Genomic DNA, 112,877 nt, shown 5'->3' on the forward strand with positions numbered 1-112,877 from the left:
GCCCAGGCATTGGGCAGCAGCGCGTGCTCGGAGAACAGCCGCGCGTCGTCGTCGCTGAGGAAGACGGCCTGGTCGAGGTTCGGGTAGTGCCTTCTGATCGAGCCGAGGTGCCAGCAGCCGCGGGCATGTTCGTACGAGCCGTGGTACTGGCCGATCGGCCGCAGTGAGCCGGGCAGCAGGCCCGACAGGCGGGTCACCACCGAGGGCGAGGTCAGCACCGCGTACCCCGGCCGCATCAGGCCGAGCAGCTCCGTCAGCCGGCGGTCGGCCAGCCTGCGGGCCAGCCGTCCCTGCGGGCGCACCGGGCTCCGGCTGATCAGGTGCCGCCGGTAGCGGGGCTCGTCGACGTAGCGGAACGGCGCGGCGGACCGGTGCAGGCCGATGACGTGCACCTCGTGCCCACGCCCGGCCAGCCCCTGGGCCAGCGTGTGCGTCACCTGCTGGACGCCGCCGAGCGTGTCGGCGTCCAGGCACGTGAAAACGATGTTGACCGCCCTGTTCACCGCTCGCTCCCGGTGAAGAAGTCCGTCACGATCCGGTGCGCCGCGTCGCCGCGCTCCTCGGCGCACCACAGCTCGCGGAAGGCCGCGTACCGGTCGGCGTAGGAGTCGTGCACGGCGGGCAGGTCGCGCAGCTTGCCGATCAGCTCCTCGGTCGTGGTCACGCACGGGCCGGGGGCGATGGACGGCAGGTCGTGGTAGACGCCCCGCTCCGACAGCCGGTACTCGTCCCAGTCGTCGATGAGGAACAGCATGGGCTTGCCGGTCAGCGCGTAGTCGCACATCACCGACGAGTAGTCCGTCAGCAGCGCGTCGGAGGTCAGCATCAGGTCGTTGATCTCGGGATAGGACCCGGCCGGGCGGACGAAGTGCCGCAGGTGCTCCGGCGGCCGGAACCGTTCGACCGGATGGGTGCGCAGGACCAGCACCCACTCGTCCGCCAGCTCCCTGGCCATCAGCGCCAGGTCCGCCCGGACCGACCGGCCGCTGCCCTTGGCCCGGTCTCGGTAGGTGGGCGCGTACAGCAGGACCTTGCGATCCGGCGGGATCTCCAGGCGGCGCCTGACGTCGTCGGTGACCTCGCCGCGCATCAGCGCGTCGCAGCGCGGCGTGCCGCACCGGTAGACCTTGCCGGTGTAGCCGTTGGACGGCACGAAGCGGCGCGCGAACTCGGCGCTCGGCGCCACCAGCGCGTCCCACCGGGCCACCGCCGCCCGCCACCGCTCGCGCGGCCGGTCGAAGTCGGCGCGCAGGTCGGGGGCGTCGAACCCGATGGACTTGATCCCCTGCCCGTGCCAGGTCTGCAGGTAGCGGGTACGGCGCGGCTTGGGGTAGTCGAGCGGGAAGCCGTGACTGTCCACCCAGTAGCCCGCGCGGGCCATGGCCCAGATGTAGGCCCAGCTCCCGCGGCGTACCAGGCGGGCGTCGGAGGGGAAGTTGCGGCGTCCCTTGGCCACCGACCAGACCACCTCGATGGGCAGGTCGCGGCGGCGCAACTCCTCGTAGACGGCGCGCGGGCTGCCGGTGTAGCCCTTGCCGACGTCGGCCTCGAACAGCGCCAGGTCCCTGCGCGGCGGCAGCACCTTGATCAGCGCCTTGTAGACGCGCAGCTTCATCGCCGGCGTGCTGAGCCTCTTCAGCGCCTTGCGCCCGAGCCTGCGCGCGAAGGACCGCCTGGTCCGCTTCGCCCGCACGCACAGGTAGGCCGCGTACCCCTCGGCCCGCACCGTGCCGCCCGGCAGCTCGATGGGCTTCATGGCCGAGTCGACCAGCAGCCGGTCGGTGGTGGTGCGGCCGTCGGAGAGCCGGGTGAAGCCGATGCGCGGGTCGCACTTCCCCTTCGGCTCGAACGTGATCTCGCTGACGTAGCCGCCCTCGCCCGACGCCTGCGGCTCGATCGGGATCCGCTTCCCGCCGGCCCGCAGGAACGCCTTCCAGTCCACGGGCAGCGCGCCGAAGGGGTCGTAGGTGTGCACGGTCATCCTGACCCGGTCGCCGGCCTGGGCGATCTCCGCCACTTCGTGCCGCAGCCGGGCGGCCGAGAACGGCAGCTCGGCCAGGCGCAGGTCGGTGATGTCCATGCCGGGGGAGACCGTGGTGCCCCAGTAGGTGCGGCCGTCGATCCGGACGGCGGCGCGCGGGGCCGCCCTCGGCCCGGTGAGCGAGCCGGCGGCGATGCGGAGGTCGTCGATCCGGTCGTCCAGGATGAGGTGGCAGCAAACCCGGGCCATCGGCTCGATCCGGTCGAACACCTCGGGGGAGAACTCCTCCAGGTACGGCCTGACGATCGCGGCGAACTCCTTCACCCAGACCCGGTCCCTGGTCGGCAGCGGGTTGAGGTAGACGCGCAGGTCCTGGTGCAGGAAGCGGAACCGCCGCGCGGGCAGCAGGTGGGCCAGGCCGTGGGCGCGCAGGACGTCGTCGCTGCGCCGGGCCGCGACGACCCGGTGGCGCACGTTGTCCATCTCCTTGATGCTGAGCGAGATGGAGGTGCCGCCGCACGCCCGGTGCCAGTGGTAGACGACCCACGGCACGACCGCGAACCGGCGGGCGAGCGCGTACAGCTCGGTGGCGAAGGGGTGGTCCTCGTAGTGGATGTCCTCGGGGAAGCGCAGCCCGCTGTCCCTGAGGAAGCGCACGTCGTAGAGCTTGTTGGTGCTGAAGGAGTCCAGGAACAGCTCCGGCTCCTCGCCGATGCCCGCCACCACCCGCCGCCTGGCGAACAGCGTCGGATAGTACGGGCGCAGCCGCCCGCTCGACTCGTACAGCCGGGAGATCTGCCCGGACACGAAGTCGGCGCCGGTCCGCTCGATCTCGGTGAGCAGGCTCTTGCAGGCGTGCCTGGGCAGCTCGTCGTCGCTGTCGAGATACATCAGATACGGCGCGGTGGCGGCGGCCAGGCCGTCGTTCCTGGGCGCGCCGCAGCCGCCGCTGTTGGCAGGTCTGCGCACGTAGCGCACGCGGGAGTCGCTCTCCATGAGCTCGGCGACGACGCGGGGCGTCTCGTCGGTGCTCGCGTCGTCGACGACGATCACCTCAAGGTCGCGCAGCGACTGGCACAGCACCGAACGCACGGCCCTGGGCAGACGGGGCGCGTCGTTGTAGGTGATCACGACGACGGTGCAGTCCGGCATGCCATCCCCCCGAGAGTCATGGGGGTGGCATTCCCTCAGTTCAGGACGTGTGTCCGTACTTGATGGGCTTTTTGCCGAAAATCAGCGTGTGAGTCGACGGATCAGCCAGCCGACGAACACCAGCGCCGCCAACGCGCCGAGCACCGGAGCCACCCGCTTGAGCAGCGGCCGGCCGGCGATCTCCAGCAGGTCGAGCGCCTCCTCGTCGGGCGTCAGCGAGGTGCGGGTCGTACCCGACGGACGTACGTCAGGCTCGGGTACGGCGACCAGGTGACGGTCCCCCTCGACCGACGCCCCTTCGACCGCCGCTCCCTCAGCCGGCGCCTCCTTCGGCGCCTCCTTCGGCGTCTCCGGGGTGGGTTCGGCGAGTAACTCGGCGAGGTTGACGGCGAACCGGTCGATCAGCTTCGACCCGACCTCGGCCATCACCCCGCGCCCGAACTGCGCGGGCCGGCCCGTCACGTTGAACGTGGTCTCCACGGCCACCGCCGTCGAGCCCTCACCCGGGGTGAGCCGTGCCTTGACGGTGGCGGCCGCCGTGCCGGAACCCCGTGACTCCTTGCCGGACGCCCGCAGGGTGAGCGTGTGAGAGTCCTTGTCCACGTCCTCGAATCTGGCCGAGCCCCGATAGGTGACGGTGATCGGCCCGACCTTGACCTTCATCCTGCCGGTGAACTCTTCGCCCTCGAAGACATCCAGCGTCGCCCCCGGCAGGCACGGCGCGACCCGCTCGACGTCGAGCAGCACCGCCCAAGCCTGCTCGACCGGAACCGGGACAGTGAACTCGTGCTCGAACCGCATCGCCATCGATCCGCTCCTTCCCGCTGGTTGCGAGCGTACGTGTCGTGGGGGCGCCTCGAAAGAGGTGCGCCCCCACGCGAACCGGATCAGACGGACCCGGCGGCCTTCCGCACGGCCCGATGCGTCAGCACCCGGGCCAGGTGCCGGCGATAGTCGGGCTGGGCGTGCAGGTCGCCCGGCGGCGAGGTGTCCGCCGCCGCCTCCGCGCACGCCTGCCGAACCTGGCCCGACTCCCCGCCGGGCGGCTCCCCGTCAGCCAGCTCCAGGCCCTGCAGCGCGGTCTCGGCCGCGTGCGCCCGCAGCGGTGTCGGAGCCATGTTCGTCAGCGCGATCCTGGCCTCCTGGATCGCGCCGTTGGAGCGCCTGACCGCCGCGGCCACGCCCACGATCGCCCAGGCCTGCGCCGTACGCTGGAACTTCTCGTAGTGGAAGCCCCACCCGGCCCCGAGCTTCGGGATCTTCACCCCGACCAGGATCTCGCCCTGCCGCAGCGACGACTCCAGGTAGTCGACGAAGAACTCCGCCGCCGGGATCTCCCGCTCGCCCTCGGCCGACCTCGCGACGAGGACGCCGTCCAGCGCCACCACCACCGCGGGCACGTCACCCGCCGGATCGGCGTGTGCCAGCGAGCCGCCGAACGTGCCGCGATGCCGTACCGCGGGATCGGCCACCGTGGCGGTGGCGAGCGCCAGCAGCGGGCAGTCGGCGTTGACCACGCCGGACCGCAGCACCTCGTCGTGCGTGGCCATCGCGCCGATGAAGACGTGGTCGCCGCGATCGTGCACGCCCGCCAGCTCCGGCAGGCGCCCCACGTCGACCAGCTTGGACGGATAGGCGAGCCGCATCCGCAGCAGCGGCAGCAGCGACTGCCCGCCCGCCAGCGCCTTGGCCTCCTCGTCGGCGGCGAGCTCCTGGCACGCCTCGGCGAGCGAGCCGGGACGGGTGTAGTCGAACTGGGCCGGGATCATGGCCGCGCTCCTTCCACTGCCCGCCAGATCCGCTCGGGCGTGCACGGCATCGTGACGTCCCGCACGCCGTACGGGCGCAGGGCGTCCACGATGGCGTTGACGACGGCCGGCGTGGATGCGATGGTGCCCGCCTCGCCGACGCCCTTGGCGCCCAGCGGGTTGCTCGTGGCAGGCGTCTCGGTCCTGTCGGTGGTGAAATCGGGCAGATCCGCCGCCGACGGCACCAGGTAGTCGGCGAGCGTGCTGGTCAGCAGGTTGCCCTCGGTGTCGTACACGGCCTCCTCGAACAGCGCCTGCGCGATGCCCTGGGCGATGCCGCCGTGCACCTGGCCCTCGACGATCATCGGGTTGACCACCTTGCCGATGTCGTCGACCGCCACGTACGAGCGGATCGACACCCTGCCCGTCTCGGTGTCGACCTCGACGGCGCACAGGTGGGTGCCGTGCGGGAAGGAGTAGTTGTCCGGGTCGAAGGTGGCGTCGGAGTCCAGCGTGGGCTCCACCCCGTCGGGCAGGTCGTGCGCGGCGAACGCGGCGAACGCCAGCTCCTGGATCGTCTGCCGCGAGTCGGTGCCCCGCACCGTGAACGCGCCGTCGGCGAACTCCAGGTCGTCGGGTGAGCACTCCAGCGCGTGCGCGGCCAGCCTGCGGGCCTTCTCCCTGACCTTCTCGCACGCCTGCAGCACCGCGACGCCGCCGACGACCAGCGAGCGCGAGCCGTAGGTGTCCATGCCCTTGTGCGAGATCGCGGTGTCGCCGTGGACCACCGTGATGTCCTCGAACGGCACGCCGAGCGCGTCGGCCGCGATCTGGCTCCACGCGGTCACATGCCCCTGGCCGTGCGGCGAGGTGCCGGTGATGACCTCGACCTTGCCGGTGGGCAGCATGCGCACCGAGCCGTGCTCCCAGCCGCCCGCCGCGTATCGTGCCGTGCCCAGCAGCTTGGACGGGGCCAGCCCGCACATCTCGGTGAACGTGCTGACGCCGATCCCGAGCTGGACCGGATCGCCCCGGTCCCGCCGGTCCGACTGTTCGGCCCGCAGCTTGTCGTACCCGAACAGCGACAGCGCCCGGTCGGTCGCCGCCTCGTAGTTGCCCGAGTCGTAGGTCAGGCCGGAGATGGTGGTGTAGGGGAACTCCTCATGCCTGATCCAGTTACGCCGCCGCACCTCCAGCGGGTCCATCTTCAGCTCGGCCGCCAGCTCGTCCATGATCCGCTCGATGCCGAAGGTGGCCTCCGGCCGGCCCGCGCCGCGGTAGGCGTCGGTCGGCATCTTCGTGGTGAACACCCCGGTGCAGCCGAACTCGTACGCGTCCATCTTGTAGATCGCGTTGAACATCGTCGCGCCGAGCAGCGGAATCCCCGGTGTGAGCAGCACCAGGTAAGCGCCCATGTCGGCCAGCAGGTCCACCTGCAGGCCGCGGATGCGCCCGTCGGCCTCGGCCGCGAGCCGGATGTGCTGGATCTGGCCGCGGCCCTGGTGCACGGTGAGGTTGCCCTCGGAGCGGGATTCGTTCCATTTGACCGGCTTGCCGAGCTTGCGGGTGAGCAGCAGGCACAGTACCTCCTCGGCGGTGACCTGCAGCTTGGTGCCGAACCCGCCGCCGACGTCCGGCGCGATGACCCGGATCTTGTGCTCCGGGATGCCGGTGGTCAGCGCCAGCATCACCCGCAGGACGTGCGGGATCTGGGTGGACGACCACAGCGTGAAGGAGTCGCCGTCGGTGGTGGCCACCACCGCCCTGGGCTCCATCGCCGCCCCGATCAGGCGCTGCTGCACGAACGTCCGGTCGATGACGACGGGCGCGTCCCTGAAGGCGGCGTCGACGTCGCCCATGGCGATCTTCATCGAGTACGCCTTGTTGCCCTGCTCGTGTACCTTCGGGCCGTCCTCGGCCAGCGCCTCGGCCAGGTCGACCACCGCGGGCAGCGGCTCGTAGTCGACCTCGATCGCCTCCAGCGCGTCAGCCGCCAGATAGCGGTCCGTGGCGACCACGCAGGCCACCGCCTCGCCCACGTAACGGACCTCCGACACCGCCATCGGCGGGTGGTCCGGGATGAACACGTCCTCCGTCACCGGCCAGGCGCACGGCAGGCTGCCCTGCTCCTCGGCGAGATCCTGGCCGCCGAACACGGCGACCACCCCCGGCAGACCGCGCGCCCCCGACACGTCCACCCTGGTGATCCTCGCGTGCGCCATCGGGCTGCGCAGGAACGCCACATGCAGCATCCCCGGCTGCCTCAGGTTGTCGGTCCACTGGGTGCGCCCGGTCAGTAACCGGGCGTCCTCCTTGCGCTTCCTGGGCCGGCCGACCTCGCTCATGAGCTCTTCACCGCCTGCCCCATCTCCTGGGCGCCCCGACGCACCGCGCGGACGATGTTGCAGTAGCCGGTGCACCTGCAGAGATTGCCCTCCAGGCCCTGCCTGATGGCCTCCTCGGACGGGTCAGGGGTGTCCCTCAGCAGGTCGATCGCGGCCATGACCATGCCGGGCGTGCAGTAGCCGCACTGCAGCGCGTGTTCCTCGTGGAAGGCCCGCTGCATCGGATGCATGGCGCCGTTCGCGCCCAGACCCTCGATGGTGACGACGTCGCAGCCGTCGGCCTGTACGGCCAGCACCGAGCAGCTCTTGACGCTCACGCCGTCGAGCATCACGGTGCAGGCGCCGCAGTTGCTGGTGTCGCAGCCGACAGGAGTGCCGGTCTTGCCCAGCCGTTCTCGCAGTAGGTGAACGAGGAGGAGCCGCGGCTCGACATCCTCCCCGTAGGTGATCCCGTCGACGGTGACGGTGACTCGGGGCATACGTCCTCCCTCAGGAGCAGGGGAAAGGCGGACAACGCCAACGTACGCCGGGGTCGGTTCCGGTCAAGGGCTACTTGCTGCGGATCACCTTCGCGAGGATCGCCACCAGGCCCGCGAAACCCAGTCCGACCACCGTCACCGGCCACAGGATCAGCGCATCCGTGATCGAACCGGTCAAAATCAGGATGCCGAGCACGATGAAGAGAATGCCGCTCAGCAACGCCATCCAGTCGGTCCGGTGCAACCGGCGCGGCCTGTCGAGATCACGCGCCACGGCGCACCTCCAGGTCGCCGACGCCGCCCCTGAGGTTCAGCACGATCGTGGAGACGTCCTCCTCCGGCTTCACCTCGGGGGTGAGCACCTTGTCGAACCGGACGTCCACGCCACCCCGCAGCGACTGGTCCACCTGGATGTCCCCGAGCTTGTTGGTGGCGTGCACCTCCACCCTGGCCGTCGGCGGCACGATCACCGTCAACTGGCCCACCGAGACCGAGGCGTTGAACGTCACCCGCGAACCCGGTTCGAGCCGGAGCTCCGACAGGTCGAGCCGGCCGTCGCCCACGCCCGCGTCGTACAGCCTGCCCGACTCCGCCGCCCTGGTCGGATGCCAGACCGACGCGCCGACCTTCGACGGCAGCCCGCCGAACATCAGGCCCACCCCGATCAGCATCGCGACCACGGTGCCCGCGGCCACCAGCCCGGCGCCCCGGCCCCACCAGGCCGCGATGAGCAGCCCGCCGCCGATGGTGACGAGCATCGCGCCGGCGACGAGCGTGGGATGCACTCCCGAAGGTGATGCGGCCTGGACCGCCACGACGATTCCTCCAACGATGAGGGCCAGCAGGATGGTGATGACGCCGATGAAGGACTTGGGACGCTTCTCACGCGGCGGCCTGACCGGCCGGCCGTACAGTGCGGGGTCGTACGGTGAGTAGCCGCCCCGCCGCATCGGGTCGAGCGGCTGGTACGGGCCGCGCGGCGCGAACGGCTCGCCGTAGGCGGCGTGCGCCGCGGTCCCGGGCATCGGACGCTGCTGCTCGTACGGTCCCGGCCGGCGTCGCGGCTCGCCGCTCGGCGCGTGGTACGGGTACGGGTCCGGGTGGCGCGGTTCGTCGGCGCGTGTCCTGTACGGAGGGTTCTCCGTTTCGCCGGATGGCCGGTCTTCTGCCCCGGCAGAGAGCGTCCCATAGGTATGGATCTCGTCGTTGTCGACCGGCAGGGGCCGAGCGGCGGCCGTGGGGAACTCCGCCGTCGTGGCGGTGGACTCGTCCTGCTCCGGAACCGCCCGCCGGACGGTCTCCTCGGGCTTCGCGGTCGGCTCGGGCGCCGCTGGGGCCCCTGGCACTTGTCGTGCTTCTGGCGCTTCTGGCGCTTCTGGCGCTTGTGCGCCGGCGTGCGCGTGCGCCGTTGTGGTGGGCTCGGGGAACGGTCGCGCGGTGGGGGGCGGCGCCTGCGGGACCGAGGGCGCGCCCGGCCCGGCGGGCTCGTTCAGGCCACCCTGCCGGCGCCTGCGGTTGAGGCGCTCGGGCATGGACCGGGCCAGCCCGAGCAGGTCCACGCCATGGGCGTGCGCGGCCAGCAGCGAGACGGCCAGCACCAGGCCGACCACCAGCGTGCCGGTGCCCAGCCAGACCGTGGAGACGTTGAGGCCCAGGCCGACAGCCAGCACCGCCGTCAGCAACGCGAACACCGTGTCGGCGTCGAAGTCCCGCCGGGTCCACTGCTCGATGAGGCCGGGCCCGCCGTTCGGCTCCTTCATCAGCAGCAGCGCGGCGATGTACAGGAACAGCCCGATACCCGAGCCGAACAGCAGCACGGCGAAGCCGACGCGGAACACCACGGGATCGATGCCGGTGTGCCGGCCCAACCCGGCGCAGACTCCCATGAGGAATCGCCCCTCGCTGCTGCGGCGCAGCGCGCTGGGGGGAGCGACCGGTTCCCGGGGTGGTGCATGCGTCATGTCACCATCGTGGACCCGGTGGCGGGTGCTCTGCATCCGGGAGACCCCTGACCCGACCCGGGGGTTGTTCCCTGATGCCCACGACCGCGCGACATGTGACGATGGCAAATGTTATGGCTGACCAGAAGACTCTCGCCGAGCCCGGCGCCGCAGCGCCCTTCCGCCGCATGATGCGACCCATGGAGGGCCGCCTCGTCGGCGGCGTCGCCCAGGGGCTCGCCACGCAGCTCAAGCTCGACCCTGTGGTGATCAGGCTGGTGTTCGTGCTGCTCAGCGTGGTCGACGGGGTGGGCATGGTGGCCTACGCCGTGCTCTGGATGATCACGCCACGGGAGCCGTACGCAGGGCGGCCGCCTGCCCGTGACTGGAGCCAGCTGTCGGCGTTCACCGCGATCGGTGTGGCGCTGTTCGCGTTCGGCTTCCTGACCGGCGCCTCCAGTGGCGGCCTCGGCATGCTCCCGTTCGCGGTGGGCGGCATCGGCGGGCTGATCCTGTGGCAGCAGGCCGATCCCGAACGCCGCAAGAACTGGGTGAGCGGCGCGACCAAGAGCATCCGGGCCAACCGCGTCCGCACCCTGCTCGGCGTGCTGCTCGTCATCGCGGGCGGGGTGGGCTTCCTGGTCATGGAGGGCCGGATCCAGGAGGCCGGCCAGGGCCTGCTGCTCACGGCGGTGGTGGTCGGCGGGCTCGCGGTCGTCGCCGCGCCGTGGCTCGCCGGCCTGTGGAAGGAGCTGCAGCTCGAACGGCGCGAGCGCATCAGGCAGGAGGAGCGGGCCGAGGTCGCCGCGATGGTGCACGACTCGGTGCTGCACACGCTCACCCTGATCCAGCGCGTCGCGCACGACCAGCGGGAGGTCACCCGCCTGGCCCGCGCCCAGGAGCGCGACCTGCGCAACTGGCTCTACCAGCCCGCCCAGGACGCCGACGCCACCCTCGCGGCAGCCGTACGCAGGATCGCCGCGGAGGAGGAGGACGCGCACGGCGTGCCGATCGAGGTGGTCTGCGTGGGCGACATCGACCTCGACGCCCAGGGCCGGCTCGCGGCCGCGCTCAAGGCGTCCAGGCAGGCGATGGTCAACGCCGCCAAATACTCTGGGAGTCCGTCCATCTCCGTGTACGCGGAGGTAGAGGGTGAAACCATCACGATTTTCGTGAAGGATCGGGGCAAGGGGTTCGACCCCGATGCGGTGCCGCTCGACAGGATGGGCATCCGGGAGTCCATCATCGGAAGGATGGAACGCCACGGAGGCACCGCCAGACTTCGCACCGAACCGGGTGAGGGCACAGAAGTGATGTTGACCATGAAGGTGGACAAGCAATGACGCGGGTGCTGATCGTCGACGACCATCGGCTGTTCCGGTCCGGCGTGCGGGCCGAGCTCGGCGACTCGATCCAGGTGGTGGGCGAGGCCGAGGACGTCGACACGGCCGTCAAGGCGATCGCCGAGCTGCAGCCCGACGTGGTGCTGCTCGACGTGCACATGCCGGGCGGCGGCGGCCAGGAGGTGCTGCGCAGGGTGCTCGGCGCGGGCTCCCAGGTGCGTTTCCTCGCCCTGTCGGTCTCCGACGCGGCCGAGGACGTCATCGGCGTCATCCGGGGCGGAGCCCGCGGCTACGTCACCAAGAACATCAGCGGCAAGGAGCTCACCGACGCCATCCGCCGGGTGGCCGACGGCGACGCGGTGTTCTCACCGCGGCTGGCGGGGTTCGTGCTCGACGCGTTCGCCTCGTCCGAGGCGCCCTCCATCGACCCCGAGCTCGATTCGCTGACGCAGCGCGAGCGCGAGGTGCTCAGGCTGATCGCGCGCGGCTACGCGTACAAGGAGATCGCGAAGGAGCTGTTCATCTCGGTCAAGACGGTCGAGACGCACGTGTCCTCGGTGCTGCGCAAGCTGCAGCTGTCCAACCGGCACGAGCTGTCCCGCTGGGCCACGGCCCGCAGGCTGGTGTGAAGCGCTGGGAACGGCTCCTGAGGACCGAGGCGCGAAGGGGCCCGATCCCGGCCGTCGCCGATGATCATCGTGGTGCTGCCGGCCGCTAGGCTACTTCTTCCCTCTCCCAAGAGTCCGGGAAGTCCCCCCGATGCGCGTCATGAAGGTCTTCTGGTCGGCAGCGGTGGCGCTGTCGCTGTGGGAACTGCTGGTCGAGCCGCTGTTCGCCGAGACGGTGATGATCACCTGCAGCAGTGCCGGGCCGCTGGACTGGCCGCAGCCCGTTCCGGCGGCCCAGGTGGCGGGCTTCCTCGGCGACTGGCTCGCCCGGCTCCAGCCCGTCCTGCTGGCGCTGGCCGCCTTCTGGGCGATCCGGTCGCGGCCCGGGGGCGGTTCCTCGCTCCCCGCCACGCTGGGACTGACGGTGGCCCTGCTCCCGGCCGCGGTGGCCGAGGCCGAGGAGCGGCTGTCTCCCGATATGCCCTTCATGTGGCAGGAGTGCATGCACGCGCAGGTGGCGCCGCCGTCCTTCGTGGTGCCGCGCGTCATCCTGGCCTGGCTGCTCTCCCCGGCCACCATGGTCCTGCTGGCCGGGATCGCGGGCGCGGGGATCCGGCCGCGCCCGGCCGAGCTGCGTGCGGCCGGGCTGGCCGTGGCGGGCGTCCTCCTGGCCGTGTTCCTGCCCGCTGCGCTGATCGGGCTGCCGGTCAACGCCGATGGCACCCCGCGTTACGCGGTGGCCGGCATGGGCCGGCCGTACGTGCTCGACCTGGATTCCGGAGAGCCGATGAGCCTGCTGCCGCAGGCGACGCGCACCTACGCGCAGTACGATCTCATCGTCCGCGACACCGAACCCGGCCACTACGTGGCGGCGCTCAGCGACCCGTCAGGCCGTCACTTCCGCCTCTACCGGCTGTCCATGGGCGAAGACGGGCGGATCACCGTCGGCGAGCGACTCACCCCCACCCTCAAGGGCATGGTCAACGGCCTGGCCGTCTCCGCCGAGGGCCGGATCGCCTACGGGCGGACGACCGACGATGGCCACTTCGCGGGAACCCTGGAACGCGAATGGCCGGTCAGCGGATTTCGTCTCCAGTGGCTGGACGACCGGAGTCTCGCGCTCCCCGAGCACAGCGTCGCGGCCGGCGCCCTGGCCACCCTCGACGTGACCACGGGCGCGATCGGTGAGCTCGCCACCCCCGCCGAGCACGAGTTCGCCGGCCCGGTCCTGACCCTGCCCGGTGGGCGGCAACTGCGCGCGCTCGGCCGGCCGGCCCGAACGCTCGTCCTGCACGAGGGGACACGGCTGGTCAGGAAGGTCCTGGCGTTGGACTGCGGGCACATCGAATCGCTGGTGCTCGACCCCACCGGCCGCTACGTGCTGGCCGGAGTCGACCGGGAGGCCGCCGAGATGGACCGCTCGCCCCTGGCCGGGCTGCCTCCGTGCGGCGGCGCCCGCGCGGAGCTGCTGCGCGTCGACCTTGGGACCGGGCACCGCCAGGTGGTGCCCGGCGAGCAGGACCCCCTGGTCCAGGCATGGTGACAGCGTGCGCGGCCGGGTCCGGGTGGGGAGGCGGACCGCCGGCGCCGCACACACGGAGACGCTGCGTCGGCTGTGCCGGATACCTGGTCGTACCGGCGTGGACCGGCGAGGACCGGCGAGGACGGCGGGTGTGGACCGGCGTGGACTGAAGGCCCGGTGTGGACCGGCCAGGGCCCGTGGACTGGCGAGGGCCGGCGTGGGCCGGTTATGTGGGCGGTCAGGAGCGGGCAAGGATCGGGCTCGGGGCGGGTTTTGGGCTGGTCTTGGGGAGCTTGGCGTGCGACATTTCCTGGTATGGGCAGGGATGTGCCAGTCGTCGCGTTCAGTCGGGATGATCGCCGGAAATATCGGGAAAAAGTACGACGGTGCCTGGATGTCTTCGCCCAGATGCTGCGGGAGTCCCGATTCGAGGATGACCGGTCGCTGGCGGGGCTGGAGATCGAGCTCAACATCGTGGACTCGGACGGCGAGGCGTGCATGCGCAACGCCGAGGTGCTCGCCGCCATCGCGCGCCCCGACTGGGCCACCGAGCTCGGCCAGTTCAACGTCGAGATCAACGTCGAGCCCAAGGATCTCAGCGACCACGGCGCCCTCCACCTGGAGAACGACGTCCGCGCCCGGCTCAACTACGCCGAGGAGCGGGCCAGGTCCCAAGGTGGCCACCTGGTCATGATCGGCATCCTGCCCACGCTGCGCGAGCAGGACATCGGCGAGGGAACGCTCTCGGCCAACCCCCGCTACCGCCTGCTCAACGAGCAGATCTTCGCCGCCAGGGGTGAGGATCTGCACCTGTCGATCGAGGGCGTCGAACGCCTCGACACGCACGCCGACAGCCTCGCCCCGGAGGCCGCCTGCACCAGCCTCCAGCTCCACCTCCAGGTCAGCCCGCCGGCGTTCGCCGCGCACTGGAACGCGGCCCAGGCCATCGCCGGCCCTCAGGTCGCCGTCTCGGCGAACGCGCCGTACCTCTTCGGCAAGGAGCTGCACCGGGAGACCAGGATCACCCTGTTCGAGCAGGCCACCGACACCCGCCCGCACGAGCTGAAGGCGCAGGGCGTGCGCCCGCGCGTGTGGTTCGGGGAGCGCTGGATCACCAGTGTCTTCGACCTGTTCGAGGAGAACGTCCGATACTTCCCGGCGCTGCTGCCCCTGTGCGAGGAGGAGGACCCCCGGGCCGAGCTGGAGCGCGGGCGCACCCCGGAGCTTCCCGAGCTGACCCTGCACAACGGCACCATCTACCGCTGGAACCGCCCGGTCTACGCGGTGGTGGACGGCAGCCCGCACCTGCGCGTGGAGAACCGGGTGCTCCCCGCCGGCCCGTCGGTGCTGGACGTCGCCGCCAACGCCGCCTTCTACTACGGCCTGATGAGCGTCCTGCCGCACGCCGAGCGGCCGATCTGGAGCCAGATGTCGTTCGCCGCAGCCGAGGAGAACCTCGCCACCGCGGCCCGCCACGGCCTGGACGCCCGCCTGTACTGGCCGGGCCTGGGGGAGGTTCCCGCCGCCGAGCTGATCCTGCGCCGCCTGCTGCCCATGGCCCACGAGGGGCTCGCCCGCTGGGGCGTGGACGGGGCCGTCGCCGACAGGCTGCTCGGCGTCATCGAGGGCCGCTGCCTGAGCGGCCGCACCGGGGCGACCTGGCAGGTGGACAAGGTCCGCGCGCTCGGCGGCGACCGGCACGAGGCACTGCGCGCGATGACGCTGGAGTACATCGAACGCATGCACACGAATGAGCCGGTGCACACGTGGGCAGTCTGAACTCGTGACCCGACCCCCGGCGCCCCCGTCAGACGTGCCTTCCTCTCCTCGCTCCGCCACGCCGTTTCCGCGCGTGACGCTGCTCGCCGCGGTGCTCCCGGTCCTCGCCGCGCTGCTCGTGGTGCTGCTCGGCGGGTGCGGGATCGTCGAGGCGCCGTCCAGAGACGTGCGCGGCGCCGACTCGTTCGAGGACGACGTCCAGGGGGCCAGGGCCCTGACGGAGGAGTTCTGGAAGCAGCAGTTCGCTGCACTGGGCCGGACTTATCAGCCTATTTCCCGCTTCGTCCCCTACTCGGGAGACTCCGGCCCCAGCTGTGGCGGCGAGCCCGCCGTCCCCAACAACGCCTTCTACTGCCCCGTCGGCCACTTCATCGCCTACGACCGGACCTGGATGGAAGGGCTGTGGAGCGAGATGGGTGACGGCTCCGTCTACCTGATCATCCCCCACGAGTTCGGCCACGCCGTGCAGTCCCAACTCCAGACCAGCTTCCGGTTCAACGTCCAGATCGAACTCCAGGCCGATTGCTACGCGGGCGGCACCCTCAAAGCCCTGATCGACTCCGGCGCCCTGACCGCCGAGCCGGGGGACGAGGACGAACTCCTGCTCAACCTGGCAGCCGCCGGCGACCCCACGGACGACTGGCTGAACCCCGCCGCCCACGGCACCGCCGACCAACGCCAGCGTTCGTTCGCCATGGGCTACACCCGTGGCGTGACCGCCTGCTGACCTGGCCCTGCTGATCCGGCTCTCCTGATCCGACCTGCTGATCCGACAGCCGGCCTGCGCGCGTGCGTCCGGCCGCCGACGGTGTCGAACCTCCTCCTGCCGTCCATGCGCCGCCATGACGGTGTACGAGCGCCTGCCGAGGATGACGTACGGACGCCGCTCGTCTCCCCGCAGGGGATGTATATGCGTGTCAACCCACAGGATGATGCGACTGATCATGTGCGCGTCGTAGCGTTGGCGCATGCCTTTGGAGGAGATCGGTTGGCTGCGGAGGGGCGCCTGCAAGTCCAGCGACCCCGAGCTTTTCTTCCCGCTCGCGCCCTCGCCCGTCCAGGAAGCCCAGGCCAAGGCCGTCTGCGCCACCTGCCAGGTCCTGACCGAATGCCGCTCCTATGCGTTAAAGGCCGGCGAGACAGACGGCATCTGGGGCGGCCTGACAGCGGAGGAGCGCCGCCGCTCCCGCTTTCCCGCAGGCTGGCGTAACTCCGCTGCCTCATAACCGGCTCGGGGCGCCGGTTGGCGGCAGGGCGACGTAGCGTGCAGGCATGCTGCTCCGCTCGATCGCCGTGCTCGTCGCGGCCAACGTGCTCAACAACAAGGTCGCGCCGAGGCTCGGGCCGCTCACGTCCGCCGCCGCGACCGCGGCCCTGGTCGCGATGGCCCGGCGGTCGGGGCTGTCGTGGGAGGAGCTGGGGTTCGAGCATGGGCGTAAGGGTGCGGTGGTCGGTGGGGCGCTGGCCGCAGGGGTGGCGACGGTCTACACCGTGGGCATCAACATGTCACGCACCCGGCCCCTGTTCCAGGATGAGCGGGCGCTGTCGCTGACGCGGGCACGGGTGCTGGAGGAGGCGCTGGTCCAGGTGCCGTTCGGGACGGTCCTGCTGGAGGAGGTCGGTTTCCGGGGGGCGCTGTACGGCATGGTGCGTCAGACCCACGGCACCGCCGCCGCCACGGCCGTGTCGTCGGCGCTGTTCGGACTGTGGCACATCCTGCCCGCCATCGACATGGCCCGCGCCAACCCGGCGCTCGGGGCACTCACGGCGGGGGAGTCACCGGCGCACCTGGACACCGCACGGGTGGTGGCGGGCAGCGTGGTGTCCACGGCGGTGGCCGGCGTGCTGTTCTGCGAACTCCGCCGTCACCGCGGCCTCCTGGCGCCCTCCATGCTCCACCTGGCGACCAACTCCCTGGGCTACCTGTTCGCCCGCCTCGCGGCAACGAAGACCGATAAAACCCCGTCCGGGGGTGGCGAACTGACGTAGCTCCGTCCGGGGGTGGCGACGAACTGATCCAGGCCCGTCGGGGGCGATGATCGGTGAGTGGCGATGAGAAATGCGCCCGGTAGGCTGCCGTCGGCTTTGCGGTGGTCAGGGCCGATCGGGGGCGGATCGAGCGAGTTGCCGTCCACGGTGGCGAGGACTGGTGACTCCTCCGCTCCCTGAAGGGAGCGGCTTCTCGCTAAGCCGCTTGCGCAGCCTGGCGAAGGGCAAGCCCTGCCCTCAAGATGTTGATCGCGGCGTTCACGTCGGCGTGCGCGGTGTGCCCGCACGCCGTACAGGCGAACTCGGCCTGGGTGAGGCGGTTGTCCTTCGCACAGTGCCCGCAGCGGGCGCACGTGCGGGAGGTGTTGGCGGGGTTCACCGCGATCAGCTCTCGACCGGCGCTTTCAGCCTTGTGCGACAGGATCGTCAGGAACACCCCCCAGCCCGCGTCGAGGATGCTCCGGTTCAACCCGGACTTCTGCGCGACCTTGCGGCCGGGCTGCTCGACCGTGCCGGAGGCACTGCGGGTCATGTTGGTGATCCGCAGGTCCTCGTACGCGATCACGTCGTAGGTGCGGACCAGGGCGAGCGCGGCTTTGTGCGCGCCGTCGAGGCGCTGGCGGCAGACCTTGGCGTGCAGCGCGGTGACGCGGGCCACCGCCTTGCGCCGTCGCTTGGAGCCCCGCTGCTTGCGGGCCAGGTCGCGCTGGACGTCCCCGAGGCGGTCAGCGGTGGCTGCGAGGTGCTGCGGATTGGCCACCTGGCCGCCGTCGGAGGTGGTGACGAGCGAGGCGACGCCCAGGTCGATCCCGGCGACCGCGCCCGTTGCGGGCAGCGGTCCGGCGGGCACGTCGGCACACGACAGGACCACGAACCAGCGGGAGCCTTCGCGCTTCACACTGATCGTCTTGACGGTGCCGGACACGCGGCGGTGCCGATGGACCCGCACGTGCCCGACGCCCTGAAGCCTCACCCAGGTGGCGGTCGGGTGCTGCGGCTGGGAGTCCCACCGGCAGCCGTCGCCGTCCTTCGGCCACTCCACCGTGTCGAACCGGCCGCGCCCCTTGAACCGGGGGAAGCCCGGGGTGCGCCCGGACTTGACGCGCTCGAAGAATGCAGCGAACGCCTTGTCCAGACGGCGCAGCGTGGCCTGCTGGGAGGAGAACGACCACCGGCCCTGCCCGTCGGGGTCATCGCCCCGGATGTGCTTCAGCTCGGCGGACTGGTCGCCGTACCGGATGCTCACGCCCGCCTTGGCGTAGGCGGCACGGCGGTGCTCCAGGGCAGCGTTGTACAGCTGCTGGTGATCCTCCAGACACGCCGCCAGCGCCGCAACCTGCCGGGCGGTGGGACGCAGCAGGAACTTGAACGACCTGCGCACACCCACCTCCCATCACGCTCGGTAACAACAACACCACGATATCGGCCGGCGCCGACAAAACCAGGAAGGACATCCGTGATGCGCGAACCTGACAGGTCAGGGCACGCCTGGGCCTTGGAGACCCTCCCGCTCCTGATTCCCCCGTCGCCTCGAGGCGACGGTCCCCTCTGAGGCTTTGATGGGGGCCGTGCCCAGTGAGTTGCCGAACGTCTGAGCCCGAGGTCACCGCGCCCGTTGATCTGTGCCTGCCCGACGGGCGGCTCAATCCGGAGGCGGTCGGGTGGACGCGGCGGCCGCTGCATCGGGCCAACCTGCGTGGCTGGGGGCGGACCAAGCGGTGGGAGTACTGGGGTGTCGTCACCCCCGCGCACGTGATCGGCATCGTGGCGTCCTCCATCGACTACGCGGGCGTGCACGGCGTCTACGTGCTCGACCGCGCGACCGGGGCGGAGGTGTCGCAGGACGCCGTGGTGCCGCTGGCGCGGGGCACGGTGATGCCGGACCGCAGCGGCGAGGGCACGGTCCGCGCGCGCGGCGGCCGGCTGGCCGTCGACATCCGGCAGAGCCCCGGCGGCACTTCCCTGCGGGCGGTGGCGCCGGGCGTCGAGGTGGACCTGGAGATCCCGCTGCCTGAGGGGCACGAGTCGCTGGGGGTGGTGGTGCCGTGAGGGCCGCGCCTGTTCCAGTACACGGTCAAGGATGTGGGGCGGCCGGTGCGCGGGCGGCTGGTGCTGGCGTCGGGGGAGCACCTGGTGCGCGAGGAGGACTCGTTCGCGGTGCTCGACCACGGCCGGGGGCGCTGGCCGTACAGGATGGTGTGGAACTGGGCGGCGGGCAGCGCGCCCGGGAGAGCGATCCAGCTCGGCGGGAAGTGGACCGACGGGACCGGCATGACGGAGAACGCGCTCTTCGTCGACGGGCGGCTGCACAAGATCGGCGAAGAGCTGGCGTGGCACTACGACCGCGCGGACTGGCTGCGGCCGTGGCGGATCACCGGGGAGCGGGTGGAGGCGGAGTTCACCCCGTTCCACGAGAAGATCTCACGCACCGAGCTGGGCGTCGTGGGGTCCGAGACGCACCAGTGCTTCGGCCATTTCAGCGGCCGGGCGCGGGCCGACGACGGCGCCTGGATCGAGCTCGACGGCCTGACCGGGTGGGCCGAGGAGGCCCGGCAGCGCTGGTGACGAGGGGGCCCGGCAGCGCCGGTGACGGCGAGGCGCGGCGGCGCTGGTGACGGCGAGGCGCGGCGGCGCCGGACGCGAACACCCGCCGCCGGCCCACCCGATCGGACAGCGCCCCGACCAGCACCATCGCCGGCGTCGCGCTCGCCGCGCTGAGGGCGACCATGATGGCGATGGCGATAGCGACGTCGGTGATCGGGTCGTAGACGAACACGTTGAGGTACATGTTCTCGACGGTCCAGGCGACCTGGCCGACGAAGCCGAGCACGACCAGCGCGGTTCAAACGTGCGAGCCCAGCCCGAGGAGTGCTGCCGTTGTCACCCGCCGGAGCCAATAAGGCGAGCATGCCTCACAGTAAGTCCCGATTGTCGGGCTTGGCCTGCGCAAAATCCTCCGCGACATGGAAGATGTCAACCTGAGGTAGAGATCGTCCCCACCCTCCTGGAGGCACCCGTCTTTACGGGCTTCCGGCTGCCTCTAGCGTCTTCCCTGCGCCTCTTCGTGGTGAGAAGATTACGAAGAGTGCGTATATCAAGATCACGACTGGTGATATACGCTGGAGGTACGGAGGTGGTGTCCCATGCGGACCGTTATCGACATCGACAAGGAGCTCCTACAGGTGGCCCAGGAGGAGTTGGGGACGAGCAACATGAAGGAGACGGTCCACGTCGCTCTGACGGAGGTCGCCGAGCGGGCAAGGCGTCGAGAAGCGTTCGAGTACTGGACCTTGCGGGACAATACGGATCTACTGGATCCGGACCTGATGAAGGACGCGTACTAGCAGCGGGCGTGGTCTACCTCATCGACAAGAGTGCTCTGGCGCGGATGCCCCATCCCAGCGTCGCTCGGGCGCTCGAGCCACTCATGCTCGACAAGATGCTGGCCATCTGCACGATGACGCGCCTCGAAGTCCTCTACAGCGCGCGTGACCCGGAAGGGTACGAGCTCGATGCTCACCACCTGCGACAGGACTTCCGCCAACTGCCGGTGAACGCCGAGGCCCAAGAGCGGGCGCTCGATGTTCAGGCGCTGCTGGCAGGCAAGTCGCAGCATCGTGGCATCGGCGGTTTTGATCTGCTGATCGCCGCCTGCGCCGAAGTGCACGGCGCCACGGTCCTCCACTACGACCGGGACTTCGACCGCATCTCCGAGGTCACCGGGCAGCCGTCGCTGTGGGTGGTGCCGCCCGGGTCCGTGCCCTGATCGGCGGCGTCAGGCCGTGGGGACGACCTGGAAGCCCTCGGCGTAGCGGCCCTCGTCGAAGCCCGCCTGCTCGGCCCAGGCGGCCGAGCGGCCCCTGACGAACTCGGCGAACCCCTCAACATGCGCCACCTGACTGACGTGCGACCGCAGCGCCGCCAGCTTACGGTCGATTGCGTCGGTGATGTCCACATAGTGGTTCGGCGTCGAGCCGCCCGTCAGCCAGACCTCGCGTGCGGTCCACGCCGCCAGCCCCTCCTCCCGCAGCAGCTCGGGGAAGGCGTAGGGGTTGCGGGCGTCGGGGTAGACGGCGTCCAGGGCGGAGCCGCCGACCGCGCGGTGGTCGGGATGGCTGGGGGCGACGAACTGGTAGTTGCGGTCGGGGTGGTGGGTGATGACCACGTCCGGCCGTACCTGCCTGATGACCCTCGCGATCGCCTTACGAAGATCGAGCGAGGGGACCACGGTGCCATCGGGGTAGCCGAGGAAGCGCAGGTCGGTGACGCCGACGCACTTGGCCGCCGCGGTCTGCTCCGCCCTGCGGAGCTCGGCCATGCCGGAGTGGTCGAGCGTGCGTTCGTTGCCGCCCGCGTCGCCGTCCGTGACCACCAGGTACGTCACCTCGACGCCTCGGTCGCCGAACAGCGCGACGCTGCCCGCGGCTCCGAAGTCGGCGTCGTCCGGGTGGGCGGTCACGACGAGCACCCTGTTGATCTCACTCTCGGGCAGCATGGGCAGCAGGCCTTCCCTTCTTGATGTTCGATGGGCACAACCAGCGTGCCGCTGTCGGCATTCCGGGCGCCGTTTGTCGGTGAGGGGTCATAACCTAGGGACGTGCCGACCCGAGTCTCTGTTGACCACCCCTTGCTCGATGGCCTCAACCCGCAGCAGCGCGAGGCCGTGATCCACCATGGCAGCCCGTTGCTGATCGTGGCGGGGGCGGGCTCGGGAAAGACGCGGGTGCTCACCCACCGCATCGCCTACCTCCTGGCCGAGCGGGAGGTGCATCCGGGCGAGATCCTGGCGATCACGTTCACCAACAAGGCCGCCCGCGAGATGAAGGACCGCATCGACAGGCTCGTCGGGCCGCGCTCCAAGGCGATGTGGGTGATGACGTTCCACAGCGCCTGCATGCGGATCCTGCGGCGCGAGGCCAAGCGGCTCGGCTTCCCCTCCAGCTTCTCCATCTACGACCAGGCCGACTCGCAGCGGCTGATGGCGATGGTCTGCCGCGAGATGGAGCTCGACCCGAAGCGCTATCCGCCCAGGTCGTTCTCCGCCCAGGTGAGCAACTTCAAGAACGAGCTGATCGACTACGAAACCGCCATGGACCGGGCGGGCTCCCACCTGGAGAAGACGCTCGCCCAGGCCTACAAGAGCTACCAGCTCAAGCTCACCGAGGCCGGCGCGATGGACTTCGACGACATCATCATGAACACGGTGACGTTGTTCCAGCTCTTCCCCGAGGTGGCCGAGCACTACCGGCTGCGCTTCAGGCACGTCCTCGTCGACGAGTACCAAGACACCAACCACGCCCAGTACATCCTGATCAGGGAGCTGGTGGGCCGTCCCGAGCTGCGCACCTCCGACGGCGAGCTGGTCCGCTCCGGCGCCGACCAGTCGCAGCTGTGCGTGGTCGGCGACGCCGACCAGTCGATCTACGCCTTCCGCGGCGCAACGATCCGCAACATCCTGGAGTTCGAGCGCGACTACCCCGACGCGCGCACCATCCTGCTGGAGCAGAACTACCGCTCCACCCAGAACATCCTGGCCGCCGCCAACGCGGTCATCTCGCGCAACGAGTCGCGCAAGCCGAAGAACCTCTGGTCCGACCAGGGCGACGGGCCCAAGATCATCGGGTACGTGGCCGACAACGAGCACGACGAGGCCATGTTCGTCGCGCAGGAGGTCGACCGGCTCAGCGACGAGGAGGACGTCAAGGCGGGCGACGTCGCGGTCTTCTACCGCACCAACGCCGCCTCCCGGGTGTTCGAGGAGATCTTCATCCGCACCGGCCTGCCCTACAAGGTGGTCGGGGGCGTGCGCTTCTACGAGCGCAAGGAGGTCAAGGACCTGCTGGCTTACCTGCGGCTGCTCGCCAACCCGCTCGACGTGGTGTCGCTGCGGCGCATCCTCAACGTGCCCAAGCGCGGCATCGGTGACCGGGCCGAGGCGATGGTCGAGGCGTTCGCGACCCGCGAGCGGATCCCGTTCTGGGAGGGGCTGCGGCGCGCCGACGAGGCGCACGGCATGGCGACCCGCTCGCTCAACGCGATCAAGGAGTTCGTCGCGCTGGTCGAGGAGCTGATCGCCAAGGGCGAGGGCATGCCGCCGTCCGCGCTGGCCGAGGAGGTGCTGATCGCCACCGGCTACCGCGCCGAGCTGGAGGCGTCGGAGGACCCGCAGGACGAGTCGCGGCTGGAAAACCTCAACGAGCTGATCTCGGTGGCCTCGGAGTTCGAGGACGCCAACCCCGAGGGCACGCTGGTGGAGTTCCTGGAGCAGGTGTCGCTGGTGGCCGACGCCGACCAGATCCCCGACGCCGACGGCGGCCAGGGCGTGGTGACGCTGATGACCCTGCACACCGCCAAGGGCCTGGAGTTCCCGGTCGTCTTCCTGACGGCCATGGAGGACGGCGTCTTCCCGCACGTCCGCTCGCTGGGCGAGCCGAAGGAGCTGGAGGAGGAGCGCCGCCTGGCCTACGTCGGCATCACCAGGGCCCAGAAGCGCCTCTACCTCACCCGCGCGGCGGTGCGCAGCTCCTGGGGCTCCCCGTCGTTCAACCCCGCCTCCAGGTTCGTCAGCGAGGTGCCGGGGTCACTCATCGACTGGCGTACGGACCCGAGCAAGTCCGCCTGGAGCGCCGCCACGCGCCGTGAGCCCGCGCCCGCGGTGGCGGCCAAGAAGAGCGGCGGCCGGACGATCCCCGCGCTCAATCCCGGGGATCGGGTCTCGCACGACGCGTTCGGCCTGGGCACGGTGGTGTCGGTGGACGGGGTGGCGGAGAAGACCAAGGTCAAGATCGACTTCGGGTCCGGGGGAGAGAAGGTTCTGCTGCTGGCCTACGCGCCGGTGGAGAAGCTCTGACCCTGAGGGGGCGCGCACTCCGGTGCGCGGGAGTGCGCCCCGGGATCAGGTCTGGGGAGTGCGCAGGGCGCTGCCCTTCTTCCACTGGGTCCAGTTGAGCTGCCAGTAGCTCCAGCCGTTGCGCCAGTCGAGCTTGCGCTTGGTCCCTACGATCTTGACCACGTCACCGCGCTGGGCGATGTTGTAGAACCACTTGGCGCCGGCCGGGGTGGCGCGGACGCAGCCGTGGCTCTGGTTGGAGCGGCCGAGATACTGGTAGTCGCCGTAGCTCTGGTGGACGTACTCACCGCTGTCGGAGATGCGGACCGCCCACGGGATCTGCTCCTTGTAGTAGCGCGGGTCCTTGGGGTCGGTGACGCCCATCCACGACGAGGTCATGGTCTCCACGGCCTTCTTGCCCATCGTCAGGTGGACGCCGCTGGTGGTCAGATAGACGTCGACGCCGTTCCTGACGAAACCGCCGCGTCCGGCGCTGATCGCGATCTTCTTGGCCAGCTTGCCGTTCCGGTAGACCTTCATCACGTGCTTACGGGTGTCGACGAGCGAGATGTTGGCCGGGCCCACGGCGAAGCGGCGACTGACGTTCTTGGCGGCCTCGTTGCCGGGGATCTCGTTGAGCAGGGCCTTGAACAGCACCTTCTGGTTCGGCTTCCAGTAGGTCTTGGTGCGGTAGACGACCTTGCGCGCCGACACCCACCGCCAGGCTCCCTCGACGGGCCTGTCGGCCTCGACGCGCAGCACCGCCTCGGCGGCCGCCCGGTGGCGCACGTCGCGGTCGAAGGTCACGATGATCGGGAAGCCGACGCCCACCTTCTCGGTCTTCTCCCCCATGGGGGTGATGTCGGCGATGCCCAGCTTGGGCTTTTTAGGGGCGGTACGGAATGTCGCCGACGCGGCTCCGGCGGCCCGGCCGTCCGGCGCCTCAACGGTCTGGGGCTGAGCGGGGTTCAGCGTTACGGAGGTGCCTTCCGCCGTACAGGCCGTCATGGTGATCAGGGCGGCCATGGTCAGTAGCCGGGGGAAGCGGTTCACGGGTCGTACTCCTGGACTGGGTGTTCATGTGACGCGTTCTGCACAGATGGGACAGGTGAGTCAGGAGTTTCGTGTACGTAGGCCGCGTCACGATGGCGTAACGGTCCAATTCATGAAATGTCCTGCATGGCGGGGGTGCCGGGCCGGTTTCGCGCCGTACGAGATCTCCTTGGTGTGAGGTGGATAAGGTGCTCGGGTGCGTGTACTGATCTCGGGTGGGGCGGGTTATATCGGCAGCACGATCGCGTCGGCGTGCCTGGACGCGGGGATCACTCCGGTGATCCTCGACAGCCTGGTGACCGGGCGGCGGGAGTTCGTCGAAGGGCGGGTGTTCTACGAGGGGGACATCGGGGACGGGGCACTGATTGACCAGATATATACCGAAAATCCGGATATCGCGGCTGTTGTGCACTGTGCGGCGTTGATCGTGGTGCCCGACTCCGTGGCCGACCCGGTCCGCTACTACCGGGCGAACGTGGCCAAGAGCCTGGAGTTCGTCGGCCATCTGCTGCGCAACGGGTGCACGCGGATGATCTTCAGCTCCTCCGCGTCCATCTACCGGGCCGGCGACGACCACACCGTGGACGAGGAGTCACCGGTCGACCCGCAGAGCCCGTACGCCCGGACCAAGGCGGTGTGCGAGGCGATGTTCGCCGACATCGCCGCGACCCAGCCGATCGACGTGCTGTCGCTGCGCTACTTCAACCCGATCGGCGCGGACCCCCGGATGCGCACCGGGTTGCAGCTCAGGCGGCCCAGCCACGCGCTCGGCAAGATGATCGAGGCGGCCGAGGAGGGCGTGTCGTTCCAGGTCACCGGCACTGACTACCCGACCCGCGACGGGTCGGGCATCCGCGACTACGTGCACGTCTGGGACCTGGCCACGGCGCATGTGGCGGCGCTGGAGCGGTTCGACTCGCTGGTCCCGGAGACGTCCGTGATCAACCTCGGCACCGGCTCGGGCACCACCGTCCGCGAGCTGGCCGACGCGTTCAACCGGGTCGTGGACCGGCCGATCTCGGTCGTGGAGACCGGGCCACGGCCTGGCGACGTGGTCGGGGCCTACACCCGCAGCGACCGCGCCGAACGGCTGCTGGGCTGGCGGGCGCGGTACTCGGTCGAAGAAGGGATCGGGCACTCCCTGGAATGGGCCCGCCTTCGGGACTCCCGCCTGAAGGGGTGACATCCCTCAGGCGAGAACGGTCCCCCCGCCGCTTCACGAAGGCAGGGGGACCGGTCCGGTTCTACTTCAGCAGGTTGAACAGATCGAGGTTCTCCACGCTCTCCTGCTCGGTGCCGCCGTCACCCTCCAGCTTGGTCGTGACCTCGTCGGCGGGCGGAGCCTTGATGGAGACCTTGTTGCCCCAGCCGCTGTAGCGGGTGTCGACGATCATCTTCTCGCGGCTGCTCTCGCTTATGGCCATGACGCTTCCGGGGACGGTGGTCACCAGCCGCGTCGGCAGCCCCTTGGCGTCCACGCTGAGCTTCCAGGTGAGCTGGGCCTTCAGCGCCTTGGCGGAGGTGGTGGCGGGCGACGAGGCGCGGTAGTACGCGGAGACCTTCCGCAGGTCACGGACGGAGATCTTGCCCGTGTAGCCACCGGTGGCCGGCTTGGCGTTCTTGAACAGGGTCTTGAGGGTGGCCGGCTCGATGATGTTCAGCGGCTGACCCAACATGCCGGTGAAGCCGGCGGGAGGGCCGTGGGGCGCCTTGTACCAGTACTTGCCGCTGGGCAGCAGCTCGGACCAGATGCTGCCCGAAAGGTAGGAGGTGGTGCCGATCCTGATCGTGCGCTCGGGCTTGGTGAGCGACTTGAACAGCGACCCTTCGCTGAGCTCGCCCAGGTCGCTGGCCTTGATGTTGAGCTTGCCCGTGATGGCCGACGCGGCGATTCCGGACTTGCTGAACTGGAAGGTGCCGCTGCTCCGGACGAAGATCGCGCGCATCCGGCCGTTGTCGATGGTGGTGCGCTCCGTGAACGTCACTCCCTTACCGGGGACGAGCTGCTTCTTCACGGCGGTCACCGGCTTGGCCGGCGCCTGTGTGCTGGCGGCCTGCGCGGGAGTGGCCGCCATGAGCGCGGCGGCCGAAGCCAGGGCCAGGCCGGCGAGCATGCGATTCATTGGGTGGTTTCTCATTTCAGGAGGGGGTGGTGAGGTCGCGGCCCGAACGGGCTTGGGGTGAATATGGTCATATTTCCCCCAGAAGTTGACCTCGGGGTGAAACCGGCATCGGGTGAACGCCGGCGGTACCGCCTGAGCCTTCACAGATGACGGGAGAAAGATCTACCGGTTCTGGCCGAGCAAGTCGATCGGGTTATTCGCCGGGTCCTGCGGGGCGTCCGCGAGATCCTTGGCGTCGATCCACTGGGATTCGGGCGGTGCCTTGATCTTGACCTTGGCGCCCCAGCCGGTGAAACGCGTTTCCATGTGATTCCTCGACGAGCCGAGCACGCCGTAGTTCAGGGTGTACTCGCTGACCGTCCGGCTCACCAGGCCTTTGGAGTCGGTGTCCAGGAGGTAGCCGACCTTGACCTTGGCCACACGATCGTCGACCTTCTGTCCCCGCGACTTGGCCAGGTCCCTGATGGTGATCGTGCCCCGGTAGTCGCCGTTGACCTGTTTCGCGCCCGCCACCAGTTTCTTCAGCAGTTCGGCGTCGAAGATGTCGATCAACGGGTAGTGATCGGCGGCGTGACGAGCGGGGGACCGAAGCCACTTCTTGCCCTCGGGCAGGTACTCGGAGTGGAGGCCCCCTCGGACGTAGGCCTGCTCCCCGATGACGATGGTGCGGGAGGAGTGCAGTGAGGCGATGAGGTCCTTGTCTGACTTCTTCGTGCCTTTTCCGGATGTGTAGCGCACCGACAAGTCGGAGGCGACGACCCCGGATCGCCCGAACGCCATTGACCCGGTGACCCGGGTGACGACGTTGGGTTTGCCGTCGGTGAACGAGCGGCTGGTCATGGAGATTCGCACTCCGTGTCCGGGCGATAACTGCTTTTTCACGGATTCGACCGGGCTGATGGGCGCGGCCTGCGCTGGTGCCACCGTGACCAGCGTCGACGCGCCCAACGCCAGCCCGGCGATGATTCCCTTCATGCGGATCCTTTTACGATGAATGACGACGAACCTGGATCATGCCAATCGAAGATCACGACCATATATCGGGAGTCGCCGTATTTTTCGGCAAATAGGTGCATTTTCCGTGCAGACGGCGCCTCCCCGAAGTGAGATCACCGTCACATCGCGGCATATCGGCTACCCGATGACCTGGGAGGGTCAAGCTTGGGGCTAGGCTTCACTGGCGGAAACGCCCGGCACGCGCGGGGTTGCCCGGGCCGTCGAACATCAGTCGGATTAAGCAAGGACGGACCCTCGTGGACCTGTTCGAACATCAGGCGAAGGAGCTCTTCGCGGACTACGGCATTCCGGTGCCACGCGGCATCGTCGCCCACACCGTGGAGGAGGTGCGAGCGGCGGCGCAGGAGCTGACAGGGCGCGTTGTCGTCAAGGCTCAGGTGAAGACCGGCGGCCGCGGCAAGGCCGGCGGCGTCAAGGTGGCCGATGACGCGGCCGACGCCGTCGAGAAGGCGACCGCCATCCTCGGTATGGACATCAAGGGCCACACGGTGCACAAGGTGCTCGTGGAGGAGGCCAGCGCGATCGAGGAGGAGTACTACTTCTCCTTCCTGCTCGACCGCGCGAACCGCACGTTCCTCGCGATCTGCTCGGCGGCCGGCGGCATGGACATCGAAGAGGTGGCCCACAGCGCTCCCGAGAAGGTCGCCAAGGTGCCCGTCTCGGCGCTGACCGGCGTGGACCGGGCCAAGGGGCGCGAGATCGCCCAGGCCGGCGGGCTGCCGGAGAAGTCGCTCGACGGCGCGGCCGAGCTCATCGAGAAGCTCTGGTGCGCCTTCGTGGACGAGGACGCCACGCTGGTCGAGGTCAATCCCATGATCCTGGCGGCCGACGGCGAGGTGAAGGCGCTCGACGGCAAGGTCACCCTTGACGACAACGCCGTCTTCCGTCAGCCCGACCACGAGGGTTTCGCCGACAAGTCGGCCGAGGACCCCCTGGAGGCCGCGGCCAAGGCGAAGGACCTCAACTACGTCAAGCTCGACGGCGACGTCGGCATCATCGGCAACGGCGCGGGCCTGGTCATGTCCACGCTCGACGTCGTCGCCTACGCCGGCGAGGCCTTCCCGGGCAAGCCGTCCCCGGCCAACTTCCTCGACATCGGCGGCGGCGCCTCGGCCGAGGTGATGGCCGCGGGCCTGGAGATCATCATCTCCGACCCGTCGGTCAAGTCGATCTTCGTGAACGTCTTCGGCGGGATCACCGCCTGCGACGCCGTGGCCAACGGCATCGTCTCGGCGTTCAAGCTGCTGGAGAGCCGCGGCGAGGCGGTGACCCACCCGCTGGTGGTCCGCCTCGACGGCAACAACGCCCAGCTCGGGCGGCAGATTCTGGCCGACGCCGCACTCCCGCGGGTCGAGCTGGTGGACACGATGGACGACGCGGCCAAGCGGGTCGCCGAGCTCGCTTCGGTAGGTGTGTGAGTCATGGCCATCTGGCTGACGGAAAACAGCAAGATCATCGTCCAGGGCATGACCGGCGGCGAGGGCACCAAGCACACCCGCCGCATGCTCGCCTCCGGAGCCCGCGTGGTCGGCGGCGTCAACGCGCGCAAGGCCGGCACCACGCACGAGGGCCTGCCCGTGTTCGGCACGGTCAAGGAAGCCATCGAGAAGACGCGCGCCGACGTGTCGGTGGTGTTCGTGCCGCCGGCGTTCACCAAGGACGCCGTCAAGGAGGCCATCGACGCGGAGATCCCGCTCTGCGTGGTGATCACCGAGGGTGTGCCGGTCCACGACTCGACCGAGTTCTGGGCGTACGCGGTGGCCAAGGGCAACAAGACCCGCATCATCGGCCCCAACTGCCCCGGCATCGCTTCGCCCGGCGCGTCCAACGCCGGCATCATCCCCGCCGACATCACCACGGCCGGCCGCATCGGCCTGGTGTCCAAGTCCGGCACGCTGACCTACCAGCTCATGTACGAGCTGCGTGACTTCGGCTTCTCCACGGCCGTCGGCATCGGCGGCGACCCGGTCATCGGCACCACGCACATCGACGCCCTGCAGGCCTTCCAGGAGGACCCGGGCACCGACGCGATCGTGATGATCGGCGAGATCGGCGGCGACGCCGAGGAGCGGGCCGCGGCCTACATCGAGCAGCACGTCACCAAGCCGGTCGTCGCCTACGTCGCGGGCTTCACCGCCCCCGAGGGCAAGACCATGGGCCACGCGGGCGCGATCGTGTCGGGCTCCGCCGGCACCGCCCAGGCCAAGAAGGAGGCCCTGGAGAAGGTCGGCGTCCGCGTCGGCAAGACTCCCTCCGAGACGGCCAGGCTGATGCGCGAGGTCATGCAGTCGCGCTGACCCACATGCGTCGGGTGAAGGCCCCGCCGGTGATCTCCTCTCACCGCGCGGGGCCTTCCCTTTGCCGCCGAAGAGGTCCCGTACGGAGTCCGTACGGTGATTTGAGCTTCCTTAACCGTCGCCAGAGCGAGCTTTGATCTTGAAACGGCCCACAAAGTGGTCCGGGGCGGCGCGTCAACCAAGCGGTGGTCGGGAAAGATTGAGAAAATCACTTGTTGTGACGGCGATACTCGACCAGCTGCGGGCCGCCCCCCGTTCGGTTCTCAGCAAGCTCCCCGGGGTCTCGAGTGACGATGACGAGACGCGCCGGCCGCTGCCCGTGTCCGGGATGCTCGCCGCCGCCTGCACGCTGGGCGTCGGGCTCGCCGTGCTCACCACGCTCACCTTGGTCGGCTGGATCGCCGCGCCGCGTGGCGCGCTGGGGTCCGGGCTGCCCGAGGTGTTCAGGACGGCCGCGCAGATCTGGCTGGCGGCGCACCACGCCGGGTTCGAGATGCCCGGCGGCCGGGTCGGGTTGCTGCCGATCGGGTTGATGATCCTGCCGGCGCTGCTGCTGTACAAGGCGGGCCGGTGGATGGCCCGCGACGCCGACCTGCGGCTGCGGCTGCCCGCCAGGCTGCCCAAGAACAGCCCGCGGGAGAAGGCGAACGCCCGGCGGCGGGCGCAGCTCGTCCTGGTGGGCCAGGCCGGCGTCTCGCTGGCCGCGCCGTACGCGCTGCTGGCCGGTCTGATCGCGCTGGTGGCCAGCAACGAGATCACCCAGCCCTACATCGGTGAGGCGCTGCTCAGCCACTTCCTGCTGGCCTTCGTGGCGGGTGTGCTGGCCACCGCGCGGACGATCGGGCCCTGGCGGGCGATGCTGCGGCTGCTGCCGGAGCGGGTGCGTGCGCTGACCGTCGGCACGGCCATGGCCACCATGATCCTGATCGCGGCCGGGCTGGTGCTCGTGCTGGTGGCCGTGGTGATCCACTTCGACCAGGTGCGCGAGCTGACCGACGTGCTGGCGCCCGGGTTCGTCGGTGGGGTGCTGCTCGTGCTGGTGCAGGCCCTCTATCTGTTCAACGGGGTCATCTGGGCCTCGTCCTACATCGCCGGTCCGGGGTTCGCCGTCGGGGCCGACACCCTGGTCGCGCCCACGGGCGTGCAGCTCGGGACGGTGCCCAGCCTGCCGCTGCTGGGGGCGCTGCCCGAGAGCGGTCCGGTGTCCGGCTGGATGATGGCGGTGATCGCGCTGCCGTTCGCGGCGGGGATCGTGGCGGGCATCGTCGTCGCCAGGATGTCACCATCGCCCTCGTACGAAGCCGCGCCGCTGTGGGGTTTCCTGACCGGCGTCACGACGGGCCTGGTGACGGGGCTGCTCGCGGCGCTGTCCGGCGGCCCGATCGGCGGCGGGCGGCTGACGGCCGTCGGGCCGTCGCCGTGGGAGGTGGCCCTGTCGGTCGCTCTGGAGGTGGGCGTGGCCGCGGGCATCTCCGCCGGGGTGACGAACCTGTTGCTGCTCAACAAGCGGGCCAGGGTGCCGCTGGACAAGGCCGCGGTCCCGGTCCGCAAGGCGGGGGCGGCGATCGCCAGGGCGGCGAGCAAGGTGGGGCTGGCCGAGGCCGACGCCCGGCCGCTGCCGGGCCACTGGATGGACGCCACCGAGGCCGACACTCAGGCGATCCCGGTCATCCGCGACGACTGGCAGGACGAGCACGCCTCGGCCGCGGCCGAGACGCTCTCCCAGGCCCGTCCGCGCCTGCCGCTGGACGAGTCCGTCCCCGTGCGCAAGGACATCGTGGACGAGTCCGACGATCGGGGCGGTCACGTCATCTACGTCGACCCCTACGCCTGGGACCGCGACTAGGCCGGGTCTGAACCGGGTCTGAGCCGGGTCTAGGGCCGGGTCGCCCCGATGAGCTCCAGCACGTCCGGGGGCAGCTTCTTCTGAGCCGCCTCCCTGAACTGCACGAAGCACTCGCCCTGGGAGGACACCGTGCCCGCGCTCTTCATGCACTCCTGGTAGGCGGAATTCTCGTCCATGAGATAGAGCTGCATGCCCGTGGTCGCGGCGGACAGCACCAGCGCGACGGTCGCGACGGCGATGCCGCCGGCGGTCACGCCGGTGGGCTTGCCCGCGGATCTCAGCAGCGGGACCGCGCGAATCCCCGCCACGAGCGCGAACAACGCCATCACCAGCCCGGCAGCGGGCAGCATGAACGTCATGGCCAGCGCTGCGATGGACAACCAGATCGCTCGGCGGCCCGCGGACTCCGCGGGCTGCTGACCGGCCGGTGCTTGCACCGGTGTCGACACCTGACCTCCTCTGCGTCACCAGGCGAGGAACAGATACGCTGGCAGCCCCACCACGGATCCCCATTGGAGTGCGCGTGTCTAAGGCTGGGCGGCTCGTCGTTCTCGTCTCCGGCTCTGGAACAAACCTACAGGCCCTGCTGGACGCTTCCGCCGACTCCTCCTACGGCGCCCGGGTGGTGGCCGTGGGGGCGGACCGGGAGGGCATCGAAGGATTGGCCAGAGCTGAGCGCGCAGGCGTGCCCACTTTCGTCCACAAACTGGGCGATTATCCGTCTCGGCAGGCATGGGACGCCGCGATCGCGGAAGAGATCGCCTCCTACAAGCCGGACCTCGTGGTCTCGGCCGGATTCATGAAAATTCTCGGCGCCCCGACGCTCGACGCCTTCCCCGTGCTCAACACCCACCCCGCGCTGCTGCCGTCCTTCCCCGGCGCGCACGGAGTGCGCGACGCGCTGGCCCACGGGGTCAAGGTGACCGGCTGCACCGTGATGCTGGCCGACGCGGGGGTCGACAGCGGCCCGATCGTCGCCCAGGAGGCCGTGCCCGTGCTGCCCGGCGACGACGAGGCGGGGCTGCACGAGCGCATCAAGACCGTCGAGCGCCGCCTGCTCGTCGACATCGTCGGCCGGATGGCCCGGGAGGGCTGGACGGTCAGCGGACGCCACGTCCGCATCGGCAACCCATCAGGAGGGGAAAGCAAGTGACTCGCATCGCCATCCGGCGCGCGTTGATCGCCGTGTACGACAAGTCGGGGCTGGAGGAGCTGGCCAGGGCCCTCGACGGCGCGGGCGTGGAGATCGTGTCGACGGGCGGCACGGCGGCCGCCATCGCGTCCTACGGCATCCCGGTGACCAAGGTCGAGCAGCTCACCGGCTTCCCGGAGTGCCTCGACGGGCGGGTCAAGACTCTGCACCCGCGCGTGCACGCCGGGCTGCTGGCCGATCTCACCAAGCCGCACCACGTGGCGCAGCTCGACGAGCTGGAGATCGACCCGTTCCAGCTCGTCGTGGTCAACCTTTATCCCTTCGAGGAGACGGTGGCCTCGGGCGCGTCCGACGCGGAGTGCGTCGAGCAGATCGACATCGGCGGGCCCGCGATGATCCGCGGCGCCGCCAAGAACCACAGCACCTGCGCCGTCGTGGTCGACCCCGCCGGCTACGACGGCGTGCTGGCCGCCCTCGACCAGGGCGGCTTCACGCTGGATGAGCGCAGGCGGCTGGCCGGCGTCGCCTTCGCCCACAGCGCCTCCTACGACGTGGCCGTGGCGTCCTGGTTCGCCGGTGCGTACGCCACCGAAGAGGCGCTCACCAATTGGCCGGGCTTCATGGGCGCCTCCTGGCAGCGCAAGGCAGAGCTGCGCTACGGCGAGAACCCGCACCAGAGCGCCGCCCTCTACAGCTCCGGCGACGACGGCCTGGCCAACGCCGAGCAGCTGCACGGCAAGGAGATGTCCTACAACAACTACCTCGACGCCGACGCGGCGTGGCGGGCGGCCTGGGACTTCGCCGACCCGTGCGTGGCGATCATCAAGCACCAGAACCCCTGCGGCATCGCCGTCGGCGCCGACGTGGCCGAGGCCCACCGCAAGGCGCACGCCTGCGACCCGGTCTCCGCCTACGGCGGCGTGATCGCGGTCAACGGCGCGGTCACCGCCGAGCTGGCCACGCAGATCGCCGAGGTGTTCACCGAAGTGGTGGTGGCCCCCTCCTACGATCCGGAGGCGCTGGCCGTACTCACCCAGAAGAAGAACCTCCGCCTCCTGGTCTGCCCGAGCGGGCCGGCCAACGCGGCCGAGTTCCGCAGGATCGACGGCGGGCTGCTCGTGCAGCAGGTGGACCGGCTGCAGGCGCAGGGCGACTCGCCCGAGAACTGGAGCCTCAAGGCGGGCGAGCCGGCCTCGCCGGAGCTGCTGGCCGATCTGGCCTTCGCCTGGCGGGCGGCCCGTTCGGTGAAGTCCAACGCCATCCTGCTGGCCGCCGACCGGGCCACGGTGGGCGTCGGCATGGGGCAGGTCAACCGGGTCGACTCCTGCCGCCTGGCGATCACCCGGGCGGGCGAGCGGGCGGTGGGCTCGGTGGCGGCGTCCGACGCGTTCTTCCCGTTCCCGGACGGGCCGCAGGTGCTGGTCGAGGCGGGGGTCAAGGCCATCGTCCAGCCGGGCGGCTCGGTGCGCGACCAGGAGGTCATCGAGGCCTTGGAGAAGGCGGGGGTCACCCTCTACTTCACCGGCACGCGCCACTTCTTCCACTGATCAGGTGCGGGTGACCCATACGAATCCGGGTCACCCGCCCATCGGGAAAACGCGGCGAGCATCCGTTCTGCGGGGTTACTCTTAACCGGCCGTTGCGCGTTTCTTCCCTCGGAGTCCTTTATGACGCTGCTTGACGCAATCCTGCACGCCATGCTCGCGGTGAACGGGTTCGCCACCAGTCCCTTCGTGCTCATCCTGCTGGCCTTCGCCGGGGCCTACCTCGGCGGACGTGTCGTGGAGTACATCCCGTTCACCCGCAGGATCATCGAGCGGCGCGAGGCTCAGCTCGCCGAGCGCGAGTAGTCCCAGGCCAGCTTGGCGGCTCCGGCGAGGCCGGCTCGCACCCCCAGCGTGGTCTGCTCCACCCGCACCGCCCTGACGAACGGCAGGCCGCCGATGTCGTCCAGGGCCCGCTCCAGCGGCCCGAACAGCACCGGCCCGGCCCCCGAGACGCCGCCGCCGATGACCACCGTGGTCACCTCCGTGGCGGCGGCCGTGGCGGCGATCATCCCGGCCAGGGCCGTGGCGCCTCGCTCGAACGCGGCCACCGCGACCGGGCTCCCGGCCGCCGCGTCCCGTGCGAGCTCGCGGGCGTCCGGTTTCCCGGTGACGTGCTCCTCAGCGGGGGTCCAGCCGTTCTCCAAGGCCCAGCGGACCATGTTCGGGCCGCTGGAGTACCGCTCCACGCAGCCGCGCCCGCCGCACTCGCAGCGCTCGCCGTACGGGTCGACCGTCATGTGACCCACATGGCCGGCGTTTCCGGTCGGGCCCAGCAGTGGCCGGCCGTCGATCACCAGGCCGCCGCCGATGCCGGTGGACACCACGATGCCGAGCAGCGCGGCGCTGCCCCGGCCGGCGCCCAGCCAATGCTCGCCGAGCGCCATGCACTGGGCGTCGCCGGCCAGGACGGTGGGCAGGCCGGTCAGCTCGCGTACCTCGTCACGCAGGGGGAAGCCGCGCCAGCTCGGCATGTTCACCGGGCTGACCGTGCCGGCGGCCAGGTCCAGCGGCCCGGCGCAGCCGATCCCGGCGGCGCTCGGCTCGGGGCCGTCCTCGGACACCTCCTTGATCAGCGTGGCGAGCGAGGCCATGACGTCCTCACGCGGGGTGGGGCGGGTGGCGGAGCGCAGTACGGAACCGTTCTCGTCCACCAGGGCGGCGGCGAGCTTGGTTCCTCCGATGTCAATGGCGAGTACGTGAGTCATCAGCGTTCGTGGTGGTCGTCGGGCCGGCGGGGGTCGCCAGGGTGGTCCAGTCCGGGCACGAGCTCTACCTTCGCGGCGCGCGTTTCATCGAGCCGCCGCGCGAACGCCAGGCGCCGGGCGGCGGGGAGCGGCGGCGCGGACAACAGGCGAGCGAACAAAGGTCACCCCTCGATGAGCGCGATGCTGGCGTTCGTCACACTATGCCGTCTCAAGACCGATGACAACGATGTCATTTGTGACGCCGACCACCCCCAGGACCCCTTGACCGGCCGACCGAGCGCACGTTACGGCGCCGCGCCCGCTCCACCGGAGAACCGTTCCCCTGGACCGACCCCGGCCACGGACGGTGACCGGGCCTTCCCGGGGCCGGCCGTAAAAGATCGAAACCGTGAACGGCGGGGCGGCGATCACAGGGCGGGGCGCTTGCAGGCGGCCGTGGGCGGTCATGAAAGGATCGGCACATGAGCGCAGTGATACTCGACGGCAAGGCGACCGCCGCAAAGACCAAGGCAGACCTAGCGACCCGGGTGGCCGCGCTCAAGGAGCGGGGCATCACGCCGGGCCTGGGCACCGTGCTGGTGGGCGACGACCCCGGCAGCCAGATCTACGTGGCGGGCAAGCACCGCGACTGTGCCGAGGTGGGCATCTCCTCGATCCGCGTCGACCTGCCGGAGACCGCCTCGCAGGCCGACGTCGAGGCCGCCATCGACGAGCTCAACGCCTCCCCCGAGTGCACCGGCTACATCGTCCAGCTGCCGCTGCCCAGGCACCTCGACACCATGGCCCTGCTGGAGCGGATGGACCCGGCCAAGGACGCCGACGGCCTCCACCCGATCAACCTCGGCCGCCTCGTCCACATGGTCGACGCGCCGCTGCCGTGCACGCCGCACGGGATCGTGCTGCTCCTGCAGGAGTACGGCGTGCCGATCAAGGGCGCTGAGGTGGCCGTGGTCGGGCGCGGCATCACCGTGGGCCGCTCCCTCGGCCTGCTGCTCACCCGGCGCAGCGAGAACGCCACCGTGACCCTCTGCCACACCGGCACCCAGGACCTGGCCGGCCACGTTCGCCGCGCCGACATCGTGGTGGCGGCGGCGGGTGTGCCCGGCCTGATCACCCCCGAGATGGTCAAGCCCGGCGCGGCCGTGCTCGACGTCGGCGTCTCCCGCGTCGACGGCAAGATCGCCGGTGACGTCGCGCCCGGGGTGGAGAAGGTGGCGGGCTTCCTCACGCCCAACCCCGGTGGCGTCGGCCCGATGACCCGCGCCCTGCTGCTCTCCAACGTGGTCGAGGCCGCCGAGCGGGGTCCTCAGGCCTGAAAATCCGGATCCACGCTCACGCTGACGTCGAGCAGTAGGGGTTCGCGACGGGCGGCCAGCGTGGGCAGCACATCGTCCAGCGCGGCGGTCAGCTCGCGGTGATCGTCGATCCGGATGGCCTCGCAGCCCAGCGCCCTGGCCATCCCGGCCATGCTCACCTCGTCGAACGCCGGCCAGGGCGCCTTGCCACCGTGCTGCTCCGCCAGCCGGTCCATCACCGCGTAACGCCCGTTCGCCAGCACCACGAACAGCGTTCCGACGCGGTAGTGGGCCGCGCTCCACAGGGCCTGCACCCCGCAGAGCGCGGCCCCGTCGCCCACTACCGCCACCACCGGCCGGCCGGGCAGCGCCATCCGCAATCCCACGGCCGCGGGCAGCGCGAACCCCAGCCCGCCCATCGCCGCGGACACGAACCCCAGCGGGTTGCGGGCGGGCAGCAGCCTGTGCAGATCGGGCCGGGAGGACGGCGTCTCCTCGACGAGCACCACGTCTCCGGGCAGCCGCGCGGCCAGCTCCCGCAGCACCCGCACGGGCCGCAACGGCCCGTCCGTCACGGGTTCGGTACGGCGCGCGGCGTCTCCAGGCTCCCGCAGTGGGACGGGCGCGGCGGGCGCGCGGCCTGGTCCGGGCGCACGAGAGGGCAGAAGTACGGCCAGCCGCGCGCACACCTGGTCAGGCCGGGCGAGGTAGGCCAGCTCGGCCGGGCTCCGATGCGCCTCCGCGGGGTCGTCGGTCACCAGCGCGACGGTGGTGCCGGGCTCGACCAGCGGGCCGGGTTCGTACCCGTACTGCCGGAAGACCGGCGCGCCCACCGTCAGCACCACGTCATGCGCTGCCAGCGCCGCCCGCAGCCGCGGCCGGTCGGCGGGCAGCACGCCCGCGTACAGGGGATGATCCTGCGGGAACCCGGCCCGCGCCCCGAAGCTCTCCTGCCAGACCGGGCACCCCAGCCGCTCGGCCAGCGCCACGAGCGAGTCCCAGCCGTGGCTGGCGCCCGCGCCGGTGACGATCGCCGGAGCGCGGGCGCCCGCCAGAAGCTCGACCAGCGGCGTCAGGTCGGCGTCCGTGACCGACACCGGGCGGAGCAGTCTGGCGGGCGCGGTCACGGTCTCGCCTTCGTACGGCGCTGCCCAGTCGTCCATCGGCACCACCACCAGGGCCGGGCCGCGGAAGGTGACGGCCTGGTGGAAGGCGCGGGCGACGGCGCCGGGAACGTCCTGGGCGCGCACCGGATGGTCGGTGTGGACGGGATAGTCGCCGGCCAGCCCCGCCAGCCGCCCGGCGAGGAACGGTTCCTGCGCCAGGTGCCTGCGGTCCTGCTGGCCCACCAGGATCACCATCGGCACCCGGTTCGCCCGGGCGGTGGCGATCGCCCCGACCGCGTTGCCGAGTCCGGCGGTGGTGTGCAGCACGGCGAGCGCGGGCGCGTCGTGGCCGATGGCCCAGCCGGTGGCCATCCCGACCACCGAACCCTCGTGCAGGGCGAGCACGAAGTCGAGGTCGTCGGGCAGCCCCATCAGCAGGCTGATCTCGGTGGAGCCCGGGTTGCAGAAGATCGTGGTCATCCCGGTCTGTCTGAGCACCTCGAACGTCGCGTCCTTGACCGTGTTCACGGCGTCCCCTTGTTCACTATGCGTACACCTATTCACATGCCGAACAATCCCGTATGGTAAGGAATCTATGTCTTTGTCGGCCTATGTTGTCAAGGATTCCCATGGTTGATCACGTCCAGTCGCTCGCCCGGGGTCTGGCCGTGATCCGCGCGTTCAGCGCCACCGCGCCGGCCCTGACCTTGAGCGAGGTGGCCCGCGAGACCGGCCTCACCCGCGCGACGGCCAGGCGGTTCCTGCTGACGCTGGTCGAGCTGGGGTACATGCGCAGCGACGGGCGACTGTTCACGCTCACGCCACGCGTCCTGGAGCTCGGGTACGCCTACCTGTCCAGCCTGTCACTGCCCGAGGTCGCCGCCCCGCACCTGGAACGCCTGGCCGCCGAGGTCCACGAGTCGGCCTCGGTGGCGGTGCTCGACGGCGAGGACGTGGTGTACGTGGCCCGCGTGGCGACGGCCCGGGTCATGCGGGTGACGATCAGCATCGGCACCCGGTTCCCCGCGTACTGCACCTCCATGGGCCGCGTCCTGCTCGCCGCCCTCCCCTCGGCCGACCTGGACGACTACCTGTCCCGGGCCACCCTGCGCCCCTTCACCTCCCGCACCCTTACCTCCCCGACGGCGCTGCGCGCCGAGCTCGACCAGGTACGCGGGCGCGGCTGGGCGATGGTGGACCAGGAATTGGAGGAGGGGTTGCGGTCCTTGGCGGTACGCATCCGGAACCGCTCCGGTACGACGGTGGCGGCGGTGAACGTCTCGACGCATGCCAGCCGTACGACCTTGCAGCATGTCAGGCGTGAGCTGCTGCCCCTGCTCCAGGCGACGGCGGCCCGGATCGAATCGGACCTGTCCGCCCAGACCCGCACCTGACGACGTAGCCGTCGTGAGCAGGCTCCGGCGTCAGTCGGTGAAGGGCCGGTCATGGTGAGCGGCCAGGACGGTGCAGCGCCAGATGCGCCAGACCACCGGCCGGGCGTACCACCCAGCCGGGCGGGTCGAGGTGCGCGGCCAGGTCGTCGAGCGTGGCGTTGGTTGCGAGGCAGGGTCAGCGGGTCGCGTCGGGCATGCGAACCGTGACGTAGGGATGCGGCTGCTCCAGCCACTCGCCGGTCAGCCGCGCCCCGGTGGTGCGGTCGATGACTGCGAGGGAGGCGGCCCTCCAGTCGTAGTCGGCGCGGTCATCGAGGTCGTCCTCATCCTCGTCCTCGTCGAGGTCCTCAGGCACGGGCCCCGCGAAGAAATCCGTCGACGGTGAGGACGTGGTGTACGTGACCCGCGTGGCGACGGCCCGGGTCATCTCTGACCGCCGAACCCACGCCGCGGTTGTTCAGCTCGGTCGGTCTGGGTGGCGTCCTGGCCAGGCGGCCAGTGCCATTTCGGCGATCTGGGCCAGCTCCGCCGCGTCGGCACCGTCCCGGGCGCGCTGTGACATTCCTTGGATGATGACGGCGAAGTAGCCGGCCAGTGCGGCGGGGTCGGCGTCGGCGTGGAGTTCGCCTTGCTGCCGGGCGGTGCTCAGGCGGTCGCGCAGGGCCGCGAGGTTGGCGTTGCGCAGGTCGCGCAGGAAGTCCGCGATGTCGGCGTCCTGGACGGTGACGTTGGTGGCGGCGCTGATGGTCAGGCAACCGGCCGGGTGGGAGGGATCGGGGTAGATCGCCGCCGCCTCGCGCAGCATGCGGGCGACCGCCCGGTAGGCCGTGGGTTCCTCGCGCAGCGCGGCGCCGGCGAACGCGCCGGCGGGCAAGTGGGCGTAGACCTGCACCGCCTCTTTGAACAGCGCCTTCTTGTCGCCGAAGGCGGCGTACAGGCTGCCCGGCCGGATGCCCATCGCCTCGGTGAGCTCGTTGAGAGAGGTCGCCTCATAGCCGCGCGCCCAGAACAGCCGGATGGCCGCGGCGAGTGCGGCGTCGCGATCGAACGTGCGCGGACGTCCTCGTGTCGTACCTGCCTGACTCATGACCTCATTCTAGAGCGCTCACTCAAGAATCCGTGTTAGCCTCTTTCTTGAGTAATCGCTCAACAAATATGAGGTGGACGAGCATCATGGGCGCACGCGCACTCGACGACAAGGTGGCGCTGGTCACCGGCGGCAGCAGGGGAATCGGCCGGGCCATCGCCGAGCGGTTCGGGCGGGATGGTGCCGTCGTGGCCGTCGGCTTCGCCCGCGACCAGGCCGCGGCCGACGAGGTCGTCGAAAAGATCGGCAAGGACGGCGGCCGGGCGTTCGCGATCCGGGCCGAGCTGGGCCGGCACGGCGACGCGGCCGCGCTCTGGGCCTCGTTCGACGATCAGATCGAACTGCACTCTCCCCAGGCAGGCGTCGACGTCATCGTCAACAACGCCGGCATCGACGGCGGCACGGACCTGGCGTCCCTCACCGAAGAAGGATTCGACGACGTCTTCGCGGTCAACGTCCGGGCGCCGTTCTTCATCGTGCAGCAAGGGCTCAAGCGGCTGCGCGACGGCGGGCGCATCATCAACATCTCCAGCGGTGCGGCCCGGCTGGCCCTGCCGCAGAGCATCGCTTACGGCTCCACCAAGGGCGCCCTGGACACCTTCACCCTCAACCTGGCCAAACAACTGGGCCCGCGAGGTATCACGGCCAACTCGGTGTCCGCCGGGATCACCGACACCGACATGAACGCGGAATGGCTGCGCGGCAACCCGCAGGCCCACGCCCACGCCGCCTCACTGGCCGCCCTCGGCCGGGTCGGGCAGCCCGAGGACATCGCCGGCATCGTGGCCTTCCTCGCCTCTGACGACGCCCGCTGGGTGACCGGCAGAGCGATCGACGCCACCGGCGGCGCCGGACTGTGATCCAGGGCGGGGAAGCGCGGCCCCACGCCTACTTCCGTGTGATCGGATACGTCCTTGTGGATGACGTATCGCTGAGGGCGCTTGCGCAGCGGATGGTGGCGATCCCTGGGATGGTGGCGGTGGTGCTCGGCGGTAGTCGGGCCCGTGGTACACACCGCCCGGATTCGGACATCGATCTGCGCCTGTACTACCGAGGCGACCTGGAGATGACGGCGCTGCGAGCGCTGGCCGTACAGGAGGCCGGCGAACAGGCCGAGATGACCACGCCGGGCGGCTGGGGACCATGGGTCGACGGCGGCGGCTGGTTGACCATCGGCGGCTGGCGAGTTGACTGGATCTACCGCGATCTGGACCGGGTCCACCGGATCTGGGCCGACTGCCAGGAAGGTCGCTACGAAATCGGCTCGCAGGCCGGTCATCCGCTGGGGTTCTACTCCCATGCGTATGCCGGCGAGGTGGCACTGTGCCGGGTGCTGGCCGATCCGAGTGGAGAGCTCACCGATCTGCAGGAAGGTGTCCGTGCCTACCCTGAAGCGCTGAGGGCCGCGCTGGTGAACGGGCTGTGGGAGGCGGACTTCTCCGTGACACTGGCGCGGTACGGGGCGGTCGGTTCCGATCCTGCCCATGCGGCCGGCTGCCTGTTCCGCGCCGTCGGCGTCGCCTGCCAGGCCCTGCACGGTCACGCCATGTGGGCGAGTCAACGGAGCGGATCGAGCAGTCTGTGACAGACGCGGCCCTCCTGATGGAGGAGGTACGAACAGCAGTCGGCCGCTGACCCGGACCGTCATCGAGTAGTCGCCGAAGAGAACGGTCACTTCTGAGTCGCACTGGCCGGGAGATGGGCGCCGCGTACACTAGAAGACATGACCGTTGCCCACGACTACGAGGACATGCACCACCTCGTCGACCGACTGCCTCCGGACGGTGTGCGGCGTCTGCGTGTTTTGGTCGAGTCCGACCCGGAGCTGGCAAGGTTTGCGGAGGTGTCGGACTCTGAGACCGGGCGACGAGAGCTGTCGTTCATCGGCTTGGGGGCTTCCGGGCGAAGCGATATTTCCGAACGGCATGACGAACTGCTTCGGGAGGGGTTGGATCGTCCTTCGTGACGGTCACCCTGTTGGACACTGGAGTCCTGTACGCCGCGATCGATCGATCAGACGCTCGTCATGAGGTCTCAGCACGAATGCTCGCCACTATCCGCGGTCGGCTCTTGCTTCCCACCACTGTGCTGACCGAGACCTCCTGGCATGTGGAGAAGAATCTTGGGGCAAAGAGCGAAGCCGCGTTCCTGATGTCGGTCGCGCGAGGCGAACTCTCATTGGTGGATCTGGTTCCTGCGGACGTGGACCGTGCTGCGGAACTTGTGGAAATGTACGAGGACCTGCGGCTGGGCCTGGTCGATGCTTCGGTGATCGCGCTGGCGGAACGACTGGGCGTCTCGAGAGTCGCTACCCTTGATCGTCGGCATTTCTGCGCTGTCCGACCGCGCCACGTCACAGCTTTTACTCTGCTGCCCGAAACCCTGTGAGGCTTCGTGAAGTCGCGGAAGTCGTGCCGCCGCCACCTGTGGCCACTGCTCTCAAGCTGTGCCCAGATGACCGCGCTGTGGTGCGGCGACGCGTGATGCTCGTTGAAGATCGTCCCGTTGAACTTACCGATTCGTACCATGCCATCTCGCCCGTCGGACGGGGGCCGGAGGCCACCGGCAAGGGGGCGCGGGGGAGCTCGGCTCCCCCGGAAACACAGCCCGAGCCGAGTCGCGCGAAGCGCGCCGACTGCGAGGACCTTGCCGTTGAGAGGCAGGCAGGCGGGCGCATAAGGCCGTTGACGGCAGTGGGCTACAAAGAGCCGTCAGGTGCGGCGGCGGTAGCGGTCGGTGGCTTCGCGGGTGGCTCGGATGGCCGCGTCCGCCCGGTCGTACGTGCGCTGGGCCAGCCCCACGAAGATGCAGTCCACGATCAGCAGCTGGCTGATCCGGCTGGCCAGCGCCCCGGGCCGGAACGCCGTCTCCCGCCCGGCCGACACCAGCGTGTGGTCGGCCATCCCGGCCAGCGACGACCGGGGGTTGTTGGTGACGGCCACCACCAGGGCCCCCGCGTCGGCCGCCGTGCGGGCCGGGACGAGCACGTCGGGGGTCTCGCCGCTGCAGCTGATCGCCACCACCACGTCACCGTCCTTGAGCAGCGCCGCGCTGGTCAGCGCCAGATGGGCGTCGCTGAACGGGTGGCTGGACAGTCCGATCCGCAGCAGCTTCTGCGACATGTCGGTGGCCACCAGCCCGGAGGCGGCCACGCCGTACACGTCCACCCGGCGCGCGTCCGCGATGGCCGTGACGACCTCGCCCAGCTGGTCGGGGTCGAGCTGGGCGGCGGTGTCGGCGAGCGCCTCCGACTCGGCCCGCGCCACCTTGGCGATCACGTCGGTGAGCGGGTCGTCGGGGCCGAGGTCGCCGGGGACCAGCCGTTCGGGCTCCTTGGCGACGGCGGCGGCCAGGGCGAAGCGCATCTGTGAGTAGCCGCCGAAGCCGAGTGCCCTGGCGGTGCGCACGATGGTCGCCTCGCTCGTGCCGGACACCACGCTGAACTCGGTGATCGTGCTGCGGACGATCAGGCCGGGGTCGGCGAGGATGATGCGGGCGATGGACTGCGCCGCCGGGGTGAGCGACGGCAGCACGGCTCGTACGGCCGCGACGGGGTTGGAGCTGGACGTCACGACGTCAGCCACTCGGCCGCCGCTTGGGCGGAGACGCGGGAGATGCCGTGGGTGGCGAGGTGCGCGGCGCCGGAGGGGGCGTCCGGGATGCCGGTGTCGACGATGATCACGTCCGGTCGCGTCTTCACGGCCTGCGCCACCCGGTCCTGGACCCAGGGGTGGCGGGCGGCGTCGTGCACCACGAGCACGACGGGCCGCTGCTCGGCTCCCGATCCGCGTCCGGCGCTCGCCGCGAGTCCGGGGCCGAGGCGGGGGAGCGGGCCTCCGGGCTCCAGCTGTACGCGTGCGGTGTCGGGGAGCAGGGCGGTCAGCGCGGCGGTGATGCCGGCCGGTGTCGCGGGGTCCACGGCCTGGTTGAGGCGGGTGTTGACCTCCACCACGAGCGGCCCCATGGTCAGGGTGGCCGCTCCAGTCACGGTCAGCGCGGCGCGGGCGGCGTCCAGGCCGACGTCCGGATCGTCGGTGTCGTCGTCGAGGCGCAGGGCCGCCTGCTCGTCGTACCAGCTCGCCAGTGCGCGCACCCGCGCGCCCGCTTCCGCGAGGCGCTCCTCGGGCAGGCTGCCGGACCGGACGGCGGCCACGACGGCGTCGCGGATCTCGTACAGGCTCTGTTCGGTGGTCAGGCCGACGCAGACGGCGTCGACGCCGGCGGCGAGCGCGCGTGCGGTGATCTCCCCGGGGCTGAACCTGGCGGCCACCGCCCGCATCTCGATGGCGTCCGTGACGAGCATCCCGTCGAAGCCGAGCTCGCCCCTCAGGAGCTCGGTCAGGATGGTCCGGCTCAGCGTCGCGGGCAGGTCCGGATCCAGGGCGGGGACGAGGAGGTGGCCGCACATGATCGAGCGCACGCCGGCCGAGATGGCGGCCCGGAACGGCGGCAGGTCGCGCTCGTCGAGCACCTCGCGGGAGGCGTGCACGGTGGGCAGCTCCAGGTGGGAGTCGGTGACCGTGTCGCCGTGGCCGGGGAAGTGCTTGGCGCAGGCGGCGACGCCGGCGCCCTGGACGCCGTTGACGTAGGCGACGGTGTGGCGGGCCACCAGGTCGGCGGTGGGGCCGAAGGAGCGGACGCCGATGACCGGGTTGGCGGGATTGGCGTTCACGTCGGCGGCCGGGGCGTAGTCGAGGGTGACGTCGGCCCGCGCGAGCATGCGGCCGATCTGGCGGGCCACCCGTTCGGTCAGCGCGACGTCGTCGACCACGCCGAGCGCGCGGTTGCCGGGGAAGGAGCTGCCGGAGGCGACCTCGAAGCGGGTGACCACGCCTCCTTCCTCGTCGACGGCGACGACGGCGCCGGGGTTCTCGGCTCTGATCTGCTGGACGACCTGCGCACTCGGCGCATTGCGGGCGAACAGCACGACACCGCCGAGCCCCTGGCCGAGCGCTCCGCGCATCCAGTCGGGGACCGAGGTCCCCGCGTAGCCTGGCTGGAGCACTGCCATGGCCAGTCGGTACAGGTCAGCGGTCATTCGGCATTTTCCTTCACGGTTGTTGATCTGAAGGTAATTTTCTGTCATCGTCGCCCTCGACACAACCTCTTCCGAGGAGCCACCCCCCATGCACAGCCGAAGGACCCTCCTCAAAGGTCTCGCACTGGCCGCAGCCGCCTCAGCGGTCCCCCTGCCCGCGTTCGCGGCCACCGACCACGTGCCCCCGCTGCGCCAGATGCGCGGCATGTGGATCGCGTCAGTGGTGAACATCAACTGGCCGTCCAAGCAGGGCCTGAGCGCCGACGAGCAGAAGGCCGAATACCTCGCCTGGCTGGACCTGGCCGTCGAGCGCAAGCTCAACTCGGTGTTCGTGCAGATCAGGCCCACCGCGGACGCCTTCTGGCCGTCACCGTTCGAGCCCTGGTCGCACTGGCTGACGGGCACCCAGGGGCAGGACCCCGGCTACGACCCGCTCGGCTTCGCCGTGGCCGAGACGCACAAGCGCGGCCTGGCCTTCCACGCCTGGTTCAACCCGTACCGCGTCTCCATGCAGGCGGACCCGGCCCAGCTCCACCCGGACCACCCCGGGCGCAAGCATCCCGACTGGATCCTGCCGTTCGGCGGCAAGCTCTACTACAACCCGGGCATGCCGGAGGTCCGCAAGTTCTGCCAGGACGCGATGCTGGACGCGCTGGCCCGCTACGACATCGACGGCCTGCACTTCGACGACTACTTCTACCCGACCAACAGCACGGCCTTCGACGACAGCGCCGCCTTCGCCCAGCACGGCGGCGGCTTCCCCGACCTGGCCACCTGGCGGCGGCACAACGTCGACCTGATGGTCTCGGAGATGCAGCAGCGGGTGCGCGAGGTCAAGCCGGAGACCGCCTGGGGCATCAGCCCGTCCGGCATCTGGCGCAACAAGGGCACCGACCCGCTCGGCTCCGACACCAACGGCGGGCAGTCCTACGACAACCTGCACGCCGACACCCGCGGCTGGGTGCAGAAGGGCTGGCTGGACTACATCGCGCCGCAGCTCTACTGGTACATCGGGCAGCCGCCCGCCGACTACTCCAAGCTGGTGCCGTGGTGGTCGGACGTGGCCGACGGCACCGGCACCCTGCTGTGGATCGGCCAGGCCGCGTACAAGGCGGGTGATCCCGCCCAGGCGCCCGAATGGCAGGACCCGGCCGAGCTGTCCGACCACCTCACGCTCAACCGCGACCACCCGCAGATCGGCGGCGACATCTGGTACAACGCCAACGACCTGCGCGCCGACCGGATCGGCTCGATCAGCACCGCAGTCAACGACCACTACACGCGACCGGCGCTCGCGCCGGTGCTGCCCAGGCTGGCGAATGGCCGGCCGCCGCGCAAGCCGGTGCTGGCCTACGCGCTGCGCCGGCACGGTGGGGTGGAGGTGCGCGCGGTGGCCGCCGGACGGGACGAGCCGTTCCAGTTCGCCGTCTTCCGCTTCCCGCGCCGGGCGTCGGCGTCGGGCTTCCGCGACGCCCGCCACCTGGTCGCCGTCCTGCCCGGTGACCGGCAGGTGCGCTGGCGGGACGCGGACGGCCGGCGTGGGGACCACTACTACGTGGTGGCGGTGGACCGGGCCAACCGGACCAGCGAGCCGAGCAACGGCTTCAGGGTCATCTAGGGGGAGTGCGATGCGGGTTCTCGGCCTCATCTCGGGCACCTCGCACGACGGTGTCGACAGCGCCGTGGTGGACTGGTCGCTCGACGGCGGCGTGCTGACCGGCACACTGCTGCATCTGGGGGAACGGCCGTACGAGCCCGGGCTGAGAGCCCGCATCGTGGCGGCGCTGCCGCCGCACCGGATCGACCTGGGCGAGGTCTGCGCCCTGGACACGCTCATCGGCCTGGGGTTCGGGGAGGGGGGGGCCGGCGCGCCGGCCGCCGACCTGATCTGCTCCCACGGTCAGACGCTCTTCCACTGGGTGGAGGACGGGCGGGTGCTGGGCACCCTGCAGCTCGGCCAGCCGGCCTGGATCGCCGAGCGCACCGGGCGGCCGGTGGTGTCGGACGTACGGGCGCGCGACGTCGCGGCGGGCGGGCAGGGGGCGCCGCTGGTGTCCTACCTCGACCTGCTGCTCATGGCGGGCATGCCGGGCCGCACCGGGGCGCTGAATCTGGGCGGGATCGCCAACCTGACCGTGCGGGAGCCGGTCGTGGCCTACGACACCGGGCCGGCCTGCGCGCTCATCGACGCCGCCGCGCCGCCGTACGACCGGGACGGGGAGCTGGCGGCGGCGGGCACGATCGACACCGGGCTCCTTGAGGAGCTGCTGGCCGAGCCGTACTACCGCCAGGAACCACCCAAGTCCACAGGTAAGGAGCTTTTCACGCCCGACTACGTGAAGGCGGACCTGCCGCAGGCGGACCTGGTCGCCACGCTGACCGCGCTCACGGCCGAGACGGTGGCGGCGGAGATCCGCAGGCACCGCCTCGACACGGTGATCGTCTCAGGCGGCGGGGCGCGTAACCCCACGTTGATGAGCATGCTGCGCCTGCGAGCGTCACCGGCGACGTTCGTGACCAGTGACGAGCTCGGCGTGCCGGCCGACGGCAAGGAGGCGATCGCCTTCTCGCTGTTCGGCTGGCTCACCGCACACGGCCTGCCCGCCACCGTGCCCAGGTGTACAGGCGCCTCAGGCGCCCGGGTCCTGGGCACGATAACGCCGGGTTCCGATCCGCTGACGCTGCCGGAACCCCTCGCCGAAGCCCCGGTCGCGATCCGTCTCTCAGGAAGCCCTGCGCCCCGCCGCTGACGGCTCGGCAGGAGCCCCCGACCGCTGTGGTGGCACCACAGGTGTCGGACGCACCAGGCCCAGTGCGACCACCTCGTTGGCCAGCCGCGTGCGCCGGTTGGTGCCTTCGGGAATCCTGAACTTCTGATACAGCCGCAGCAGGTGCTGCTTGACCGCGGCTTCGGTCACGACCAGGTCGTCGGCGATTTCCCGTGCGGTAGCCGGGGCGACGAACGCCTCGTCCGACAGCGCCGGCCTGCAGAGCGAGGTCAGCACATCGACCTCGCGTCTGGTCAGCTCGGGCGCCGCGGCCCTGCGGAGTTCGACCTCGGGGGTGAAGTCCTCACGGGGGACTCCACCGATGCGACCGCGTGCCGCGCCGAAGGAGACGACGTCGCCGTCGTCGAGCACCCTCCGTGCGATCGGCCTGCCGTTCACCCGTGTGCCGTTGCGGGACAGGCCCAGGTCAACGACATACAGGTAGGGTCCTCGCCTGACGAACTCGGCATGGAGCCGAGACACGCTGGGATCGCTGAGCCGGATGTCCGCGCCCCGGCCCCTTCCCACCGTTGTGATCTCGGGGCGCAACGGGACCACCTCGCCGGTGTCCTCGATGCGTATGAACGGCCCCTCCACGGCAGTTCCTCCCCAGGTAGCCCGCCGTAACTATTACTACAGCTGCGGCTTACCCAAACGTGGGGATGCGGAATCGCCTTTGCCGAAACGAGAATCGTGCTTGAAATTGATCTGACCCCTTGAGACTGGTTTTGCCTGCTCACAGGTAGACTTCCACGGGAGATAAGCGGAGGAAGTACTCATGGCGGACAAGCCCACAAAAGGCCTGGCAGATGTCGTCGCAGCGTCCACAGCGCTCAGCGACATCGACGGGAAGGCCGGTCGCCTGTTCTATCGTGGATACGACATCCACGACCTGGCCGGCCGCGCGACGTTCGAAGAGACCGCACACCTGCTGCAGCGCGGGAAGCTGCCCGACCGGGCCGAGCTCGCCGCCTACGGTGAGGAGCTGGTGCGTGGCCGGGAGCTGGGCGCGCTCGTCTCGGCGAACATCTCCGAGATCGCCGAGAAGCAGAAACCGATGGAGGCGCTGCGCACCCTCGTGTCGCTCGCCGGTGCTGACGACCCGGACAAGGACGCCAACTCCCGCGAGGCCAACCTGGCCAAGGCGGCCCGCCTCACCGCGCAGCAGCCCCTGCTGGTCGCCCGCTTCCACGCCGCCCGCAGCGGCGGCCAGGCGCCCGAGCCGGATCCGTCGCTCAGCGTCGCCGCCAACTTCCTGCTCCAGGTCACCGGCCGCAGCCCCGCACAGCGCGAGGTCGAGATCTTCGACGCCTGCCTGGTCCTGCACGCCGACCACACCATGAACGCCTCCACCTTCGCCGCCCGGGTCTGCGCCGCGACCCTGTCGGACATGCACTCCGCCATCGTCGCCGCCATCGGCACGCTCAAGGGCCCGCTGCACGGCGGCGCGAACGAGCAGGTCATGAAGACGCTCGAGTCGATTTCACCGACGGGCGTCGCCCAGGCCGTGCGCGACAAGCTCGCCGCCGGCGAGAAGATCATGGGCTTCGGCCACCGCGTCTACAAGACCGAGGACCCGCGCGCCACCCACCTGCGCAGGATGTCGCAGGAGCTGGCCGAGGCGGCCGGTGACGCCACCTACTACCGGATGTCCAAGGAGATGGAGGAGGTCGTCTTCGAGACCAAGGGGCTCTATCCGAACGTCGACTTCTACGCGGCGTCCGTCTACCACTACCTTGGGATCCCGACCGACCTGTTCACCCCCGTCTTCTCGATCAGTCGCATGTCCGGCTGGACCGCGCACGTGATCGAGCAGCACGCGGACAACCGCCTGATTCGCCCCGACAGCGAATACATCGGCGAGACGGACCAGAAGTGGAAGCCGATCGACGAACGATGAGCCTTTGAACGATGAGCCCGTGAGCGAGAGCCACGAACGTGCGAGCTGGGGGCCGTACCCGCTGATCCTGGCGGGTGCGGCCGTCGGCGTGGGGCTGATCTTCCTGATCGACGTGCGGTGGGGCGGCTTCGCGGTGGGCGCCGTCCTCATGATCGGCGCCGCGCTGCGCTTCGCCGGCTACGGCGGCCCGCTCGCCGTGCGCAGCAGGAGAGCCGACGTCACCACGCTCGGCCTGTCCGGCTTCGTGCTGGTGCTGAGCTCGCTGCTGCTCTACAACAACGCGTTGAAGGCGCTCATCCAGTCCCTTTTCTCCGGCTGAGGGGCGTCCGATAGCCTCAACGTATCCATTCATTGAAGGGGAACCATTCGCATGCCCAAGATCAAGGTGGAGGGTTCGGTCGTCGAGCTTGACGGCGACGAGATGACCCGGATCATCTGGCAGTTCATCAAGGACCAGCTGATCCTTCCCTACCTCGACGTCGACCTGAAGTACTACGACCTCGGCATCGAGCGACGCGACGCCACGGACGACCAGATCACGATCGACGCCGCCAACGCCATCAAGAAGTACGGCGTCGGTGTGAAGTGCGCCACCATCACCCCGGACGAGGCGCGGGTGGAGGAGTTCGGCCTCAAGAAGATGTGGAAGTCCCCGAACGGGACCATCCGCAACATCCTCGGCGGTGTCATCTTCCGCGAGCCGATCATCATGTCCAACGTGCCGAGGCTCGTCCCCGGCTGGACCAAGCCGATCGTCGTCGGCCGTCACGCCTTCGGCGACCAGTATCGCGCCACCGACCTCAAGATCCCCGGCGAGGGCTCGCTCACCCTCACGTACACGCCGAAGGACGGCTCCGAGCCGATCGAGCTCGACGTGTACGACTTCCCGGGCCCCGGCATCGCGATGGCCATGTACAACCTGGACGAGTCGATCCGCGACTTCGCCCGCGCGTCCATGCGCTACGGCCTCAACCGCAACTACCCGGTCTACCTCTCGACGAAGAACACCATCCTCAAGGCGTACGACGGCCGCTTCAAGGACATCTTCGCCGAGGTCTTCGAGACCGAGTTCAAGGACGAGTTCGCCGCCGCCGGCATCACCTACGAGCACCGCCTCATCGACGACATGGTCGCCGCGGCCATGAAGTGGGAGGGCGGCTACGTCTGGGCGGCGAAGAACTATGACGGCGACGTCCAGTCCGACACCGTCGCGCAGGGCTTCGGCTCGCTGGGCCTGATGACCTCGGTGCTGATGACCCCCGACGGCCGCACCGTCGAGGCCGAGGCCGCGCACGGCACGGTGACCCGCCACTACCGCGAGCACCAGAAGGGCAACGCCACTTCCACGAACCCGATCGCCTCGATCTTCGCGTGGACCCGTGGCCTGGCACACCGCGGCAAGCTCGACAACACGCCCGCGGTGACCGCGTTCGCCGACACGCTGGAGCAGGTCTGCGTCGAGACGGTCGAGAGCGGCCAGATGACCAAGGACCTGGCGCTGCTGGTCGGCGGCGACGCCAAGTGGCTGACCACCCAGGACTTCCTGGGCGCGCTCGACGAGAACCTGAAGAAGAAGATGGCCTGAGCCGTCTCACGTGGAGGGCCGCCTACGGGCGGCCCTTTTCTGTGCTGGTCAAGACCATCTCTTTGATGATCGCTGGCGTGGCACGGTTGATCACCTGGGTAAGAGCTCTCCGTAACCAGTCGTACGCGTTTCGGGGGGTTCGAATGCGACTGCCTTTCATCAGTGGCGTGGGTGTGGTCGTGGTCGCTGCGATCCTCTCCGGGTGCGGTTCCGAGCCGGTGGCCCAGGTCAAGGACACCAAGGCGGAGGCCGCCGCCAAGCTGCAACGGAGCAAGGCCGCCAAGGTCGCGGCCGCGGCCAAGGTCAAGGCCAACGAACTGGGGCAGATCCCGGTGCTCATGTGGCACCGCATCGTCCCCAAACCGGCCACCACCGACGACCGCACGCCCGCGAAGTTCCGCGAGGATCTCGAACGGCTGGTCAAGGACGGCTACGTGCCGATCACGGCGGCGGAGCTCGTCACCGGCAAGATCGACATCCCGGCGGGCAAGCACCCGGTCGTCCTCACCTTCGACGACTCCTCGCCCAGCCAGCTCACGCTGGACGCGATGGGCACGCCGCAGAAGGACACCGCGATCGCGATCCTGCAGGACGTGGCCGCCAAGAACCCGGGCTTCCGCCCGGTCGCCACCTTCTACGTCACCCGCGACATGTTCGGCAAGAGCAAGCGGGAGGAGCAGTCGCAACTGCTGATCTGGCTCAGGGACAACGGCTTCGACATCGGCAACCACACCCGTGACCACCACAACCTGCGCGGGCGCACCAAGCAGCAGGTCGAGGAGCAGATCGGCAGCATCGCCGAGACAATCACCTCGCTTTCCCAGACCAAGCCGGTCTCCATCGCGCTGCCGTACGGCAACCAGCCCAACAAGAAGGAGTGGGCCCTGCGCGGTCCCCACTACCAGCACCGCGCCGCCTTCCTGGCCGGCTACACGCCCGCGCCGTCGCCGTACAGCAAGTCCTATGACCCGCTGGGCATCCCGCGCATCCGCGCCATGGACAAGAAGGGCGACTGCGCGCAGTTCTGCTCGACGGCCTGGCTCGACTGGCTGAAGGCCAACCCGGACATGCGCTACACCTCCGACGGAGACCCGGCGACCGTGGCGTACCCGAAGTTCAAGAACCCGTTCCTGCGCACGTCGTACAAGGCCCGCTCGCTGATGTACTAGCGGACGCGGCCGATCAGCACCGCGAGTGCCACCGGGTCCAAAGGCAGGTTCACCACGTCCGCCAGCCGGCCGGTGGTGGCGACCAGGCCGCCGGGGCCGAAGCCGAGCACACGGTGGATCTCGGGGAGTTTCGTCCGGTGGTTCGTCCGGGTGTCGACGAGCTCCACCCCGGTGGCCGTGGTCACGCTCACGTAGCGGCCGTCGTGGGAGATCGCCGGGGTCGGGGCGGACCCGCGCGGCAGCGGATCGGTGAGCTCGTGCGTCACACCACTGGACAGGTCCAGCATGACCAGGCGGCCGGTGGCGTCGTCGAGGTAGACGACGTGGAGGCCGTCGCCGCTGAGCGCGAGGGGCGCGGCCCTGCCGGGGCCCACGTCGGCGCGGGCCTGGACCAGGGGATGGCCGTCCTCCGTCGCCGTGCCGTCGTCCGCGTACAGCCTCCACTCGTTCGTCGACCGGCTCGCGTACCGGGCCGGTCCGCTGAAGGCGCCCGCGGCGGCACGCCGCTCGTCCGGCGGCTCCGCCTCCCCGTACGGCGTGACGGTGGCGAGGCCGACGGCGAGCAGCGCCGCGGCGAGCACCGGCCAGGGCCGCCCGGACGCCAGGCTCAGAGCCCGCAGCACGTCCACCGGGCGCGAGGTGGCCACGGCCTTCGCCGCCGCCGGGCTGCGGCCGGTGGGTCGCCACGGGGCCATGGCCTTCACCACCGCCAGCGTCGGAAGTCCGAAGGCGAGAAGCCAGCCGATCACCTTCAACGCGTAGGGGATCTCCGGCAGGCCGCTGCCCGGTGCGATCCACAGCGCGACGATCGTGCCGCCCGCGAGCAGCGTGCGCGCGGAGTCGGACCGGATCGCCACCTCGGCGTGAACGTGAGAAGCGGCGGCGCGAGCATGACGCCGATGGGCCGGCGAATACGCCCGCCGTCCCGGGCGAATCGCAACTCCGCCGTGACAATGCTGAGAAACCAGCCGCTGAATGCCAGGTAAAGGCCGCCGCGGAAGGAATCGTTGGTATATCCGGCGAGCATGAAGCCCGACCCGATGCCCGTCCCCGCCCACATGAACCGCTGCCGTACATGCAGGTGGCGCAGAATGCGGTCCACGCTGAACGCCGTGACGACCAGCATGTGCCGGTCCGCGAAGTTGTCCACGGCAGCCCGTTGAACGGGTGCGCGGACGCCTCTAAAGGCGAATATCCACCCCGTCGCCACCACTAAGAGAAATGTGATTGATACCATGCACTGCCTTTGGCCACCCGGGGAAAGTAGCCGAATACTTATTCGGCCGACAGGGGTGAATAAGTGGTCGCTGAAGAGGCGTGGGCACGCCGGAGCCCTGACGCCGGCGCCGCGCCCGCGGCCCAGGTACGGCGGATGCTCCTGCTGGGGTGCGCGCTCGCGGTCGCGGTGCTGGGGGTTGCGGGGTTGTCGCTGGGCGGCCTGACCGTCCCCCTGCTGGCGCAGCACCGAGCCGAGGGAGGCGGCTCGATGCGGGTCGCCGACGACCTCGGCAGACCCACCGGTGTCGGCCTCGAGGCGAAACTGCGGTTCGTCAACGAAGGCTGGTTCCCCGTCACGGTCACCGGTGCGGGCCTGCGGGCCGACGGCCTTCAGCTGCTCTCGGTGCAGGCGGATGGCGACCACCCGTTCCCGCACACCATCCCGGCCGGCGGATCCGTGGTGCTGTCACTGACCATGGAGATCACCGACTGCGCGAGCGCGGCCACCACCCGGGCCCGCGTCGAGTTCCAGGTGGAGCGCTGGTGGGGGACCGTGACCGGGACCGCCGAGCCGCAGTCCCTCTTCCCCGAGGAGCCGTGGCAGGACTTCCAGGTCAGGACCGCCTGCGGACAGTGAACGTGCGGCCGGCCCCCAGGGGTCGGCGATCGCCGGTGACGCGGCGAGCGGGGGCAGGGAGAGGAAGACGGCGCCGAGAGCGGCGGTCGGCGTGTTGCGGCTCACCACCACCCACCTGACGGTGATCGGTGCGCCAGAGGCGCGGATGGCCGTCTACGCCCCCGCGGAGGCGGCCGGTGTCAATGGGGGCGGTGGCTACTCGGCGTAGGGCTGGTCCGTACCGTGAGAGCTGTAGCCGAGACTCCAGATGTAGCCGTCCGGGTCCGCGAAGGAGCCGCCGTACCCGCCCCACGGCAGGGCGCCGGCGGGCTTGAGGACCGTGGCGCCGGCCTTCTCCGCTTCCGCGAGGATCTCGTCGACCCGCGCCTCACTACGGACGACGTAGGTGAGGACCAGCCCGCTGAAGCCGCTGCCCTCCGGGCTCGTGCCCACCTGGTCGGCCAGGCCGTCACGGCCGTAGAAGCCGACGGGGGAGGCCCCGTCGGACTCGAAGAACACCGAGACGCCGTAGTCGTCCTTGATCTTCCAGCCGAGCCCCTCCGTGTAGAACCGCTTGGCCCGGTCCATGTCCTGGACGCCGAGCAGGATCGAGCTGACGTGCGCTTTCATGCCTTGTCTCCTTGGTGTGCGAGGGATGATGCATCTGCGAGACACGCTACAAACGGCCCCGTCCCGGGCGCTTCTCCATTCGTGCTCGCTTCGGCCGACGTCGGCAGGGCCGGGTCGGCGACACCTTCGAGGGCCGGCTGCTCAGGGCGCGCGGCGGCCCAAGGAGAAGAACTGAGAGGATGTACGTCGCGCTGGTGCGATGAAATGGGGCGTGTGTCACCATTCCTGACAGGTGCGCGGCAAACCGTGACGTCACGAACGGTTAACAGTTCTCTGGGAAGTAGTCCGGCGTCGTAAAGTTTGCGTGGTCGGGCTTTGTGCACACGTGGGGAAGACGAATGCCGCAGATCTCGCCGCTCGTAGCCGGCGATCCCACCCAGTTGGGGTCGTTCGAGCTGTCCGGGCGGATCGGTGAAGGCGGCCAGGGCATCGTCTTCCTGGGCGTCAACGACCAGGGCGAGCGCGCGGCCGTCAAATTGCTGCACGTGAAATTCACCGGTGACACCATCGCCCGGTCCCGTTTCGCCAGAGAGCTGAAGGCCGCCAAGCGGGTGGCGTCGTTCTGCACGGCCAGGGTGATGGAGGCCGACCTCGATGGCGACACGCCCTACATCGCCAGCGAGTACATCGAGGGCCCGGCGCTGAAGGAGATCATCGACAGCGAGGGGCCGCTGCGCGGGACGGTGCTCGACCGGCTGGCCATCGGCACGGCCACCGCGCTGACCGCGATCCACCACGCCTCGATCGTCCACCGCGACCTCAAGCCCGACAACGTGCTCATCGCCGCCGACGGGCCCCGGGTGGTGGACTTCGGGATCGCCCGGATCATCGACTCGAGCGGGACCATCACCAGCAGGGCCATCGGGACGCCCGCCTACATGGCGCCGGAGCAGATCGCCGGCGACGAGGTCGGGCCCTATACGGACGTGTTCTCGTGGGGGGCGACGATCACGTTCGCGGCCACCGGGACGTCCGTGTTCGAGGGCAGCTCCATCGCCGCCGTGCTCAACCGGATCCTCAACCACGAGGTCGACGTGGGGATGATGCCGGAGCCGCTGCGCGGGGTGGTGCGCGCGGCCCTGTCCAAGTCGCCCGCCGACCGGCCGTCCGCCGACCAGATCCTGCTGCGGCTGCTCGGCCAGCCCGAGACCGTGGGCGCCTCCACGGCCGTGCTGACCCAGGGCGTGCAGGTGGCGAGCGACGACACCACGCCGTTCTCGCGGGTCTCGCCGACGCTCGCCAAGCGGGAGACCGGCGGCACCGTGGCCTCGCCCGCCCCCGCCACATCGCCCCAGCACACCGGTGGCATGGCCCATCAGCAGACGGGCGGCACCTCACACCGGCACACCGGTGGCGTGGCCCATCAGCAGACGAGCGGCACCGCGTCCCAGCACACCGGAGGCGGGCCGTACCAGCACAGGGGCGGCCCGGTTCAGGAGACCGGCGACGCGGCGCCGTACCAGCAGATCGGCGGCGGCTCGCCGGCACCGGTGCCCGCGCGGCGCGGGCGCCGGAGGTGGTGGGTGGCGCTGGCCGCCACGCTGGCCCTGGTCGTGGCCGCGGCGGTGGCGGTGGCGGCGCTCGCCGTCGCGAACGGCTGGCCGCCGGCGCTCTTCGGCGACACGGCGGGGGAGGAGCCCTTCGACGCGCACCCCTCGGCCGCCTACTCGTCCGTGGCGGACAAGGCCGCCAAGACCGGGAAGCTCGTGGTCGGGGTGAAGGGCGACCTGCCGGGCGTCGGCCTCCAGCGCGGCGGCGACTTCGAGGGGTTCGACGTGGACCTCGCCAAGCGGATCGCCGAGGAGCTGGGCGCCGAGCAGACCGACTTCGTCGCCGTGTCCAGGGGCAACAGGGCCGGCGCACTGGCCGAGGGCCGGGTGGACCTGGTGATCGCCACCTACTCCGTCAACGACGACGACGTCGAGTTCGCCGGGCCCTACTACCTCGCCCACCAGGATCTGCTGGTGCGCACCGGGTCCATCGACTCGATCGACGACCTGAAGGGCAAGAAGATCTGCGGCGTCAACAGCCCGTCCGTCGGCTTCGTGCAGGACCGGGTGAAGGTCGAGCCGGTCCCGGCCGGCAACTACGCCGAGTGCATGGACCTGCTCAGGAGCGGCGGCGTGGACGCGGTGCCGGGCGACGACCTCATCCTGGCCGGGTTCGCCAGCCGGGAGAACCAGCGCTACAAGGTGCTCGGCGCCAAGCTGAACGACGAGCGCTACGCCGTCGCGCTCAAGGAGGGCGACGTCAAGACCTGCAAGGCGATCAACGGCGTGATCGCCGACCTCTACCGCACCGGGTTCGTCGAGCAGCTCATGAAGAAACATTTCGCCAACGTGGAGTTCACACCGGAGTCGAAGGTGCCCGCGATGAAAGCCTGCGGATGACGACCGGGTAACATCCGAAAGTCAGTGAATCTACCTGCGAGTTAGGGGAAGGCCATGGCCACGCCCGTCAAGGTGACCGTCACCGGAGCAGCCGGTCAGATCGGCTACGCGCTGCTGTTCCGCATCGCGTCGGGCCAGCTGCTGGGCCGGGACGTCCCGGTCAAGCTGAGCCTGCTGGAGATCCCGCAGGCGGTGAAGGCGGCCGAGGGCACCGCGATGGAGCTCGACGACTGCGCCTTCCCGCTGCTGTCCGGCATCGAGATCACCGACAGCGCCGACGTCGCCTTCAATGGCGCGAACATCGCGCTGCTGGTCGGCGCCATGCCGCGCAAGGCCGGCATGGAGCGCGGTGACCTGCTCGGCGCCAACGGCGGCATCTTCGGCCCGCAGGGCAAGGCGATCAACGACCATGCCGCGGACGACATCAAGGTCCTGGTGGTGGGCAACCCCGCCAACACCAACGCGCTCATCGCGCAGCAGAACGCGCCGGACGTCCCGGCGGACCGGTTCACCGCGATGACCCGCCTCGACCACAACCGCGCCCTGTCGCAGCTCGCGGCCAAGCTGCAGGTCCCGGTGACCGAGATCAAGCACCTGACGATCTGGGGCAACCACTCCGCCACGCAGTATCCCGACCTCTTCCACGCCGAGGTCGGCGGCAAGATCGCGGCCGACCAGGTCGACCCCGAGTGGCTGCGCGACACGTTCATCCCGACGGTCGCCAAGCGCGGCGCCGCCATCATCGAGGCCCGTGGCGCGTCCTCCGCCGCCTCGGCCGCCAACGCGGCCATCGACCACGTCCATGACTGGGTCAACGGCTCGGAGTGGACCTCGGCCGCGGTCGTGTCCGACGGCTCCTACGGCGTGCCCGAGGGGCTCATCTCGTCGTTCCCGGTCCGCGCCGTGGACGGCAGGTTCGAGATCATCCAGGGGCTGGAGATCGACGGGTTCTCCCGCGAGCGCATCGACGCCTCCGTCCGCGAGCTCACCGAGGAGCGCGACGCGGTCCGCGAGCTGGGCCTGATCTGACCTTCGCCCACCCGGCCCATCCCCGGCCTACGGCTGGAGCGGGGTGGCCGGGTGGGTGGCCGCGGGGCCGCGTGGGGTGGGGTCGGGTGTCGCGAACACCACCCCGGCGGCGACCGTCATGCTGGCGAGCACGACGAGGATGCCGAACAGCACCTTCGTAACCCTTGGTGAAAAGTTCCTCACATTTCGTATCAGAGCATAAATTCTGCGCCGGTACACGGTCAATTGTCGGAAAGCGCATCCCAGGCATCGGAGACGATGTCCCGCAGGGAGGTCCGCTCGGCCTTCCACCCCAGCTCACGCTGGATCTTCTCGGACGAGGCGACCAGCACCGCCGGATCCCCGGCACGGCGCGGGCCGACCACCGAGGGGATCTCGTGCCCGGTGACCTCACGGCAGACCGAGATCACCTCCTCCACCGAGAAGCCGGTGCCGTTGCCCAGGTTGTAGACCTTGTGCTCGCCCTCCTTACAGGCCTCCAGCGCCAGCAGGTGCGCACGCGCCAGGTCGGAGACGTGCACGTAGTCGCGCACGCAGGTGCCGTCGGCCGTCGGGTAGTCGGTGCCGAACACGCTGACCGACTCCCGCTCGCCCGTGGCGACCTTGAGCACGTTCGGGATGAGGTGGGTCTCCACGGCGTGCCGCTCGCGGTAGTGGCCGTAGGCGCCGGCGACGTTGAAGTAGCGCAGGCTGACCGCGCCCAGACCGCGCAGCCCCGCGTACGCCGACAGGGCGGTGTCCACGGCCAGCTTGGAGGCGCCGTAGGGGTTCGTCGGCCGGGTGGGGTCGCTCTCCTGGATCGGCGCCCGCTCCGGCTCGCCGTACGTGGCCGCCGTCGAGGAGAACACGATCTTGCGTACGTCGCGCTCGCGCATGGCCTCCAGCAGCGCCAGCGTGCCGCCGAGGTTGTTGGCCCAGTAGAGCTCCGGCTTCTGCACCGACTCGCCGACCAGTGACTTGGCCGCGAAGTGCAGCACCGCGTCCACCCCGTCGAGCGCGCCGCCCGCGTCGGTGATCGGGGCCTCGACGAACCGCGCACCGCTCGGCACCGCGTCCGCGTGCCCGGTGGACAGGTCGTCGAGCACCGTCACCTCATGACCGGCCTCGATGAGCTGCGCGGCGACGACGCTGCCGACGTATCCGGCACCTCCGGTGACCAGCAGCCTCATGTTCACTCCTGTCTGAATATGTTTGATTTTGTACGGCTTGCCGTTCAGCATACGCGGGAAAGTCGCCGAGTACGCTGCCAAACACCATGTTTGACACCGTCGCGGCCAACATCGCCCTGGTTCTGCTGTTCATCCTGGTCGGCGGGTTCTTCGCCGCCGCCGAGATGGCCATGGTCTCCTTGCGCGAGAGCCAGGTCCGCAAGCTGTCCCAGCTCGGCCGCCGTGGCGAGCGGGTGGCCAAGCTCGCCCGCGATCCCAACCGGTTCCTGTCCGCCGTGCAGATCGGCGTGACCGTCGCCACCATGCTCTCCGCCGCCTTCGGCGCCGACCGGCTCGGCATGCAGCTCTCTCCCGTCCTGGAGGGGTGGGGGGTGCCCACCGCGGTCTCCCCCCTGCTCGCGCTCGTGCTGGTGACGCTGGCCATCTCGTACGTCTCCCTGGTGCTCGGAGAGCTGGCGCCCAAACGCCTGGCCCTGCAGCGGGCCGAGGGGCTGTCGTTGGTCGTCGCCCCGTTCCTGGACAGCCTCGCCACCCTGTCGCGCCCCGTCATCTGGGCGCTGTCCAGGTCGACCGACGGCGTCGTCAGGCTGCTCGGCGGCAACCCGAAGGCCGACAGGGAGGAGGTGACCACCGAGGAGCTGCGGGACATGGTCGTCGGGCACGCCGAGCTGACCCCCGACGAGCGCAACCTCATCGCCGAGGTGTTCGCCGCCGGCAAGCGGCAGCTGCGCGAGGTCATGCTGCCGCGCACCGAGGTGGAGTTCATGGAGGCCGACACGCCGCTGGCCGAGGCCGCGGTGCTGGCGGCCGGGCTGCCGCACTCGCGCTTCCCCGTCTACCGCGAGTCCTATGACGAGGTCATCGGGTTCGTGCACGTGCGGGACCTGCTGGACCCGGTGCTCACCGGGCGCACCGAGCCGCTGAGCGAGCTGGTGCCCATCAGGCCCGCGAAGTTCGTGCCCGCCTCCAAACGCCTGCTCACGACCCTGTCGGAGATGCGCGACGAGGGGCAGCACATGGTCATCGTCATCGACGAGTACGGCGGCACGGCCGGCATCGTGACCATGGAGGACCTGGTCGAGGAGCTCATCGGCGACATCAGGGATGAGTACGACATCGAGGACGACACCGTGATCCTGCCCGCCGGCGAGATCGAGATCGACGGCCTGACGAACCTCAACGACTTCGCCACCGAGACCGGCATCCGGCTGCCCGACGGGCCCTACGAGACGCTGGGCGGCTTCGTCATGGCCATGCTCGGGCACGTCCCGGAGCTGAACGAGCGGGTCGAGGTGCCCGGCTTCGAGCTGACCGTGACCGAGCTCGACGGCCGCCGTATCGCCAGGGTGAGAGTGAAACGCCGAGGGCCGGTCGAGTCGCCTCCCGAACAGGATTCCTGACACAATTGCCTGCTATGGCCAGACCTCGTGTACTCTCCGGCATCCAGCCCACAGCGGACTCCTTCCACCTGGGCAACTACCTGGGTGCGGTTCGTCAGTGGGTCACGCTGCAGGAGACCCACGACGCCTTCTACTGCGTGGTGGACCTGCACGCGATCACTGTCGCGACCGAGCCCGCCGCCCTGCGCCGCCGCAGCCGGGTCGCCGCCGCGCAGCTCTTCGCCGCCGGGCTCGACCCCGAGCGCTCCACGGTCTTCGTGCAGTCGCACGTCCGTGAGCACACCGAGCTGGCGTGGATCCTGATCTGCCAGACCGGCATGGGCGAAGCCGCCCGGATGACCCAGTTCAAGGACAAGTCCGCCAAGTTCGGCGAGCAGGCCGCCAGCGTCGGGCTGTTCACCTACCCGATCCTGCAGGCCGCCGACATCCTGATCTACCAGGCCAACAGCGTCCCGGTGGGCGCCGACCAGAAGCAGCACCTGGAGCTCACCCGCGACCTCGGCCAGCGCTTCAACCACCGCTTCGGCGACACCTTCACGATCCCGGAGCCGTACATCCTCAAGGAGGTCGAGAAGATCACCGACCTCCAGGACCCGTCGGCGAAGATGTCCAAGTCCTCCTCCAGCCCCGGGGGCATCCTGGACGTCCTGGAGCAGCCGGGGCCGCTGCGCAAGAAGGTCATGCGCGCCGTCACCGACACCGGCTCCGAGGTGCTCTTCGACGAGGAGAACAAGCCGGGCATCTCCAACCTGCTGCGCATCCAGTCCGCGCTCACCGGGACCGCCATCCCCGACCTGGTCGCCCGTTACGAGGGGCAGGGCTACGGCACGTTCAAGAAGGACGTGGCGGAGGCCGTGATCGAGACGTTCACGCCGATCCGCGAGCGCACCGAGAAGCTCCTGGCCGACGAGGTGGAGCTCGACCGCCTACTGGCCATCGGCGCCGAGCGCGCCCGCCTGGTGGCCCGCCGGACCATGGCCGAGGTCCGGGACCGGGTCGGCTTCCTCCCCACCCTCTGACGCCGTGGGGGCGGGCCCTGACAGCCCGCCCCCGTCACTCCTCCCCGGAGCGTGTCGTCCACAGGGCGGAGATGGGAAGGCAGGTCAGCCCGTCCCCGAAACTCAGCGACTCCGACCCGCAATAGAGAACGAACCCCGCTCGCATACGGTCACCCAGGCGCCGCTGAAGAAGCCGAAGCCCCCGAAAATCCTCACTGCGTACGGTCTCCGCTGACTTGACCTCGATACCGATGATCTCGCCCGCGTTGTTCTCGATGACACCGTCGACCTCGTACTGATCCCGGTCCCGGTAGTGGAACAGCCGTGCGGGAGTGTTCGACCAGGTGAGCTGCTTGCAGATCTCGCTGAGGACGAAATTCTCCAAGAGGCCGCCCAAAGGCGCCGCGCCGGTGCCGGTCGTCAGGTAGCCGGCGAGCCCGGGGTCGACGAAGATCACTTTAGGCGTCGCGACAGCACGCGTGGTGGCATTGGCCGACCAGCCGGGCAGGAGACGGACCAGGAAGATCGTCTCCAGAATGTCCACATAGTGACGAACGGTCGGGTTGGATACCTGCAACTCGTTCGCGAGCCTGTTGATATTGAGGAGGCCGGCGGTCTGACCCGCCAGGAGGGAGATGAGGCGGCGCATCTCGCTCGCTCGCGCGATATCGGCTACTTGCTGGACGTCGCGCGCGAGCAGATCCGCGACGTACGCCTCGAAGAAGCGCTGCCGACGCTTCGGAGCGGTCCTCTTGACGGCTTCCGGATAGCCACCACGTGCAGCCAGGGCCAGGTAATCCTTCTTCCGCAGCCCGAGCCACTCGCTGCGCAGGTCGGCTCCCTGATCGAACGACGCGTCGACGAATCCATCCTCGTGCCCGTCGATCTCCCCCACGGACAGTGGCCACAGCTCGATGGTCTCGGACCTGCCAGGTAGCGCGTCAGGGAGACTGCGCAGGCCAAGAAGCCGGGCAGAGCCGGTGAGAAGAAACCGTCCAGGACGGGGATCCCGATCCACGACATGCTTGATCGCGAGCCATAGATCCGGAACGCGTTGCACCTCATCGATGAGCATGAGACCGGGATGCTGCACGAATCGGATCGGGTCGTCGTGCGCTGATACGCGTACCGTCGGATCGTCGAGAAAGCGCGCGACGCCGTTCGGCGCGTTGCGCCACACCCTCTCGGCCAAAGTGCTCTTACCCACCTGACGGGCACCGTTGATGACCACCACACGTGTGTCATCCAAGGCCTCGTACACCAGGGAAGCCGCACGTCGTGGGAGGTAATCGATGGCTTCTCGCATGGGTCCAGCCTAGCTGCGTTTTTAAGTCTGCCGTGGGTCGCCCTTTAAATCTGCCGAGCCTGGGTCTTAAAATCTGCCGAAGATCCCACTTCAAACCTGCCGAATTGTTCACGCTGTAGGCGGGAGGGCTCGGTGGAGGTTGTGGCGGCCTGATGTAGGGCGTGGTACAAAGTTCGCCCGGTGGATACAGAAGCCCGCTTCAGGGCAGGTCTGCCGATATATGGGGGACCTGAGAGGCACCGTGATGGCGAGCCTGACCCAGCGGATCGACGCGGCCAAGAGCCGGGGGCGCCGGCTGATGGAGCACTGGCGTGTGCGCAGGCCGTTCCTCGACCACCTGATCAGGACCGTCCAGCGCTATCAGGGGCAGTCGGGCGACCGCCTGGCGGGAGCCGTCACCTACTTCGCGTTCCTGTCGTTCTTCCCGTTGCTCGCGCTGGCCTTCGCGCTGCTGGGTTATCTGCTGGTGTTCGACCAGAGCGTGGAGCAGGCCCTGCGGGCGGCGATCCTGGAGCAGCTGCCCGGTCTGGCCGACCGGCTCGACCTGAGATCCGTCGAGGACGCCAAGGCGACCGCGGGGATCATCGGCCTGCTCGGGCTGCTCTACGCGGGCCTGGGGGCGGTGGACGCGCTGCGCGGGGCGCTGCGGGAGATCTCGATGACCACCGCGCCGCCGCTCAACTTCTTCGTCGGCAAGCTGCGCGACCTCGCCTCCCTGCTGATGCTGGGGGTGACGCTGATCGTGTCGGTGCTGGCGGGCGGGCTGGCCACGCAGGCGACCAGGACCGTCGCGCTCTTCCTCTTCGGCGACAGCTCACCGGTGGTCACGGCGGCGACCTGGCTCGTGGGGCTCCTGGGCAGCGTGGGCGCGGACTGGGTGCTGTTCGTGATCCTGCTGGGCTGGGTCGCCAGGCTCGCCCAGCCGTTCCGGGTGATCGCCAAGGGGGCGCTGCTGGGCGCGGTCGGCTTCGGCGCGCTCAAGCAGATCGCGTCGCTGCTGCTGGCCCAGACGCTGGGCAATCCGGTGTACGGCGCGTTCGCGGTCATGGTCGGGCTGCTGATCTGGATCAACGTCTCCACCCGGCTGGTGCTCTACGTGGCCGCCTGGACCGCCACGGCGGGTCTCACCCCGCCGCCTTCGCCGTCACCCGTCCCGTCGTCGGCCCAGGGAGCCGCCCAGCAGGCATCCGAACAGGCGTCACAGTCGTGACCGGCGCCTGCGGCGGATGCCGTACCCGAGCCAGACCAGCCCGAACAGCAGCCCGCCGCCGATGACGGCGGAGCCCAGCGTGCGGCTGGTGACGGTCTGCTCGGAGGCGGCGTGGTCGAGCAGCGGCCTGGCGGCGGTCGTGCCGGAGCCTGTCACAGAGGGCGCCACGGCCGGCGCGCTGATCGTCGGGGCGGCCTGCTGGACCGGTGCCTGAGCCGCCTGCTCGGGCAGCGGGTCGACGAGCTGCCCGACCGGGGTGACCTTGCCCCTGGCGGTGAAGCCCCAGTCGAGCAGCTTGGTGACCTCGTCCCAGAAGTAGCCCTTGTGCCTCATGATCGAGACGATGATCGTGTGGCCGTCGCGGGTGGCCGCGCCGACGAAGGCGCCATGGGCCTTGGAGGTCCAGCCGTTCTTGACGCCGATCATGCCCTTGTAGCGCCACAGCAGCTTGTTGTGGTTGCTGATCTCGTAGAACTTCTTCTTGGGCGCCGGGAACTTCGCGCTCTTCGTACTGATATATCGGCGGAAATCGGGGTTGGCCAGGCCGGCTCGGGCGATGAGCGCCAGATCGTACGCCGAGCTGCTCTGCCCGGGCTTGTCCAGCCCACTGGGCGTGATCGCCACGGTGTCGTTGGCCTGCAGGCGCTTGGCCTCGGCGTTCATGTCGCTCATGGTCTGGTCCAGGCCGCCGTTGGTCTCGGCCAGCGCCATCGCCGCGTCGTTGCCCGAGGACATCATCAGCGCCTTGAACAGGTCGTCGACCTTGTAGATCGGCGTGGGCCGCAGGCCGACCGCGCTGCCCTCCTGGTTGACCGCGTTGCGGCTCGGCTTGACCGTGAGGTTCTTGTCGAGCTTGGGGATGAGGGTGAGCGCGGTCAGCATCTTGAGCGTGCTGGCGGGCAGGTAACGCCCGTGGGCGTCCCTGGCCGCGAGCACCTGACCCGTCTCATGGTCGGCGATCACGAACGAGGTCGCCTTGGTCTTCGGCGGTGCCTTGATGCCCGCGGGCTTGACCAGGCCGCGACTGCCGAGCGAGTCGCCGCCCACCGGGGGAGGGGTCGGCGCGGCCTGAGCGGCTCCCATGACGGGGCCGGCGAGAGTTACCGCGGTGAGGAGTGCCGTGGCAGACACCAGTTTCGTCCACATTGCGGTCTCAGCGTAGCTTCGTGTTGTTGCCCATGCGGCGACACATCCCCCGATGGTCTGCCTTCAACGCTAGAGAGAGTGGCATGTCACGAAAGATCGCCGGATTCCTCATCGCACTCGGCGTGTTCATGGTCTTCGAGTGGATCAACTTGGGGTTTAACCTGGCCGACGGGCACGCGACCAGCTTCTACGTGGTCCACGGGATCCTGATCGCGGTCAACGTCGTCCTGGCGATCGTGCTCCTGGTCATCGGGGTGCGAGGTCTCCGCAGAGGACGCGTTTAGTGCGGGCGTGCAGCTCGTCGGCCTGGTCTCGGGAGTCGCCGATGGAGGTGAAGCCCAGCTTGCCGTGCTCGGGGAGGGCGCCCAGCAGGTGGAAGACGTTGCCCGTGCGCGTCTCCTGGTCGTAGCCCAGGCCGAGCCGCTGCACCGTGCGCACCACCTCGCCCGGCGTCCGCCCGCGCAGGCAGGAGGCCGAGCAGTTGTCGGTCGCGGTGTAGTGCTTGGGCCGGCCGTCCGCCATGAGCAGGCCGGTGGCCGGGTCGTAGGTGGCCCCGGTGGCCAGCAGCGCCGCGCCGTAGGGATGGGTGGTGCCGCCGATGCGCAGGTTGATCTCGCACAGCAGGGCCGCGTAGCCCGCGTCGGTCTTCATGGCGAAGAAGTCCATGCCGAACAGCCCGACCACGCCCTTGCCCGCCAGGACCTCGGCGATCCTGTCCGCCGAGGCGCTCACGTCGGCGCGGTACTCCTCGGCCGCCGGGAAGGTGCAGCCCTGGTAGACGTCGCCGTTGGGGCCGCCGAGCACCTGGTCGTGGGTGGCGAGCACCTCGTGGTGCCCGCCGGGCGTGACGCGGGCCAGCGCGCTGGGATAGAACAGCGGCCGGTGCTCGATGTACTCCTCGACGACGGCCCCCCGCTCCAGGGCCTTGCCGGTGAAGCTGGCCCAGGTCTCCCCGGCGGCCGAGAAGCTGCTGCGTGACCGGTCGTCCTTGGCGAGGATGACGTTGCCCAGCCCCGAATAGCCGTCGTTCAGCTTGACGATCACCCGCTCGCCCGGCAGCGACTCGATCGCGTCCTCGATCTCGGTCAGCGTGCGCAGGTCGCCGAAGCCGCGGGCCATGGGCACGCCCGCCGCGGTGCCCACCTCGCGCGAGCCGCTCTTGGAGCCGTAGTAGGCCAGCGTCGTGGCGGGACCGTAGAGGGGAACGTTCAGTGACGAGGCGAGTTCTTCCTCCAGCTCGCTGCGTACGAACGGGATGAGCCATGCGTCACCTTCGATGACCGAATGTAACCGATCCAGGACATCGGGACAGGAAAGTAACGTTCTGGTCAGGGGTTGGAGACGCGGTTCGTCGAGGCTGATGAGCTCCAGCCTCTTGGCGGCCTCTTCCGGGTCGGGCAGGAAGGCGAGGTAGTAGTCGACGATCTCCGGGTCGATCGGCGCGGAGGTGAGGTAGACCACCTTGACCTTGGGCCGGCGGAGCGTCATGAGCAGGAAGAGCAGGCGCTCCTCGTAATAGCGCGCTCCGGTGATACGGCGCAGCTCGTCCTGCGGAAGAGACAGCGAGGGTACGACCACCAGGGTCCCCTCGCCCGGCTCGAAGATGCTCAACCTGGCATACTTCTCCCCGAACGGGATGTTAGTGATCATATAGCGAGTGAAACACGCATTATTCGCAAATGCAGCCAGCGCGGTAGTGTCATGACCATGACGTAAGGTCACACGATTCGGAATCGCTGACCACGTTTGGAAGTAGCGACATCGGGTCACCAATTAATGATCCGTTATGACCATATTCGGGTCAGGCGTACGGTCACAGAGCGTGACGATCCATGGTTACGGGCACGCAGTCGGCTAACTTTTGGTGTAGTTGGCGCCGCGAGGCCCCGTGAGGGCGATAAAGTCGAAGCATCGCCAGGTTCCACGGCCGACCGCTGTGTTTCCGGGCTGCGGCGGTTGTCCACCCTTCAGGCGGCCGAGATCCGCGACCCCGTGCTGACGATCTTTTTTTGGCACCGAAACCAGTGGGTGTGGCATCTGATTGGCCGGACGGCTGTTCCGACCCGAACAGCCTCCGCGCGCAGTGGGACAAATGACGGAAAATGGCGCTATGAGCGGTGCGATGCCGGGCATTGTCATCGCATGGCATAGGACGGGATGGTGACAGATGCAGGGACGTGAGCTTCGAGGGGAACTCGACGCGTTCCTGGCGGAGACGGAGCAGGATCTGGTGGCGTTCCGCCGCGACCTGCACATGCATCCGGAGCTGGCCTTCGCCGAATACCGCACGACTCAGCGGATCGCCGAGCGGCTGCTGGCCGCCGGACTGGTCCCGACGGTGCTGCCCCGCGGCACCGGGGTGATCTGTGACGTGGGCGGCGGCGACGGCCCGATCGTGGCGCTGCGCGCCGACATCGACGCTCTGCCGCTCCAGGACGAGAAGGAGCTGCCCTACCGCTCCACCGTCCCCGGCTCCTGTCACGCGTGCGGCCACGACGTCCACACCGCGATCCTGCTCGGCACCTCGCTCTTCCTGGCCCAGCAGGCCGCGGCCGGGCTGCTGCCGGGCCGGGTGCGGCTGATCTTCCAGCCCGCCGAGGAGCTTCCCGGCGGCGCGCTGGAGGTCATGGCCCAGGGCGGCATCAGCGGCGTGGAGCGCATCATCGGTCTCCATTGCGACCCCCGCATCGACGTCGGCCAGGTCGGGCTCAAGGCCGGGCCCATCACCTCCGCCTGCGACAAGCTCGTGATCAGGGTGTCGGGGCCGGGCGGCCACACCGCCAGGCCGCATCTCACCGCCGACCTGGTCTTCGCCCTCGCCAAGATCCTGACCGAGCTGCCCGCCGCGCTGTCGCGCCGGGTCGACCCCCGCTCCTCGCTCAGCCTCGTCTGGGGCAAGGTCCAGGCCGGCACCGCCGCCAACGCCATCCCGGACGTGGGCGTGGCCGAGGGCACTGTGCGCTGCCTGGACGAGGACGCCTGGCACGCCGCCCCCGACCTGATCAAGGCACTGCTGGAGTCCGTCGCCGGCGCCTACGGCGTGGAGGCCACGATGGACTACACCCGGGGCGTGCCGCCCGTGGTCAACGACGAGCTCAGCGTGGACATGCTGGCCGAGGCCGCCACCCGCGCCCTGGGCGCCGGCGCGGTGGTGCCGGCGCAGCAGTCGCTCGGCGGCGAGGACTTCGCCTGGTACCTCGAGTCGATCCCCGGCGCGTTCGCCCGGCTCGGCACCCGCTCCCCGGAGACGGGCATCACCTACGACATCCACCAGGGCACGTTCGACATCGACGAGCGGGCCATCGCGATGGGCGTCCGCCTGATGGCCACCACCGCGCTGACCGCCCTGTTCGAGGGCGGCCACCTGCCGTCGGCGGACGAGATCACCTCCGCACTGGCCTGACCTGAGCGCACGGCGGCGAAGGACTCACGAGAGTCCTTCGCCGCCGTCGTGTCTCAGGAGAACCGGCCGGAGACGATCGGCAGCTTGAGCGACGAGTGTCCGGGTGACACCGTGACCTCGGTGCCCGCCGGGTAGCGCAGGGTGTAGTCGTAGTCCGTCGAGATGATCACGACGCCGATCCGGTGCCCCTTCTTGAACACGTAGTCCTGCGGCTGGAAGTCCCAGCTGAAGCCGTACTCCTTGCCCGGCCTGACCGGCACGGACCGGTCGGCCCGGTCACGGTTGCGGACGTCCAGCCAGCCCCGGGTGACGATCTTGTACGGGGTCGCCTCCGTGCCCAGCTCGCGCAGCGCCGTGCACCCGGTGTCACCCGGGACGCCCTGGCCGTAGCAATAGCTCTCGCCGGTCGGCACCAGCGTGCCGTTGGGGCGCGTGTCCTCGCCGTAGTCGACGAGCAGGGCCGTCAGGTACGGCGAGGAGCCGTTCTTCATCGAGGCCCGCACCGACACCGTGGGCGTGCCCGAGATGCGCACGTCCGTGGGCAGGGCGCCGGTGAGGTAGGCCAGCCGGTTCGGATCCGGCGCGGGCGCGGTCTCCACGAGCTGCTCAGCGGTGCGGGTCTTCTGGTCGGTGAACGACTCGCGGCCGGAGTGGGCGCGGGGACGCGGGCTCAGCTCGGCGCCCGAGCCCAGCCACAGCCGCACCGGCCTGGCGCCGGGCAGCGGCCAGGAGGCGTGCTGCCCCCACCGGCCGGCGGCGATCTCCACATCGGCCTGCGGCTCCCGCATGATGCCGCTGTCGATCCCGTACAGCCAGTGGTCGAACCAGCCGTGCAGCTGGCGCAGCCATTCGGCGGTGCGCAGGCTGAACGGGTTCATGTGGGTGCCCTGGTGCAGCCAGATCTTGCGCGGCACGCGCCGCTCGGCGAGGGCCTCCCACCACTGGGCGGCCTGCTTGGTCTTGACGTTCCAGTCGTTGAGGCCGTGCACCAGGAAGACGCTGGCCCTGACCTTGCGCACGTCGTTGAGGTAGTTGCGGTCGTCCCAGAAGCGGCTGTAGTCGCCGGTGATCCGGTCCTGCGCGGCCGTCAGGTGGTCCATCACCGCGCCGCAGGCCTCCTGGCCGTTCTCCCGGGTGAGCACGTACTTGGCCAGCACGTCCGCGTCCTCGCCCTGGAAGCCGCCGGGCGCGAGCACGCCGCCGTTGGCCCGGTAGTAGTCGTACCAGGAGGAGATCGCGGCGATCGGCACGATCGTCTCCAGGCCCTTCACCCCGGTGGCGGCCACCGCGTTGGGCAGCGTGCCGTTGTAGGAGACGCCGATCATGCCGACCTTGCCGGTCGACCAGCTCGCCTGGACGGGCCGGCCGTCGGCGTCGAAGCCCTTGGCGCGGCCGTTCAGCCAGTCGATCGCGGCCTTCGGGCCTGCGGTCTCGTTGGGGGCGCCGGTGGTGGGGCAGCCGGTGGCGCGGCCGCTGCCGAGGTTCTCCACCAGCGCGACGGCGTACCCGCGGGGCACGAAGTAGTTGTCGTAGTAGCTGTCGAACGGTTCAGAGTCCACCTTGCCCACCGAGCGTAACGCGCTGGGCAGGGGGTTGCCGTGCTCGTCGACGTCCACCGGGTGGTTGGCCACGTCGTTGCCGCCGGCGTAGTAGGGGCTCGACTCCATGATCACCGGGACCTTGAGGCCCTGGTCGGTCTCCTTGGGCCGCAGGATGTCGACGGCGACGCGGTCGGGCTTGCCGTCGCTGTCGCTGTCGGTGCCCGCGACCTCGACGAAGACCGTCTGCTTGATGGCGTCGGCGCGGGAGAAGACCGGTTGGGTCGCGTTGTCGGCGACCGTGATGGCGGGGATGGTCGCCATGGCGGGCGCGGCGGCCATGGTCAGGACCATGGCCGCCGTGAGCGGCACGGCGAGTGCCTTCCAGGGATGCATGAGGGGACTCCAGACGATATTTCCACCGTTGGTGGGAATCCCTGACATGATCGTCCGTGGACGAAGTGCTGGCGAGACCCAAAGTTCGGTAAAACTTGCCGGAGGCTCTCACCAGGCGCATCAGGTCACGGACGCGCTTGATGTCGATAACGGAGCGGTTGCGACCCTGTGCTGCGGTTTGGTATGCCCTGGTCAACCAACTATCTTCCGTGCAGGGTTGCCGTACGTTTCTTCGCGCCCGCGATGAAGTTCGACGGCGGGGAAATGGAAGGGAGTCGCCTTGCTCAGCAAGCGATTCGGCAGGTTGGCGACCGGCACTGCAGCCGGTGTCATGCTCATGGCGGCCGCGGCCTGCGGCGGTGGCAGCACCGGCGGGGACACCACGGCGAGCGCTCAGCCCTCCGCCGACGCGAGCAGCGCGCCGGCCGCGGGGGCCCTCAAGGTCGGCCTCGCGTTCGACATCGGCGGCCGTGGCGACAAGTCCTTCAACGACGCCGCCTACGCCGGCCTGGAGAAGGCCAAGACCGAGCTCGGCGCCGAGATCAAGGAGCTGAGCCCCGCCTCAGACGGCTCCAACCGAGGCGAGCTGCTGCGTCAGCTGGCCGACGCGGGCTACAACCCGATCATCGGCGTCGGCTTCGCCTACGGCGAGGACATCAAGAAGACCGCCGAGGAATACCCCGAGATCCAGTTCGCGGTCGTCGACTCGGCCTCCAACGCGGCCAACGTCACCGGCCTGCTGTTCGCCGAGGAGCAGGGCTCCTACCTGGCGGGCGTCGCCGCCGCGACCAAGGCCGAGAGCGGCCACGTCGGCTTCGTCGGCGGCGTCGAGAACGACCTGATCAAGAAGTTCGAGGCGGGCTTCGCGGCCGGCGTGAAGTCGGTCAAGGCCGACGCCAAGATCGACGTGAAGTACCTCACCCCCGACGGCGACTTCAGCGGCTTCAAGGCCCCCGAGAAGGGCAAGGTCGCGGCCGAGAAGATGTACCAGGACGGCGCGGAGATCGTCTACCACGCCTCCGGCGACTCCGGCCTCGGCGTGTTCCAGGCGGCGGCCGCGGCCAAGAAGAAGGCCATCGGCGTCGACTCCGACCAGCGCCAGACCATCAAGGAGACCAACCTCCAGTCGGTCATCATGACCTCGATGCTCAAGCGCGTCGACGTGGGCGTCTTCGAGTTCATCAAGTCCTTCCAGGGCGGCGCCAAGGGCGGCAACGACGTGGTCTACGACCTCAAGGTTGACGGCGTGGGCCTGGCCACCACCGGTGGCGAGATCGACGACATCAAGGACAAGCTCGACGAGGCCAAGAAGGGCATCGTGGACGGCACGATCACCGTTCCGAGCAAGCCGTAATCTAAGGACGTCCATCGACCGAGGGCCCGGCGTCACCGAGACCCGGGCCTTTGGCTTATCTGCCAGGCTCTAGGAGAGATCGAATGAGCGGCCGATGAACGCTGACACCGTCGCCGCGGTGCACCCCGCCGTACAACTGGAGGGCATCACCAAACGCTTCCCCGGTGTCGTGGCCAACCACGACATCCGCATCACCGTCGAACCCGGCACGGTGCACGCGATCGTAGGGGAGAACGGCGCGGGCAAGTCGACGCTGATGAAGATCCTGTACGGCATGCAGAAGCCGGACGAGGGCACCATCAGGGTCAACGGCGCCGAGGTCGGCTTCCGGACCCCCAGCGACGCCATCGGCGCCGGCATCGGCATGGTCCACCAGCACTTCATGCTCGCCGACAACTTCACCGTCCTGGAGAACATCGTCCTCGGCGCCGAGCCGAGGAAGGGTGTCGGCCTGGACGTGGCCGGCGCCCGCGCCCGGATCAACGACCTCGCCGAGAGGCACGGCCTGCGGGTCGACCCCGACCGGCTGGTGGAGGACCTGGGAGTCGGGGACCGTCAGCGGGTGGAGATCCTCAAGGTCCTCCACCGGGGCGCGCGCATCCTCATCCTCGACGAGCCGACCGCGGTCCTGGTGCCGCAGGAGGTCGACGAGCTCTTCGACAACCTGCGCGAGCTCAAGGCCGGCGGCCTCACGGTCATCTTCATCTCCCACAAGCTCGACGAGGTGCTCGACATCGCCGACGCGATCACCGTGATCCGGCGCGGCACCACGGTCGCCAGCGTGGCCCCCGCGGACGTCACCGCCCGGCAGCTCGCCGAGCTCATGGTCGGCAGCGAGCTGCCCACCCCGGAGACCCGCGAGTCCACCGTGACCGACACCGTGGCGCTGCGGGTGTCCGGCCTGACCATGGAGGCCGACGGCCACCGGCCGGTGCCCGCGGGCACCTCGGTCGAGCTCTACCTCGACCGCGTCCGCGAGGAGGGCAGGCGACTGCTCCTGGACGGCGTGTCGTTCGACATCCACGAGGGCGAGATCCTCGGCGTCGCCGGGGTCGAGGGCAACGGGCAGACCGAGCTGATCGAGGCGATCATGGGCCTGCGCCCGGCGCACGGCGGCATCCTGCTCGGCGACGCCGACATCACCTCCTGGTCCACCCTGCGGCGTCGCGAGGCGGGCGTCGGCTACATCCCCGAGGACCGTCACCGCCAGGGCCTGCTGCTGGAAGCCTCGCTCTGGGAGAACCGGGTGCTCGGCCACCAGACCAGACCGCCCGCGCGCAACGGCTTCTTCGTCAACAGGCGCGACGCCAAGGCCGACACCGAGCGCATCATCAAGGACTACGACGTGCGCACGCCGGGGGTCGACACCCTGGCGCTGGCCCTGTCGGGCGGCAACCAGCAGAAGCTGATCGTCGGCCGGGAGATGAGCGGCAAGCCCAAGTTCCTCATCGCCGCCCACCCCACCAGGGGCGTCGACGTGGGCGCGCAGGCCGCCATCTGGGACCACCTGCGCGACGCCAGAGCCGTCGGGCTGGCCGTACTCCTGATCTCGGCGGACCTCGACGAGCTGATCGGCCTGTCCGACACGCTGCACGTCATCTACCGGGGGCGGCTCGTCGCCCGGCTCGACCCGTCCGATGTCACGCCCGAACGACTGGGTGGATACATGACCGGTGCCATCACCGGTACTGAGGAGACGTGATGCCCGCAGGGCTCTACCGGGCGCTGCTGACCGTCGTAGGCGCCGTCGCGGCCATCGTGGTGGCCCTCGTCATCTCCAGCGTGGCGATCCTCGCGGCGGGCGCCAGCCCGGGGGACGCCTTCGCCGCGTTCTTCGACTTCGGCGCGACCGAGCGGTCTGCGGTCAACGGCGTCGCCTCGATGCTCAACCGCTCCATGACGCTGTTCATCGCGGGTCTCGCGGTGGCCGTCGGCTTCCGGATGAACCTTTTCAACATCGGTGTGGAGGGCCAGTACCGGATCGCGGCCATCTGCGCCGCCTACGTCGGCACGACGTTCACCGCGCCCGCCCCGATCCAGATCACCGTGATCATCATGGTGGCGGCGGTCGTGGGCGGCCTCTACGCGCTGATCCCGGCCGTCATGAAGGTGACCAGGGGGGTGAACGAGGTCATCTCCACGATCATGCTCAACTACATCGCGATCAACCTGGCGGCCTTCCTCGTCCGCGGTCCCTTCACCGGCGAGCGGAGCGAGGGGCTGCTCACCACCAGCACGCCGGAGCTGCCGGAGTCCGCCTGGTTCCCCAACCTCAACTGGATCTTCGAGCTGTTCGGCCTGCCCGCGCCGCGCGGTGGCGGGCTGTGGGGCTTCCTGATCGTGGCGATCCTGCTCGGCGTGGGACTCTGGGTGCTGCTGGAGCGGACCCGGTTCGGCTTCGAGCTCAAGGCCAGCGGCCTGAACCCGTCGGCCGCGGCGGCCTCGGGCGTCAACGCGAAGAAGATGGTCATCGCCGCGATGGTGCTCTCCGGCGCGATCGCCGGGCTGATCGGGCTGCCCGAGATCCTCGGCGACAAGCACGCCTTCGGCTCCAATTTCACCCCCGGCCTGGGCTTCCTGGGCATCGCCGTCGCGCTGCTGGGCCGTAACCAGCCCGTCGGCATCGCGATCGCCGCGCTGCTGTTCGGCTTCCTTGAGCACGCTCAGGGGCCGCTGCAGTTCGCCAACGTGCCGCCCTCGGTCGTCGTCATCATCCAGGGCACGATCGTCCTCCTGGTCGTCATCGCCAACGAGATCACCAGGAGGCTCGCGCTGCGGCGTGAGGAACGGCGGGCCGCTCAGGAGCTCGGCAGGAACACTCCCGTTGAGGTGGCAGCATGACGACCACGACCGTCGCGGGATCGACCAGGACTCGCAAATACCATCTGGCACTCATCGGCGTCGCCGTGCTCATCCTGCTGATGTCGCTGGTCAGGGTCGTGTCCGGCGCCAACGACATCACCTCCTCGGGCACGTTCGCCGCCGCGCTGATGCTGGCGGTGCCGATCGGCCTGGCCGGGCTGGGCGGCCTGTGGGCCGAGCGGGCCGGCGTGGTCAACATCGGGCTCGAAGGCATGATGGTGCTCGGCACCTGGTTCGCCGGCTGGGCCGGCTACCAGTGGGGCCCCATGGCCGCGCTGCTGGCCGGACTGGCCGCAGGCGCGCTGGGCGGGCTGATCCACGCCATCGCCACCGTCACCTTCGGCGTCGACCACATCATCAGCGGCGTCGCGATCAACCTGCTCGGGCCCGGCGTCACCCGCTTCCTGTCGGAGGTGCTCTACAAGGAGGGCACCCCGGCGGGCGAGGCGGGCGCCGGCATCACCACCTCGCCGGCGCTGTCGTCCCAGCCGCCACGGATCAGCCTGCCGTTGTTCTCCTCCGGCCCCGACTGGCTGGGGAGCCTGGAACGTACGCACTGGTTCCTGCTGTCGGACGTCGCGGGCATCCTGCGCGGGCTCACGTACAACGTGAACCTGCTGGTGGTGCTGGCCGTGCTGCTGCTCCCGCTGACGTTCTACGTGCTCTGGCGCACCTCCTTCGGGCTGCGGCTGCGCTCGGCGGGCGAGAACCCGTGGGCGGCCGAGTCGCTGGGCGTGAACGTCTACCGGATCAAGTACGTCGCGGTCGTCATCTCCGGCGCGTTCGCCGGGCTCGGCGGCGTGTTCCTGGTCTTCGTGACCACCAAGTACGTCGAGGGGCAGACGGGCGGGCGCGGGTTCATCGGCCTGGCGGCCATGATCTTCGGCAACTGGCGGCCGGGCGGGCTCGCGGCGGGCGCCGCGCTGTTCGGTTACGCCGACGGCCTGCAACTGCGCAGCGCCGGCGCGGTCACGTCGTTCCTGCTGTTCGGTGCGATCCTGCTGCTGATCTATCTTGGTGTCAGGGCCCGTGCCATGCTGTCGCCGGCCAGGCCGGCCGAGCTCACCGCCCGGGGCGCCAGGGAGTACACCGTCCTGGCCGGGATGGCGGCGGGCGCGGTCGTGCTGATCTGGCTCTGGCTGACCGTCGACACACTGCCGAACGAATTCGTCTTCATCACGCCGCACGTGCTCACGCTGCTCGTGCTCCTGGTGGCTTCGCAGCGCCTGCGGATGCCCAAGGCCGACGGCGTGAGCTATCGCCGGGGGGAACAACATTGACCATCAACTGGGACGCGCTCCGTGACAAGGCCGTCGAGGCCATGCACCACGCCTACGCCCCCTACTCCAAGTTTCCCGTCGGCGCGGCCGCCGTGGTCGACGACGGCCGGATCGTCACCGGCTGCAACGTGGAGAACGCCTCCTACGGCGTCGGCCTGTGCGCCGAGTGCGGCCTGGTCTCCGCGCTGCAGTCCTCGGGTGGCGGCAGGCTGGTGGCCTTCACCTGCGTCGACGGCCACGGCGAGCTGCTCATGCCGTGCGGGCGCTGCCGCCAGCTGCTCTTCGAGTTCGGCGGTGAGGAGCTGCTGGTCGAGACCGTCGACGGGCCGAAGCGGATGGCCGAGATCCTGCCCTACGCGTTCGGCCCCGACGACCTGACACGGATGGGCTGATGGACGCCATCGAGGTCATCGTCGCCAAGCGGGACGGTGGCGAGCTGACGGCCGCCCAGATCGACTGGGTGATCGACGCCTACACGCGCGGCGAGGTCGCCGACGAGCAGATGGCCGCGCTGAACATGGCGATCCTGCTCAACGGGATGAACCGGCGGGAGATCGCCGGCTGGACCCAGGCGATGATCCGTTCGGGCGAGCGGATGGACTGGTCGGCGCTCGACCGGCCGACCGCCGACAAGCACTCCACGGGCGGCGTCGGCGACAAGATCACGCTGCCGCTCGCGCCGCTGGTGGCCGCCTGCGGCGCCTACGTCCCGCAGCTGTCCGGCCGTGGCCTCGGCCACACCGGCGGCACGCTGGACAAGCTGGAGTCCATCCCCGGCTGGCGGGCCTCACTGTCCAACGACGAGATGCTCGGCGTGCTGCGCGCCGCCGGCGCGGTGATCTGCGCCGCCGGCTCCGGCCTGGCGCCCGCCGACAAGAAGCTGTACGCGCTGCGCGACGTCACCGGCACCGTCGAGTCGATCCCGCTCATCGCCTCGTCGATCATGTCGAAGAAGATCGCCGAGGGCACCGGCTCACTGGTGCTGGACGTCAAGGTGGGCTCCGGCGCGTTCATGAAGACCCCGGAGCGGGCCCGTGAGCTGGCCGAGACCATGGTCGCGCTGGGCACCGACGCGGGCGTGCGCACGGTGGCGCTGCTCACCGCGATGGACCGCCCGCTCGGCCGCGCGGTGGGCAACGCGCTGGAGGTCGAGGAGTCGGTGGAGGTCCTCGCGGGCGGCGGGCCGTCCGACGTGGTGGAGCTGACGGTACGGCTGGCCGCCGAGATGCTGGAGGCCGCCGGGATCGCCGGCAAGGACCCGGCCGAGGCGCTGCGGGACGGCTCGGCCATGGACGCCTGGCGTCGCATGATCACCGCCCAGGGCGGCGATCCGGACGCGCCCCTGCCCACGGCGGCCGAGACCCTGGTGGTCGAGGCCCCCGCGTCGGGCGTGCTGGCCAGGCTGGACGCCTACGCCGTGGGGCTGGCGGCCTGGCGGCTGGGTGCGGGCCGGGCGCGCAAGGAGGACCCGGTGTCGTTCGGGGCGGGCATCACGCTGCACGCCAAGCCGGGCGACGTGGTCAGGCAGGGGGAGCCGCTGCTCACCCTGCACGCCGACGACCCGGCCCGGTTCGGCCGGGCGCTGGAGGCGCTGGCGGACGGCTTCGAGGTGGGGACGACCGGTCAGGAGCCGCTGCCCCTGGTCATCGACCGCATCACCGCCTGAGCGATCGGGCGGGCGGGAGCCCGCCCGATGCGGCCGCGCCGCCTATCCGACCGGTGCGGGGGCGTCGGCGAAGACCTCGGCCAGGACCTCTCGGTGGGTGGGGAGAGCCGCGTGGTGGCGGGCGCGCCCCTCGTCGGTGATGGAGACGAACACGCCGCGCCGGTCGGAGTCGCAGACGCCGCGGCAGACGAGCTCGGCCTTCTCCAGGCGTGCCACCACCCGCGAGAGCGCGCTCTGGCTCAGGTGCACCTCATCGCAGAGCTCCTGGATGCGCAGCTTACGGTCGTGGTGGACGATGCGGTCGAGGACCTCGAACTCGCTGGGCCCCAGGCCGTGCCTGGCACCGAGCTCGCGCTCCAGCGCGCACATCGCCTTGGCGTGCTTGGCCAGGACGTAATGCCAGGTGCTGACCACGTACTGCTCGTCCATGGCCGGAGAGTACCACTTAGGTCAAACCGATGCAAGGACATTTAATGCGCTTGCATTAGATGCGACTGCATGTAATGTTTCCCCTCATGTCCTCTAAACACGGTTCCCGGTGGAGTGCGCTCGCCGTGCTCTGCGCAGTGATCTTTCTTGACGCACTCGACGTGTCGATGGTCGGCATCGCGTTGCCGTCCATCCAGCATGAGCTCGGACTTTCCACCTCCACCCTGCAGTGGGTCGTCAGCGGATATGTGCTCGGATACGGCGGTCTTCTCCTGCTCGGAGGCAGGGTCGCCGATCTGCTCGGGCGACGCAGGGTCTTCCTGGTCGCACTGGCCGTTTTCGCCGTCGCCTCGCTGCTAGGTGGCGTGGTGGACGATGGCGCGCTGCTGATCGCCGCGCGTTTCGTCAAGGGTGTCGCCGCCGCCTTCACCGCGCCCGCCGCCTTGTCGATCATCACCACGACGTTTCCCGAGGGGCCGCAGCGCAACAAGGCGCTGAGCATCTTCACCGCCTCGGGGGCCAGCGGCTACTCGCTCGGCCTGGTGATCTCCGGACTGCTGACCGAACTCGACTGGCGCTACACGCTGCTGATGCCGGTGCCGGTCGCCGTCATCGCGCTGGTGGCGGCGCTCAGGGTGCTGCCGCGCCCGGTGGAGGAGCGGCCCGAGGGCGGCCACGACCTGCTCGGCGCCGTGCTGGTCACCGCCTCCATGCTGCTGCTGGTCTTCACCGTGGTGCAGGCGCCCGAGGTCGGCTGGGCCTCCCTGCGCACGATCGGCTCGCTGGTCGCCGTCGCCGCCCTGCTCGGGCTGTTCGTGTTCGCCGAGCTCAGGATGAAGCACCCGCTGGTACGGCTCGGCATCCTGCGTTCCCGCCCGCTGGTGCGGGCCAACCTGGGCCTGTTCATCCTCATGGGCTCGTACGTGTCCTTCCAGTTCGTGGCCATGCAGTACTTCCAGAACCTGCTCGGCTGGTCGGCCCTGGGCACCGCGCTGGTGTTCCTGCCCGCGGGCGTGATCGTGGCCCTCAGCTCCACCAGGGTGGGGAACCTCGCCGACCGGTTCGGCACCGGCAAGCTGATCGTCATCGGCGCGGCCTCCCTCGCCGGCGGGTACGCGATGTTCCTCGGCATCAGCGACACGCCGAGCCTGGGTGGCCTGGTGCTGCCCGGCATGCTCCTGCTGGGCGTCGCGTTCGCGCTGTCGTTCCCGCCGCTGAACATCCAGGCCACCAACGGCGTGGACGACGAGGAGCAGGGCCTGGCCTCCGGGCTGCTCAACACCTCGGGTCAGGTGGGCGGCGCCGTCGTGCTGGCCGTGGTCACCGCCGTGCTCACCTCGGGCGGCGGCGGGCTCTCGATCGGCTCGCTGCGCGCGGCGATCGTGGTCTGCCTGGTGCTCGCCCTGGTCGGCGTCGCGATCTCGGCAACCGGTCTGCGGGTACGTAAGCCCGTGGCCGTCGAGGCCGACGACCTGAAGGCGTACGAAACGGTCTGATCCGTCGACCGGCGGGCTCACATATCGGAGATTCCGGTGCAGGAGCGGGCCCCGCGTGCGCGGGGCCCGCTCCTGTCTCATGTCGATCCGACAACGGGGCGCTTCACGGAAGTGCGAGCGGGCATTCCCCACACATGAACATCGCGCGTCTCGTCCCGCTCGCCGTCTGCGGCGCGCTCCTGCTGTCCTGCGGTACGGCTCAGCCGGACGGGAGCGCGGCGCGCACCACCACCAGCACGTCTTCCCCGTCGTCGTCCGGATCCCCGTCCGGCCCCACGACCGGTCCGCCGGAGACGTCCGCCCCGGCCAGGACGCCCGCCGGGACCGCGCCCTCGCCGACGGGCACCACGCCGGTGCAGGTCCCGCGCGAGGGCATGGTGCCGGCCAGGGTGACGGGCGTCCGCGTCGCCCGGCACGACGGGTTCGACCGGGTGGTCGTCGACTTCGAGGGCGACGTCCCCGGCTACACCGTGCGCTGGAAGAGCAAGGTGGAGACCGAGGGGGCCGGCAAGCCCATCGACCTCGACGGCGGCCAGGCCCTGCACGTCATGCTCATCCCGGCCGAGGCCCACACCGAGGCCGGCGAGCCGACCTGGACGGGCACGTCGGCGGAGCCGCTCACCGCCGTCACCGGCATCGTCTCCACCGGCGACTTCGAAGGGCACGTCGGCATCGCCCTGATCAGCGACCGGACCAGGACCTTCCGGGTGAAGGAGTACACCAGCCCCGACCGCCTGGTCATCGACGTGGGACACTGACCCGGTGGTGAGAAAGCTAGAAGGACCTTCACGGATCCCGGTGCCCGGCGGCAAGCTCATCGACGAGCACGTCGGCCGGGTCAGCAGCGGCGACGAGGCGCTGTCCATCGCCCACATGGTCGCCCCGCCCGGCTGGGAGGAGCCCGCCCAGACACCGGCCTTCACCGAGTACACCGTGGTGCTGCGCGGCACCGTCCTCGTCGAGCACGCCGGGGGCACCACCGAGGTCGCAGCGGGGCAGACCCTGGTGACCGAGCCGGGGGAGAAGGTCCGCTACAGCACCGGCGCCGAGGGCGCCGAATACATCGCCGTCTGCCTTCCCGCCTTCAGCCCCGACACGGCCAACAGAGCCTGACCCGTGCCTGACCCGTGCCTGACCCGTGCCTGACCCGTGCCTGATCCGCGCCGCATGAGCCAAGGGGGAGCATCCGCCGGTCGGACTCGTATCATGGGCGGATGAGCCCCACCTTTGACGAGATCCGGCGGGCACCCAAGGTCCTGCTCCACGACCATCTCGACGGTGGTCTCCGGGCCGGGACCATCGTGGACCTGGCACGCGAGACCGGCTACGACCGGCTCCCCGCCACCGACCCCGAGAGCCTCCGGGTCTGGTTCGAGGAGGCCGCCGACTCCGGGTCGCTGGAGCGCTACCTGGAGACGTTCGACCACACCGTCGGCGTCATGCAGACCCGCGAGTCCCTGGTCAGGGTGGCGGCCGAGTGCGCCGAGGACCTGGCCGCCGACGGCGTCGTCTACGCCGAGGTGCGCTTCGCGCCCGAGCAGCACACCACGCGCGGCCTCAGCCTCGACGAGGTCGTCCAGGCCGTGCTGGAGGGGTTCGAGCAGGGCTCGGCGGGCCGGGGGATCAGGGTCGGGACCCTGCTGACCGCGATGCGGCACCAGGCGCGCTCGATGGAGATCGCCGAGCTGGCCGTGCGCTACCGCGACGTCGGCGTGGTCGGGTTCGACATCGCGGGGGCCGAGGCGGGCTACCCTCCCACCCGCCATCTGGACGCCTTCGAATACCTCCAGCGGGAGAACGCGCACTTCACCATCCACGCGGGCGAGGCGTTCGGGCTGCCGTCGATCTGGCAGGCCATCCAGTGGTGCGGCGCCGACCGGCTGGGACACGGCGTGCGGATCATCGACGACATCTCGGTGGCCGACGACGGCACCGCCAAGCTGGGCCGGCTGGCCGCCTACGTGCGGGACAAGCGCATCCCCCTGGAGATGTGCCCCACCTCCAACCTGCAGACCGGAGCCGCCGCGTCCATCGCCGAGCACCCGATCGGGCTGCTGCGCCGCCTGCACTTCCGGGTGACGGTCAACACCGACAACCGGCTGATGAGCGGCACCAGCCACTCGCTGGAGTTCGCCAAGCTCGTGGAGGCGTTCGACTACGGGTGGGACGACCTGCAGTGGTTCACGGTCAACGCGATGAAGTCGGCGTTCCTGCCGTTCGACGAGCGGCTCGCGCTGATCAACGGCGTGATCAAGCCAGGGTTCGCGCAGCTCAAGTGGCAGCCGTGAAACAGGTCTACCGATCCAGGACCGCGCTCGTCCTCGGCTGGGTCTGGGTGGCCTTCGTCGTCTTCAACGTCTACGACCTGATCGCCCGCTACAGCGGCAAGCCGTCCATGGTGGCGCTGGCCGTGCTCGGCGTGCTGACCGTGGTGGTCTACGTGATCGCGCTCCGGCCGGCCACCGTGTTCACCGAGGAGGGCCTGCTCGGGCGTAACCCGCTGCGCTCGACGTTCGTGCCGTGGGCGTCGGTCGGCGACGTGACGGTCTCCCACTCGATCAACGTCGGCTACGACGACGAGCGGATGCTGCGGCTGTGGACGCCGGTGAGCTCGGCCAGGGAGCGGGCCAAGGCGCAGCGCAGGGGCGCCCCCGTGCCGCGCCGAGGCCGCTACCCGACCGAGCCCACACTCCCGAAGGCCGAGCAGGCCGCCGCCGAGGCGTTCGCCGGCAAGACGCATGCCGACTGGGTGGGCGAGCAGATCACCGACCGCGCCGAGCGGGCCAAGCTCCGCAAGGAGGAGCCGGGCCCGGCCCGCGTGACCTGGGCGTACGACTCGCTGGCGGCCTTCGTCGCGGCCTGCGCCCTGGTGATCGCCGCCATCGTGGTCGACTGACCCTCAGTTGCGGCGGTTGACGAAGCGGGCCATGCCTGCCTGGGCGATGCCGCTCCGCTCGACCTCGCGGGCGGCCTCGGTCTCCGCCGCGAAGGCGTGCTCCACCTCCTCCAGCGAGGGCCGCAGCAGCTTGAGGTGGACCGCGGTGGCCGTGCCCGGCTCGGTCCAGCGGTGGATCAGGGCGATGGCCCTCGCCACCAGCGCGGCGGGGTCGGCGATCTCGTCCAGGAGGCCCAGCGTCCTGGCCTCGTCCGCGCCCAGCCGGGTGGAGTCCAGCACCAGCCGCAGCGCCCGGCCACCCGCCAGGCGGGGCAGCAGGAGGCTGGCGGCGTTCGAGATCGACAGGCCGATGTGGTTCTCCGGCCAGAAGTACTCCGTGCCCGGTGTGCCGAGGCGGGCGTCGAAGCAGAGCGTCCACTCCGCGGCGCCGCCCACGGCCAGCCCGTTGACCGCCGCGACCACCGGCACCCGGGTCTCCAGCACCGACCGGGTCAGGTCGTGGAAGAGCTCGACCTCCGCCAGGAGCGACTGCCCGACGGCCTCGTTGATGTCCTCTCCGGCGGAGAACGCCCTGCCGGTGCCGGTGACCACGATGCCCCTGGCCCGCTCGCCGTCGCCGTGGTCGCGCACGGCCGCGGCGAGCCGCCTGCGCATGTCGGCGGTGAGCGCGTTGAGCTTGTCCGGCCGGCGCAGGGTGATCACGGCCACCTCGTCGCGCACGGTCACGTCGATCATGTTCGCTCCTCTTCGACGGCGATGGCCCCGGCGCGCTGGTCGCGCCCCGGCGGTAGCAGGTGGCGCTTCTCCACGCGAGCCGACGGGGTCAGCGTGAACCCGTCGACGAACTCCACGTAAGCGGGGATCTTGAACCGGGCCAGCCGCCCTCTGGCGTGCTCGATGACGCTCATGGCGGTGTCCCTGCCGGCCTCGTAGCCCGCGTTGAGCTGGATGAACGCCTTGGGCAGCTCGCCGAACAGCTCGTCCGGGATGGGCACCAGGGCGCAGTTCAGCACCGCTGGATGCTCGCCGAGCACTCGCTCGACCTCGGCGCAGGAGATGTTCTCGCCACCCCTGCGCACGGTGTCCTTGATGCGCCCGTGGTGGTGGATGTAGCCGTGCGCGTCCTGGAGGCCCAGGTCGCCGGTGTGGTACCAGCCGCCGCGGAAGGCGTGGGCGGTGGCCTCGGGGTGGTTCCAGTAACCCTTCATCATCGGCACGCCGCGCACCAGGATCTCGCCCGTCTCCTCCTCGACCCTGACCTCCTTGCCGGGCGGCGGCAGCCCCATCGCACCGGTGCCGACCGTGTCCCCGGCCTCCGGGGCGGCGATCAGGTCCGTGCCGCTCTCGGTGGAGCCGTAGAGCTCGCGCCAGGGCGCGCCCCACCGCTCCTCGAACGCGCGGTGCAGGCCGGGGGCGATGCCCGAGCACAGGACCAGGCGCATCCGGTTGTCGCGGTCGAGCGGGTGCGGCGGCTGCTTGTGCAGGAGCAGCGGCATCGTGCCGAGCACGTAGGTCAGGGTGGCGCCGTGCTCGCGGGCGGCGGGCCAGAAGCCGGAGGCGGAGAAGCGGGGGAGAACCACCTGGGGGATGCCGCCGATCAGGCAGAGGATGGTGGTCCACTGGGGGTCCATGTAGGAGTACGCCTGGGCGATCATCATGACGTCGTCGTCGCGGAGCCGTATCTGGTCCGCCACGACCTGGGCGGTCCTGAGCCAGTAGGCGTGGGTGAGCATGCAGGCCTTGGGGAAGCCCGTGGTACCCGAGGTGTACTGAAAATTCGCGACATCGTCCGCGCCAGGGGAAATGTCGGGCACGGTGGCCGCGCCCGCAAGGGTGTCCAGGGCCGGGCGCGTGAGGGCGTCCACGCCCGGGTCCGCGAGGGTGTCCAGGGTGTAGGCCGGGCCAGGGACGTGTGCGGTGTGCTGTTCGGTCGTCAGGGTGGCCACGGCGCCCGAGTCGCGCAGCACGTGCTCCAGGTCGGCCGCCCGGTAGCGGACGTTGACCGGCACCGTGATCGCCCCGGCCTTGAGGATCGCCAGCCAGCTCAACGGCCAGCCGGGCACGTTCTCCATCATGATCGCCACCCGGTCGCCCGGCCGCACGCCCCTCGCGACGAGTGCTCCGGCCAGCCGATCGGACTCGGCGTCCACCTCGGCGAAGCTCAGGGACACCTCGGGGAAACGCAGGAACTCGCGGTCGCCGTACTCGCGGGCGGCATGTCTGAGCAGCTCAGGGACGGTCTCGTACGAAGGGTCAGGCATCCGGCGGCTCCCAGGGGAAGTCGGGCAGCAGGGAGAGGTCGGCGCTCGCCGTGGGCCGGGCGGGAGCCCGGACCGCGGCCAGTCCGATCGCGACGAACTCGGCGCACACCTGCTCCAGCGAGGAGTCCCCGTCGGGGCGGTACCACTCACTGGTGCCGGTGCACATGGACATCAGGGCCAGGCGGGACAGCTTCTGGTCGGCGACGTGGAAGACGCCTGCCCCGACCCCGTCGGCCAGGGTCCGGCGCCAATGGTCCTCGTACTCGTCGCGCAGCGCGATGATCTCGTCGTGGGCGGCGGAGCCGGGGGTGAGGGAGCGCAGTTCGCCGTCCATGACGCGGGTGGTCAGGGGGCTGCGCGCGTGGATCGCGGTGAGCGAGGCGATGAGCAGCGCCAGGCGGTCCGGCGGGCGTTCGACGCCGTCGAGCACCCGGGCGGTGGCCTCGATGAGCCCGCGATGTCCTGCTCTCATCAGGTCGGCGAGCAGGGCTTCCTTGCTGGAGACGTGGTGGTAGATGCCGGCGTTGGTCAGGTTGACGGCCCTGGCGAGGTCTCTGATGCTCGTCGCGGCGTAGCCCTGACGGGCGAAGAGCAGCACCGCCGCGGATCTGATCCGCAGCGCAGCGTCGTTGTCCCGGTCGGTGAGAAAGGTGTGCAAGAGGGCCTACCGAACGTTCGGTTGCTCGTGTCAAACGCACCATAACCCGCTGAAGCCGTACAAGCTAGACCTCTAGGGTTGACTCTGACACCGCGTGAGGCCGTACACCTGGAGGAGCGGGTGGCCGAGCCGTGGAGGGAGATCGCGCCGACCTGATGGAGCGTCATGGAGTGGGATGAGCACCGGCCCGAGCTGGTCGGATACTGCTATCGCATGCTCGGCTCCGCCTTCGAGGCCGAGGACGCGGTGCAGGAGACGCTGGTCAAGGCCTGGCGCAGCCGCGACCGCTATGACCCCGTACGCGGGTCCGCGCGGTCCTGGCTCTTCGGCATCGCCACCAACGTCTGCCTGGACCTGCTCCGCGGCGCCCGCCGCCGGGCCCGCGCCATGGACCTGAGCCCGGCCGCCGAGCCCGGCGCGCCCCTGGGGCAGCCGGTGGAAGTCAGCGCCTGGGTCCACCCGCTGCCGGACCATCTGCTGGACCCGGCCGAGCTGGCGGTGTCGAGGGAGAGCGTACGGCTCGCGTTCGTGGCGGCACTGCAGCACCTGCCACCGCGCCAGCGGGCGGTGCTGATCCTGCGCGACGTGCTGACCTGGTCGGCGGCCGAGGTGGCGGCGCTCCTGGACACCAGCGTGGCGGCCGTCAACAGCGCCCTGCAACGAGCCAGAACCACCCTGCCCACCATTACCACGGCCCCCGCCCCCGTCGCTGACGTCGATGAGGAACTGCTGGCCCGCTACGTGGACGCGTTCGAACGGTTCGACGTGGCGGCGCTGGTGGCGTTGCTGCACGAGGACGCGACGATGTCGATGCCGCCGTTCACCTGGTGGCTGAGCGGGCGCGACAGCATCCGCCGCGTCCTGGCCGCCTCGGGGGCGCCGTGCGACGGCTCCCATCTCGTACGGACCGGCGACGCCAACGGCCTGCCCGCGTACGGCCAGTACCGGGACGGCGAGCCCTTCGCCCTGGTGCTCCTCGAAACCGGCGGCGGGTTCATCACCAGCGTGACCACCTACCTGGAGCCCCGTCTCTTCCCACTTTTCGGCCTACCGATGAGTTCCAGCGCCCCGCTCCGTACATAGGAATGAAAGGGAGGACAACATGCCACAGATCATCGAATTCCCGGAGCGGTACTACGTCGGGATCCGCGCGACCATCACCATGACGACCTTCGGCGTGGTCGCCGACCGGCTGGGTGAGATCTTCGCCTGGCTGGCCGAGCAGGGAGTCGCCCCGGACGGCGGGCCGTTCTTCCGCTTCCTGGTCATCGACATGGAAGGGGACCTGCTGGTCGAGGCGGGCGTCCCGGTCGCGGCCCCGATGGACGGCGAGGGTGACATCTTCGCCGGCGTCGTCCCGGCCGGCCGCTACGTCACCGAGACCCACGTCGGCCACCCGGACCAGCTCATCGGCGTCATCGACGCGGTGCGCGGGTGGGCGGCCGAGCAGGGGCTGGCGTTCGACATGACGACGGAGGCGGACGGCGAGCACTGGGGCAGCCGCCTGGAGATCTACAAGACCCACCCGGAGGAGCAGCCGGACATGAACAAGTGGGAGATCGAGATCCAGTTCCGCCTCGCCTAGCCCACCGGCCTTGGCGGTCTGAAACCTTGGTGGGACCAAGCTTCGCCAAAGTTGGACCCACCAACTTTGGTCCTGTCAATCCGCGATGGTCTCATCGGTGATACCAAGGTGTCCGTTGGTCTCACTGCCCGGTTTCGTGATACTCGCTCCGGGCTTTGGTCTCACAGATGAGACCAAAGCCCTAACGCCACGCGTCAAGCAGCTCTTCGGGGGTGACGTGCGTGACGCCCTGGACGGTGCATCCCGAGCGGGAGACGGCATAGAGCGGGGTGGAGGTGTCGGCTCCGGGCATCTTGGACCGGTGGACGATGAGCTCGCTCAGATCGTGCTGGTCGAACGGCCGGTTCTCCAGCCACTTGATCGACCCCAGCATGGTGATCTTCTTGGCGATCGGCTCCCGATCCGCGCCGACCAGGTCGATCTCGGGATCGTTCGACCTCGTCCAGTAACCACCGATGGCGCCCGTCCCCTCAGGCAGTTCGTCCATCCGTCTGAGTCCTTCCCGGATGAGCGGCTCGACGGCCATGCCACGCCACGAGGGCCAGTTCTGGCGGATTCTCTCCAGGACTTTGTCGCTACGGCCTCGCTCGATATCCGCCAACCGCGTGCTGATGAACGGGATCCAGAAGCGCAGGTGGGAGTCGCTGATGTGGTAACGCGTCTCCCTGGATGGGCGGGTGGACAGCGGGCGATCCACAGTGATCATGCGCTTCTCCAACAGGATCTGGAGGGCCCGGTTCATGGATGCGCGTGAGATGTCCTGGGCGGCGGTGGCGATTTTGGCGTGTGTGCGTTGTCCCGATCCGATGGTGCCGAGGACCTGCCGGGCCAGGGCCTCCGGGGGAAACTCGGGGCCGAGAGCGCGTTCGCCGCTGACGATCAGCGCCGACAGCGGATCCTCGATCGCCTTCTCCAGGTAGCCCCAAAGCGAACCGCCTTCAGGCCACTCCTCGCAGATCATGGGCAGGCCGCCGGAGACCAGATGGGCGTCGAACGCCTCCTCCGGAGGCAGGTTGAGCGCCTTGCCAACGTCATACGGTGTGAGCGGTTTGATCACGAAATCGGCGGCACGCTGATAGAAGGGCCGATCGTAGGTGTTGATCGCCTCCATCATGGACAGGTCCGAGCCGATGAGCAGCAACAGCACCGGCCGCCTGGAGAACTCCTTGTCGAAGAGCTTCTGCAGCACTCCCTCGAAGGACGGGTCGACCTTGATGAGATACGGGAGCTCGTCGATGACGACGATGCTGGGCGAGTCCTGCGGGAGAGCGCGAGCCAGCAGGGTGAGCGCGTCGTGCCATGATCTTGGCGGCTCGCCGTCGAACGCGGCGGCGCCGGGCAGGCATGACGCCCGCGCTTCATCGGTGAAGGTGTGGAGTTCGCTGCTCAGGGTCTGACCGGTCGCCGTGTAGTACATGTGCGGCAGCCCTGTCTGCCGGATGAACTCCTCCGCGAGCCGCGACTTTCCGACTCGGCGGCGACCCCGCATCAGCAGCGCCCGTCCTGGACGTCCGTCTCTGCCGGTCTTGTCCAGCGTGCGTCGCAGGACGGCCAACTCCCGTGCCCTGCCGATGAATGGCTCCATGGGACCTCTCAGATAGTCTCACGCATGAGACTATCTGAGAGGGATGGTGTCATGGGGTGAATCTAGCGGCCCTAACTCGGGCGATAGTCTCAAAGATGAGACTAAAGTCCTAACGCCAGGCGTCAAGCAGCTCTTCGGGGGTGATGTGCCTGACGCCCTGGACGGTGCATCCCGAGCGGGAAACGGCATAGAGCGGGGTAGAGGTATCGGCTCCGGGCATCTTGGACTGGTGCACGATGAGTTCGCGCATGTCATGGTCGTCGAATGGCCGCTTCTCCAGCCATTTGATCGACCCGAGCATGGTGATCTTCTTGGCGATCGGCTCCCGATCCGCGCCGACGAGGTCGATCTCGGGATCGTTCGACCTCGTCCAGTAACCACCGATCGCACCCGTCCCCTCGTGGAGGTCCATGCGGCGCAGCGACTCACGGATGGCGGGCTCCACCGCGGTCCCCCGCCACGCGGTCCAGGACCGTTTCAGCCGCCGCAGCGTCAGGTCTCCACGGCCGCGATCGAGCTCGGCCGTCCCCGGTTCGATGAAGGACAGCCAGAACCGCAGGTGGGTGTCCGCGATGTGATAGCGAGTCTCCTTGGAGGGCTTGGTAGACAGCGGTAGCTCGGCCGTGACCATGCGCTTGTCCAGGAGGATCTGCAGGGCACGCTTGATCGAGGTGGTCGGCATCCCGCCCGAGGCTCGTACGATCGACGAGAACGTGCGCTGCCCCGAACCGATGGCTTTCAGCAGGATCCGAGCCTGGGCCTCTGGCGGAAACTCCGCGGCCATGGCGCGCTCCCCGCTCACGATCAGCGCCGCCGTGGAGTCGAGGAGGGCGTCGTCGAGGTAGTCCCAGACGGTGGAGCCGACGGGCCACTCGTCGAGGATCATGGGCAGCCCGCCCGTGACGAGATAGGCGTCGAAGGCCTCCGGGGCCGGCAGGCTCAGTCGCGTGGCCACGTCGCCCGGGGTGAGAGGGTTGACCACCATCTCAGATGCCCGCATGTAGAAGGGCCGGTCGTACTGGTTGATCGCTTCCATGATCGACAGGTCGGAGCCGATCAGGATCAGCAGGACCGGTCGGCGGGAGAACTCCCGGTCGAAGAGGCGTTGCAGCCTACCTTCCAGGTAGGGATCCTGCGCGATCATGAAGGGCACTTCGTCGATGACGACGATGCTCGGCGAGTCCTGCGGGACGGCTTGGGCCAGCAGCCGTAGCGCAGTGTCCCATGAGTCCGTGGCCAGCTCGGAGAAGAGTGCCGCGCCGGGCAGGCCGGAGGCGGCGGCGTCCGCGATGAAGCGTTCGATCTGGTTGGTGAGTGGCACCTGGGCTGCGGTGTAGAAGAAGGACGGCACGTCCGACCTGGCGATGAACTCTTCGGCCAGCCGTGACTTACCTACCCGTCGGCGGCCGCGCAGCAGGATGGCCCGCCCCGGCCGGTCGCCGGTCTGCACCCTGGTGAAAAAGCGCCCGAGCGCCGCCAACTCTCGATCACGCCCGATGAACACGCCGCCTCCTTGATAGGACCAAATCTGGACTTACCAAACTTGGTAGGTCCAAATTTGGTAGGTCCAAACTTGGTCCTATTCTACGGCGGCCTGTGTCCTGGCGACTTCAACTCCTGACTTAAAGTCCGAGCACCGCGCTCAGATCGGCCCTCAGGGCGTCCAGCTCGCCGATCGCCTCGGCGCGGGCGTCGGCCACCTCGCCCGTCACCGGCACCACCACCTCCAGATAGCACTTGAGCTTCGGCTCCGTGCCCGACGGCCGGACCACCACGCGGGCGTCGCCCGCCAGCGTGAAGCGCAGCCCCTCGGTGGGCGGCAGGTCGCCGTCGTCCCTGCTCAGGTCGTCGACGCGGGTCACCGTACGGGTGCCGAGCGTGGTGGGTGGGGTGGCGCGCAGCCGGGACATCGCGTCGGCGATCAGCGACACGTCGTCCACGCGGGCCGAGAGCTGCGCGGTGGCGTGCAGGCCGTACCGTCTGGCCTGGTCGTCCAGGAGGTCGAGCAGCGTGCGGCCGGCCAGTTTGGCGGCGGCGGCGATGGCCGCCACGGTGAGCGCGGCCCCGATGCCGTCCTTGTCGCGGACCGGGAGGTAGGGCGCGGCGATCTCCGGGAAGGAGTCGCCGTCCTCGGGCGCCGGGTGTGTCGTGCCGACGCTGTAGCCGATTGCCTCTTCGTAGCCGAAGACCAGGCCGGGGCCCGCTTTGATGATCCATTTGAAGCCGGTGAGCGTCTCGCCGTAGCGGACGCCGTGCGCGCGGGCGATCTTGCCCAGCAGGGTCGAGGAGACGATCGTGGTGGCCACCATGCGGTCGCCCGACGTGTGCGTGATGACGTGCTCGGCCAGCAGGCCGCCGATCTCGTCGCCGGTGAGCATGCGGCAGGTGCCGTCACCGAGCGGGACGCCGACCGCGCACCGGTCGGCGTCGGGGTCGTTGGCCAGCACCAGGTCGGCCCCGGTCTTGGCGGCCAGCTCGATGGCCAGGTCCATCGCCCCTGGCTCCTCCGGGTTGGGGAAGGCCACCGTGGGGAAGTCCGGGTCGGGGTTGCGCTGCGCCTCGACGGCCATCGGGGTCTCGAAACCGGCGGCCAGGAAGGCGCCCGTCAGCGTGCCGGAGCCGACGCCGTGCAGCGGTGTGTAGGCGACCCGCAGCTCGCGCGCGTCGCCCAGGGGCAGCGCGATCACCGCGTCGATGTAGTCGTCGACGATGGAGTCGCCCAGCTCGGTGAGCGTGCCGGGGGAGCGCAGGGGGAGGCGGTCGACCGGGCCGACCGCGTCGATCGCGGTGGAGATCCGGCTGTCGATCGGCGGCACGATCTGGGAGCCGTCGCCCCAGTAGACCTTGTAGCCGTTGTCCCTGGGCGGGTTGTGGCTGGCGGTGACCGTCACGCCGGCGTCGGCCCCGAGGTGGCGCACCGCGAAGGCCAGCACGGGCGTGGGCAGCGGGCCGGGCAGCAGCGAGGCGTGCAGGCCCGCGCCGGTCAGCACGGCGGCCGTGTCCCGGGCGAACACGTCGGACTTGTGCCGCGCGTCGTAGCCGATCACGACGTGCTTGCCGGGGCCGAGCACCTCGGCCAGGCCGGCGGCGGCGCGCATCACGGTGACCCGGTTCATCCGGTTGGGGCCCGCGCCCAGCTCGCCGCGCAGCCCGGCGGTGCCGAACTCCAGCTTGGCGCCGAACCGCTCCCGCAACGCCTCGGTGTCGTCACGCTCCAGCAGGGCCGACAGCTCGGCCCGGGTGTCGGGGTCGGGGTCCTGGCTCAACCACGCGCGGGCCTGCTCGTGAAGGCTCACAGCCGATCGACCACCTTGGCGAGCAGCACGCCCATGCGGGTGGCGGTGGCGCGGCCGACCTCCAGGACCTCCTCGTGGTTGAGCGGCTCGCCGGACAGCCCGGCGGCCGGGTTGGTGACCAGGGAGACGCCGAGCACGTCCAGGCCGGCCTCGCGGGCGGCGATCGCCTCCAGCACGGTGGACATGCCGATCAGGTCGCCGCCGAGCGTGCGCAGCATGCGGATCTCGGCGGGCGTCTCGTAGGTGGGGCCGCGGAAGGCGACGTAGACGCCCTCGGTCAGACTCGGGTCGACCTCCCGCGCGAGCTCGCGCAGGCGCTTGGAGTAGACCTCGGTGAGGTCGATGAACGTGGTGCCGGTGATCGGGTTCGCGCCGGTCAGGTTGATGTGGTCACTGATCAGGACCGGATCGCCGACCTCCTGCGTCTCCGGCCGCAGCCCGCCCGCCGCGTTGGTCAGCACGACCGTACGGACACCCGCCGCGGCGGCGGTGCGCACGCCGTGCACGACCGAGTCGACGCCGCGGCCTTCGTACAGGTGGCTGCGCCCGAGCAGCACCAGCGCGTGGCGGCCCGCCGGAGTCCGGACGACGCGGATCTTGCCGCCGTGCCCGGCCACCGCCGGCGCCCGGAAGCCGGGCAGGTCGGTGAACGGGATCTCGGCCACCACCTGCCCGATCGCGTCCGCGGCCGGCACCCAGCCGGACCCCATCACGAGGGCCACGTCGAAGGTGTCGAGCCCGGCGGCGGCCTTCAGCGCCGCGGCCGCCTCGCCGGCAAGGGTGTACGGATCTATGCTCACGATCAGTAGTTTAGGAGCAGCCTGTCCAGCACCCGCACGCCGAATCGCAGGGCCTCCACCGGCACCCGCTCGTCCACCCCGTGGAACATCGAGGCGAAGTCCATGTCGGCGGGCAGCCGCAGCGGCACGAACCCGAACCCGCGCACCCCCAGGTCGGCGAAGAACGTCTTGTTGTCGGTCCCGCCCGACATGCAGTAGGGCACCGCCCGCGCCGTCGGGTCCTCGGCCTTGAGCGCCTCGATCATCGACTCGACCAGCGCCCCGTCGAACGAGGTCTCCAGCGCGATGTCGTGGTGCACGAACTCGCGGCGCACCTTGGGCCCGATCAGCGAATCGACCGTCTTGAAGAACTCCTCCTCGTGGCCCGGCAGGAAGCGGCCGTCGACGACGGCGGTGGCCTGGCCGGGGATGACGTTCGACTTGTAGCCCGCGCCGAGCTGGGTCGGGTTGGTGGTGTGGCTGAGCGTGGCGCCGACGAAACGGACCAGCGGCCCGATCCTGTCCAGGATGGGCGCGGGGTCGTTCTCGTCGAAGGGCAGCCCGAACGCGTCGGCGGTCTCGCTGAGGAAGCGGCGCACGGTCGGGGTGAGCGTGATGGGCCACTCGTGGGCGCCGATCCGGGCGACGGCCTTGGCCACCTCGGTGACGGCGTTGTCGGAGTTGAGCATGGAGCCGTGCCCGGCGGTGCCGTCGGCGACCAGCTTCATCCAGGCCAGGCCCTTCTGGGCCGTCTCGATCAGGTAGAGCCGCAGCGACGGGTCCACTTCCAGCGAGTAGCCGCCGACCTCGCTGATCGCCTCGGTGACGCCCTCGAACAGCTCGGGGTGGTTCCTGGACAGGTACTTGGCGCCGTGGACGCCGCCCGCCTCCTCGTCGGCGACCCAGGCGAAGACCAGGTCCCGGCGCGGCCTGCGGCCGTCCCGGGTGAGCTGGCGGACCAGCGCCAGCATCATGGCGTCCATGTCCTTCATGTCGACCGCGCCACGACCCCAGATGTAGCCGTCGCGCACCTCACCGGCGAACGGGTCGACGGTCCAGTCGGCGGCGTTGGCGGGGACCACGTCGAGGTGGCCGTGGACGAGCAGCGCGGGCAGCGACGGGTCGGTGCCCTCGATCCGGGTGATCACGTTGCCGCGGCCGGGCTCGCTCTCGATGTAGGTGGCGTCGATGCCGACCTCGGCCAGCCTGGCCATGACGACCTCGGCGGCGGCGCGCTCACCGGGGCCGCTGCCGTCCCCGTAGTTGCTGCTGTCGACCTTGATGAGCTCCACGCAGAGGTCGGCGACTTCGTTCTCGGCGGTAGGGGTCATGGTGTCTTCTCCAGGGTGAGCAGGCCGGACTTGTGTAGATAGCCGCGTTTGTAGGCGCGGGTGATGAGTGTGACATTGACGTCGGTGACCTCGTCGAGCAAGCCGACCACGCCCGAGAGGAAACGGTAGAGGTCCTCCTCATGGGCGGTGGCCACCTGGACGATCAGACCATGGGTACCCGTGGTGGCGGCGCAGTAGCGCACGTTCGGGTGCGCGGCCAGCCGCTGGCCGACCCGGTCCAGGCCGTTCGGGCGGACCTTGAGCCAGAGCTGTGCCTCCACCTCCAGACCGATCAGCGCCGGCTCGATCTCCGCCCGGAGCAGCAGCAGCCGCCGGTCGAGGAGTGAGGTGACCCGCCTGCGCGCGGTCGGCAGCGACAGCTCCAGCCGCTCGGCGATGGCGGTGAAGGCGATCCGCCCGTCGGCGGCCAGCAGCTCGGCGATCTCCTCCTCCAGCGGTGACAGCCCGTCCACGTCCGGCAGGGGACCGCCCGGCGGCGCCGGCCGCAACTCGGCCGCCTCCTGCTCGGTGAGGTACGGCGCGTGCCACTCCGCGACCGTCCTGAAGGTGTGCAGGACGACCTGGGTCTGCGTCTGCCCGACCCCGTCGATCCCGCTGATCTGCGTGGACAGGATGTCGTGCAGCCTGTCCCGGGAGGGGGAGACGAGCTCGCACCCGACGTCGGTGGCACCCGTCAGGGCGTAGACCGAGCGGGTGTCGCGCCGGTCGGCGAGGGCCCGGGCCACACTCGCGGCGGTGCCCGGGCGTACCCGCACATGCAGGTGGACAGGGCGGCCGTGTCCGGAGCGGAGGTCGTCGTGGATGGCGGTGACCCGCACGAAGCCGTCGGCGATCAGCCGCTGCAGGCGGCGCGCGACGGTGCGCTCGTGCTCGCCGACCGCGCGGCCGATCTCGCCCCACGACGCGCGGGGGCTGACCTGGAGGGCGGCGACCAGCCGCCGGTCGAGAACGTCCAAGAAGAGCCGCTTCCGTGTCGGGTTCGTCAAAATGTGGCTAGATATTTGACTGTTTTGGTCGCTGGGTTGCACAGTAGGCCATTACTGGACAGTTGAGCAAAGGAGCCCTTCGTGGTGACCTCTCCCCCCGATTCCTCCCCGATCGGCATCCCGAAAAGCCGTATGCGCCAGCTGTTCGCGGCCAGCATCGGCAACGTCGTGGAGTGGTACGACTGGTACGCGTACAGCTTCCTGGCCGTTTACTTCTCCGGGCAGGTGTTCGCGGAGACGGACAATCCGCTCGTCCCGGTGCTGAGCGCGTTCGCGGTCTTCGCGGTCGGTTTCTTCATGCGTCCGCTGGGCGGGCTCCTGGTCGGCGCGTTCGCCGACCGTTTCGGCCGCAAGGCCGCGATGACGTTCACGATCATGTTGATGGGCTTCGGCTCGTTGCTGCTGGCGGTGACGCCGACCTACGAGGCGGCGGGCGTGCTCGCGCCGATCATCCTGACGCTGGCCCGGCTGATCCAGGGGCTGTCGGTCGGCGGCGAGTTCGCGGCGGCGACCACGTTCCTGGTGGAGTCGGCGCCGCCCGGCCGCCGTGGCCTGTTCTCCAGCTTCCAGTACGTCAGCACCACGATCGGCCAGCTGCTGGCCTCCGGCCTGGCCGCGCTGCTCGCCGTCTCGCTCAGCGAAGCCGACATGACCTCCTACGGCTGGCGCATCGCCTTCGTCTTCGGCGCGGTGATCAGCCTGGTGGGCCTGTGGATCCGTAAGGGAGCCGAGGAGACCAGCACCGTCGCCGCCGACATCAGGGCGGGCCGGGCCGAGCGGCCGGGCCTGTTCGACTTCCTGCTCCACTACCCGACCAAGGCCGCGCTCATCGTCGGCATCACACTCGCGGGCACGGTCGCCTACTACACCTGGACGACGTTCCTGCCGACCTACGCCCAGCAGAACGTGAACTTCGACAAGGCCGACTCCCTCACCGTGAGCACCATCTCACTGGTCTTCTTCATGGTGCTGCAGCCGCTGCTCGGCATGCTGTCGGACCGGATCGGCCGCAAGCCCATGCTGATCACCTTCGGCCTCGGGTTCACGATCCTGCCGGTGCCGCTGCTGGGCATGCTGTCGAACTCGTTCTCCAGCCTTCTGATCATCCAGTGCGTCGGCATGGTCTTCCTCGGCTGCTTCACCTCGATCTCGGCGGCGGTCAACGCCGAGCTGTTCCCGACCCGGGTGCGGGCGGCCGGCGCGGGCTTCCCGTACTCACTGACCGTGGCGCTCTTCGGCGGCACGGCGCCGCTCATCGGCACGGCGCTCAAGGACGCGGACGCCTCGTGGATGTTCCCGTGGTACATGTCCGCGCTGGCGCTGATCTCCACGCTGGTGTACGTCTTCGCACTGAGGGAGACCAAGCACCTGCCGCTCAGCTGATCAGGAACCGAGCGACTTGCACGGGCGTCCCCGCAGCTCCTTGACGTAGTCGTCGGGGGCGCCCGCCCGCTCGGCGGCGTCGGCCAGGATGCCCAGATAGCGGGCCGAGGGCAGGCCGCCCTCGTAGCCGTCCAGCACGTAGAACCAGGCCAGGATCTCGCCGTCGAGGGTCTGCACCCGCAGCCGGACCTTGTGATAGAGACCGCGTGCCGCGCCTTCCCACTGGTCGAGCGAGGTCTCGTCGAACTCGGGCACGTCATAGAGGACGACGAAGACGTGCTCGTCGGGGTCCTCGACGATGGTGGCGATCGCGCCTTCCCAGCCGAAGATCTCCCCGCCGAAGGTCAGCCGCCAGCCAGGCAGCCATCCCACGTCGCGCACCGGGGAGTGCGGGGCGCGCATGGCCATCTGCTCCGGGTCCATGTTGCTGCCGTAGGCGGCGTAGACAGGCACAGCAGCCAAGACTAGCGCGCGAGGGCCGCCCTGTTCGTCAGCAGCTCAGAGGATGCGGGACAATGGGATACGTGACGAGGATTGTGATCATTGGTGGCGGACCAGGCGGCTACGAGTCGGCGCTCGTAGCGGCACAACTAGGCGCGCAGGTCACGATGGTCGAGCAGGACGGCCCAGGCGGCGCCTGCGTCCTGACCGACTGCGTGCCGTCCAAGACCCTGATCGCGACCTCGGTCCGCAAGCAGGCGCTCCTCGACGCGCCCACGCTGGGGGTGGCCTTCACCGGCGGACTCGATGGCGACGTCGGCGTGGCGCAGGTCGATCTGCCGCTGGTCAACAAGCGGGTCAAGGAGCTGGCGCAGGCGCAGTCGGCCGACATCGCCACCCGGGTCCAGGCCGAGGGCGTCGAGATCGTCAAGGCGCGCGGCCGGCTGGTCGACCCCCAGGTCGTCCGGGCCGGCGACCGTACGATCCGCGCCGACGTGGTGCTCGTGGCCACCGGCGCCACCCCGCGCATCCTGCCCGGCGCGGAGCCCGACGGCGAGCGCATCCTCAGCTGGCGCCAGCTTTATGATCTGGACGAGCTGCCTGAGCACCTGATCGTGATCGGGTCGGGCGTGACGGGCGCGGAGTTCGCGGGCGCCTACCGCTCGCTCGGCGCCGAGGTCACGCTCGTCTCCAGCCGCGACCGGATGATGCCCAACGAGGACGCCGACGGCGCCGAGGTGCTGGAAGAGGTCTACCGCCGCCGTGGCATGAACGTCATGGGCCGCTCGCGCGCCGCCTCCGTCAAGCGCACCGCCGACGGCGTCGTGGTGACGCTGGAGGACGGCCGCACGGCCGAGGGCTCCCACGCGCTGATGACGGTCGGCATGGTGCCCAACACCGGCGGCATCGGCCTGGAGGAGGCCGGGGTCCAGCTCGACCGCAACGGGTTCATCAAGGTCGACAAGGTCTCACGCACCTCCGCCCCCGGGGTCTACGCCGCCGGCGACTGCACCGGGGTGCTCATGCTCGCCTCGGTCGCCGCCATGCAGGGCCGCATCGCCGTCTGGCACGCGCTCGGCGAGGCGGTCCAGCCGCTGCGGCTGGCCACCGTGGCCTCCAACATCTTCACCGACCCGGAGATCGCCGCCGTCGGCGTCGCCCAGCGGGCCATCGAGGCGGGCGAGATCGAGGCGAACGTGGTCAAGCTGCCGCTCGCCACCAACGCGCGGGCCAAGATGTCGGGGTTCAACGACGGGTTCGTCAAGCTCTTCTGCCGGCCGCACACCGGGATCGTGCTCGGGGGTGTGGTGGTGGCGCCGCGTGCGTCGGAGCTGATCCTGGCCGTGTCGGTGGCGGTGCAGCAGCGGCTGACGGTGGGGCAGCTGGCTCATACCTTCGCGGTTTATCCGTCGCTGTCCGGGTCCATCACCGAGGCGGCCCGCCGGCTCATGCAACCGGAGGCTTCGGGGCTCTGAGATCTGGGCCTTCCTGCCTGGCCTTCGGCCGGGTGTGCGTCATCCGGACAGTTCGCGTTGCGCGCCAAGGCCTCAGACCTGCTCGTTGCTCCTTCGGAGCCCAATCTGCCTGTCACCGACGGCGGCGCTCACGGCCTCCTTCGCGAAAGCGACGGCCGCTTCGCCCGCCCCCTCCTTGCCCAGCATGGGGCCGCTCGTGTGCAAGCCGTCGATCAGCAGCATGATCTTGTCGGCCAGCGTTCGTGGATCCCGCGCTCCCGCCCGCTCGGCGAGGTCGCGCAGGAGGGCCCGCCTGGCGAGGTGGTAGTCCAGGATGACCTGGCGTGCCGGGTGACCGGCGTCGGGAAAGCTGGGCAGGCTGTTGCGAAGAGGGCAGCCGCGGAATCCGGGGGCGGCGGACCGCTCCGCCACCGCGCCCACGATCGCGATGAGCTGGCCCGCCGGATCTTCGCGCAACGGCCGGGTCACCTGCTTGATCAAGTCGACCCATTCCTGCCTGCAGCGGTCCAGATAGGCGACCACCAGGTCATCCTTGCTGCCGAACTCGCGATAGAGCACGTTCTTGCCGCAGCCGCACTCATCGATGATCTGCTGCAGCCCCACCCCGTCCGGGCCGTGCTCCTGGAATAGGCGGGACGCGACGCTCAGGATGCGGTCGCGGGTCCCCGGATCGGGCCTTCGTGCCATCTCTTCCTCCCCTGCCAGCATATCGGACCGATAGGTCCGGAATCTCCGAGGCGGCGGCCTTGACATCCCGTCTGCCTCCTCCAATCATAGGGACCGATCGGTCCGGGACCGATCGGTCCGCTTGGAGGCAACCCCTCGTCGTGCTGCCGGAGGTAGCCGGAGAACGCCACGTGATCTTGAAAGAAGGACATGAACACTCAGCAAGCAGCACTGAGCCCCGGCAGGGCGAACCTCGCCTTGGCCACGTTGTTCCTCGGCATGTTCGTGCTGGGCAGTGCCGAACTGCTCGTGGTCGGCGTGCTCAACCTGATCGCCCGCGACCTTCAGGCCTCCATCCCCGCGGCCGGCACACTGGTGACGGCCTACGCGGCGGGTCTGGCCCTCGGCGGTCCGATCCTCACCGCGCTGACCATCAAACTGAACAGGCGGTCTGTCCTGATCGGCGCGCTCCTTCTGTTCGCGCTGGCCAATCTGCTCTTGGTACTGATCACCGATTACGGCCTGTTCCTGGCCGCGCGGGTCGTCGCCGGAGCGCTGCAGGGCGTGTTCATCGGCGCTGCGTTCGCGGCCGGTATCGCGGTCGTCCCGCGGGAGCGCATGGGCCGGGCGATGGCAGTGGTCATCTCCGGCGTCGCGGTGTCGGCCGCGCTGGGCTCGCCGCTGGGCACGCTGGTCGGCCAGGTGCTGGGCTGGCGCGGCTCGTTCGCCGCGGTCGTCGGGCTCACCGTGCTCGCGCTGCTTGCCACGCTGATGCTGGTCCCGTCGGTGCCCGGCACCGGCGGCGGCGCCGCCGGCCAGGCCAAGCACGCCTTTGCTCCACGCGTGCTCGCCGTTCTGGGCCTGACCCTCCTCATATACGCCGCGCTGTACGCGGCCCTGACCTACCTCGTGCCGTTCCTCCAGGACGTCACCGGCGTCTCCGGCGCGCTGATCAGCGTGTTCCTCCTGGCCTACGGCGTGGCCACGGCGGCGGGTTCGTTCGGCGGCGGCCGGTTCGCCGACACCAACGCCGCGCGCACCCTCATCGTCGGGACCGCCGGCGTCGCGGTCTCCCTGCTGGCGCTCTACCTCATCGGCGCGAACGCGGTCCTCGCGGCGCTGGGGCTGCTGGCCTTGGGCCTGTTCGTCGGCGTCATGACGCCCTCGCTCCAGTACCGGGTGATGAGCCTGGCCGGGCCCGGCGGCGCGCTGGCGCAGTCGCTGCCCGCCTCCGCGGTCAACGTGGGCATCGCGTTCGGCTCGGCCGCCGGTGGCGTGGCGATCAGCAGCTCCACCGCCTCGTCCGCGGTGCTCACCGGCTTGATCATCGCTGTGATCGTCATTCCGGTCGCCTGGGCCACGAGCTTCCTGAAGCCCCCGGCGGTCCAGGGCGCGGCAGGACGGGCAGCCACCGCCGGGAGTTCGCCCCGGCCGGCCTCGAGGACCTGATGGCCCGGATCGAGCGACACGAACAGCGGCCCGACCGTTATCTGGACGGCGGGGGCAGGGTCACAGGTTTCGATTCACCCAGTCCGAGGCTGCCGGGTTGCGTTCCTTGACCGGCGGGCAGTGTCCGTGGCCCCCGGTGATCTTGACCTCGCCGCGGGCGGATGAGGCGGCGAGTCGCTTGACGTCGGAGACCGGGGCGAAGGGATCGTCGGCTGTCACCAGCACCAGGATCGGGGTGTCGGTGCGCACCTTGCCCACGTAGCCCTGATTGACCAGCGACGCCTTCCTGGCGAGCTGCGCCAGCCGTTTCGTGTTCTCAACCGGGACGTTGTAGCGAGCGGCCAGCGCCGCCCGCGCCTGCGGCGGGAGGTTGCCGATGAACGCGGTGCCGGCGTTGAGTGTCTGGTGCACCGGACCGCAGACGGACACCACGGCCTTGACCCGCTCGTCTGTGAAGGCCAGACGTCCCACCGTGTTCCCTCCGTACGACATACCAATGGCACCTATACGCTTCGCGTCGATGAGCTGGTGGGCGCCCAGCGTGTTGACAACGGCGCTGTACAGGCGGTCCATTTCGGGATTGTCAGCGGGCCAGTCCTGGCTGTCACCGAAGCCCGCGTTGTCGAGCGAGGCCATGGCGATACCGGCAGGAGCGAGATACTTCTCGAACAGCGTCAAATGCTCGGTCTTGGCGACGTCGATGCCGCCTGAGACGACCACGACGGGGAACGGGCCGTTGCCCTTGGGAAGATGCAGGAACGCCTCGAACGTTCCGCCTTCGAGGGGCACTTGCAGCCGCTCGAAGGCCGCGTCCCCGAGACGGGCCGCCTGTTCGTACGCGTCCTTCGCCATCCTGTACGCGTTCTCCTCCTCTGCCGTCTCCCGGTGCTGGGGGTAGGCGGCCACCGTGAAGTAGAGCGATGCCGCGCGATACTGGTTCCGCGCGGTGCGGGGATCGCCGCGGGAGTGGGCGGCATCAGCCTCGCCCAGCGCCTGCTGCGCAATGGTGGTCCATTCCGTGATCCAGTTGCCGGGACCGGGACTGATGACGGTGTCGAACCACTGCCGATTCTCCCGTTCGCCCGTCGCCTTCTGGATGCGGTGCAGCACCGCCTGCATCACGGCGGTATCGCCGCCATTTTCCGTCCAATCCTCCAGACGGATCTCGCGGAACCACTTCGCCTCGTCGATCGCGATCGGTTTGACGGGTGTGGGCGAATTGGAGGCGCCGGCCGAGGGATTCACCCCGCCTTTCGCGGCAGGCGTCCCGGCCGCTCCGCACCCCGCGACGGCCACCGTCACCACGGCCACCGAGGCTGCCATCGCCGACAGCCGTACCTGAGGTCGCATGTCTTTCCCTCGCATCCATCGGGTCTGACGCCGGCACTCCTCTGTACTCGTGTCGCAGTCAAGTGCGGTGATATGTGGCTCGTGTGATTGCCCGGATGAAGCCTTCATGAAGATCGGAGACAATCGGCGCTTCATGTGTCCGTGCTCATGTAAAAGTGGTCCGGCCCGCACGTCTGGATCTTTCATGTTCCTGCGGATCTAAAGCCAGCAAATGACGGGAAAAGCCGATAGACGGCGCTCTTGCGGGCTGAACATCACTTATCAGTGACCTCTTTCCCCTGCCCGAAGCATGTGGCCCCACGGCACTCGCCTCCCGCTCGGGGCGCAGGGGGCCGGCAGCCCCTGCCAGGGGGTGTCGAGGGTGTGTCGAGGCCTTCGCGTGGCGAGCGGGCGACGTCTGGGACTGGCGGGCCCGTCAGGGGAAGCGTTGACGTTTGTTCGTATGGACGCCAAACTAACTCCCACGTTTGCGCTGTCCCCGTCAAGGAGTGTCCATGCCCTATCGCCCCCCTCTGGTGGCGCACGAGTACTTCGTTGCCGACCCTCCCGAGCTGCCGGTTCGTGCGCACGGTGAGGGCGGGTTGTCCGCGCTGACCGCCGCCGAGCTGGTGGCCGCCGACGCGACGGGCGTGATGGTGAAGGCCGTGACCACGGCGGAAGAGGCCCTGGTCGTCCAGATCGGGGTGGCCGGTGAGGGGGTGATCCGGGTCCGGCTGAGCGAGGACGCCGACGCCAGGCCCCGGTCGGAGCGGGCCATCCAGCTGGTGACCCCGGGCACCTACCACGGCGCGCGGGCCGACTGGGTGCCCGGGGAGCCGATCGTGGTCGACGCGGGCTCGCTGCGGGCCGAGATCCAGCTCGCGCCGTGGCATCTGCGGTTCACCGACGCCTCCGGCGCCACGTTGGTCGAGCAGGATCGCGGGCACACCGACATCAGCGGGCGGCTGCGTACGCTGCCGTTCGGCAGGTCGGCGGCCGGTGGCGCGGCGGTGGCCTACCACGAGAGCTTCGCCGCCGCCCCCGACGAGGCGTTCGCCGGGTTCGGCGAGTCGTTCACGCCGCTGGACAAGCGCGGGCAGCGGCCGATCATGTGGAACTTCGACGCGTTCGGCGCCGAGTCGCAGCGCGCGTACAAGAACGTGCCCTTCTACCTGTCGAGCAAGGGTTACGGGATCCTGGTCGACAGCGGCGCGCCGACCGAGTTCGACGTGTGCCAGTCGACGCACAGTGTCGTGCAGATCGTGGTGCCCGACGACGTGCTGGACTACTACGTGATCGCCGGGCCGACGCCGCCCGAGGTGCTGGACCGGTTCGACGGGCTGACCTGCCGGCCCGAGCTGCCGCCGAAGTGGGCGTTCGGCACCTGGATCTCCTCCGGGTTCTGTGTGGACAGCCAGGAGCGCGTGCTGGCCAGAGCGCGCACGATCAGGGAGCGCGGCATCCCGTGTGACGTGCTGCATCTGGACACCTACTGGCAGAGCGACGGTCACTGGTCGGACCTGCGGTGGGATCCGGTCAACTTTCCCGAGCCCGAGGCGATGCTGGCCGAGCTCGACGGGATGGGCTTCAAGGTCTGCCTCTGGATGAACCCGTACATCTCCCACCTGAGCCCGGCCTTCACCGAGGCCGCCGACGCCGGATATTTCCTGAAAAATCGGGATGGCGAGGCGTATGTGGCTGACACCTGGCACGGCTCCTACCCGCCCTGCGGCATCGTCGATCTCACGAACCCGGCCGCCGTCCGCTGGTTCCAGGGCCTGCTGCGGCCCCTGCTCCAGCAGGGGGTGCAGGCCTTCAAGACCGACTTCGCCGAGGGCGTGCCGCACGACGCGGTCGCCTTCAACGGCATGACCGGCACCGACCTGCACAACGTCTACACCCTGCTCTTCAACGACGCCGTCGCCGCCGTCACCCGCGAGGTGCACGGCCACAGCCTGGTCTGGGCGCGTTCGTCCTTCCTGGGCGGTCAGCGGCACAGCGCCCAGTGGAGCGGCGACACCTTCACCAGCTACGCGGCCATGGGCAGCACCATCCGGGGCGGGCTGGCCCACGGCCTGTCCGGCGTGCCGTTCTGGAGTCACGACGCCGGCGGGTTCACCGGCAGGCCCACCGACGACCTGTTCGTCCGCTGGACCCAGTTCGGCGCGCTGTCGCCGCTGCTGCGCCTGCACGGCACCACCAGCCGGGAGCCGTGGGAGTTCCCGGCCGTCGAGGAGCAGGCGGTGGCGGCGCTGAAGCTGCGTTACCGGCTGATGCCGTACATCTACTCAGCGGCCGTCGAGGCCGCCAGGACCGGCGCGCCGATGATGCGCGCGCTCTGCGTGGACCACCCGCAGGACCCGGTCGCCTGGCAGGCCGACCTGGAGTATCTGCTCGGCCGCGACCTGCTGGTGGCGCCGATGACCTCGCCCGAGGGCGTCCGGGCGGTCTACCTGCCGGCGGGGGAGTGGGTGGACTACTGGACGGGCGAGGTGCACGGCGGCGGCCGGTACCTCACGGTCAGCAAGCCGCTGGAGCAGGTCCCGCTGTTCGTCCGGCACGGCGCGCTCATCCCCGTCACCGAGTCCGATGACAGTGGGCCCGATGACAGTGGGCCCGATGACAGTGGGCCCGGTGACAGTGGGCCCGGTGGCACCGTGAGCACGCCGGACCGGATCACGCTGGTCGCCTTCGGGGGCGGCGACCGGCGGATGCGGATCCATGACACCGACGGCGAGACCGCCGTCGTGACCACCCGGGACGGTGACACGCTCCGCGTGACCGTCACCGGGCAGAAACGGGTCGCCGCCGTCGAGTTCGCCCCGGTGGCGGGTGCTCCCGGCCGGGCCGTCATCATCCAGGAGGAATCATGATGAGGAAAGTGGCGGCACTGGCGGCCGTGGTGCTCGCCCTGACGGCGTGCGGCTCCGGCGCGGAGGCCCCCGAGAGCGGTGCGCCCCGGGTGCTCAAGCTCTGGCACTACGAGGGCGCCGACAGCGCCATGGGCAAGGCGTGGGCCGAGGCGATCAAGCAGTTCGAGGCCGCGCATCCCGGTGTGAAGGTCGAGTTCGAGGAGAAGGGCTTCGAGCAGATCCAGAAGACGGCGAGCATGGTGCTCAACTCCGACGAGGCCCCCGACCTCATGGAGTACAACAAGGGCAACGCCACCGCCGGCCTGCTGTCCAAGCAGGGCCTGATCGCCGACCTCAGCGAGGAGGTGACCAAGCGCGGCTGGGACAAGCTGCTGCCCGGCGGCCTGGCGACCACCGCGAAGTACGACGACCGCGGGGTCATGGGATCCGGCAAGTGGTACGGCCTGCCCAACTACGGCGAGTTCGTGATGGTCTACTACAACAAGGACCTGTTCACGAAGCACAAGGTCGAGGTGCCCACCACCTTCGAGGAGTTCACGGCCGCGCTGGACACCTTCGTCAAGGCCGGGGTGACGCCCATCGCCTCCGCCGGGGCCGAGTATCCCGCCCAGCAGATCGTCTACCAGCTCGCGCTGTCCAAGGCGCAGCGGCCGTGGGTGGACGCGTACCAGACCTACAACGGCAAGGTCGACTTCCACGGCCCCGAGTTCACCTACGGCGCGCAGACCTTCGCCGACTGGGTGAGCAAGGGCTACGTCGACAAGAAGTCCTCCGGGCTCAAGGCCGAGGACATGGGCGTCGCGTTCATGAAGGGCGAGTTCCCCATCATGATCAGCGGGAGCTGGTGGTACGGCCGGGTCGCCGAGGAGGCCACCTCGTTCGAGTGGGGGCACTTCCTGTTCCCCGGCGCCACCATGGCCCCCGGCTCCAGCGGCAACCTCTGGGTCGTCCCGGAGAAGTCCGAGAACAAGGACCTGGCCTACGACTTCATCGACCTCACGATGACCAAGGACATCCAGAACCTGCTCGGCAACTCCGGCGGCGTGCCGGTCGCGGCCGACCCGGCGGCGATCACGGACGCCAAGAGCAAGGAGCTCATCGAGACCTTCAACAAGCTGACGGCTCAGGACGGGCTGGCGTTCTACCCCGACTGGCCCGCCCCCGGCTACTACGACGTGCTCGTCGCGGGGACGCAGAACCTCATCAACGGCAGCAAGACGCCTGACCAGGTGCTGACCGAGATCGCCAAGCCGTACGAGGACAACCTCGCCGATCTCGGTAACTAGATGAGGAACCGTACCAAGGGCTACTGGCTCTATCTGGTGCCCAGCCTGATCCTGTTCCTGGGCGTCATCGTGGTGCCGTTCCTGATGAACCTGGGCGTGAGCTTCACCCGCTGGTCGGGGGTGGGCACGCCCAGGTGGATCGGGCTGGACAACTACGCGCGGCTGCTGGAGGACGAGCGCTTCTGGCTGTCGTTCCAGAACAACGTGGCGCTCATCGTGGCCATGGCGATCGTGCCGACGGCGTTCGGCCTGCTGCTGGCCGCCGCGCTGTTCGACTTCGTCGGCAAGCGGTTCGGCCCGCGCACGGCCAGTGCGCTGCGCGCCATGTACTACCTGCCGCAGGTGCTGCCGGTGGCGGTGGCGGGCGTGGTGTGGGGGTGGATGCTGCACCCTTCGTACGGCGCGATCAACCAGGCGCTGGGCCTGGACCTCGACTGGCTCGGCGACCCGGATCTGGCGCTGGCCACGGTGATGGCGGTGATGGTCTGGTTCCAGCTCGGCTACCCGGTGGTGATCTTCATGGCGGGTCTGCAGCGGGTGGACCCGGCCTTCTACGAGGCGGCCGAGCTCGACGGGGCCTCCTGGTGGCGCCGGGTCTGGCACATCACCATCCCGCAGATCCGGCCGGAGATCTTCGTGGTGCTGCTCACCTGCACGATCGCCGCGCTGAAGGTGTTCGGCCCGATCTTCGTGCTGACGCGCGGCGGGCCCGGCAACGCCACGATGGTGCCGTCGTACTTCTCCTATCTGAACTTCTTCCAGAAGAGCAACGTGGGGTACGGCTCGGCCATCGCCACCGTGCTGGCCGTGATCATCATCGTGGTCACCTTCCTGTTCCTGCGCCTGCAGGAGCGTGAGCGGTGAGGGGCCCCGGACGCTGGGCCGTGCTGGCGGCGCTGGGCGTGCTCGCGGCCGTGATGATGTTCCCGTTCGTCATCGTGGCGATCAACGCGGTGAAGTCGCCCGCCGAGTACAGCTCGTCGGGCCCGCTGAGCCTGCCCGACGGGCTCTATCTGCAGGGCATCATCGACTTCTGGAACCGGGTCGACTTCGGCGAGAAGCTCTGGAACAGCCTGCTGATCAGCGGCTCGGTGGCGGTGCTGGCCGTGGTGCTGTCGGTGCTGAACGCCTACGCCCTCGGCATCGGCCGGGTGCGGGGCAGGCTGTCGATCCTGGTGCTGTTCCTGGTGGCCAACACGCTGCCGCAGGAGGCGCTGGCCTATCCGCTCTACTACCTGGCCAAGGAGTTCGGGCTCTACGACACCAAGCTGTCGATGATCATCATTTTCACGGTGATCCAGGCGGCGTTCGGCACGTACCTGCTCAGCGCCGTGCTGGGTCAGTTCCCGAAGGAGATCCTGGAGGCCGCGGCGATCGACGGGGCCGGGCGGTTGCGCACGCTGATCCGGGTCGTGGTGCCCATCAGCAGGCCGACGCTGAGCGTACTGCTGATCTTCTTCTTCATCTGGACCTGGAACGAGTTCTTCCTGCCGCTGATCTTCCTGATCTCCAACGACAACCAGACCGTGCCGGTCGCCCTGGGCATCCTGCAGGGGGAGAGGTACATGGACGCCACGATGTCCAGCGCCTCGGCCCTGCTGGGGATCGTGCCGGCGGTCGCCTTCTTCCTGATCTTCCAGCGCACGCTCACCCGTGGCATCACGGTCGGAGCCGTGAAGTGATCCCGAGGAGACCCCCCATGCGCCGACATTTCCCGTTACTTCTGGTGCTCACCCTGGCGGGCTCGATGGTCGCCGCCCCCGCCACGGCGGCCGACGACCTGCCGTTCCGCGACCCGACCCTGCCGCTGGAGCGGCGGGTGAGCGACCTGCTGGGCCGGCTCACGCTGCCGGAGAAACTGGGGCTGCTGCACCAGTCGCAGGACGCCATCCCCCGGCTCGGCATCCCGTACCACAAGAACGGCACCGAGGCCCTGCACGGCGTCGGCTGGTCCAACGACCTCAACGACAACTGGAACCAGAAGCTGGCCAGGGGCACCGTCTTCCCGCAGGCGCTCGGCCTGGCCAGCACCTGGGACCCGGAGCTGATCAAGCGGGTCGGCACGGCCGTCGGTGACGAGACGCGCGGCCACAACGCCATCGACCCCGTCCTGTGGGGCCTGCAGGTCTGGGCGCCCGTGGTCGACCCGCTGCGCGACCCGCGAGCGGGCCGCAACGAGGAGGGCTACGCCGAGGACCCGCTGCTGACCGGCGCCATCGCCACGGCGTACGGCAAGGGGCTGCAGGGCGACGACCCGTTCTACCTCAAGACCGCCCCCGTCCTGAAGCACTACCTGGCCTACAACAACGAGGTCGACCGCAGCCTCACCTCGGCCAACCTGACACCCAAGCTCAAGCACGAGTACTACCAGCAGGCGTTCAAGTCGGCCATCTCGGCGGACGCGGCGACCGGCGTGATGGCCTCCTACAACCTGGTCAACGGCCGCCCCAACCACGTCAACACCGACCTGAACGAGGTCGTCAGGTCGTGGACCGACAAGACGCTCTACAACGTCAGCGACGCCTGGGGCCCGCACGCGCTCACCGACCTGGAGAAGTACTTCGACGACAAGCCCGAGGCGTTCGCCGCCGTGCTCAAGTCCGGCCAGGACAGCTTCACCATCGACGGCAGCGACGACGGCCCGCTCGTCGAGAACCTCACCGCCGCCCTGGACCGCGGCCTCATCACCGAGGCCGACGTGGACAAGGGCGTCGGCCACGCGCTGTCCATCCGCTTCCGCCTGGGTCACTTCGACCCCGACGGCGGGCCGTACAAGAAGATCACCGCGGACGTGATCAACAGCCCCGCCCACCAGCGGCTCAACCGCGAGACGGCGGGCAAGGCGGCGGTGCTGCTGAAGAACTCCGGCGTGCTGCCGCTGAAGTCGCCGAAGTCCGCGGCCGTGCTCGGCCCCCTGGCGGACAAGCTCTACAGCGACTGGTACGGGGGCGCGATGCCGTACCAGATCACTCCCCTCGACGGCGTCAAGGAGCGCGTCCCCGGCGTCACCACCGGCGAGGGGCTGGAGCGCGTCGCGCTCAAGCACCTCGAGTCCGGCAAGTACGTCACCGCCACCGGCACCGGCCCGGACGACAACGCCGCCCTCACCGACACCACCCCCACGGCCGCCTCGCAGTGGGACCTGACCGACTGGGTCAGCGGCATCTCCACACTGCGCAACGCGGGCAACGGCAAGCTGCTCGGCGGCGACTGGCGCTCCCTCGACACCGACGACGCCGAGCCCAACGGCTGGTACGTCCAGCAGCAGTTCGCGCTGGAACGCCAGTCCGACGGCTCCCACCTCATCCGTTACGCCGGCTTCGAGAACGTCGAGAGCTGGTACGGCCTGCCCGACCCGTACGTCACCGTGACCGCCGACGGCACGCTCGGCCTGGCCCCGAAGGCACAGGCGGCCCGCTTCGCCAAGGAGGTCGTCTCCGACGGCATCGCCGCGGCGGCCGAGCAGGCCCGAAAGGCCGAGGTCGCGGTCGTGGTGGTGGGTAGCCACCCGTGGGTCAGCGGCCGGGAGTTCCACGACCGCTCCGACCTGCGGCTCGGCGACGGGCAGAAGCGGCTGATCGAGGCCGTGCGCAAGGCCAACCCGAACACCGTCGTGGTGCTGGAGACCAGCTATCCGGTCATCGTGGACGCCCCGACGCTGCTGTGGACCACCCACGCGGGCGCCGAGACCGGCCACGCCGTCGCCGACGTGCTCTTCGGCGACGTCAACCCGGCCGGGCGGCTCAGCCAGACGTGGTACGCCGCCGACGACAGGCTGCCCAGCATCCTGGACTACGACCTGGCCAAGACCGGGATGACGTACCTGTACCACCAGGGGCGTGAGCTCTACCCGTTCGGCCACGGCCTCAGCTACACCACCTTCGGCTACCAGGGCCTGCGGGTGCGCGGCGAGCAGGTCAGCGTCAAGGTCACCAACACCGGCGAGGTCAGGGGCGAGGAGGTCGTCCAGCTCTACACCCACCAGCGCCGCTCCCGCTTCCAGCAGCCGGTCAAGCAGCTGCGCGGCTTCCAGCGGGTCACGCTGGACCCCGGCGCGAGCACGACCGTGACGTTCCCGCTCAAGCGGTCGGACCTGGCCGTGTGGGACCACACCAGGGACACCTGGGCGGTCGAGCCCGCCACCCACGACATCCTGGTGGGCTCGTCCTCCGACCGGATCCGCCAGCGCACCACGCTGCGGGTCGGCGGCGAGAAGATCCCGCCCAGGGACCTCACCAAGACCACCAGGGCGATGAATTTCGACGCCTACGAGGGCGTGACCTTCGCCGATGAGACCAAGGTCAGCGGCGACGTGGTCGCCGGATCCGACGGCGACTGGATCTCCTTCACCGACAGCGTCCACGGCGCCCACCTCACCGCCGGGGTCGCCTCGGTCGCGGGCGGCGCCATCGAGCTGCGCCGCGGCTCCCCCACGGGCGCCCTCCTCGGCACCGCCCAGGCCCCGGCCACCGGCGGCGTCTACACCTGGGTCACCACCACCGCGACGGTCAAGCCGGGAAAGGGGGACCTGTACGTGGTCTTCAAGGGTGACATCCGCCTCAAAGATCTCACCCTGACCGGCTGACCAGCTCGGGATACGGCATGCTGGGGGCACTTCTCGGTGGGAACGGGGCGAATCTTGATCACATCCACGACCGGCCCTCAGCCGGCCGACATCGCGGACGTCCGGGCCACCAACCTGGCGGTCGTGCTGAGGTTCGTGCGGGAGCACGCGCCGTGCTCCCGAGCGGACATCGCCTCGTCGACAGGGTTGAACAAGGCGACGGTCTCCAGCCTGATCGCCGACCTCATCGACCGCCGGATGGTGCGTGAGACGGGGCTGACGGAGAACCGGGTGGGCCGTCCGGCCACGATGCTGGTCCTGGACGGCTCCTCGTACGCCGCGATCGGCGTGGAGATCAACGTCGACTACGTCTGCGCCGTCGCCACCGACCTGGCCGGGGAGCGGCTGCTGACCTGGCGGCGCTCCTTCAGCGCGGGCGCGTCCGCCAACCAGGGCGTGGCCGCCGTGGCCGCGATCATCCGGCGGGTGGTCAACCGGATGGTCAAGGAGGAGCGGCAGGTCCTCGGCCTCGCCGTCGCCCTGCCGGCCCTGGTGGACGTGCGGGGCACCGTGCGCATCGCGCCCAACCTCGGCTGGCACGACACCGACCTCGCCGGCGACCTGGCCAAGGCGTTGCGCGACCCCGGCTTCACCATCCAGGTCGACAACGACGCCAACCTCGGCGCGCTGGCCGAGCAGCGCTTCGGCGCCCACTCCGGGGCCGACGACCTGGTGTATCTCACCGGCGAGATGGGCGTCGGCGCGGGCGTCATCCTCGACGGGCGGCTGCGCAGGGGCGGCGCGGGCTACAGCGGCGAGATCGGCCACGTCCAGCTCGACCCGGACGGCCCCGAGTGCCGCTGCGGCAGACGCGGCTGCCTGGAGGCGATGGCCGGCATCGGCGCCGTGCTGCGCCGCCGGGATCCGTCACCGGCCGAGATCGAGGTGGAGATCGAGGAGGTGGTGCGAGCCGCCCGCGCGGGGGACGAGACCACCCTGGCCACCCTCACCGCCGTCGGCACCCACCTGGGCAGGGGCGTGTCCGTCCTGGCCAACCTGCTCAACCCCGAGGTGGTGATCCTGGGCGGCTACTACGTCCCGCTCGCCTCGTGGCTGCTGCCCCCCGTGCGGGCCGAGGTCGCCGATCGGGCCATCGCGCCGGAGTCCGGCGGCTGCGAG

At 69.8% G+C, this 112,877-nt stretch carries 103 protein-coding genes and 1 pseudogene (2 of these 104 cut by a window edge); 61 read left to right on the forward strand and 43 right to left on the reverse strand.

Annotated elements, in window-relative coordinates; genetic code table 11:
* The 8 genes from ACIBQX_RS24070 to ACIBQX_RS24105 form a co-directional block, all read right to left on the reverse strand.
* Positions 1-503 carry the 5' portion of a glycosyltransferase gene (locus tag ACIBQX_RS24070; RefSeq protein WP_397008042.1) on the reverse strand. 574 nt of this gene lie to the left of the window's left edge, so the window shows 503 of its 1,077 coding nt (coding positions 1-503); its start codon is at positions 501-503; its stop codon lies beyond the left edge, outside the window.
* Positions 500-3,133 (reverse strand): CDP-glycerol glycerophosphotransferase family protein, encoded by a 2,634-nt coding sequence (locus ACIBQX_RS24075; protein WP_397008044.1) that lies wholly within the window; start codon positions 3,131-3,133, stop codon positions 500-502. The genes ACIBQX_RS24070 and ACIBQX_RS24075 overlap by 4 nt, the downstream gene beginning before the upstream one ends.
* An 81-nt stretch (positions 3,134-3,214) precedes the next feature.
* A complete protein-coding gene (locus ACIBQX_RS24080) occupies positions 3,215-3,940 on the reverse strand; it encodes an SRPBCC family protein (protein WP_397008046.1) in 726 nt (241 codons plus the stop codon).
* 80 nt (positions 3,941-4,020) lie between these two features.
* Positions 4,021-4,902, reverse strand: coding sequence for an FAD binding domain-containing protein (locus tag ACIBQX_RS24085; protein WP_397008048.1), 882 nt, complete (start codon positions 4,900-4,902; stop codon positions 4,021-4,023).
* On the reverse strand, positions 4,899-7,226 hold the full coding sequence (locus tag ACIBQX_RS24090; protein WP_397008050.1) for a xanthine dehydrogenase family protein molybdopterin-binding subunit: 2,328 nt from the start codon (positions 7,224-7,226) through the stop codon (positions 4,899-4,901). The genes ACIBQX_RS24085 and ACIBQX_RS24090 overlap by 4 nt, the downstream gene beginning before the upstream one ends.
* On the reverse strand, positions 7,223-7,705 hold the full coding sequence (locus tag ACIBQX_RS24095) for a (2Fe-2S)-binding protein (protein WP_397008052.1): 483 nt from the start codon (positions 7,703-7,705) through the stop codon (positions 7,223-7,225). The genes ACIBQX_RS24090 and ACIBQX_RS24095 overlap by 4 nt, the downstream gene beginning before the upstream one ends.
* 70 nt (positions 7,706-7,775) lie before the next feature.
* Positions 7,776-7,979 (reverse strand): hypothetical protein, encoded by a 204-nt coding sequence (locus ACIBQX_RS24100; protein WP_397008054.1) that lies wholly within the window; start codon positions 7,977-7,979, stop codon positions 7,776-7,778.
* Entirely contained in the window at positions 7,969-9,666 is a 1,698-nt protein-coding gene (locus ACIBQX_RS24105) for a PspC domain-containing protein (protein ID WP_397008056.1), read from the reverse strand. Before ACIBQX_RS24105 ends, ACIBQX_RS24100 begins: the two co-directional genes overlap by 11 nt.
* A 113-nt stretch (positions 9,667-9,779) precedes the next feature.
* Here ACIBQX_RS24105 and ACIBQX_RS24110 point away from each other — a divergent pair, with 113 nt between their 5' ends.
* The 7 genes from ACIBQX_RS24110 (at position 9,780) to ACIBQX_RS24140 (ending at position 16,886) form a co-directional block, all read left to right on the forward strand.
* A complete protein-coding gene (locus ACIBQX_RS24110) occupies positions 9,780-10,988 on the forward strand; it encodes a PspC domain-containing protein (RefSeq protein ID WP_397008058.1) in 1,209 nt (402 codons plus the stop codon).
* Positions 10,985-11,617 carry a response regulator gene (locus ACIBQX_RS24115; protein ID WP_397008060.1) on the forward strand — a complete coding sequence of 211 codons (633 nt, stop codon included), beginning with the start codon at positions 10,985-10,987 and terminating at the stop codon, positions 11,615-11,617. The genes ACIBQX_RS24110 and ACIBQX_RS24115 overlap by 4 nt, the downstream gene beginning before the upstream one ends.
* Before the next feature lie 130 nt (positions 11,618-11,747).
* Complete coding sequence (locus ACIBQX_RS24120) at positions 11,748-13,139, forward strand: hypothetical protein (RefSeq protein WP_397008062.1); 1,392 nt, start codon at positions 11,748-11,750, stop codon at positions 13,137-13,139.
* A 387-nt stretch (positions 13,140-13,526) separates the two neighbouring features.
* The gene (locus tag ACIBQX_RS24125; RefSeq protein ID WP_397008064.1) at positions 13,527-14,897 is read left to right on the forward strand and encodes a glutamate--cysteine ligase; all 1,371 of its coding nucleotides are present in this window, start codon (positions 13,527-13,529) and stop codon (positions 14,895-14,897) included.
* 73 nt (positions 14,898-14,970) lie between these two features.
* Positions 14,971-15,624, forward strand: a complete 654-nt coding sequence (locus ACIBQX_RS24130; RefSeq protein WP_397008066.1) for a neutral zinc metallopeptidase — start codon at positions 14,971-14,973, stop codon at positions 15,622-15,624.
* 241 nt (positions 15,625-15,865) lie between these two features.
* Positions 15,866-16,123 (forward strand): WhiB family transcriptional regulator, encoded by a 258-nt coding sequence (locus tag ACIBQX_RS24135; RefSeq protein ID WP_397008068.1) that lies wholly within the window; start codon positions 15,866-15,868, stop codon positions 16,121-16,123.
* Between the two features lie 46 nt (positions 16,124-16,169).
* Positions 16,170-16,886 (forward strand): type II CAAX prenyl endopeptidase Rce1 family protein, encoded by a 717-nt coding sequence (locus ACIBQX_RS24140; protein ID WP_397008070.1) that lies wholly within the window; start codon positions 16,170-16,172, stop codon positions 16,884-16,886.
* 196 nt (positions 16,887-17,082) lie between these two features.
* On the opposite strand, the gene ACIBQX_RS24145 is transcribed toward ACIBQX_RS24140, so the two are convergent.
* On the reverse strand, positions 17,083-18,267 hold the full coding sequence (locus ACIBQX_RS24145) for an RNA-guided endonuclease InsQ/TnpB family protein (protein ID WP_397008072.1): 1,185 nt from the start codon (positions 18,265-18,267) through the stop codon (positions 17,083-17,085).
* A 194-nt stretch (positions 18,268-18,461) separates the two neighbouring features.
* On the opposite strand from ACIBQX_RS24145, the pseudogene ACIBQX_RS24150 reads away from it, so the two are divergent.
* A pseudogene (locus ACIBQX_RS24150) lies at positions 18,462-19,058 on the forward strand (DUF2804 domain-containing protein); the annotation flags it as partial.
* Positions 19,059-19,079: 21 nt separating this feature from the next.
* On the forward strand, positions 19,080-19,451 hold the full coding sequence (locus ACIBQX_RS24155; RefSeq protein WP_397008829.1) for a DUF2804 domain-containing protein: 372 nt from the start codon (positions 19,080-19,082) through the stop codon (positions 19,449-19,451).
* Here ACIBQX_RS24155 and ACIBQX_RS24160 read toward each other — a convergent pair.
* Positions 19,363-19,716: a hypothetical protein gene (locus ACIBQX_RS24160; protein ID WP_397008074.1), complete on the reverse strand. Its 354-nt coding sequence runs from the start codon at positions 19,714-19,716 to the stop codon at positions 19,363-19,365. The genes ACIBQX_RS24155 and ACIBQX_RS24160 overlap by 89 nt on opposite strands.
* A 313-nt stretch (positions 19,717-20,029) precedes the next feature.
* On the opposite strand from ACIBQX_RS24160, the gene ACIBQX_RS24165 reads away from it, so the two are divergent.
* The gene (locus ACIBQX_RS24165; RefSeq protein ID WP_397008076.1) at positions 20,030-20,230 is read left to right on the forward strand and encodes a type II toxin-antitoxin system VapB family antitoxin; all 201 of its coding nucleotides are present in this window, start codon (positions 20,030-20,032) and stop codon (positions 20,228-20,230) included.
* Between the two features lie 8 nt (positions 20,231-20,238).
* Positions 20,239-20,652 carry a PIN domain nuclease gene (locus ACIBQX_RS24170; RefSeq protein ID WP_397008078.1) on the forward strand — a complete coding sequence of 138 codons (414 nt, stop codon included), beginning with the start codon at positions 20,239-20,241 and terminating at the stop codon, positions 20,650-20,652.
* Positions 20,653-20,661: 9 nt separating this feature from the next.
* On the opposite strand, the gene ACIBQX_RS24175 is transcribed toward ACIBQX_RS24170, so the two are convergent.
* Positions 20,662-21,381, reverse strand: coding sequence for a PIG-L deacetylase family protein (locus tag ACIBQX_RS24175; protein ID WP_397008080.1), 720 nt, complete (start codon positions 21,379-21,381; stop codon positions 20,662-20,664).
* Positions 21,382-21,513: 132 nt separating this feature from the next.
* On the opposite strand from ACIBQX_RS24175, the gene pcrA reads away from it, so the two are divergent.
* Entirely contained in the window at positions 21,514-23,736 is a 2,223-nt protein-coding gene (gene pcrA, locus ACIBQX_RS24180; protein ID WP_397008831.1) for a DNA helicase PcrA, read from the forward strand.
* Positions 23,737-23,781: 45 nt separating this feature from the next.
* Here pcrA and ACIBQX_RS24185 read toward each other — a convergent pair whose 3' ends face one another.
* A complete protein-coding gene (locus ACIBQX_RS24185; RefSeq protein ID WP_397008082.1) occupies positions 23,782-24,768 on the reverse strand; it encodes a L,D-transpeptidase in 987 nt (328 codons plus the stop codon).
* A 196-nt stretch (positions 24,769-24,964) separates the two neighbouring features.
* Between ACIBQX_RS24185 and galE (ACIBQX_RS24190) the strand changes: the two genes are divergently transcribed.
* Entirely contained in the window at positions 24,965-25,951 is a 987-nt protein-coding gene (gene galE, locus ACIBQX_RS24190; RefSeq protein ID WP_397008084.1) for a UDP-glucose 4-epimerase GalE, read from the forward strand.
* A 61-nt stretch (positions 25,952-26,012) separates the two neighbouring features.
* Here the strand turns inward: galE (ACIBQX_RS24190) and ACIBQX_RS24195 are convergent, their stop codons facing one another.
* On the reverse strand, positions 26,013-26,891 hold the full coding sequence (locus tag ACIBQX_RS24195; RefSeq protein WP_397008086.1) for a hypothetical protein: 879 nt from the start codon (positions 26,889-26,891) through the stop codon (positions 26,013-26,015).
* A gap of 162 nt (positions 26,892-27,053) precedes the next feature.
* A complete protein-coding gene (locus tag ACIBQX_RS24200) occupies positions 27,054-27,866 on the reverse strand; it encodes a hypothetical protein (protein ID WP_397008088.1) in 813 nt (270 codons plus the stop codon).
* Positions 27,867-28,144: 278 nt separating this feature from the next.
* Between ACIBQX_RS24200 and sucC the strand changes: the two genes are divergently transcribed.
* From sucC to ACIBQX_RS24215, 3 genes are all read left to right on the forward strand, one after another.
* The gene (gene sucC, locus ACIBQX_RS24205) at positions 28,145-29,326 is read left to right on the forward strand and encodes an ADP-forming succinate--CoA ligase subunit beta (RefSeq protein ID WP_397008090.1); all 1,182 of its coding nucleotides are present in this window, start codon (positions 28,145-28,147) and stop codon (positions 29,324-29,326) included.
* A 3-nt stretch (positions 29,327-29,329) separates the two neighbouring features.
* Complete coding sequence (gene sucD / locus ACIBQX_RS24210) at positions 29,330-30,205, forward strand: succinate--CoA ligase subunit alpha (protein WP_397008092.1); 876 nt, start codon at positions 29,330-29,332, stop codon at positions 30,203-30,205.
* A 217-nt stretch (positions 30,206-30,422) separates the two neighbouring features.
* Entirely contained in the window at positions 30,423-32,051 is a 1,629-nt protein-coding gene (locus ACIBQX_RS24215; protein WP_397008094.1) for a DUF6350 family protein, read from the forward strand.
* 29 nt (positions 32,052-32,080) lie between these two features.
* On the opposite strand, the gene ACIBQX_RS24220 is transcribed toward ACIBQX_RS24215, so the two are convergent.
* Positions 32,081-32,500, reverse strand: a complete 420-nt coding sequence (locus ACIBQX_RS24220) for a hypothetical protein (RefSeq protein ID WP_397008096.1) — start codon at positions 32,498-32,500, stop codon at positions 32,081-32,083.
* A gap of 74 nt (positions 32,501-32,574) precedes the next feature.
* Between ACIBQX_RS24220 and purN the strand changes: the two genes are divergently transcribed.
* The 3 genes from purN to ACIBQX_RS24235 all read left to right on the forward strand — a co-directional run bounded on the left by purN (position 32,575) and on the right by ACIBQX_RS24235 (position 35,054).
* Positions 32,575-33,204 carry a phosphoribosylglycinamide formyltransferase gene (gene purN, locus ACIBQX_RS24225; protein WP_397008098.1) on the forward strand — a complete coding sequence of 210 codons (630 nt, stop codon included), beginning with the start codon at positions 32,575-32,577 and terminating at the stop codon, positions 33,202-33,204.
* Positions 33,201-34,751, forward strand: coding sequence for a bifunctional phosphoribosylaminoimidazolecarboxamide formyltransferase/IMP cyclohydrolase (gene purH / locus ACIBQX_RS24230; RefSeq protein WP_397008100.1), 1,551 nt, complete (start codon positions 33,201-33,203; stop codon positions 34,749-34,751). The genes purN and purH overlap by 4 nt, the downstream gene beginning before the upstream one ends.
* Before the next feature lie 120 nt (positions 34,752-34,871).
* Positions 34,872-35,054 carry a hypothetical protein gene (locus ACIBQX_RS24235; protein WP_397008102.1) on the forward strand — a complete coding sequence of 61 codons (183 nt, stop codon included), beginning with the start codon at positions 34,872-34,874 and terminating at the stop codon, positions 35,052-35,054.
* On the opposite strand, the gene ACIBQX_RS24240 is transcribed toward ACIBQX_RS24235, so the two are convergent.
* Positions 35,033-35,956 (reverse strand): ROK family protein, encoded by a 924-nt coding sequence (locus ACIBQX_RS24240; protein ID WP_397008104.1) that lies wholly within the window; start codon positions 35,954-35,956, stop codon positions 35,033-35,035. The genes ACIBQX_RS24235 and ACIBQX_RS24240 overlap by 22 nt on opposite strands.
* Positions 35,957-36,417: 461 nt before the next feature.
* Between ACIBQX_RS24240 and ACIBQX_RS24245 the strand changes: the two genes are divergently transcribed.
* On the forward strand, positions 36,418-37,272 hold the full coding sequence (locus ACIBQX_RS24245; RefSeq protein WP_397008106.1) for a bifunctional methylenetetrahydrofolate dehydrogenase/methenyltetrahydrofolate cyclohydrolase: 855 nt from the start codon (positions 36,418-36,420) through the stop codon (positions 37,270-37,272).
* On the opposite strand, the gene ACIBQX_RS24250 is transcribed toward ACIBQX_RS24245, so the two are convergent.
* Entirely contained in the window at positions 37,263-38,885 is a 1,623-nt protein-coding gene (locus tag ACIBQX_RS24250) for a thiamine pyrophosphate-dependent enzyme (RefSeq protein ID WP_397008108.1), read from the reverse strand. The genes ACIBQX_RS24245 and ACIBQX_RS24250 overlap by 10 nt on opposite strands.
* A 101-nt stretch (positions 38,886-38,986) precedes the next feature.
* Here ACIBQX_RS24250 and ACIBQX_RS24255 point away from each other — a divergent pair, with 101 nt between their 5' ends.
* On the forward strand, positions 38,987-39,751 hold the full coding sequence (locus tag ACIBQX_RS24255; RefSeq protein WP_397008110.1) for an IclR family transcriptional regulator C-terminal domain-containing protein: 765 nt from the start codon (positions 38,987-38,989) through the stop codon (positions 39,749-39,751).
* A gap of 175 nt (positions 39,752-39,926) precedes the next feature.
* On the opposite strand, the gene ACIBQX_RS24260 is transcribed toward ACIBQX_RS24255, so the two are convergent.
* Positions 39,927-40,178, reverse strand: coding sequence for a hypothetical protein (locus ACIBQX_RS24260; protein WP_397008112.1), 252 nt, complete (start codon positions 40,176-40,178; stop codon positions 39,927-39,929).
* Positions 40,179-40,208: 30 nt separating this feature from the next.
* Positions 40,209-40,838 carry a TetR/AcrR family transcriptional regulator gene (locus tag ACIBQX_RS24265; protein WP_397008114.1) on the reverse strand — a complete coding sequence of 210 codons (630 nt, stop codon included), beginning with the start codon at positions 40,836-40,838 and terminating at the stop codon, positions 40,209-40,211.
* 86 nt (positions 40,839-40,924) lie between these two features.
* On the opposite strand from ACIBQX_RS24265, the gene ACIBQX_RS24270 reads away from it, so the two are divergent.
* The 4 genes from ACIBQX_RS24270 to ACIBQX_RS24285 all read left to right on the forward strand — a co-directional run bounded on the left by ACIBQX_RS24270 (position 40,925) and on the right by ACIBQX_RS24285 (position 43,226).
* Positions 40,925-41,698 (forward strand): SDR family oxidoreductase, encoded by a 774-nt coding sequence (locus ACIBQX_RS24270; protein ID WP_397008116.1) that lies wholly within the window; start codon positions 40,925-40,927, stop codon positions 41,696-41,698.
* 38 nt (positions 41,699-41,736) lie between these two features.
* Complete coding sequence (locus ACIBQX_RS24275; RefSeq protein WP_397008118.1) at positions 41,737-42,423, forward strand: nucleotidyltransferase domain-containing protein; 687 nt, start codon at positions 41,737-41,739, stop codon at positions 42,421-42,423.
* Between the two features lie 138 nt (positions 42,424-42,561).
* Positions 42,562-42,804, forward strand: coding sequence for a hypothetical protein (locus ACIBQX_RS24280; protein ID WP_397008120.1), 243 nt, complete (start codon positions 42,562-42,564; stop codon positions 42,802-42,804).
* Positions 42,801-43,226: a type II toxin-antitoxin system VapC family toxin gene (locus ACIBQX_RS24285; RefSeq protein WP_397008122.1), complete on the forward strand. Its 426-nt coding sequence runs from the start codon at positions 42,801-42,803 to the stop codon at positions 43,224-43,226. The genes ACIBQX_RS24280 and ACIBQX_RS24285 overlap by 4 nt, the downstream gene beginning before the upstream one ends.
* Positions 43,227-43,549: 323 nt before the next feature.
* On the opposite strand, the gene ACIBQX_RS24290 is transcribed toward ACIBQX_RS24285, so the two are convergent.
* Both ACIBQX_RS24290 and ACIBQX_RS24295 read right to left on the reverse strand, forming a co-directional pair.
* On the reverse strand, positions 43,550-44,422 hold the full coding sequence (locus ACIBQX_RS24290) for a MurR/RpiR family transcriptional regulator (protein WP_397008124.1): 873 nt from the start codon (positions 44,420-44,422) through the stop codon (positions 43,550-43,552).
* On the reverse strand, positions 44,407-45,876 hold the full coding sequence (locus ACIBQX_RS24295) for a glycoside hydrolase family 3 protein (RefSeq protein ID WP_397008126.1): 1,470 nt from the start codon (positions 45,874-45,876) through the stop codon (positions 44,407-44,409). The genes ACIBQX_RS24290 and ACIBQX_RS24295 overlap by 16 nt, the downstream gene beginning before the upstream one ends.
* A gap of 88 nt (positions 45,877-45,964) precedes the next feature.
* On the opposite strand from ACIBQX_RS24295, the gene ACIBQX_RS24300 reads away from it, so the two are divergent.
* Entirely contained in the window at positions 45,965-47,494 is a 1,530-nt protein-coding gene (locus tag ACIBQX_RS24300) for a glycoside hydrolase family 10 protein (protein ID WP_397008128.1), read from the forward strand.
* A 10-nt stretch (positions 47,495-47,504) separates the two neighbouring features.
* Complete coding sequence (locus tag ACIBQX_RS24305; protein WP_397008130.1) at positions 47,505-48,626, forward strand: anhydro-N-acetylmuramic acid kinase; 1,122 nt, start codon at positions 47,505-47,507, stop codon at positions 48,624-48,626.
* Here the strand turns inward: ACIBQX_RS24305 and ACIBQX_RS24310 are convergent.
* Positions 48,600-49,241, reverse strand: a complete 642-nt coding sequence (locus ACIBQX_RS24310) for an FHA domain-containing protein (RefSeq protein ID WP_189141119.1) — start codon at positions 49,239-49,241, stop codon at positions 48,600-48,602. The two genes, ACIBQX_RS24305 and ACIBQX_RS24310, sit on opposite strands and share 27 nt — an antisense overlap.
* A 181-nt stretch (positions 49,242-49,422) precedes the next feature.
* On the opposite strand from ACIBQX_RS24310, the gene ACIBQX_RS24315 reads away from it, so the two are divergent.
* The 4 genes from ACIBQX_RS24315 to ACIBQX_RS24330 all read left to right on the forward strand — a co-directional run bounded on the left by ACIBQX_RS24315 (position 49,423) and on the right by ACIBQX_RS24330 (position 53,298).
* Entirely contained in the window at positions 49,423-50,544 is a 1,122-nt protein-coding gene (locus ACIBQX_RS24315; RefSeq protein ID WP_397008133.1) for a citrate/2-methylcitrate synthase, read from the forward strand.
* Positions 50,545-50,563: 19 nt separating this feature from the next.
* Positions 50,564-50,863, forward strand: a complete 300-nt coding sequence (locus ACIBQX_RS24320; RefSeq protein ID WP_397008135.1) for a DUF3017 domain-containing protein — start codon at positions 50,564-50,566, stop codon at positions 50,861-50,863.
* Positions 50,864-50,914: 51 nt separating this feature from the next.
* On the forward strand, positions 50,915-52,129 hold the full coding sequence (locus ACIBQX_RS24325; RefSeq protein WP_397008137.1) for an NADP-dependent isocitrate dehydrogenase: 1,215 nt from the start codon (positions 50,915-50,917) through the stop codon (positions 52,127-52,129).
* A gap of 143 nt (positions 52,130-52,272) precedes the next feature.
* The gene (locus tag ACIBQX_RS24330) at positions 52,273-53,298 is read left to right on the forward strand and encodes a polysaccharide deacetylase family protein (protein ID WP_397008139.1); all 1,026 of its coding nucleotides are present in this window, start codon (positions 52,273-52,275) and stop codon (positions 53,296-53,298) included.
* Here the strand turns inward: ACIBQX_RS24330 and ACIBQX_RS24335 are convergent.
* Positions 53,295-54,155 (reverse strand): hypothetical protein, encoded by an 861-nt coding sequence (locus tag ACIBQX_RS24335; RefSeq protein WP_397008141.1) that lies wholly within the window; start codon positions 54,153-54,155, stop codon positions 53,295-53,297. The genes ACIBQX_RS24330 and ACIBQX_RS24335 overlap by 4 nt on opposite strands.
* A gap of 443 nt (positions 54,156-54,598) precedes the next feature.
* On the opposite strand from ACIBQX_RS24335, the gene ACIBQX_RS24340 reads away from it, so the two are divergent.
* Positions 54,599-55,153: a hypothetical protein gene (locus ACIBQX_RS24340; RefSeq protein WP_397008143.1), complete on the forward strand. Its 555-nt coding sequence runs from the start codon at positions 54,599-54,601 to the stop codon at positions 55,151-55,153.
* Between the two features lie 195 nt (positions 55,154-55,348).
* Here the strand turns inward: ACIBQX_RS24340 and ACIBQX_RS24345 are convergent, their stop codons facing one another.
* Positions 55,349-55,762 carry a VOC family protein gene (locus ACIBQX_RS24345; RefSeq protein WP_397008145.1) on the reverse strand — a complete coding sequence of 138 codons (414 nt, stop codon included), beginning with the start codon at positions 55,760-55,762 and terminating at the stop codon, positions 55,349-55,351.
* Between the two features lie 338 nt (positions 55,763-56,100).
* On the opposite strand from ACIBQX_RS24345, the gene ACIBQX_RS24350 reads away from it, so the two are divergent.
* Positions 56,101-58,152 (forward strand): protein kinase, encoded by a 2,052-nt coding sequence (locus ACIBQX_RS24350; RefSeq protein WP_397008147.1) that lies wholly within the window; start codon positions 56,101-56,103, stop codon positions 58,150-58,152.
* Between the two features lie 54 nt (positions 58,153-58,206).
* The gene (locus ACIBQX_RS24355; protein WP_397008149.1) at positions 58,207-59,181 is read left to right on the forward strand and encodes a malate dehydrogenase; all 975 of its coding nucleotides are present in this window, start codon (positions 58,207-58,209) and stop codon (positions 59,179-59,181) included.
* Between the two features lie 27 nt (positions 59,182-59,208).
* Here ACIBQX_RS24355 and ACIBQX_RS24360 read toward each other — a convergent pair whose 3' ends face one another.
* Both ACIBQX_RS24360 and galE (ACIBQX_RS24365) read right to left on the reverse strand, forming a co-directional pair.
* Positions 59,209-59,334, reverse strand: a complete 126-nt coding sequence (locus ACIBQX_RS24360; protein WP_397008151.1) for a hypothetical protein — start codon at positions 59,332-59,334, stop codon at positions 59,209-59,211.
* A gap of 68 nt (positions 59,335-59,402) precedes the next feature.
* Entirely contained in the window at positions 59,403-60,350 is a 948-nt protein-coding gene (galE, locus tag ACIBQX_RS24365; RefSeq protein ID WP_397008153.1) for a UDP-glucose 4-epimerase GalE, read from the reverse strand.
* Positions 60,351-60,436: 86 nt separating this feature from the next.
* On the opposite strand from galE (ACIBQX_RS24365), the gene ACIBQX_RS24370 reads away from it, so the two are divergent.
* Positions 60,437-61,750 carry a hemolysin family protein gene (locus tag ACIBQX_RS24370; protein WP_397008155.1) on the forward strand — a complete coding sequence of 438 codons (1,314 nt, stop codon included), beginning with the start codon at positions 60,437-60,439 and terminating at the stop codon, positions 61,748-61,750.
* Positions 61,751-61,764: 14 nt separating this feature from the next.
* The gene (trpS, locus tag ACIBQX_RS24375; protein WP_397008157.1) at positions 61,765-62,769 is read left to right on the forward strand and encodes a tryptophan--tRNA ligase; all 1,005 of its coding nucleotides are present in this window, start codon (positions 61,765-61,767) and stop codon (positions 62,767-62,769) included.
* A gap of 34 nt (positions 62,770-62,803) precedes the next feature.
* Here the strand turns inward: trpS and ACIBQX_RS24380 are convergent, their stop codons facing one another.
* Positions 62,804-64,054, reverse strand: coding sequence for an ATP-binding protein (locus ACIBQX_RS24380; protein WP_397008159.1), 1,251 nt, complete (start codon positions 64,052-64,054; stop codon positions 62,804-62,806).
* A gap of 220 nt (positions 64,055-64,274) precedes the next feature.
* Between ACIBQX_RS24380 and ACIBQX_RS24385 the strand changes: the two genes are divergently transcribed.
* Positions 64,275-65,264: a YihY/virulence factor BrkB family protein gene (locus ACIBQX_RS24385; protein ID WP_397008161.1), complete on the forward strand. Its 990-nt coding sequence runs from the start codon at positions 64,275-64,277 to the stop codon at positions 65,262-65,264.
* Here the strand turns inward: ACIBQX_RS24385 and ACIBQX_RS24390 are convergent.
* The gene (locus ACIBQX_RS24390) at positions 65,253-66,395 is read right to left on the reverse strand and encodes a D-alanyl-D-alanine carboxypeptidase family protein (RefSeq protein WP_397008163.1); all 1,143 of its coding nucleotides are present in this window, start codon (positions 66,393-66,395) and stop codon (positions 65,253-65,255) included. The two genes, ACIBQX_RS24385 and ACIBQX_RS24390, sit on opposite strands and share 12 nt — an antisense overlap.
* A gap of 98 nt (positions 66,396-66,493) precedes the next feature.
* Here ACIBQX_RS24390 and ACIBQX_RS24395 point away from each other — a divergent pair, with 98 nt between their 5' ends.
* Entirely contained in the window at positions 66,494-66,694 is a 201-nt protein-coding gene (locus ACIBQX_RS24395; protein ID WP_397008165.1) for an SCO4848 family membrane protein, read from the forward strand.
* Here the strand turns inward: ACIBQX_RS24395 and ACIBQX_RS24400 are convergent.
* Positions 66,657-68,060 carry a peptide ligase PGM1-related protein gene (locus ACIBQX_RS24400; RefSeq protein WP_397008167.1) on the reverse strand — a complete coding sequence of 468 codons (1,404 nt, stop codon included), beginning with the start codon at positions 68,058-68,060 and terminating at the stop codon, positions 66,657-66,659. The genes ACIBQX_RS24395 and ACIBQX_RS24400 overlap by 38 nt on opposite strands.
* A 517-nt stretch (positions 68,061-68,577) precedes the next feature.
* Between ACIBQX_RS24400 and ACIBQX_RS24405 the strand changes: the two genes are divergently transcribed.
* On the forward strand, positions 68,578-69,813 hold the full coding sequence (locus tag ACIBQX_RS24405; protein WP_397008169.1) for a M20 family metallopeptidase: 1,236 nt from the start codon (positions 68,578-68,580) through the stop codon (positions 69,811-69,813).
* A 53-nt stretch (positions 69,814-69,866) separates the two neighbouring features.
* Here the strand turns inward: ACIBQX_RS24405 and ACIBQX_RS24410 are convergent, their stop codons facing one another.
* Positions 69,867-71,747 carry a Xaa-Pro dipeptidyl-peptidase gene (locus ACIBQX_RS24410; RefSeq protein ID WP_397008171.1) on the reverse strand — a complete coding sequence of 627 codons (1,881 nt, stop codon included), beginning with the start codon at positions 71,745-71,747 and terminating at the stop codon, positions 69,867-69,869.
* Between the two features lie 280 nt (positions 71,748-72,027).
* Between ACIBQX_RS24410 and ACIBQX_RS24415 the strand changes: the two genes are divergently transcribed.
* From ACIBQX_RS24415 to ACIBQX_RS24440, 6 genes are all read left to right on the forward strand, one after another.
* A complete protein-coding gene (locus ACIBQX_RS24415; RefSeq protein WP_397008173.1) occupies positions 72,028-73,101 on the forward strand; it encodes a BMP family protein in 1,074 nt (357 codons plus the stop codon).
* A gap of 94 nt (positions 73,102-73,195) precedes the next feature.
* Positions 73,196-74,803: an ABC transporter ATP-binding protein gene (locus ACIBQX_RS24420; RefSeq protein ID WP_397008175.1), complete on the forward strand. Its 1,608-nt coding sequence runs from the start codon at positions 73,196-73,198 to the stop codon at positions 74,801-74,803.
* Positions 74,803-75,942 (forward strand): ABC transporter permease, encoded by a 1,140-nt coding sequence (locus tag ACIBQX_RS24425; RefSeq protein ID WP_397008177.1) that lies wholly within the window; start codon positions 74,803-74,805, stop codon positions 75,940-75,942. Before ACIBQX_RS24420 ends, ACIBQX_RS24425 begins: the two co-directional genes overlap by 1 nt.
* Positions 75,939-77,243, forward strand: a complete 1,305-nt coding sequence (locus tag ACIBQX_RS24430; protein WP_397008179.1) for an ABC transporter permease — start codon at positions 75,939-75,941, stop codon at positions 77,241-77,243. Before ACIBQX_RS24425 ends, ACIBQX_RS24430 begins: the two co-directional genes overlap by 4 nt.
* The gene (locus tag ACIBQX_RS24435; protein WP_397008181.1) at positions 77,240-77,635 is read left to right on the forward strand and encodes a cytidine deaminase; all 396 of its coding nucleotides are present in this window, start codon (positions 77,240-77,242) and stop codon (positions 77,633-77,635) included. The genes ACIBQX_RS24430 and ACIBQX_RS24435 overlap by 4 nt, the downstream gene beginning before the upstream one ends.
* The gene (locus ACIBQX_RS24440; RefSeq protein WP_397008183.1) at positions 77,635-78,909 is read left to right on the forward strand and encodes a thymidine phosphorylase; all 1,275 of its coding nucleotides are present in this window, start codon (positions 77,635-77,637) and stop codon (positions 78,907-78,909) included. The genes ACIBQX_RS24435 and ACIBQX_RS24440 overlap by 1 nt, the downstream gene beginning before the upstream one ends.
* 42 nt (positions 78,910-78,951) lie before the next feature.
* Here ACIBQX_RS24440 and ACIBQX_RS24445 read toward each other — a convergent pair whose 3' ends face one another.
* A complete protein-coding gene (locus ACIBQX_RS24445) occupies positions 78,952-79,338 on the reverse strand; it encodes a MarR family winged helix-turn-helix transcriptional regulator (RefSeq protein ID WP_397008185.1) in 387 nt (128 codons plus the stop codon).
* A gap of 137 nt (positions 79,339-79,475) precedes the next feature.
* On the opposite strand from ACIBQX_RS24445, the gene ACIBQX_RS24450 reads away from it, so the two are divergent.
* The 5 genes from ACIBQX_RS24450 to ACIBQX_RS24470 all read left to right on the forward strand — a co-directional run bounded on the left by ACIBQX_RS24450 (position 79,476) and on the right by ACIBQX_RS24470 (position 83,730).
* Complete coding sequence (locus tag ACIBQX_RS24450; protein ID WP_397008187.1) at positions 79,476-80,834, forward strand: MFS transporter; 1,359 nt, start codon at positions 79,476-79,478, stop codon at positions 80,832-80,834.
* A 134-nt stretch (positions 80,835-80,968) separates the two neighbouring features.
* The gene (locus ACIBQX_RS24455; RefSeq protein WP_397008189.1) at positions 80,969-81,592 is read left to right on the forward strand and encodes a hypothetical protein; all 624 of its coding nucleotides are present in this window, start codon (positions 80,969-80,971) and stop codon (positions 81,590-81,592) included.
* Positions 81,593-81,596: 4 nt separating this feature from the next.
* The gene (locus ACIBQX_RS24460; RefSeq protein ID WP_397008191.1) at positions 81,597-81,947 is read left to right on the forward strand and encodes a cupin domain-containing protein; all 351 of its coding nucleotides are present in this window, start codon (positions 81,597-81,599) and stop codon (positions 81,945-81,947) included.
* Between the two features lie 101 nt (positions 81,948-82,048).
* Entirely contained in the window at positions 82,049-83,122 is a 1,074-nt protein-coding gene (locus ACIBQX_RS24465) for an adenosine deaminase (protein ID WP_397008193.1), read from the forward strand.
* Complete coding sequence (locus ACIBQX_RS24470) at positions 83,119-83,730, forward strand: hypothetical protein (protein WP_397008195.1); 612 nt, start codon at positions 83,119-83,121, stop codon at positions 83,728-83,730. The genes ACIBQX_RS24465 and ACIBQX_RS24470 overlap by 4 nt, the downstream gene beginning before the upstream one ends.
* 3 nt (positions 83,731-83,733) lie before the next feature.
* On the opposite strand, the gene ACIBQX_RS24475 is transcribed toward ACIBQX_RS24470, so the two are convergent.
* The 3 genes from ACIBQX_RS24475 to ACIBQX_RS24485 are packed head-to-tail and all read right to left on the reverse strand — an operon-like array spanning position 83,734 to position 86,649.
* Positions 83,734-84,465: an enoyl-CoA hydratase/isomerase family protein gene (locus ACIBQX_RS24475; RefSeq protein WP_397008197.1), complete on the reverse strand. Its 732-nt coding sequence runs from the start codon at positions 84,463-84,465 to the stop codon at positions 83,734-83,736.
* Positions 84,462-85,991, reverse strand: coding sequence for an AMP-binding protein (locus ACIBQX_RS24480; RefSeq protein ID WP_397008199.1), 1,530 nt, complete (start codon positions 85,989-85,991; stop codon positions 84,462-84,464). The genes ACIBQX_RS24475 and ACIBQX_RS24480 overlap by 4 nt, the downstream gene beginning before the upstream one ends.
* The gene (locus ACIBQX_RS24485; RefSeq protein ID WP_397008201.1) at positions 85,984-86,649 is read right to left on the reverse strand and encodes a TetR/AcrR family transcriptional regulator; all 666 of its coding nucleotides are present in this window, start codon (positions 86,647-86,649) and stop codon (positions 85,984-85,986) included. The genes ACIBQX_RS24480 and ACIBQX_RS24485 overlap by 8 nt, the downstream gene beginning before the upstream one ends.
* Before the next feature lie 165 nt (positions 86,650-86,814).
* On the opposite strand from ACIBQX_RS24485, the gene ACIBQX_RS24490 reads away from it, so the two are divergent.
* Together ACIBQX_RS24490 and ACIBQX_RS24495 are read left to right on the forward strand one after the other, a co-directional pair.
* Entirely contained in the window at positions 86,815-87,732 is a 918-nt protein-coding gene (locus tag ACIBQX_RS24490) for a sigma-70 family RNA polymerase sigma factor (RefSeq protein WP_397008203.1), read from the forward strand.
* A gap of 19 nt (positions 87,733-87,751) precedes the next feature.
* On the forward strand, positions 87,752-88,234 hold the full coding sequence (locus ACIBQX_RS24495; protein WP_397008205.1) for a GyrI-like domain-containing protein: 483 nt from the start codon (positions 87,752-87,754) through the stop codon (positions 88,232-88,234).
* Positions 88,235-88,415: 181 nt separating this feature from the next.
* On the opposite strand, the gene ACIBQX_RS24500 is transcribed toward ACIBQX_RS24495, so the two are convergent.
* The 6 genes from ACIBQX_RS24500 to ACIBQX_RS24525 all read right to left on the reverse strand — a co-directional run bounded on the left by ACIBQX_RS24500 (position 88,416) and on the right by ACIBQX_RS24525 (position 96,202).
* A complete protein-coding gene (locus ACIBQX_RS24500; RefSeq protein ID WP_397008207.1) occupies positions 88,416-89,819 on the reverse strand; it encodes an ATP-binding protein in 1,404 nt (467 codons plus the stop codon).
* A 109-nt stretch (positions 89,820-89,928) separates the two neighbouring features.
* Entirely contained in the window at positions 89,929-91,323 is a 1,395-nt protein-coding gene (locus ACIBQX_RS24505; RefSeq protein WP_397008209.1) for an ATP-binding protein, read from the reverse strand.
* A gap of 118 nt (positions 91,324-91,441) precedes the next feature.
* Positions 91,442-93,115 (reverse strand): phospho-sugar mutase, encoded by a 1,674-nt coding sequence (locus tag ACIBQX_RS24510; protein WP_397008211.1) that lies wholly within the window; start codon positions 93,113-93,115, stop codon positions 91,442-91,444.
* On the reverse strand, positions 93,112-93,915 hold the full coding sequence (locus ACIBQX_RS24515) for a purine-nucleoside phosphorylase (RefSeq protein ID WP_397008213.1): 804 nt from the start codon (positions 93,913-93,915) through the stop codon (positions 93,112-93,114). Before ACIBQX_RS24515 ends, ACIBQX_RS24510 begins: the two co-directional genes overlap by 4 nt.
* Before the next feature lie 2 nt (positions 93,916-93,917).
* Positions 93,918-95,225, reverse strand: a complete 1,308-nt coding sequence (locus tag ACIBQX_RS24520; protein WP_397008215.1) for a M20/M25/M40 family metallo-hydrolase — start codon at positions 95,223-95,225, stop codon at positions 93,918-93,920.
* Positions 95,222-96,202: an Lrp/AsnC family transcriptional regulator gene (locus ACIBQX_RS24525; protein WP_397008217.1), complete on the reverse strand. Its 981-nt coding sequence runs from the start codon at positions 96,200-96,202 to the stop codon at positions 95,222-95,224. Before ACIBQX_RS24525 ends, ACIBQX_RS24520 begins: the two co-directional genes overlap by 4 nt.
* A 111-nt stretch (positions 96,203-96,313) precedes the next feature.
* Here ACIBQX_RS24525 and ACIBQX_RS24530 point away from each other — a divergent pair, with 111 nt between their 5' ends.
* A complete protein-coding gene (locus ACIBQX_RS24530; RefSeq protein WP_397008219.1) occupies positions 96,314-97,615 on the forward strand; it encodes an MFS transporter in 1,302 nt (433 codons plus the stop codon).
* Here ACIBQX_RS24530 and ACIBQX_RS24535 read toward each other — a convergent pair whose 3' ends face one another.
* Positions 97,616-98,068 (reverse strand): gamma-glutamylcyclotransferase, encoded by a 453-nt coding sequence (locus ACIBQX_RS24535; RefSeq protein ID WP_397008221.1) that lies wholly within the window; start codon positions 98,066-98,068, stop codon positions 97,616-97,618.
* Between the two features lie 71 nt (positions 98,069-98,139).
* Here ACIBQX_RS24535 and ACIBQX_RS24540 point away from each other — a divergent pair, with 71 nt between their 5' ends.
* Positions 98,140-99,531 (forward strand): NAD(P)H-quinone dehydrogenase, encoded by a 1,392-nt coding sequence (locus tag ACIBQX_RS24540; protein WP_397008223.1) that lies wholly within the window; start codon positions 98,140-98,142, stop codon positions 99,529-99,531.
* Positions 99,532-99,603: 72 nt separating this feature from the next.
* Here ACIBQX_RS24540 and ACIBQX_RS24545 read toward each other — a convergent pair whose 3' ends face one another.
* On the reverse strand, positions 99,604-100,218 hold the full coding sequence (locus ACIBQX_RS24545; protein ID WP_397008225.1) for a TetR/AcrR family transcriptional regulator: 615 nt from the start codon (positions 100,216-100,218) through the stop codon (positions 99,604-99,606).
* Between the two features lie 189 nt (positions 100,219-100,407).
* Here ACIBQX_RS24545 and ACIBQX_RS24550 point away from each other — a divergent pair, with 189 nt between their 5' ends.
* Complete coding sequence (locus tag ACIBQX_RS24550) at positions 100,408-101,646, forward strand: MFS transporter (protein ID WP_397008227.1); 1,239 nt, start codon at positions 100,408-100,410, stop codon at positions 101,644-101,646.
* A gap of 60 nt (positions 101,647-101,706) precedes the next feature.
* On the opposite strand, the gene ACIBQX_RS24555 is transcribed toward ACIBQX_RS24550, so the two are convergent.
* On the reverse strand, positions 101,707-102,969 hold the full coding sequence (locus ACIBQX_RS24555; RefSeq protein WP_397008229.1) for an alpha/beta fold hydrolase: 1,263 nt from the start codon (positions 102,967-102,969) through the stop codon (positions 101,707-101,709).
* A gap of 521 nt (positions 102,970-103,490) precedes the next feature.
* Between ACIBQX_RS24555 and ACIBQX_RS24560 the strand changes: the two genes are divergently transcribed.
* The 6 genes in view from ACIBQX_RS24560 to ACIBQX_RS24585 are tightly spaced (at most 54 nt apart) and all read left to right on the forward strand, a layout consistent with a single transcriptional unit that may run on beyond the window.
* The gene (locus ACIBQX_RS24560; RefSeq protein ID WP_397008231.1) at positions 103,491-105,848 is read left to right on the forward strand and encodes a TIM-barrel domain-containing protein; all 2,358 of its coding nucleotides are present in this window, start codon (positions 103,491-103,493) and stop codon (positions 105,846-105,848) included.
* Positions 105,845-107,134 carry an ABC transporter substrate-binding protein gene (locus ACIBQX_RS24565; protein WP_397008233.1) on the forward strand — a complete coding sequence of 430 codons (1,290 nt, stop codon included), beginning with the start codon at positions 105,845-105,847 and terminating at the stop codon, positions 107,132-107,134. The genes ACIBQX_RS24560 and ACIBQX_RS24565 overlap by 4 nt, the downstream gene beginning before the upstream one ends.
* A complete protein-coding gene (locus tag ACIBQX_RS24570) occupies positions 107,135-107,998 on the forward strand; it encodes a carbohydrate ABC transporter permease (protein ID WP_397008235.1) in 864 nt (287 codons plus the stop codon).
* The gene (locus tag ACIBQX_RS24575) at positions 107,995-108,816 is read left to right on the forward strand and encodes a carbohydrate ABC transporter permease (RefSeq protein ID WP_397008237.1); all 822 of its coding nucleotides are present in this window, start codon (positions 107,995-107,997) and stop codon (positions 108,814-108,816) included. Before ACIBQX_RS24570 ends, ACIBQX_RS24575 begins: the two co-directional genes overlap by 4 nt.
* Before the next feature lie 17 nt (positions 108,817-108,833).
* Positions 108,834-111,719 (forward strand): glycoside hydrolase family 3 C-terminal domain-containing protein, encoded by a 2,886-nt coding sequence (locus ACIBQX_RS24580; RefSeq protein ID WP_397008239.1) that lies wholly within the window; start codon positions 108,834-108,836, stop codon positions 111,717-111,719.
* Between the two features lie 54 nt (positions 111,720-111,773).
* On the forward strand, positions 111,774-112,877 hold the 5' portion of the coding sequence (locus ACIBQX_RS24585) for an ROK family protein (RefSeq protein ID WP_397008241.1). The gene runs 102 nt beyond the window's last position; 1,104 of the gene's 1,206 nt are visible here — the first part of the coding sequence; its start codon is at positions 111,774-111,776; its stop codon lies off the right edge, out of view.

The sequence above is a fragment of the Nonomuraea sp. NPDC049714 genome (assembly GCF_044465295.1).
In the GTDB taxonomy this organism is placed as follows: Bacteria; Actinomycetota; Actinomycetes; order Streptosporangiales; family Streptosporangiaceae; genus Nonomuraea.

Excerpts from the sequence above, each read along its gene's own strand:
- ACIBQX_RS24075 (WP_397008044.1), bottom strand. The coding sequence starts at position 3,133 with ATGCCGGACTGCACCGTCGTCGTGATCACCTACAACGACGCGCCCCGT.
- ACIBQX_RS24080 (WP_397008046.1), bottom strand. The coding sequence starts at position 3,940 with ATGGCGATGCGGTTCGAGCACGAGTTCACTGTCCCGGTTCCGGTCGAG.
- ACIBQX_RS24085 (WP_397008048.1), bottom strand. The coding sequence starts at position 4,902 with ATGATCCCGGCCCAGTTCGACTACACCCGTCCCGGCTCGCTCGCCGAG.
- ACIBQX_RS24090 (WP_397008050.1), bottom strand. The coding sequence starts at position 7,226 with ATGAGCGAGGTCGGCCGGCCCAGGAAGCGCAAGGAGGACGCCCGGTTA.
- ACIBQX_RS24095 (WP_397008052.1), bottom strand. The coding sequence starts at position 7,705 with ATGCCCCGAGTCACCGTCACCGTCGACGGGATCACCTACGGGGAGGAT.
- ACIBQX_RS24105 (WP_397008056.1), bottom strand. The coding sequence starts at position 9,666 with ATGACGCATGCACCACCCCGGGAACCGGTCGCTCCCCCCAGCGCGCTG.
- ACIBQX_RS24110 (WP_397008058.1), top strand. The coding sequence starts at position 9,780 with ATGGCTGACCAGAAGACTCTCGCCGAGCCCGGCGCCGCAGCGCCCTTC.
- ACIBQX_RS24115 (WP_397008060.1), top strand. The coding sequence starts at position 10,985 with ATGACGCGGGTGCTGATCGTCGACGACCATCGGCTGTTCCGGTCCGGC.
- ACIBQX_RS24120 (WP_397008062.1), top strand. The coding sequence starts at position 11,748 with ATGCGCGTCATGAAGGTCTTCTGGTCGGCAGCGGTGGCGCTGTCGCTG.
- ACIBQX_RS24125 (WP_397008064.1), top strand. The coding sequence starts at position 13,527 with ATGCTGCGGGAGTCCCGATTCGAGGATGACCGGTCGCTGGCGGGGCTG.
- ACIBQX_RS24135 (WP_397008068.1), top strand. The coding sequence starts at position 15,866 with ATGCCTTTGGAGGAGATCGGTTGGCTGCGGAGGGGCGCCTGCAAGTCC.
- ACIBQX_RS24140 (WP_397008070.1), top strand. The coding sequence starts at position 16,170 with ATGCTGCTCCGCTCGATCGCCGTGCTCGTCGCGGCCAACGTGCTCAAC.
- ACIBQX_RS24155 (WP_397008829.1), top strand. The coding sequence starts at position 19,080 with ATGGTGTGGAACTGGGCGGCGGGCAGCGCGCCCGGGAGAGCGATCCAG.
- ACIBQX_RS24165 (WP_397008076.1), top strand. The coding sequence starts at position 20,030 with ATGCGGACCGTTATCGACATCGACAAGGAGCTCCTACAGGTGGCCCAG.
- ACIBQX_RS24175 (WP_397008080.1), bottom strand. The coding sequence starts at position 21,381 with ATGCTGCCCGAGAGTGAGATCAACAGGGTGCTCGTCGTGACCGCCCAC.
- ACIBQX_RS24195 (WP_397008086.1), bottom strand. The coding sequence starts at position 26,891 with ATGAATCGCATGCTCGCCGGCCTGGCCCTGGCTTCGGCCGCCGCGCTC.
- ACIBQX_RS24200 (WP_397008088.1), bottom strand. The coding sequence starts at position 27,866 with ATGAAGGGAATCATCGCCGGGCTGGCGTTGGGCGCGTCGACGCTGGTC.
- sucD (WP_397008092.1), top strand. The coding sequence starts at position 29,330 with ATGGCCATCTGGCTGACGGAAAACAGCAAGATCATCGTCCAGGGCATG.
- ACIBQX_RS24235 (WP_397008102.1), top strand. The coding sequence starts at position 34,872 with ATGACGCTGCTTGACGCAATCCTGCACGCCATGCTCGCGGTGAACGGG.
- ACIBQX_RS24240 (WP_397008104.1), bottom strand. The coding sequence starts at position 35,956 with ATGACTCACGTACTCGCCATTGACATCGGAGGAACCAAGCTCGCCGCC.
- ACIBQX_RS24245 (WP_397008106.1), top strand. The coding sequence starts at position 36,418 with ATGAGCGCAGTGATACTCGACGGCAAGGCGACCGCCGCAAAGACCAAG.
- ACIBQX_RS24255 (WP_397008110.1), top strand. The coding sequence starts at position 38,987 with ATGGTTGATCACGTCCAGTCGCTCGCCCGGGGTCTGGCCGTGATCCGC.
- ACIBQX_RS24260 (WP_397008112.1), bottom strand. The coding sequence starts at position 40,178 with ATGACCCGGGCCGTCGCCACGCGGGTCACGTACACCACGTCCTCACCG.
- ACIBQX_RS24265 (WP_397008114.1), bottom strand. The coding sequence starts at position 40,838 with ATGAGTCAGGCAGGTACGACACGAGGACGTCCGCGCACGTTCGATCGC.
- ACIBQX_RS24270 (WP_397008116.1), top strand. The coding sequence starts at position 40,925 with ATGGGCGCACGCGCACTCGACGACAAGGTGGCGCTGGTCACCGGCGGC.
- ACIBQX_RS24280 (WP_397008120.1), top strand. The coding sequence starts at position 42,562 with ATGACCGTTGCCCACGACTACGAGGACATGCACCACCTCGTCGACCGA.
- ACIBQX_RS24295 (WP_397008126.1), bottom strand. The coding sequence starts at position 45,876 with ATGACCGCTGACCTGTACCGACTGGCCATGGCAGTGCTCCAGCCAGGC.
- ACIBQX_RS24300 (WP_397008128.1), top strand. The coding sequence starts at position 45,965 with ATGCACAGCCGAAGGACCCTCCTCAAAGGTCTCGCACTGGCCGCAGCC.
- ACIBQX_RS24305 (WP_397008130.1), top strand. The coding sequence starts at position 47,505 with ATGCGGGTTCTCGGCCTCATCTCGGGCACCTCGCACGACGGTGTCGAC.
- ACIBQX_RS24315 (WP_397008133.1), top strand. The coding sequence starts at position 49,423 with ATGGCGGACAAGCCCACAAAAGGCCTGGCAGATGTCGTCGCAGCGTCC.
- ACIBQX_RS24325 (WP_397008137.1), top strand. The coding sequence starts at position 50,915 with ATGCCCAAGATCAAGGTGGAGGGTTCGGTCGTCGAGCTTGACGGCGAC.
- ACIBQX_RS24330 (WP_397008139.1), top strand. The coding sequence starts at position 52,273 with ATGCGACTGCCTTTCATCAGTGGCGTGGGTGTGGTCGTGGTCGCTGCG.
- ACIBQX_RS24345 (WP_397008145.1), bottom strand. The coding sequence starts at position 55,762 with ATGAAAGCGCACGTCAGCTCGATCCTGCTCGGCGTCCAGGACATGGAC.
- ACIBQX_RS24350 (WP_397008147.1), top strand. The coding sequence starts at position 56,101 with ATGCCGCAGATCTCGCCGCTCGTAGCCGGCGATCCCACCCAGTTGGGG.
- ACIBQX_RS24355 (WP_397008149.1), top strand. The coding sequence starts at position 58,207 with ATGGCCACGCCCGTCAAGGTGACCGTCACCGGAGCAGCCGGTCAGATC.
- galE (WP_397008153.1), bottom strand. The coding sequence starts at position 60,350 with ATGAGGCTGCTGGTCACCGGAGGTGCCGGATACGTCGGCAGCGTCGTC.
- ACIBQX_RS24370 (WP_397008155.1), top strand. The coding sequence starts at position 60,437 with ATGTTTGACACCGTCGCGGCCAACATCGCCCTGGTTCTGCTGTTCATC.
- trpS (WP_397008157.1), top strand. The coding sequence starts at position 61,765 with ATGGCCAGACCTCGTGTACTCTCCGGCATCCAGCCCACAGCGGACTCC.
- ACIBQX_RS24380 (WP_397008159.1), bottom strand. The coding sequence starts at position 64,054 with ATGCGAGAAGCCATCGATTACCTCCCACGACGTGCGGCTTCCCTGGTG.
- ACIBQX_RS24385 (WP_397008161.1), top strand. The coding sequence starts at position 64,275 with ATGGGGGACCTGAGAGGCACCGTGATGGCGAGCCTGACCCAGCGGATC.
- ACIBQX_RS24395 (WP_397008165.1), top strand. The coding sequence starts at position 66,494 with ATGTCACGAAAGATCGCCGGATTCCTCATCGCACTCGGCGTGTTCATG.
- ACIBQX_RS24400 (WP_397008167.1), bottom strand. The coding sequence starts at position 68,060 with ATGATCACTAACATCCCGTTCGGGGAGAAGTATGCCAGGTTGAGCATC.
- ACIBQX_RS24405 (WP_397008169.1), top strand. The coding sequence starts at position 68,578 with ATGCAGGGACGTGAGCTTCGAGGGGAACTCGACGCGTTCCTGGCGGAG.
- ACIBQX_RS24410 (WP_397008171.1), bottom strand. The coding sequence starts at position 71,747 with ATGCATCCCTGGAAGGCACTCGCCGTGCCGCTCACGGCGGCCATGGTC.
- ACIBQX_RS24420 (WP_397008175.1), top strand. The coding sequence starts at position 73,196 with ATGAACGCTGACACCGTCGCCGCGGTGCACCCCGCCGTACAACTGGAG.
- ACIBQX_RS24425 (WP_397008177.1), top strand. The coding sequence starts at position 74,803 with ATGCCCGCAGGGCTCTACCGGGCGCTGCTGACCGTCGTAGGCGCCGTC.
- ACIBQX_RS24430 (WP_397008179.1), top strand. The coding sequence starts at position 75,939 with ATGACGACCACGACCGTCGCGGGATCGACCAGGACTCGCAAATACCAT.
- ACIBQX_RS24440 (WP_397008183.1), top strand. The coding sequence starts at position 77,635 with ATGGACGCCATCGAGGTCATCGTCGCCAAGCGGGACGGTGGCGAGCTG.
- ACIBQX_RS24445 (WP_397008185.1), bottom strand. The coding sequence starts at position 79,338 with ATGGACGAGCAGTACGTGGTCAGCACCTGGCATTACGTCCTGGCCAAG.
- ACIBQX_RS24455 (WP_397008189.1), top strand. The coding sequence starts at position 80,969 with ATGAACATCGCGCGTCTCGTCCCGCTCGCCGTCTGCGGCGCGCTCCTG.
- ACIBQX_RS24465 (WP_397008193.1), top strand. The coding sequence starts at position 82,049 with ATGAGCCCCACCTTTGACGAGATCCGGCGGGCACCCAAGGTCCTGCTC.
- ACIBQX_RS24475 (WP_397008197.1), bottom strand. The coding sequence starts at position 84,465 with ATGATCGACGTGACCGTGCGCGACGAGGTGGCCGTGATCACCCTGCGC.
- ACIBQX_RS24480 (WP_397008199.1), bottom strand. The coding sequence starts at position 85,991 with ATGCCTGACCCTTCGTACGAGACCGTCCCTGAGCTGCTCAGACATGCC.
- ACIBQX_RS24490 (WP_397008203.1), top strand. The coding sequence starts at position 86,815 with ATGGAGTGGGATGAGCACCGGCCCGAGCTGGTCGGATACTGCTATCGC.
- ACIBQX_RS24495 (WP_397008205.1), top strand. The coding sequence starts at position 87,752 with ATGCCACAGATCATCGAATTCCCGGAGCGGTACTACGTCGGGATCCGC.
- ACIBQX_RS24500 (WP_397008207.1), bottom strand. The coding sequence starts at position 89,819 with ATGGAGCCATTCATCGGCAGGGCACGGGAGTTGGCCGTCCTGCGACGC.
- ACIBQX_RS24520 (WP_397008215.1), bottom strand. The coding sequence starts at position 95,225 with ATGACCCCTACCGCCGAGAACGAAGTCGCCGACCTCTGCGTGGAGCTC.
- ACIBQX_RS24545 (WP_397008225.1), bottom strand. The coding sequence starts at position 100,218 with ATGGCACGAAGGCCCGATCCGGGGACCCGCGACCGCATCCTGAGCGTC.
- ACIBQX_RS24550 (WP_397008227.1), top strand. The coding sequence starts at position 100,408 with ATGAACACTCAGCAAGCAGCACTGAGCCCCGGCAGGGCGAACCTCGCC.
- ACIBQX_RS24555 (WP_397008229.1), bottom strand. The coding sequence starts at position 102,969 with ATGGCAGCCTCGGTGGCCGTGGTGACGGTGGCCGTCGCGGGGTGCGGA.
- ACIBQX_RS24560 (WP_397008231.1), top strand. The coding sequence starts at position 103,491 with ATGCCCTATCGCCCCCCTCTGGTGGCGCACGAGTACTTCGTTGCCGAC.
- ACIBQX_RS24565 (WP_397008233.1), top strand. The coding sequence starts at position 105,845 with ATGATGAGGAAAGTGGCGGCACTGGCGGCCGTGGTGCTCGCCCTGACG.
- ACIBQX_RS24570 (WP_397008235.1), top strand. The coding sequence starts at position 107,135 with ATGAGGAACCGTACCAAGGGCTACTGGCTCTATCTGGTGCCCAGCCTG.
- ACIBQX_RS24580 (WP_397008239.1), top strand. The coding sequence starts at position 108,834 with ATGCGCCGACATTTCCCGTTACTTCTGGTGCTCACCCTGGCGGGCTCG.